Source organism: Smaragdicoccus niigatensis DSM 44881 = NBRC 103563, assembly GCF_000380645.1.
In the GTDB taxonomy this organism is placed as follows: domain Bacteria; phylum Actinomycetota; class Actinomycetes; order Mycobacteriales; family Mycobacteriaceae; genus Smaragdicoccus; species Smaragdicoccus niigatensis.
In genome coordinates, this window is the sequence record NZ_AQXZ01000013.1 from 57,672 (window position 1) to 173,014 (window position 115,343).

Annotated in this window: 105 protein-coding genes (1 of these 105 only partly in view); 53 read left to right on the forward strand and 52 right to left on the reverse strand. The window is 64.6% G+C overall.

Going from position 1 to position 115,343, the window contains the following annotated elements; translation table 11 throughout:
- The 4 genes in view from F600_RS0105825 to F600_RS0105840 are tightly spaced (at most 39 nt apart) and all read right to left on the reverse strand, a layout consistent with a single transcriptional unit that may run on beyond the window.
- Window positions 1-504: the start of an alpha/beta hydrolase gene (locus F600_RS0105825; RefSeq protein ID WP_026306214.1), read on the reverse strand. Its footprint begins 504 nt before the window's first position; 504 of the gene's 1,008 nt are visible here — the first part of the coding sequence; the start codon lies at window positions 502-504; its stop codon lies beyond the left edge, outside the window.
- Window positions 505-541: 37 nt separating this feature from the next.
- Window positions 542-1,294, reverse strand: coding sequence for an SWIM zinc finger family protein (locus F600_RS0105830; RefSeq protein WP_018159652.1), 753 nt, complete (start codon window positions 1,292-1,294; stop codon window positions 542-544).
- On the reverse strand, window positions 1,291-4,074 hold the full coding sequence (locus F600_RS0105835) for a DEAD/DEAH box helicase (protein WP_018159653.1): 2,784 nt from the start codon (window positions 4,072-4,074) through the stop codon (window positions 1,291-1,293). Before F600_RS0105835 ends, F600_RS0105830 begins: the two co-directional genes overlap by 4 nt.
- Window positions 4,075-4,113: 39 nt before the next feature.
- Window positions 4,114-4,593: a GNAT family N-acetyltransferase gene (locus F600_RS0105840; protein ID WP_018159654.1), complete on the reverse strand. Its 480-nt coding sequence runs from the start codon at window positions 4,591-4,593 to the stop codon at window positions 4,114-4,116.
- A gap of 120 nt (window positions 4,594-4,713) precedes the next feature.
- Between F600_RS0105840 and F600_RS0105845 the strand changes: the two genes are divergently transcribed.
- From F600_RS0105845 to F600_RS0105865, 5 genes are all read left to right on the forward strand, one after another.
- Complete coding sequence (locus tag F600_RS0105845) at window positions 4,714-5,616, forward strand: hypothetical protein (RefSeq protein ID WP_018159655.1); 903 nt, start codon at window positions 4,714-4,716, stop codon at window positions 5,614-5,616.
- Window positions 5,613-6,281 (forward strand): HNH endonuclease family protein, encoded by a 669-nt coding sequence (locus F600_RS0105850; protein ID WP_018159656.1) that lies wholly within the window; start codon window positions 5,613-5,615, stop codon window positions 6,279-6,281. The genes F600_RS0105845 and F600_RS0105850 overlap by 4 nt, the downstream gene beginning before the upstream one ends.
- Window positions 6,282-6,356: 75 nt before the next feature.
- A complete protein-coding gene (gene pdhA / locus F600_RS0105855) occupies window positions 6,357-7,445 on the forward strand; it encodes a pyruvate dehydrogenase (acetyl-transferring) E1 component subunit alpha (protein ID WP_018159657.1) in 1,089 nt (362 codons plus the stop codon).
- Window positions 7,442-8,419, forward strand: a complete 978-nt coding sequence (locus F600_RS0105860; RefSeq protein ID WP_018159658.1) for an alpha-ketoacid dehydrogenase subunit beta — start codon at window positions 7,442-7,444, stop codon at window positions 8,417-8,419. Before pdhA ends, F600_RS0105860 begins: the two co-directional genes overlap by 4 nt.
- Window positions 8,416-9,480, forward strand: a complete 1,065-nt coding sequence (locus tag F600_RS0105865; RefSeq protein ID WP_018159659.1) for a dihydrolipoamide acetyltransferase family protein — start codon at window positions 8,416-8,418, stop codon at window positions 9,478-9,480. Before F600_RS0105860 ends, F600_RS0105865 begins: the two co-directional genes overlap by 4 nt.
- 83 nt (window positions 9,481-9,563) lie before the next feature.
- Here F600_RS0105865 and F600_RS0105870 read toward each other — a convergent pair whose 3' ends face one another.
- Genes F600_RS0105870 through F600_RS0105880 form a run of 3 tightly spaced genes read right to left on the reverse strand, consistent with a single transcriptional unit; the run spans window position 9,564 to window position 12,341 of the window.
- Complete coding sequence (locus tag F600_RS0105870; RefSeq protein WP_018159660.1) at window positions 9,564-10,955, reverse strand: NAD(P)(+) transhydrogenase (Re/Si-specific) subunit beta; 1,392 nt, start codon at window positions 10,953-10,955, stop codon at window positions 9,564-9,566.
- Window positions 10,955-11,251: an NAD(P) transhydrogenase subunit alpha part 2 gene (locus tag F600_RS0105875; RefSeq protein WP_018159661.1), complete on the reverse strand. Its 297-nt coding sequence runs from the start codon at window positions 11,249-11,251 to the stop codon at window positions 10,955-10,957. The genes F600_RS0105870 and F600_RS0105875 overlap by 1 nt, the downstream gene beginning before the upstream one ends.
- Complete coding sequence (locus tag F600_RS0105880; RefSeq protein ID WP_026306216.1) at window positions 11,244-12,341, reverse strand: NAD(P) transhydrogenase subunit alpha; 1,098 nt, start codon at window positions 12,339-12,341, stop codon at window positions 11,244-11,246. Before F600_RS0105880 ends, F600_RS0105875 begins: the two co-directional genes overlap by 8 nt.
- Window positions 12,342-12,458: 117 nt before the next feature.
- On the opposite strand from F600_RS0105880, the gene F600_RS0105885 reads away from it, so the two are divergent.
- From F600_RS0105885 to F600_RS0105895, 3 genes are read left to right on the forward strand one after another with little or no spacing between them, the layout of a single operon-like run.
- Entirely contained in the window at window positions 12,459-12,899 is a 441-nt protein-coding gene (locus F600_RS0105885) for an HIT family protein (RefSeq protein ID WP_018159663.1), read from the forward strand.
- Window positions 12,896-13,705 (forward strand): maleylpyruvate isomerase family mycothiol-dependent enzyme, encoded by an 810-nt coding sequence (locus tag F600_RS0105890; RefSeq protein ID WP_018159664.1) that lies wholly within the window; start codon window positions 12,896-12,898, stop codon window positions 13,703-13,705. Before F600_RS0105885 ends, F600_RS0105890 begins: the two co-directional genes overlap by 4 nt.
- Window positions 13,705-14,340 (forward strand): Type 1 glutamine amidotransferase-like domain-containing protein, encoded by a 636-nt coding sequence (locus tag F600_RS0105895; RefSeq protein ID WP_018159665.1) that lies wholly within the window; start codon window positions 13,705-13,707, stop codon window positions 14,338-14,340. Before F600_RS0105890 ends, F600_RS0105895 begins: the two co-directional genes overlap by 1 nt.
- A gap of 6 nt (window positions 14,341-14,346) precedes the next feature.
- On the opposite strand, the gene F600_RS0105900 is transcribed toward F600_RS0105895, so the two are convergent.
- Both F600_RS0105900 and F600_RS0105905 read right to left on the reverse strand, forming a co-directional pair.
- Window positions 14,347-17,409 (reverse strand): TIR domain-containing protein, encoded by a 3,063-nt coding sequence (locus F600_RS0105900; RefSeq protein WP_018159666.1) that lies wholly within the window; start codon window positions 17,407-17,409, stop codon window positions 14,347-14,349.
- Entirely contained in the window at window positions 17,403-17,786 is a 384-nt protein-coding gene (locus F600_RS0105905) for a hypothetical protein (protein WP_018159667.1), read from the reverse strand. Before F600_RS0105905 ends, F600_RS0105900 begins: the two co-directional genes overlap by 7 nt.
- A 930-nt stretch (window positions 17,787-18,716) precedes the next feature.
- On the opposite strand from F600_RS0105905, the gene F600_RS0105915 reads away from it, so the two are divergent.
- From F600_RS0105915 to F600_RS0105935, 5 genes are read left to right on the forward strand one after another with little or no spacing between them, the layout of a single operon-like run.
- Window positions 18,717-20,012, forward strand: a complete 1,296-nt coding sequence (locus tag F600_RS0105915) for an FAD-binding oxidoreductase (RefSeq protein ID WP_081628747.1) — start codon at window positions 18,717-18,719, stop codon at window positions 20,010-20,012.
- A gap of 4 nt (window positions 20,013-20,016) precedes the next feature.
- Window positions 20,017-20,550, forward strand: a complete 534-nt coding sequence (locus F600_RS0105920) for a GNAT family N-acetyltransferase (RefSeq protein ID WP_018159670.1) — start codon at window positions 20,017-20,019, stop codon at window positions 20,548-20,550.
- Window positions 20,551-20,606: 56 nt separating this feature from the next.
- Entirely contained in the window at window positions 20,607-21,419 is an 813-nt protein-coding gene (locus F600_RS0105925; protein WP_018159671.1) for a crotonase/enoyl-CoA hydratase family protein, read from the forward strand.
- A 10-nt stretch (window positions 21,420-21,429) separates the two neighbouring features.
- On the forward strand, window positions 21,430-22,548 hold the full coding sequence (locus F600_RS27110; RefSeq protein WP_156024436.1) for a DUF6670 family protein: 1,119 nt from the start codon (window positions 21,430-21,432) through the stop codon (window positions 22,546-22,548).
- A gap of 2 nt (window positions 22,549-22,550) precedes the next feature.
- A complete protein-coding gene (locus F600_RS0105935) occupies window positions 22,551-23,432 on the forward strand; it encodes an alpha/beta fold hydrolase (protein WP_245541479.1) in 882 nt (293 codons plus the stop codon).
- Window positions 23,433-23,437: 5 nt separating this feature from the next.
- On the opposite strand, the gene F600_RS0105940 is transcribed toward F600_RS0105935, so the two are convergent.
- The 11 genes from F600_RS0105940 to F600_RS0105990 all read right to left on the reverse strand — a co-directional run bounded on the left by F600_RS0105940 (window position 23,438) and on the right by F600_RS0105990 (window position 34,974).
- The gene (locus F600_RS0105940; protein ID WP_081628731.1) at window positions 23,438-24,775 is read right to left on the reverse strand and encodes a cytochrome P450; all 1,338 of its coding nucleotides are present in this window, start codon (window positions 24,773-24,775) and stop codon (window positions 23,438-23,440) included.
- Window positions 24,776-24,843: 68 nt separating this feature from the next.
- Window positions 24,844-25,353 (reverse strand): hypothetical protein, encoded by a 510-nt coding sequence (locus tag F600_RS0105945; protein WP_018159675.1) that lies wholly within the window; start codon window positions 25,351-25,353, stop codon window positions 24,844-24,846.
- Window positions 25,350-25,928, reverse strand: coding sequence for a hypothetical protein (locus F600_RS0105950; protein ID WP_026306217.1), 579 nt, complete (start codon window positions 25,926-25,928; stop codon window positions 25,350-25,352). The genes F600_RS0105945 and F600_RS0105950 overlap by 4 nt, the downstream gene beginning before the upstream one ends.
- 76 nt (window positions 25,929-26,004) lie before the next feature.
- On the reverse strand, window positions 26,005-27,564 hold the full coding sequence (locus F600_RS0105955) for a carboxylesterase/lipase family protein (protein WP_020411024.1): 1,560 nt from the start codon (window positions 27,562-27,564) through the stop codon (window positions 26,005-26,007).
- Between the two features lie 3 nt (window positions 27,565-27,567).
- On the reverse strand, window positions 27,568-27,876 hold the full coding sequence (locus tag F600_RS0105960; RefSeq protein ID WP_026306218.1) for an Rdx family protein: 309 nt from the start codon (window positions 27,874-27,876) through the stop codon (window positions 27,568-27,570).
- An 89-nt stretch (window positions 27,877-27,965) separates the two neighbouring features.
- Window positions 27,966-28,343, reverse strand: coding sequence for a YchJ family protein (locus F600_RS0105965; protein WP_051090749.1), 378 nt, complete (start codon window positions 28,341-28,343; stop codon window positions 27,966-27,968).
- Window positions 28,344-28,379: 36 nt separating this feature from the next.
- Entirely contained in the window at window positions 28,380-29,636 is a 1,257-nt protein-coding gene (gene efeB, locus F600_RS0105970) for an iron uptake transporter deferrochelatase/peroxidase subunit (RefSeq protein ID WP_018159680.1), read from the reverse strand.
- The gene (efeO, locus tag F600_RS27115; RefSeq protein WP_018159681.1) at window positions 29,633-30,538 is read right to left on the reverse strand and encodes an iron uptake system protein EfeO; all 906 of its coding nucleotides are present in this window, start codon (window positions 30,536-30,538) and stop codon (window positions 29,633-29,635) included. Before efeO ends, efeB begins: the two co-directional genes overlap by 4 nt.
- Before the next feature lie 51 nt (window positions 30,539-30,589).
- Complete coding sequence (locus F600_RS0105980) at window positions 30,590-33,106, reverse strand: ABC transporter permease (protein ID WP_018159682.1); 2,517 nt, start codon at window positions 33,104-33,106, stop codon at window positions 30,590-30,592.
- 19 nt (window positions 33,107-33,125) lie between these two features.
- A complete protein-coding gene (locus F600_RS0105985; protein ID WP_245541480.1) occupies window positions 33,126-33,896 on the reverse strand; it encodes an ABC transporter ATP-binding protein in 771 nt (256 codons plus the stop codon).
- A gap of 91 nt (window positions 33,897-33,987) precedes the next feature.
- Complete coding sequence (locus F600_RS0105990) at window positions 33,988-34,974, reverse strand: NYN domain-containing protein (RefSeq protein WP_026306220.1); 987 nt, start codon at window positions 34,972-34,974, stop codon at window positions 33,988-33,990.
- 95 nt (window positions 34,975-35,069) lie between these two features.
- Here F600_RS0105990 and F600_RS0105995 point away from each other — a divergent pair, with 95 nt between their 5' ends.
- The gene (locus F600_RS0105995; RefSeq protein ID WP_018159685.1) at window positions 35,070-35,843 is read left to right on the forward strand and encodes a deoxyribonuclease IV; all 774 of its coding nucleotides are present in this window, start codon (window positions 35,070-35,072) and stop codon (window positions 35,841-35,843) included.
- A 31-nt stretch (window positions 35,844-35,874) separates the two neighbouring features.
- Here F600_RS0105995 and F600_RS0106000 read toward each other — a convergent pair whose 3' ends face one another.
- Complete coding sequence (locus F600_RS0106000; protein WP_018159686.1) at window positions 35,875-36,720, reverse strand: type IV toxin-antitoxin system AbiEi family antitoxin; 846 nt, start codon at window positions 36,718-36,720, stop codon at window positions 35,875-35,877.
- 109 nt (window positions 36,721-36,829) lie between these two features.
- Here F600_RS0106000 and F600_RS0106005 point away from each other — a divergent pair, with 109 nt between their 5' ends.
- Entirely contained in the window at window positions 36,830-38,035 is a 1,206-nt protein-coding gene (locus tag F600_RS0106005; protein WP_018159687.1) for a CaiB/BaiF CoA transferase family protein, read from the forward strand.
- On the forward strand, window positions 38,032-38,964 hold the full coding sequence (locus tag F600_RS0106010; RefSeq protein WP_018159688.1) for a beta/alpha barrel domain-containing protein: 933 nt from the start codon (window positions 38,032-38,034) through the stop codon (window positions 38,962-38,964). The genes F600_RS0106005 and F600_RS0106010 overlap by 4 nt, the downstream gene beginning before the upstream one ends.
- Window positions 38,965-39,154: 190 nt before the next feature.
- Here F600_RS0106010 and F600_RS0106015 read toward each other — a convergent pair whose 3' ends face one another.
- On the reverse strand, window positions 39,155-39,358 hold the full coding sequence (locus tag F600_RS0106015) for a hypothetical protein (protein ID WP_018159689.1): 204 nt from the start codon (window positions 39,356-39,358) through the stop codon (window positions 39,155-39,157).
- A gap of 255 nt (window positions 39,359-39,613) precedes the next feature.
- Here F600_RS0106015 and F600_RS30135 point away from each other — a divergent pair, with 255 nt between their 5' ends.
- From F600_RS30135 to F600_RS0106030, 3 genes are read left to right on the forward strand one after another with little or no spacing between them, the layout of a single operon-like run.
- A complete protein-coding gene (locus F600_RS30135; protein WP_156024438.1) occupies window positions 39,614-40,144 on the forward strand; it encodes a DUF4190 domain-containing protein in 531 nt (176 codons plus the stop codon).
- A 32-nt stretch (window positions 40,145-40,176) separates the two neighbouring features.
- Entirely contained in the window at window positions 40,177-40,758 is a 582-nt protein-coding gene (locus tag F600_RS0106025) for an AMIN-like domain-containing (lipo)protein (protein WP_018159691.1), read from the forward strand.
- 39 nt (window positions 40,759-40,797) lie between these two features.
- The gene (locus F600_RS0106030) at window positions 40,798-41,268 is read left to right on the forward strand and encodes a hypothetical protein (protein WP_018159692.1); all 471 of its coding nucleotides are present in this window, start codon (window positions 40,798-40,800) and stop codon (window positions 41,266-41,268) included.
- On the opposite strand, the gene F600_RS0106035 is transcribed toward F600_RS0106030, so the two are convergent.
- Window positions 41,265-43,274 carry a DEAD/DEAH box helicase gene (locus F600_RS0106035; RefSeq protein ID WP_018159693.1) on the reverse strand — a complete coding sequence of 670 codons (2,010 nt, stop codon included), beginning with the start codon at window positions 43,272-43,274 and terminating at the stop codon, window positions 41,265-41,267. The genes F600_RS0106030 and F600_RS0106035 overlap by 4 nt on opposite strands.
- A gap of 78 nt (window positions 43,275-43,352) precedes the next feature.
- Here F600_RS0106035 and F600_RS0106040 point away from each other — a divergent pair, with 78 nt between their 5' ends.
- The 3 genes from F600_RS0106040 (at window position 43,353) to F600_RS0106050 (ending at window position 45,365) form a co-directional block, all read left to right on the forward strand.
- Entirely contained in the window at window positions 43,353-44,150 is a 798-nt protein-coding gene (locus tag F600_RS0106040; RefSeq protein ID WP_026306222.1) for a carbon-nitrogen hydrolase family protein, read from the forward strand.
- Between the two features lie 96 nt (window positions 44,151-44,246).
- Window positions 44,247-44,696 carry a hypothetical protein gene (locus F600_RS0106045; protein WP_040630673.1) on the forward strand — a complete coding sequence of 150 codons (450 nt, stop codon included), beginning with the start codon at window positions 44,247-44,249 and terminating at the stop codon, window positions 44,694-44,696.
- A gap of 39 nt (window positions 44,697-44,735) precedes the next feature.
- The gene (locus F600_RS0106050) at window positions 44,736-45,365 is read left to right on the forward strand and encodes a phosphoribosyltransferase (protein ID WP_018159696.1); all 630 of its coding nucleotides are present in this window, start codon (window positions 44,736-44,738) and stop codon (window positions 45,363-45,365) included.
- Window positions 45,366-45,376: 11 nt separating this feature from the next.
- On the opposite strand, the gene F600_RS0106055 is transcribed toward F600_RS0106050, so the two are convergent.
- Window positions 45,377-46,153 carry an LLM class flavin-dependent oxidoreductase gene (locus F600_RS0106055; RefSeq protein ID WP_018159697.1) on the reverse strand — a complete coding sequence of 259 codons (777 nt, stop codon included), beginning with the start codon at window positions 46,151-46,153 and terminating at the stop codon, window positions 45,377-45,379.
- Between the two features lie 194 nt (window positions 46,154-46,347).
- Between F600_RS0106055 and F600_RS0106060 the strand changes: the two genes are divergently transcribed.
- The 5 genes from F600_RS0106060 (at window position 46,348) to pntB (ending at window position 52,046) form a co-directional block, all read left to right on the forward strand.
- The gene (locus F600_RS0106060) at window positions 46,348-46,977 is read left to right on the forward strand and encodes a TetR/AcrR family transcriptional regulator (RefSeq protein WP_018159698.1); all 630 of its coding nucleotides are present in this window, start codon (window positions 46,348-46,350) and stop codon (window positions 46,975-46,977) included.
- 34 nt (window positions 46,978-47,011) lie between these two features.
- A complete protein-coding gene (locus tag F600_RS0106065; protein ID WP_018159699.1) occupies window positions 47,012-48,115 on the forward strand; it encodes an oxygenase MpaB family protein in 1,104 nt (367 codons plus the stop codon).
- Between the two features lie 70 nt (window positions 48,116-48,185).
- Complete coding sequence (locus F600_RS0106070; protein ID WP_018159700.1) at window positions 48,186-48,824, forward strand: DUF1345 domain-containing protein; 639 nt, start codon at window positions 48,186-48,188, stop codon at window positions 48,822-48,824.
- A gap of 259 nt (window positions 48,825-49,083) precedes the next feature.
- Window positions 49,084-50,616, forward strand: a complete 1,533-nt coding sequence (locus F600_RS0106075) for a Re/Si-specific NAD(P)(+) transhydrogenase subunit alpha (protein WP_018159701.1) — start codon at window positions 49,084-49,086, stop codon at window positions 50,614-50,616.
- 11 nt (window positions 50,617-50,627) lie between these two features.
- On the forward strand, window positions 50,628-52,046 hold the full coding sequence (gene pntB, locus F600_RS0106080; protein WP_018159702.1) for a Re/Si-specific NAD(P)(+) transhydrogenase subunit beta: 1,419 nt from the start codon (window positions 50,628-50,630) through the stop codon (window positions 52,044-52,046).
- A gap of 133 nt (window positions 52,047-52,179) precedes the next feature.
- Here pntB and F600_RS0106085 read toward each other — a convergent pair whose 3' ends face one another.
- Window positions 52,180-52,824, reverse strand: coding sequence for a hypothetical protein (locus tag F600_RS0106085; protein WP_018159703.1), 645 nt, complete (start codon window positions 52,822-52,824; stop codon window positions 52,180-52,182).
- Window positions 52,825-52,993: 169 nt separating this feature from the next.
- Here F600_RS0106085 and F600_RS0106090 point away from each other — a divergent pair, with 169 nt between their 5' ends.
- The 3 genes from F600_RS0106090 to F600_RS27125 all read left to right on the forward strand — a co-directional run bounded on the left by F600_RS0106090 (window position 52,994) and on the right by F600_RS27125 (window position 57,933).
- Window positions 52,994-54,784 carry an AMP-dependent synthetase/ligase gene (locus tag F600_RS0106090; protein ID WP_018159704.1) on the forward strand — a complete coding sequence of 597 codons (1,791 nt, stop codon included), beginning with the start codon at window positions 52,994-52,996 and terminating at the stop codon, window positions 54,782-54,784.
- 163 nt (window positions 54,785-54,947) lie between these two features.
- Window positions 54,948-56,339 (forward strand): molybdopterin-dependent oxidoreductase, encoded by a 1,392-nt coding sequence (locus F600_RS0106095; protein WP_018159705.1) that lies wholly within the window; start codon window positions 54,948-54,950, stop codon window positions 56,337-56,339.
- Between the two features lie 94 nt (window positions 56,340-56,433).
- A complete protein-coding gene (locus F600_RS27125) occupies window positions 56,434-57,933 on the forward strand; it encodes an FAD-binding oxidoreductase (protein WP_018159706.1) in 1,500 nt (499 codons plus the stop codon).
- Here the strand turns inward: F600_RS27125 and F600_RS0106105 are convergent.
- Both F600_RS0106105 and F600_RS0106110 read right to left on the reverse strand, forming a co-directional pair.
- Entirely contained in the window at window positions 57,920-58,720 is an 801-nt protein-coding gene (locus tag F600_RS0106105) for a DUF3159 domain-containing protein (protein WP_018159707.1), read from the reverse strand. The two genes, F600_RS27125 and F600_RS0106105, sit on opposite strands and share 14 nt — an antisense overlap.
- Window positions 58,717-60,189: a peptide MFS transporter gene (locus F600_RS0106110; protein ID WP_018159708.1), complete on the reverse strand. Its 1,473-nt coding sequence runs from the start codon at window positions 60,187-60,189 to the stop codon at window positions 58,717-58,719. Before F600_RS0106110 ends, F600_RS0106105 begins: the two co-directional genes overlap by 4 nt.
- A 245-nt stretch (window positions 60,190-60,434) precedes the next feature.
- Here F600_RS0106110 and F600_RS0106115 point away from each other — a divergent pair, with 245 nt between their 5' ends.
- The 8 genes from F600_RS0106115 (at window position 60,435) to F600_RS0106150 (ending at window position 72,940) form a co-directional block, all read left to right on the forward strand.
- Window positions 60,435-61,163: a hypothetical protein gene (locus F600_RS0106115; RefSeq protein WP_018159709.1), complete on the forward strand. Its 729-nt coding sequence runs from the start codon at window positions 60,435-60,437 to the stop codon at window positions 61,161-61,163.
- 65 nt (window positions 61,164-61,228) lie between these two features.
- A complete protein-coding gene (locus F600_RS0106120) occupies window positions 61,229-62,125 on the forward strand; it encodes an ATP-binding cassette domain-containing protein (protein ID WP_018159710.1) in 897 nt (298 codons plus the stop codon).
- Entirely contained in the window at window positions 62,122-62,838 is a 717-nt protein-coding gene (locus tag F600_RS0106125; RefSeq protein ID WP_018159711.1) for a hypothetical protein, read from the forward strand. The genes F600_RS0106120 and F600_RS0106125 overlap by 4 nt, the downstream gene beginning before the upstream one ends.
- Window positions 62,825-66,511, forward strand: a complete 3,687-nt coding sequence (locus F600_RS27130) for an ABC transporter ATP-binding protein (protein WP_018159712.1) — start codon at window positions 62,825-62,827, stop codon at window positions 66,509-66,511. The genes F600_RS0106125 and F600_RS27130 overlap by 14 nt, the downstream gene beginning before the upstream one ends.
- Window positions 66,512-66,558: 47 nt before the next feature.
- Entirely contained in the window at window positions 66,559-70,140 is a 3,582-nt protein-coding gene (locus tag F600_RS0106135) for a multifunctional oxoglutarate decarboxylase/oxoglutarate dehydrogenase thiamine pyrophosphate-binding subunit/dihydrolipoyllysine-residue succinyltransferase subunit (protein WP_040630677.1), read from the forward strand.
- Between the two features lie 67 nt (window positions 70,141-70,207).
- Entirely contained in the window at window positions 70,208-71,143 is a 936-nt protein-coding gene (locus tag F600_RS30140) for an alpha/beta hydrolase (protein WP_018159714.1), read from the forward strand.
- A 51-nt stretch (window positions 71,144-71,194) separates the two neighbouring features.
- Window positions 71,195-72,112, forward strand: coding sequence for an alpha/beta hydrolase (locus F600_RS27140; protein WP_060934593.1), 918 nt, complete (start codon window positions 71,195-71,197; stop codon window positions 72,110-72,112).
- 3 nt (window positions 72,113-72,115) lie between these two features.
- Entirely contained in the window at window positions 72,116-72,940 is an 825-nt protein-coding gene (locus F600_RS0106150; RefSeq protein ID WP_018159716.1) for an SDR family NAD(P)-dependent oxidoreductase, read from the forward strand.
- Between the two features lie 8 nt (window positions 72,941-72,948).
- On the opposite strand, the gene F600_RS30145 is transcribed toward F600_RS0106150, so the two are convergent.
- Complete coding sequence (locus tag F600_RS30145) at window positions 72,949-73,548, reverse strand: TetR/AcrR family transcriptional regulator (RefSeq protein ID WP_018159717.1); 600 nt, start codon at window positions 73,546-73,548, stop codon at window positions 72,949-72,951.
- A 119-nt stretch (window positions 73,549-73,667) separates the two neighbouring features.
- Here F600_RS30145 and F600_RS0106160 point away from each other — a divergent pair, with 119 nt between their 5' ends.
- The 3 genes from F600_RS0106160 to F600_RS0106170 are packed head-to-tail and all read left to right on the forward strand — an operon-like array spanning window position 73,668 to window position 77,690.
- Window positions 73,668-74,576: an AurF N-oxygenase family protein gene (locus F600_RS0106160; RefSeq protein ID WP_018159718.1), complete on the forward strand. Its 909-nt coding sequence runs from the start codon at window positions 73,668-73,670 to the stop codon at window positions 74,574-74,576.
- Entirely contained in the window at window positions 74,576-76,294 is a 1,719-nt protein-coding gene (locus F600_RS0106165) for an NAD(P)-binding domain-containing protein (protein WP_040630690.1), read from the forward strand. Before F600_RS0106160 ends, F600_RS0106165 begins: the two co-directional genes overlap by 1 nt.
- A 25-nt stretch (window positions 76,295-76,319) precedes the next feature.
- The gene (locus tag F600_RS0106170; RefSeq protein WP_018159720.1) at window positions 76,320-77,690 is read left to right on the forward strand and encodes an FAD-dependent oxidoreductase; all 1,371 of its coding nucleotides are present in this window, start codon (window positions 76,320-76,322) and stop codon (window positions 77,688-77,690) included.
- Window positions 77,691-77,694: 4 nt separating this feature from the next.
- Here F600_RS0106170 and cls read toward each other — a convergent pair whose 3' ends face one another.
- A complete protein-coding gene (cls, locus tag F600_RS0106175) occupies window positions 77,695-79,155 on the reverse strand; it encodes a cardiolipin synthase (protein WP_018159721.1) in 1,461 nt (486 codons plus the stop codon).
- 122 nt (window positions 79,156-79,277) lie between these two features.
- Between cls and F600_RS0106180 the strand changes: the two genes are divergently transcribed.
- Complete coding sequence (locus tag F600_RS0106180; protein WP_018159722.1) at window positions 79,278-80,234, forward strand: purine-nucleoside phosphorylase; 957 nt, start codon at window positions 79,278-79,280, stop codon at window positions 80,232-80,234.
- Window positions 80,235-80,266: 32 nt separating this feature from the next.
- On the opposite strand, the gene F600_RS0106185 is transcribed toward F600_RS0106180, so the two are convergent.
- The 8 genes from F600_RS0106185 to F600_RS0106220 form a co-directional block, all read right to left on the reverse strand.
- Window positions 80,267-81,079, reverse strand: a complete 813-nt coding sequence (locus F600_RS0106185; protein WP_018159723.1) for a CoA transferase — start codon at window positions 81,077-81,079, stop codon at window positions 80,267-80,269.
- An 89-nt stretch (window positions 81,080-81,168) separates the two neighbouring features.
- The gene (locus F600_RS0106190; RefSeq protein ID WP_018159724.1) at window positions 81,169-82,428 is read right to left on the reverse strand and encodes an acyl-CoA dehydrogenase family protein; all 1,260 of its coding nucleotides are present in this window, start codon (window positions 82,426-82,428) and stop codon (window positions 81,169-81,171) included.
- On the reverse strand, window positions 82,425-83,294 hold the full coding sequence (locus tag F600_RS0106195) for an SDR family oxidoreductase (protein ID WP_018159725.1): 870 nt from the start codon (window positions 83,292-83,294) through the stop codon (window positions 82,425-82,427). The genes F600_RS0106190 and F600_RS0106195 overlap by 4 nt, the downstream gene beginning before the upstream one ends.
- A gap of 15 nt (window positions 83,295-83,309) precedes the next feature.
- A complete protein-coding gene (locus tag F600_RS0106200) occupies window positions 83,310-84,176 on the reverse strand; it encodes a MaoC/PaaZ C-terminal domain-containing protein (RefSeq protein WP_018159726.1) in 867 nt (288 codons plus the stop codon).
- 2 nt (window positions 84,177-84,178) lie between these two features.
- Complete coding sequence (locus F600_RS0106205) at window positions 84,179-84,619, reverse strand: type II toxin-antitoxin system Rv0910 family toxin (protein ID WP_018159727.1); 441 nt, start codon at window positions 84,617-84,619, stop codon at window positions 84,179-84,181.
- Between the two features lie 28 nt (window positions 84,620-84,647).
- Window positions 84,648-85,853: a lipid-transfer protein gene (locus tag F600_RS0106210; protein WP_018159728.1), complete on the reverse strand. Its 1,206-nt coding sequence runs from the start codon at window positions 85,851-85,853 to the stop codon at window positions 84,648-84,650.
- A gap of 368 nt (window positions 85,854-86,221) precedes the next feature.
- Window positions 86,222-86,866, reverse strand: a complete 645-nt coding sequence (locus F600_RS0106215) for a TetR/AcrR family transcriptional regulator (protein ID WP_156024440.1) — start codon at window positions 86,864-86,866, stop codon at window positions 86,222-86,224.
- Window positions 86,867-86,914: 48 nt separating this feature from the next.
- Window positions 86,915-88,441, reverse strand: a complete 1,527-nt coding sequence (locus F600_RS0106220; protein WP_018159730.1) for a succinic semialdehyde dehydrogenase — start codon at window positions 88,439-88,441, stop codon at window positions 86,915-86,917.
- A gap of 46 nt (window positions 88,442-88,487) precedes the next feature.
- On the opposite strand from F600_RS0106220, the gene F600_RS27150 reads away from it, so the two are divergent.
- Window positions 88,488-89,654, forward strand: coding sequence for an alpha/beta hydrolase family protein (locus F600_RS27150; RefSeq protein WP_018159731.1), 1,167 nt, complete (start codon window positions 88,488-88,490; stop codon window positions 89,652-89,654).
- Between the two features lie 2 nt (window positions 89,655-89,656).
- Here F600_RS27150 and F600_RS0106230 read toward each other — a convergent pair whose 3' ends face one another.
- The 4 genes from F600_RS0106230 to F600_RS0106245 form a co-directional block, all read right to left on the reverse strand.
- Entirely contained in the window at window positions 89,657-90,154 is a 498-nt protein-coding gene (locus tag F600_RS0106230) for a type 2 periplasmic-binding domain-containing protein (protein ID WP_156024441.1), read from the reverse strand.
- 122 nt (window positions 90,155-90,276) lie between these two features.
- Window positions 90,277-91,467, reverse strand: a complete 1,191-nt coding sequence (locus F600_RS0106235) for an NAD(P)-dependent malic enzyme (protein ID WP_026306226.1) — start codon at window positions 91,465-91,467, stop codon at window positions 90,277-90,279.
- Window positions 91,468-91,592: 125 nt separating this feature from the next.
- Window positions 91,593-91,868, reverse strand: a complete 276-nt coding sequence (locus F600_RS0106240; protein ID WP_018159734.1) for a hypothetical protein — start codon at window positions 91,866-91,868, stop codon at window positions 91,593-91,595.
- Window positions 91,865-92,731: a PHP domain-containing protein gene (locus F600_RS0106245; RefSeq protein ID WP_026306227.1), complete on the reverse strand. Its 867-nt coding sequence runs from the start codon at window positions 92,729-92,731 to the stop codon at window positions 91,865-91,867. Before F600_RS0106245 ends, F600_RS0106240 begins: the two co-directional genes overlap by 4 nt.
- Window positions 92,732-92,904: 173 nt before the next feature.
- Here F600_RS0106245 and F600_RS0106250 point away from each other — a divergent pair, with 173 nt between their 5' ends.
- The gene (locus tag F600_RS0106250) at window positions 92,905-95,271 is read left to right on the forward strand and encodes an FdhF/YdeP family oxidoreductase (protein ID WP_018159736.1); all 2,367 of its coding nucleotides are present in this window, start codon (window positions 92,905-92,907) and stop codon (window positions 95,269-95,271) included.
- Here the strand turns inward: F600_RS0106250 and F600_RS27155 are convergent.
- On the reverse strand, window positions 95,240-96,358 hold the full coding sequence (locus F600_RS27155) for an FUSC family protein (RefSeq protein WP_245541482.1): 1,119 nt from the start codon (window positions 96,356-96,358) through the stop codon (window positions 95,240-95,242). The two genes, F600_RS0106250 and F600_RS27155, sit on opposite strands and share 32 nt — an antisense overlap.
- Before the next feature lie 204 nt (window positions 96,359-96,562).
- Between F600_RS27155 and F600_RS0106260 the strand changes: the two genes are divergently transcribed.
- Entirely contained in the window at window positions 96,563-97,777 is a 1,215-nt protein-coding gene (locus F600_RS0106260; RefSeq protein ID WP_026306228.1) for a PucR family transcriptional regulator, read from the forward strand.
- Window positions 97,777-98,712: a cation diffusion facilitator family transporter gene (locus tag F600_RS0106265; RefSeq protein ID WP_018159739.1), complete on the forward strand. Its 936-nt coding sequence runs from the start codon at window positions 97,777-97,779 to the stop codon at window positions 98,710-98,712. Before F600_RS0106260 ends, F600_RS0106265 begins: the two co-directional genes overlap by 1 nt.
- Here the strand turns inward: F600_RS0106265 and fdhD are convergent.
- On the reverse strand, window positions 98,702-99,556 hold the full coding sequence (gene fdhD / locus F600_RS0106270; protein WP_018159740.1) for a formate dehydrogenase accessory sulfurtransferase FdhD: 855 nt from the start codon (window positions 99,554-99,556) through the stop codon (window positions 98,702-98,704). The genes F600_RS0106265 and fdhD overlap by 11 nt on opposite strands.
- Before the next feature lie 2 nt (window positions 99,557-99,558).
- Window positions 99,559-99,879 carry a hypothetical protein gene (locus tag F600_RS0106275; protein ID WP_018159741.1) on the reverse strand — a complete coding sequence of 107 codons (321 nt, stop codon included), beginning with the start codon at window positions 99,877-99,879 and terminating at the stop codon, window positions 99,559-99,561.
- A 140-nt stretch (window positions 99,880-100,019) separates the two neighbouring features.
- Here F600_RS0106275 and F600_RS27160 point away from each other — a divergent pair, with 140 nt between their 5' ends.
- On the forward strand, window positions 100,020-101,021 hold the full coding sequence (locus tag F600_RS27160) for a magnesium and cobalt transport protein CorA (protein WP_156024442.1): 1,002 nt from the start codon (window positions 100,020-100,022) through the stop codon (window positions 101,019-101,021).
- Window positions 101,022-101,061: 40 nt separating this feature from the next.
- Here the strand turns inward: F600_RS27160 and F600_RS0106285 are convergent, their stop codons facing one another.
- Window positions 101,062-101,433, reverse strand: a complete 372-nt coding sequence (locus F600_RS0106285) for a cupin domain-containing protein (RefSeq protein WP_018159743.1) — start codon at window positions 101,431-101,433, stop codon at window positions 101,062-101,064.
- Between the two features lie 112 nt (window positions 101,434-101,545).
- Between F600_RS0106285 and F600_RS0106290 the strand changes: the two genes are divergently transcribed.
- Window positions 101,546-104,662: an ATP-binding protein gene (locus tag F600_RS0106290; RefSeq protein ID WP_018159744.1), complete on the forward strand. Its 3,117-nt coding sequence runs from the start codon at window positions 101,546-101,548 to the stop codon at window positions 104,660-104,662.
- On the opposite strand, the gene F600_RS27165 is transcribed toward F600_RS0106290, so the two are convergent.
- Complete coding sequence (locus F600_RS27165) at window positions 104,640-105,134, reverse strand: suppressor of fused domain protein (RefSeq protein ID WP_018159745.1); 495 nt, start codon at window positions 105,132-105,134, stop codon at window positions 104,640-104,642. The genes F600_RS0106290 and F600_RS27165 overlap by 23 nt on opposite strands.
- Before the next feature lie 5 nt (window positions 105,135-105,139).
- Window positions 105,140-105,628 (reverse strand): YflT domain-containing protein, encoded by a 489-nt coding sequence (locus F600_RS0106300; protein ID WP_026306229.1) that lies wholly within the window; start codon window positions 105,626-105,628, stop codon window positions 105,140-105,142.
- Between the two features lie 146 nt (window positions 105,629-105,774).
- Here F600_RS0106300 and F600_RS0106305 point away from each other — a divergent pair, with 146 nt between their 5' ends.
- The 4 genes from F600_RS0106305 (at window position 105,775) to F600_RS0106320 (ending at window position 110,092) form a co-directional block, all read left to right on the forward strand.
- Window positions 105,775-107,034, forward strand: a complete 1,260-nt coding sequence (locus F600_RS0106305; protein ID WP_018159747.1) for a magnesium transporter MgtE N-terminal domain-containing protein — start codon at window positions 105,775-105,777, stop codon at window positions 107,032-107,034.
- Window positions 107,034-107,561, forward strand: a complete 528-nt coding sequence (locus F600_RS0106310; protein ID WP_018159748.1) for a DUF1003 domain-containing protein — start codon at window positions 107,034-107,036, stop codon at window positions 107,559-107,561. Before F600_RS0106305 ends, F600_RS0106310 begins: the two co-directional genes overlap by 1 nt.
- A gap of 286 nt (window positions 107,562-107,847) precedes the next feature.
- Window positions 107,848-108,876 carry a lytic transglycosylase domain-containing protein gene (locus tag F600_RS32615; RefSeq protein WP_018159749.1) on the forward strand — a complete coding sequence of 343 codons (1,029 nt, stop codon included), beginning with the start codon at window positions 107,848-107,850 and terminating at the stop codon, window positions 108,874-108,876.
- 73 nt (window positions 108,877-108,949) lie between these two features.
- Entirely contained in the window at window positions 108,950-110,092 is a 1,143-nt protein-coding gene (locus tag F600_RS0106320) for an Mrp/NBP35 family ATP-binding protein (protein WP_018159750.1), read from the forward strand.
- 9 nt (window positions 110,093-110,101) lie between these two features.
- Here F600_RS0106320 and tatB read toward each other — a convergent pair whose 3' ends face one another.
- Genes tatB through sigE form a run of 4 tightly spaced genes read right to left on the reverse strand, consistent with a single transcriptional unit; the run spans window position 110,102 to window position 112,998 of the window.
- Window positions 110,102-110,515 carry a Sec-independent protein translocase protein TatB gene (gene tatB, locus F600_RS0106325; protein ID WP_018159751.1) on the reverse strand — a complete coding sequence of 138 codons (414 nt, stop codon included), beginning with the start codon at window positions 110,513-110,515 and terminating at the stop codon, window positions 110,102-110,104.
- Window positions 110,516-110,535: 20 nt separating this feature from the next.
- On the reverse strand, window positions 110,536-112,032 hold the full coding sequence (locus F600_RS0106330; RefSeq protein ID WP_018159752.1) for a trypsin-like peptidase domain-containing protein: 1,497 nt from the start codon (window positions 112,030-112,032) through the stop codon (window positions 110,536-110,538).
- Window positions 112,033-112,043: 11 nt separating this feature from the next.
- Window positions 112,044-112,370 (reverse strand): hypothetical protein, encoded by a 327-nt coding sequence (locus F600_RS27175; protein WP_018159753.1) that lies wholly within the window; start codon window positions 112,368-112,370, stop codon window positions 112,044-112,046.
- A gap of 43 nt (window positions 112,371-112,413) precedes the next feature.
- Window positions 112,414-112,998 carry an RNA polymerase sigma factor SigE gene (sigE, locus tag F600_RS27180; RefSeq protein ID WP_306303900.1) on the reverse strand — a complete coding sequence of 195 codons (585 nt, stop codon included), beginning with the start codon at window positions 112,996-112,998 and terminating at the stop codon, window positions 112,414-112,416.
- A 435-nt stretch (window positions 112,999-113,433) separates the two neighbouring features.
- Between sigE and F600_RS0106345 the strand changes: the two genes are divergently transcribed.
- Complete coding sequence (locus tag F600_RS0106345) at window positions 113,434-114,063, forward strand: O-methyltransferase (RefSeq protein ID WP_018159755.1); 630 nt, start codon at window positions 113,434-113,436, stop codon at window positions 114,061-114,063.
- 61 nt (window positions 114,064-114,124) lie between these two features.
- On the opposite strand, the gene glgC is transcribed toward F600_RS0106345, so the two are convergent.
- Entirely contained in the window at window positions 114,125-115,342 is a 1,218-nt protein-coding gene (gene glgC, locus F600_RS0106350; RefSeq protein ID WP_040630651.1) for a glucose-1-phosphate adenylyltransferase, read from the reverse strand.
- Window position 115,343 lies beyond the last annotated feature (1 nt).

Genomic DNA, 115,343 nt, shown 5'->3' on the forward strand with positions numbered 1-115,343 from the left:
CGCTGAGTCGCCTGCCAGGAAGATCTTCGTCGGGTCCGCGTTGAACGTCGCCGCGTTCTTGGAGACGTAATCGAATGCCGCGTTGAGGTCGTGGAGCGGAGACGGATAGTGCGAATCCGGCGCGAGCGAGTAGTTCGGCGCCGCCACGACGTAGCCACCCTTGGCGAGGAGTTCGAAGTACACCGCGTCGTCGGCTTTGTCGCCGGAGAGCCATGCGCCACCATGAACCCAGATGACAATCGGGCGCGGTTTCGCCGACTTGTGCGCCGACTGGTAGACGTCGAGATCCATACCTGATCGGTATTCGACGTCCTTCGTGACGGCCACCCCGGCCGGAGTGTGCGCCTTCAGTTTTTCGGCTCTTTGATCGGCACCGTGCGTGAACACCGCACGGATGGCCATCGCACCTGGCCAAGGCGTGAATTGGCACCATACGAAGACCGCGATCACCACGATCAGGACGGCTGCGACGGTGCCCGCCACGCCGTGCACAATTCTCCGCACCGCCCGATCGTGACACGTCGCGGAGGCAGCCGTTCGGCTATTGGAGTCGAGCGTAGAGCAACCGAAGTTCTTCGGCGCCAGCGGCGACAGCCCTCTCGTCGGGGCTGACCACACGTAGCGCCCGGCGAAGGAGCGCCGGATCGAGATCTGCGGGTGCGGGCACATACGACGGAGTCGGCAACGTCGGAAGAACGATGCGATCGCCGTAGGGGTCGTCGGTCGCGGCGACCGCGTTCTCCACTCCCGCGATGAGCGCGTCGATGTCGACGCCGCGAAGCGTCAGCATCGCGACCGGATTCGTGTCGAGGTGCTCCGCGAGCAGATAGATCGCTGCCGCAACGTGTTTGCACGGGTAACCCATGTCTGGGCAGGAACAGTCGAAGTCCAGGTCGGAACCCGAATCCGGCAACAATGCCGAGCCGAGTTCCTCGGGCAGAGAACCGGAGACGATCTCGGCCAGCATGCCGGGCGATTCCCGGACTGTCGACGCGAGCGTGGCTATCTCATGGTCTTCCAGCGGCCGAACCAGGAACCGGGCGATGAACGGATCGTTCTGGCTGCCTTGCACTTCCGCGACGACTTCGCCGGCCGACACCTGGAAGTCGATCACTTGGCCGGTACGGGCATAGCTACGGCCGCGACTCATCCGTCCCTTTTCGGCGAGCCGCTCGACGGTATCGACGAGCGTTCGGCCCCACCATGACCGGCCGAACTTGCCCGATCGGGATTTCGCTTCGACGCCGCCGCGGACGCTTCGGCGAGGACCGTACTGCTGCCAGGAGCCAGTCATTCCGCCACCGCATCGCGGTCAAGTCGAAGAAGTTCACGCAACTCTTCGTTGCCGAGCTCAGTCACCCAACCTTCTCCGGTTCCGACCACGAGGTCCGCGAGTTCCTTCTTGGATTCGAGCATCGCGTCGATGCGCTCCTCAACCGTGCCGACGCACACCAACTTCCGCACCTGGACGTTCTTGCGCTGCCCGATCCGGAAGGCCCGGTCGGTCGCCTGGTTCTCGACCGCGGGATTCCACCATCGATCGAGGTGAACGACGTGATTCGCCGCCGTGAGGTTGAGTCCGGTGCCGCCGGCCTTGAGCGACAGCAACATGATCGGCGGACCGTCCGGACCTTGAAAGCGCTCGACCATGTCGTCGCGCCGCGACTTGCTGACTCCACCGTGAAGGAACGGGATCTCGATCCCGAATCGCTCGGCGAGATAGGGCGCCACGAGGTCGCCGAATTCCTTGAACTGCGTGAACAGCAAAGCCTTCTCCCCGTCGGCAAGCACCGAATCGAGAACGTCCTCGACGAGCGCCAACTTTCCGGACCGATGGTGACCGCGACGCATGACGCCCGATCCGTCGCCGAGGAAGTGCGCCGGGTGATTGCACACCTGCTTCAACTTCGACAGTGTCGCCAGCACCGCACCCTTACGTCCCATGCCTTCAGACTGTTCGATCTGGCGGAGCATGTCGTCGACGATTGCCTGGTACAACGTGGCCTGCTCGCTGGTGAGGTTGGCGTGGATCGTCATCTCGACCTTCTCGGGCAGGTCCGAGATGATCGTCGGATCGGTTTTCACACGCCGGAGCACGAACGGTCCTGTCACCATCCGCAGACGTGCTGCGGCGAGTTCGTCCTTCTCGCGCTCGATCGGGACAGCGAACCGCGCGCGGAACGACTGCGCCGACCCCAGCATCTTGGGATTCACGAAGTCGAGCAGCGATCGAAGCTCTTCGAGTCGGTTCTCGACCGGGGTTCCGGTCATCGCGAGGCGGTGGCGCGCCGGAATCGATCGCGCCGCTTTGGCCTGACCAGTCGATGCGTTTTTGACGTATTGCGCCTCGTCGAGAACGATTCGCTCCCATCGCGATTCCTTGAGATGCGCGATATCGCGGGCGAGCAACGCGTAGGTCGTGATGACCAGATCCGCCTTCGCGGCTGCATCAGCGAAGGCGTCGCCACTGTGCCGGCCGGCGCCGTGGTGGACGAGAACCTGCAGGCCGGGCACGAATTTCGCAGCCTCACGCTGCCAGTTGCCGACGACCGACATCGGGCACACGAGGAGCGTCGGCAGCGGGCGGCGTTCCTCCCGCTCGTGCGCCAGCAGTGACAACACCTGCACGGTCTTTCCGAGACCCATGTCGTCCGCCAGCACGGCACCGAGCGAATGGCGGTCCATGAAGGCCAGCCAGTTCAGACCGCGCTCCTGATACGGACGCAGCGTCGCTTTCAAGGTCGACGGAATGGGGACCGGCTCCGGATTCTGCCGGGCATCGAGCAGTCCCGCGACCCAGCCGGTCGCCTGGATCTCCTCGACCGGAACGGGCGGCGGCGCGTGCCCGGCCAGCGTGCCGATGAGTGTGCCGAGTGTCGGTTGCTCCTCGGCCTGGGACACCAGATACCGGAGGGCCTGGTGGACTACTCGATGGTCGGCCTGGACCCAGCTTCCGCGAAGGCGGACGAGATCGGACTTCGCTTTGGCGAGCTGGATCATCTCCTCGTGGGTCAGTACGGTGTCGCCGAGCGCGAGCTCCCAGTCGTAGTCGACGAGCTCGTTCATCCCGACCGCGGACCCCTCGACCGCGACCGTCGGCGACGAGCTCACCTTGACGCGCAACGTCGGCGACTCCACGCGCCACGCCCGCGGAAGGAGCAGCTCGAAGCCGTGTGCGCGAAGTGCTTCGGCACCATGTGCCACGAGGTCGATGACCACCGGAGTCGGAAGCAGGAGATCGAGCGTGTACTGGTCGGCCGGCACGTCCCGAAGTCGCGGATAGACCGACATCGCGTCGCCGAGCTTGCGGATCGCGATCTGCAGCAGCTTCGGATCGCCGCCGCGAATCTGCACTGCCTTCGGAGCCTCGCCCTCGGAACGAAGGCACACCTCGAGTCGCCACAGCGCGTCGATCTCCGCGGGACTGTCGTCGTCTGGTTCCCCCAGGCGAAGCACGAGTTCGGGTTCGCCAGCGCGCAGCGTCTCCCGCCACTGTTGAAGCACAGTGCCCATCTGATGGGTTGCCAGGGGGATCGGATCTCCGGTGACCAGAGCCGTCGCCAGCGGATATTCGGTGCGCGGTGCACCGATGATCGACGCCGCGATGGGGCCCGTCAGCTCGCGGCAGATGTCCGCGAGGACGTCGTGCGGAGTGCCCTCGGCATGTTGGACGGCAGGCATCGCGGCCGCGAGCTCGGCAAGCCACGCACGCTGGGCGGCTCCACCGACCAGACACCAGCGGGCCCACCACTCCCCTTCGGCGCGATAGATATCCGGCACGATGCGGCCCGCGCGCACCCACACCTCGATTCCCCTCGCCACGTGACGCAGGTACCGCAGGTCGCCGGCGAGGCCGACATCGTCGCCTGCGGTGAGGAGCAGGCGGGCCGCACGATCCGGCGACGAAGCGTAGGCCGAGCGGGGTGACGCCAGCTCGCCAGGGACCTTGACGGCGATCGAGTGGCGGAACTTCTGCATCCGGGCAAGTTCCCCGAGGGCGCCGGTCGGCGCCGGCTCGAGGTCGTCTTGCCAGAGCAAGAGTCCCCGTCCGATCGACCAGTACCCGTGCAACATGCCGACTATCCAATCACTGCCCTACGACAGGTTGTGCAGTCAGAGTCCCGCGAGCGCCGTCAGAGCCGGCCCGGAAAGCCGGTATCCGGTCCATTCGCTCTGCGCCGCTGCACCGATCGATTCGTAGAACGCAATCGACGGCGCATTCCAGTCGAGCACCGACCAGCCCAGCCGCGTGTACCCGTTCTCGACGCATTCCTTCGCGAGTGCGGCGAGCAACCGGAGTCCGTGGCCGGCACCACGGTTCTCGGGTCGCACATACAAGTCTTCGAGATACAGGCCGTGAACCCCGTCCCACGTGCTGAAACTCAAGAACCAGACAGCGATTCCGACGACCTCACCAGCCTCAGTAGCCACCTGGGCGAAAACTTTCGGAGATTTCCCAAATAGTGCAGTTTCCATCTGCGCCGGCGTGACCGTGCATTCCGATGCCAAGCGTTCGTAGCTCGCCAAATCGTGAATCAGTTCGACGATCGCCGGAACATCGGACATCTGCGCTGGGCGCACATCGTGGGACATATCTGACGTTCTACCGGACTTCTCGGGCCGCTCGCCGCCGGGACTTGTCCGAGGGGCGGTCCATGATCGACCGCGTCGCCACGAACTCGGCGGCACACACCTCCGGAGAAGGGACCTTCGATGCAAAACACCTTTCCGAACCCGTCGGACGTAGTCAGCGGACTCCGACTGATGTACGCGGACGCCTACGACTCAGGTCCACACGACACCCTGTTCTCGCTGCTGCTGCATTCGAACGGCCAACTCGCCGGAGTCGCCAGCGTGCCGGCTCATGCATCTGACGACACCCTGCGAGACTGCGCGCAGGAGGCTCACCTCCGCGCGGCAGCAACATCGACGGTCCTCGTTGCCGTCTCCAATCGGCCGATGGCTGTGCTTAGAGGCGCAGCAGGCTTCTACGTCGAGCACCCGCAAATGCTCATCGGGGTCGATTCGCTGCAGTCCGGCAGCTGGACGGAGTACATCAGCGGCACGAGCGGGCGGATTGACCGGTCGGCGGCGATCCATGCTGGCAACCGATTCCTCGGACACTGGGAGTTCTGTACGTTCTCGGAGACTTTTAGCCGGGACAAGTGGAGCTTTACGAAGCCGACCAAGTTCAAGTCGATCGAGACGCCGCTCGAACGATTCACCCGCAGCATTTCCGCGGGGCGGTCGTTCCACGACCACTCGCGCACCGGCGGCTTGCTGATCTACTCCGAACACAGCCGTGACGAAGCGATTCGAGCGATCGATATCAATCCCGCCCGCGCCATGGAAATATTCGCTGCGGCCGCCAAGGACCTATCCGAGGACGCCCGAATCGAAGCTGTTGTGGCGGCGGGAGTCGCGGCGTTCTTTGCCGGCAAGCGTTGTATCGCCGAGCATGCCTACCTCGTCGCCGGCAGTGAATCCAAGGAGCACCCGCTGCGGTTCGACGAACGGATGTTGGCCGCACTTGGCGCACTGGTCACTGGCGAGGTGAGCGCGTCATCAGCGTCGGAACTCGTGCGGCTCTTTGCGCCGGTCAGCAAGACCGCATGACCCGACTCGCGATCGTCTGTACTGCCTTGGTGCTGGCGGGTTGTGCTGCAGTCCCGCCGGCACCGGGCAGTCCGCCGCGCAGCGAGATCGAGAGGCTGCTGTCGGCGGTTCGCGTCGTCGATCACCGGCCCGAGGTTCCCGGCTACGAACGCAGCTGCAAAGTCGGCGACGGATGTGTCTTCGGCCCAGCCTGGTCCGACGACACCGATGCGCCCGGCGGTCACGATGGCTGCGACACCCGGAACAACGTCCTCGCCGCACAGTTGACGAGCGTCGCGTTCAAACCCGGTACCCATGATTGCGTCGTTCTCAGCGGAATCCTGCACGACCCGTACTCGGGTGAGGAGGTTGCATTCGATCGGTCTCGCTCCGGCGACGTGCAGATCGATCACGTCATTCCGCTCGCGGCGGCGTGGGATTTGGGCGCTGCGCAGTGGACTCTCGACAAGAGGATGCGGTTCGCCAACGACCTCGAGGCGAACCTTCTGGCGGTGCGCGGAGACGAGAACCAATCGAAAGGCGACTCGACACCGGGCGAATGGCTCCCGGAACCTGCCTACAGATGCTTTTATGTCACCAAATATCTGGCCGCTTCAATTCGCTACGACCTACCGGTTACTGCCGCGGACTATCAAGCAGTGCAGCGTGTTTCACGCAATTGTTGATCATGGTGGCCGGTTCCGACTTTTCGGCGCATTCTATTTAGTACAGCGACACATGCTGCTCAACAAGGAGGGGTGATGAGTGTCAAAAGCACTTATCCCGTTCAGCTGATCCAGCCCGATGGGCGACGCGTACTCAATCGCGAGTACAGCAAGATGGTCAGCGATATCGGGCCGACGCAACTGCGTCAACTGTATGAAGATCTCGTCGTTGTCAGACGAATCGATTCCGAAGCCACCGCGCTTCAGCGCCAGGGCGAATTGTCGCTATGGGTGCCTCTGCTCGGGCAGGAAGCCGCGCAGGTCGGATCGGCACACGCTCTCGAACGCGACGACTTCGTCTTCCAGAGCTACCGCGAGACCGGCGTCGCGTACTGCCGCGGCGTTCCACCGTCGGACATCCTGCCGATGTGGCGAGGCGCCACGTTGTCGAACTGGGACCCCTACGAGTTCAACATCACCAATCCGGGCATCGTGGTCGGCTCTCAGGGATTGCACGCGACCGGATATGCATACGGTGCGCACCTCGATGGTGCTGACATCGCCGTGATTGCCTACTTCGGCGACGGCGCCACCAGCCAGGGCGACATGGCCGAGGCAATGGTTTTCGCGAGTACCTGGTCGGTTCCGTTGGTGTTCTTCTGTCAGAACAACCAATGGGCAATCAGCGTTCCCGTGACGACGCAGAGCTCGACGCCGCTGGCACAACGCGCGACCGGGTACGGCATTCCGAGCATCCAGGTTGACGGAAACGACGTTCTCGCCGTCCTCGCCGTGACCCGGATGGCTGTGCAGCACGTCCGCGAAGGCAACGGTCCGTTCTACATCGAAGCCCTGACCTACCGCATGGGGCCACACACCACCTCCGACGATCCGACCCGCTATCGGACGCAGGCTGAGCTCGAAGTGTGGAAGGCCCGCGATCCGATCCTGCGAGTGCGCCGGCTACTCGAAAACGAGGGTCTCTTCGACACTGAGTTCGAGTCGCGAATCCAGGCGAAGGCCGACTCGATCGCCGCCGATCTCCGCGCGGCCACGATCGCTCTCGAGACCCCTGCCCCGCTGACCATGTTCGACCATGTCTACTCCACGCCACATGCGTTCCTGGAGGAAGAAAAGGCTGAATACGCTCGGTACCTCGCGGACGGCGAGGAGGTGGCGTCATGACCATCATGACGTTCGCCGCCGCCCTCAACGCCGGACTCCGCAAGGCATTGGAGAACGACCCGAAGGTGCTCATCATGGGCGAAGACGTCGGCACGCTCGGCGGCGTCTTCCGCGTGACCGACACACTCCAGAAGGACTTCGGCAACAACCGCGTCATCGACACTCCCCTCGCCGAGTCGGGAATCGTCGGCACCGCGTTCGGTCTCGCGATGCGCGGCTACCGTCCGGTCTGCGAGATCCAATTCGATGGATTCGTGTACCCCGCGTTCGACCAGATCGTTTCGCAGGTCGCGAAGATCCACTACCGCACCCAAGGGCGGGTGAAGGTACCGCTGACGATCCGCATCCCCTTCGGCGGCGGAATCGGCGCGGTCGAACACCATTCGGAATCGCCCGAGGCGTATTTCGCGCACACCGCCGGCCTCCGGGTAATGACTCCGAGCAACCCGGTCGACGCCTACTCGATGATTCAGCAGGCAATCGCGCTCGACGATCCGGTCATCTTCTTCGAGCCGAAGCGCCGGTACTGGGACAAGGCCAACGTCGACCTCGAGCACCCGCTCGGGTTCCCGCTGGACCGCGCCCGCGTCCTGCGGACCGGCACTGATGCGACGATCGCCGCGTACGGACCGATGGTCGCAACCGCGATGGCCGCCGCCGACACCGCCGAGTCCGAGGGACGGTCACTCGAGGTCGTCGACCTACGATCCCTGTCCCCGATCGATTTCGACACCCTCGAGTCGTCGGTCCGCAAGACCGGCCGACTCATCGTGGTGCACGAGGCTCCCGTGTTCGCGGGGCTCGGCGCCGAGATCGCTGCCCGCATTGCCGAACGCTGCTTCTACCAATTGGAGGCACCCGTGCTCCGAGTCGGAGGTTTCGACACCCCCTATCCGGCATCCCGGCTGGAGATGAACTTCCTGCCGAGTCCGGACCGGATTCTCGCCGCCGTCGACCGCGCCCTCGCGGCATGACAACGCAGGAGTTTCGCCTACCTGACCTCGGAGAAGGACTCACCGACGCCGACCTCGTCGAATGGAAAGTCGCCGTGGGAGACGCGGTCGTGCTCAACCAGGTCATCGCCGAGGTCGAGACGGCGAAGGCGCTCGTCGAGTTGCCATCACCCGTCGCGGGAACCGTAGCTGAGCTGATCGCCAAGCCCGGCGAGACCGTGCTCGTCGGAGCACCCCTCCTGACGTTCGAGACGGACGAGAAGATGCTCGTCGGAACCGGGCCGAAGAAGGAGGAGTCGACCCGACGACGTCCGGATGCGAAGCCGGCAGCGCGCAAGCTCGCACGCGAACTCGGCGTCGATCTGTCGGCCGTCCAGACCGACCGGCCCATCACCGTCGAGGACGTACGCATGCCGGTCGTCGGGGTCCGCCGCGCGACCGCGGAGGCGATGACGGCGAGTGCGAACATCCCGTACGTCACCGAGTTCTTGACGGTCGACTGCACGGCGTCCGCCGACCTCATCGCCCATCTACGGGCCTCGCCGCACTATGAGGGCGTCCGGGTGACCGCTCTGGGAATCATCAGTCGGCTGTGCTGTCTGTTGATGCCGGAGCACCCCGCGATCAACTCGCGATGGGCGGATGACGAGATCATCCAGTACACGACGACTCATCTGGGAATTGCCACGGCAAGTCCGCGGGGCCTCTTGGTTCCCGTCATCCGGGATGCCGCGAAGTTCCGACTCCGCGAGATGTGTCAGGCGATCGAGACCGTCACCAGCGTCGCACGGTCCGGCCAAGCACAACCGAGCGATCTGCGCGGAAGCACCTTCACGATCACCAATATCGGAGTCTTCGGAGTCGACACCGGAACCCCAATGCTCAATCCCGGAGAGGCCGCGATCCTCGCTCTCGGCAAGGTCGCCAAGCGGCCGTGGGTTGTCGACGATCAGGTGGTGCCCCGCTGGGTGACGACGCTTGCCTTGTCGTTCGACCATCGCCTGGTTGACGGCGAACAAGGATCCAAGTTCCTGGCTGCTCTCGGCGACGCACTGTCGGACCCGCTGCCCCTCCTCGGCTAGGCGGGGGGCAACACAACCCGGACGTCATCAACGCCGGTCAGGTCGTCACCATCGCCTGACCGCAACGCCGGCGGACCGGCAACTCAGAGGGCCTTGAGTTCCTCGATGACCGCGCCGACCGACTTCTTCGCGTCGCCAAACAACATCGACGTCTGCGGCGCGAAGAACAATGGGTTCTCGACCCCCGCGAAACCGCTGTTCATCGACCGCTTGAGCACGATGACCGACCGCGACTGATCGACGTTGAGGATCGGCATGCCGTGGATCGGGCTCGACGGGTCATTACGCGCAGCCGGGTTCGTGACATCGTTCGCGCCGATCACGAGAGTGACGTCGGTGCGGGCGAATTCGCCGTTGATGTCGTCCATCTCCTTGAGAGCGTCGTACGACACCTCGGCTTCGGCGAGCAGGACGTTCATGTGGCCGGGCATGCGGCCCGCGACCGGGTGGATCGCGTAAACGACGGGCACACCCTTCGATTCCAGGAGCGAGGCCATGTCTTTGACGGCGTGCTGCGCTTGGGCAACCGCCATGCCGTAGCCCGGAACGACGATGACCTGATTTGCGTACGCCATCTGGATGGCCGCATCGGCTGCGGAGGTCGCTTTGACCGGGCCATGCTCCGAAATCGCCGAAGCAGTGACCGTCCCACCGAATCCGCCCGCCACGATCGCGAGGATCGAACGGTTCATCGCCTTCGCCATGAGGTTGGTCAGAATCGAACCGGACGCACCGACGATCATGCCGGCCACGATCATCGCCGTGTTGTTGAGCGCCAGTCCGGCGGCCGCGGCGGACAGTCCGGTCAAGGCGTTGAGCAGCGAGATGACGACGGGCATGTCCGCGCCGCCGATCGGCAGCACGACCATGAGCCCCAAGGCCGCCGCGAAGCACAGGATCGCGAGCATGAGGTACGACGATCCGCCGTCGCTGATTCCGATGCAGATCGCGAGGGCCACGGACGCGATCAGCAGGGCGATGTTCAGCGGCTGCTGCAATCGGCCGATTCCGATCGGCCGACCAGGAATCGACTCCTGCAGCTTTCCGAAGGCGATGAGCGATCCCCAGAACGACACCGATCCGACAATCGCACCGAACAGCGAGCCGGCGACGACGTAGACCGGCTCCCCGCGGAAGCCATGCGAACCGTTGAATTCAGCCCATGCGATGAGCGCGACGGTGCCACCGCCGACACCGTTGAAAAGCGCCACGAGCTGCGGCATCGCCGTCATCTTCGTGTACTTGGCGGGCGGAATTCCGAGCAGTACACCGACCGCGATTCCCGCTGCGATGAGGAACCAGTTGCCGGTGTCGCGGATCGACACAAGGGTCGCCACGACGGCGATCGCCATGCCGGCGGCCGCGATCTTGTTGCCACGCACTGCGGTCTTCGGCCCGGTCAGGCCCATGAGCCCGTAGATGAACAGCGCAAACGCCACGATGTACGCGAGGTTGATCGCGTTGTCGATCGTCATCACTTGCGGTCCTTCGACTTGAACATCCCGAGCATCCGGTCCGTCACGACGAAGCCGCCGATGACGTTCAGGGTTCCGAACACGACGGCGACGAACAGCACGAGTTGAACCAGGATCGACGGGTGCTGCACCTTGCCCAGCACCACCAGCGCACCCAACACGACGATTCCGTGAATCGCGTTGGTGCCCGACATCAGCGGCGTGTGCAGGGTGTTCGGCACCTTGGAGATGACGGCGAATCCGACGAAACCGGACAGCACCAGGATCGCGAGGTTGGCAAGAAGCGTCTTATCCATGAAGTCCCCCGGTGATGCACGAAGCGGCAACGATGTCGTCGTTGAAATCGGGCGCGATCTCGCCGTCCTTCAGAATGAGCTCGAGGAACGACAAGATGTTCTTGGAGTACAGGTCGCTGGCGTGCTCCGGCATCGACGCCGGCAGGTTCAGCGGCGCAGCGATCGTGACGCCGAACTTGTCGATAGTCTGACCTGGCACCGACCATTCACAGTTGCCGCCGGTCTCCCCCGCGAGGTCGATGATGACGCTGCCGGGACGCATGTAGCGGACGGCGTTCTTCGTCACCAGCACGGGCGCGGGTCTCCCGGGGACGAGAGCCGTCGTGATGACGATGTCGGAGGCTTTGACCGCGGCTTCGAGTGCAGCCTGCTGCTGGGCCTTCTCCTCGTCGGTCAGAGCACGGGCATAGCCGCCGTCACCTGCAGCGGAGATTCCGACGTCGAGCCACTGGGCTCCGACTGACCGAACCTGCTCCGCGACCTCGGGCCGCACGTCGTAGCCCGTGGTTCGTCCGCCGAGTCGCTTGGCGGTGGCCAGTGCCTGCAATCCCGCGACACCGACACCCAGCACGAGAACTGATGCTGGCTTCACGGTTCCGGCAGCTGTGGTGAGCATCGGGAAGAACCGGGTCGACTCCCACGCGGCGAGAACGACAGCCTTGTATCCGGCGACATTCGCCTGCGACGACAGCGCATCCATGGTCTGGGCGCGCGATGTGCGGGGCAGCGCCTCCAGCGCGAACGCCTGCACCCCGCGGGCCTTCAGAACGTCGATGATCTCCGGGTTGCCCCTCGGATTCAGCATGCCGACGATGGTCTGCCCGGGCCTGAAGCGCCTGATCTCGTCCGGCGACGGCGGCGCGATCGTGAGAACGACGTCTGCTCGCCAGGGGTCGCCGATCGTGGCTCCGACGTGCGTGTATTCGTCGTCGGCGAAGCGCGCTCCCGCCCCCGCTGCAGTCTCGACAATGACATCTGCGCGCCCGGTCAAGGCCTCGACGGCCTTGGGGACAAGTGCTACCCGCATTTCACCTGGAGTCGTCTCGCGAACGACTCCGATGGTCGGGCGGGGTGAAGCCTGGTTGGTCACGCGTACGTCTCCTGCGCTTCTCGGGCCTCTCGTGCCCGGTCTTTCGAGGCTGAGACTACGTGAGGGTCAGTGGCTCCAAAACGCCCGACCCCCGCGCGTCTCCCCTAGTCTGAGGCCGTGGACGGATGCATCTTCTGCAAGATCGTTACCGGTGAAGCACCCGCGATCGTGGTCTACGAGGACGACCTGGTTCTCGCCTTCCTCGACATTCGACCGATCGTCGCCGGCCACACTCTGGTTATCCCGAAGACGCACTCGGCAACCCTGGATCACCTCGATCCCGACCTCGCCGCCGATGTGTTCCGCGTCGGGCATCTGCTCGCCCGGGCGCTGCGCCGTTCCGAACTCGGTTCAGACGGTGCGAACCTCCTCATCAACGACGGTCGCGCGGCTTTCCAGACCGTGCACCATACGCATTTGCACGTCGTCCCCCGCAAGCATCGCGACATCGTGCAATTCGGCATCGGGTTCGTGACCCGACGGCCGCGGGGCCGCGAGCAGGTGGCCGCGCACATTCGCGAAGGCATTCAACGACTCAACGCAGAGGACGCGCAGTGACTCTCCCGCATGACGAAATTCAAGAAGCTCTCATCGAGCAGTGGAATGCCCTCGCCACGCTTCTCGACTCGCTGAGTGACGAACAGTGGAGTCAGCCGTCGAACCTGCCCGGTTGGACCGTGCAGGACATTGCGAGCCACGTCATCGGAACCGAGTCCTTCCTTCTCGGTGAGACGCCACCGGAAAGCCCGTCCGAACGTGGCGAGCACATCAGGAACCCGGTCGGCGAATTCAACGAGCGCTGGGTCTCCGCACTCCGCACGCGGTCGCCGCAGGAGATGCGCACGATTTTCCGGGACGTCATCACGCGCCGGGAAGCCGCGTTGCGCGGCATGACCGCGGACCAGTGGCAGGCCGAGACCCCATCACCGGTTGGACAGACGACCTACGCGCGGTTCATGCGTGTTCGCGTCTTCGACTGCTGGATGCACGAAATCGACATCCGGGACGCGCTGACTCTGCCCGGTCCCTCGACCGGGCACCGTGCACAGGTCGCGTTCAGGGAAATACCGGGCAGCCTCGGGTTCGCGATCGGCAAGCGCGGTAAGGCCCCCGAAGGTTCGCGCATCGCCATTCACCTCACCGGCGGTCTCGAGCAGACGATCAACGTCGAGGTCGCGGGTCGTGCGGCGGTGGTCGAATCGCTGTCCGGGCCCGCGACGACATCGCTGACGTTGGACTCCTTGCTCTTCGTGCGACTGTGCGGCGGTCGCGTCGACCCGGCTGCGCAGCTCGATGCGGTCCAGATCGACGGAGATGTCGAAGTCGGCCGACGGATCGCCGAGAATCTGGCCTTCACGATCTGATGCGCCTGTTCCTGTCGTCGTATCGGTTCGGGGCTCATCAGGATCGATTCCTCGAGCTCGTCGGCGGCGGTCGACGAGCGCTCGTGGTGGCGAACGCGTGCGATTCCTGGCCGGCGTCGGCACGAGCGTCGGCGGTCACCAGCGATGTGGTTCCGCTGCAGAAGCTCGGATTTCAGGTCGAGGAACTGGACCTTCGTCAGTTCGTCGGCGCGACGAATGCACTGCGGAAGCGACTCGAAACCACCGACGTGCTGTGGGTGCGTGGCGGCAACACCTTCGTCCTGCGGGCTCAATTCGGGCGCTGTGGTGCGGATGTCGTCGTGCCGGAACTACTGAGGACGGACTCGTTCGTCTACGCGGGCTACAGCGCCGGCGCGTGCCTCATGACTCCGACTCTGCACGGATTAGAGATCGAAGACCCGGTCGACGAGGTGCTACCGACGTGCGGGATTGATCCGATCTGGACGGGGCTCGGACTCGTCGATCATGCGATCGTGCCGCATTGGGACTCCCCCGAGCTCGGTCAGACGGGTTCGAAAGTGGTTTCTGAACTGCAGCGACTCGGCGTTCCCCACCAGACCCTGCGCGACGACCAAGCCATCATCGTCGACGACGGCAGCGCAGAGGTGTTCTGACGGGCGCTACGGCCCACACTCTGGTGCCCGGTAGATCTGACACAGGTGGTTGACCAACAGGTCGACCGAAATCGGGATCTCCAAATCATTTCGCTTGGATGTGGATTCCAAGATGACGACGAGGTAGCCGCTCGATTCATAGGTCTGAATCGAGCGAAAATCGGCAGCTTGAATGACCGGCGTCCGATTTGCCATTACCAGTCGCCCAGTCGCAACGTCGAACAATTCGAAGGTGCCGTCCTTCGCGTAGATCACGAGGAGCGAGCCTTGATCGGCTAGCGCTATTCCCGAAACGTCTTGCAGCTGGGTCGTCAACGTTGCCTCGCTGTGCCACTGCATTCCTGCGGTACCGAACACCCGCACCAAATGGTCCCCCGCTGGCAGCCCGGCCGCGCGATCCCCAGATACAGCGACTGCGACGTTTGAGCCTCCTATGGCGTCCGGGAGTGGCCGAGAAGTCACGTCGTCCCCAGGTCCGGCGCGGCCCCAGGTGGTGACCATCAACGCCGAACCATCAGATGAGTCGGGCTCCCGCCTCCACATGATGCGCCCGAAGTCATGCCCAATTCCGTACTCGAGGATCTGCGCGCCTCGAGTCGGTCCGATCGGACGCCCGGTACGGCAGTCGACCCCATTCGACTCGGAAACCGCAATTGCCGTTTCGGCAGCCCTACGTGAACTCTCAAAGCCCGGGGACGGCACGTACTTCACGTCCCCAAGTGCGCACTCGGCTGCCGCCGGCGTCGTCTTTCCCGTCTGGTCGAGGAAGTACCCACGGGTTTCTCCGGTCACGTCCCGCAGAACTTCGCTGCCCGCTGGATGTACGGCGCGGATGTCGCCAAGCTTTCCGCGGCCCCAGTTCGCGATCTTCCCATCGCGGTCGATCGATTCGGTGCGTTCGTAGTCAGCGACAATGCGACGTTCGCCGAGTGCGGTGACGTATTCCTGGTTTCCGTACATTCGCGTGGTCCAAGGGCGGCTTGCCCCCGGACTTGTCGATAACACCTCGATCGGCAGATCGCTCTGAAGGACTGCAACGAGCGACTCATCGACGCTGATGTCGACCGCATCAGCGCCCGAACCTCCGCGTATGACGACTCGTTTCCCGACGTCCGAAAATGCGATCGCCCCGTCCGCATTCACGACACCACAATCGGTACCCGCAGCCAGAAAGCCATTCACGTCGGTCGAACCGTCGAACGTCACGAGCGAACGTTTCTCGGGAAAAGTCCAGTTTCGGAGGAATACTGCCCGCCACTCGCCGCACGGACCGATGACCGCGTCATCGTCGGGATTGGTCGGAACGTGCCGCCAACCGGACTGCAGGGTTCTCCAGGAGTCTTGGGCAAGACCACCGACCAGCGTTTGATTGGCAACCACACCGGGCGGCCACACGATCGTCGCCATGTTGCGCCAAACCACGACGAACGAGCCATCAGACATCGGCTGGATTCGTGTGCGGTTATATGGACCCACAAATGCGTCCGTCGCGGCTTGTGCAAAGCCGGGGGTACCCACGATCCGGACCTCACCTGCGGAGTTCACCTCACCGATTGCCCCGGTGAACCCACTTGCGTCGATCTGCGGAACACTGTCGACCGCGGCGGAGTCAGCCGCGACCTCGCTCACGGCATAGCGCCCAAGGCCCGGCACACCGAAAACCCACGTTTGACTGTCTCTTCGGACAAACCACCTCTTCTGCCAGTCCACCGCAAAGGCCGAATCCGTTGGTTGCGAATAGACCCGCTCCGTTCCGCTCGGTGTGATCAGCCAGATTCCGCCAGGGCCCGCGAGCACTGTGACATCCGTACCTGGCCGGGCTGCCAAACTCGTTGCCCCGGCGATCCTGGTGATGTCGCCGTGGCTATCCAGGACGTACGCGGTATCCGTGCCGCCGGCGAACGCGACGGCGCCGTTGGTGGAGGCTGCGACCCGACACGATGTCGTTCGTCCTTGAAGTTCATGCACGTCGGATGTGTTGAAGGTGATCACTACGGGCGTTGAGTCAGAGCGACACGCGACGGCCTGCGTCGGCGAAATCGGCACGATATCGCCGATCACGCCGCCGGAAATTCGAAATGAGTATTCCCTTTTCCCGGACTCGACTCCCCAGACTGCGAGGAAGGAGTCTTTCTGCGATGCCGACGAACCCCACGCGAGCAAATGCCGATGATCCGGTGAAAACTTCACGTTCCTGGCGGAATACCCCGCCTCGTCTCTCGGAAAGTCGAACGCATGGATGAGGGTCGATGCGGCATCGGAAACAGCGAGGAGTGCAGCCCGGACACTTGCACTCGACGACAGATCCGCAGCCTCCAGAACCTTTCGAATGGCGAGCGAACTCGATCCTTGGGTAGCGAGAAGCGCCTGCGCCGCGTTCGCATCGGCCCGAGCCTGCGTTGCCTCGGAGTTGGCACGTCGCCAGTTCACGACGGCGGCGCCGCCCGAGGCGACCGCTACGACGAGAAGGATGGCAAGCGCCATCGCCACCAGACGGGTCCGCCGTCGTCGACGCTGCTGGAAGTCCGCCTCCGCGAGCAGCAAATCCTCGGGCTTGGCACCCGCGATCGGCGCATAGAGTCCAACGAGAGCCGTCTCATCGGACCCGGCGAGAGAAACCTTGAGCTCCAACCACTTCTGCTCGGCCGGAAAAAGCCCCGACAGAGATGTCGGCAGTCCTTCCGGAAACGCGAAGTTCTGATCGACTTCGTTCCATTCCAAATTGACGCGCGGATCGTGGCGAACGAGAAAGAAGCGACTCAGGTCGCCGCCGTGTCCAAGCCAGTATTCGATTTCTTTGTCCACCCACGGCGACTCCTTGGTACCGGTCGCGAGGAGGACGATCAGTGAACGCGAACTCTCGAGTGCGGACTTGATCTCCGCCTCGAGTTCTCCGGCGATCAGCGATTGAATGTCGAGGAACAGCGCAATCCGCCTGTCGGTACCGTGGCGCTTCGACAAAGAAACAAGTGCCCGCTGCAACTGCTTCGCCGCTTTGGCGGAGGTCGTGGTTCGGTAGGAAATGAACGCGTCATATCGGTACTGCCGGTCGCCAGCACCGTTCAACATTCGAGTCCTCCGGCGGTCGCGGTCACAATGTGGCCCGACTGCGCAATGACGCGGCTACCGTTCTTCGAATACTGGATCACCGGAGGCATGCTCTTGACCCCAGTGCCTTGCCCGAGCCGGTCATCGCAGGTTGGACCGATGAGGTCGAACGGATCAGCCCCACTGACTTTGCGATCAGAGAAGTGCTGTGACGCTACGTCGTAGTCACGCTCCCAGATGGCGGGGTCGTGGTCACAGCCTTTCGGGACGGACGCGTGGAGTTCGCCACGAGCAATCACGGTGTCCCCACGCCAGCGCAGTTGGTTGAGGTAGAACCACGACTTCTTGGCGGCCGTGTCGGCTGGCGGCAGGTCAGGTTTGGTGTTGAGTTCTCGCATTGCCGCGAGATCGAAAACCCGCAGCCATGCGTGCGAATAGCACGCATGGCTGCGGACCCGTAGGCCGCGAGCGCGACGTACTGCCTGTTCGGGGACACAGTCTGTAGCGTGGTTCGCCCGTCAACGACAACATGATCGAGCAGTGCGCCCGCACGAGAGTATTTAGCTATGACGTCAGGCCCACCGCGCGCGGTACCGTTGCTCGCGACGTAGGCCACCACAACGTCGTCTTCCGAGATTCGAATGACCTTCGGAGCCGACAGATCCTCATTTGGAAGGCCATTGGACGGTCCGGCGAAGCGCTGCATCGATGTGGAGGCGATCTCGCGAAGTTGATCGTCGAACTCAACTATGTCGAATCCAAGTGCTGCGCCTCCGTTCGCCCGGGTCGCGAACAGGTGCTCTCCATACGCTCCGACAGATGAGCAGAACGCGCAGTCGGTGGCCTTTTGTTCACCTTCCGCTGTAACCAGCGCTAGAGTCTCATTCCCGATCAACGCCATCTTGCCTGGGGAGACTTCCGCCCAACCGATGTGGTTCCACCCAACGTGGACGTAGTCATTTCCCTGAAAAGACGGAAGCCGGGTCGTCTTCTCGGCGGTGGCCACCAACCAACCGGTCTGGTCGATGACGACCCCGAAGCCTGGCTTCGGGGGTGGCCCTCCATGCGAACACGCGGTAAGCGCGACAGCGACGGCGACTACCAACACACGCACCCGAGCAGCGGATCGCCACAGCTGTCGGGATTCCGTCCTCGCCCATCCCACACGATTATGAAAGAGCCGGGATCGATTGACTTTCGGGAAATCGTTGAATCCGGCCCAAGAGGGCAATCGGGCTTGGACTCACAGGAAGTACGGTAATCGCGTGAGCCTCAGCGATCTGATTGCCCAGTTGCCCGACGGGTCTGTGATCACCGACCCATCGATCATGGAGGGGTACCGCCAAGACTGGGCGAAGATCCCCGGTGCCGGAGTTCCGCTAGCAGTCGTCCGGCCACTGACGACCGAGCACGTCCAGGCGGCCGTCCGCTGGGCCGCCGCGACGAACACCCCCATCGTGCCGCGCGGCGCCGGTACCGGCGTCTCCGGCGGTGCCACTGCGGTCAACGGCGGGATCGTGATCTCGACCGAGCGCATGCGCGAGATCACCGTCGACCCGATCACACGCACCGCGGTCGCACAGCCGGGCCTGCTCAACGCAGAGGTCAAGAAGGCGGTGGCCGCGCACGGACTCTGGTACCCGCCGGACCCGTCGTCGTTCGAAATCTGCAGCATCGGCGGCAACGTGGCCACGAACGCGGGCGGGCTGTGCTGCGTGAAGTACGGCGTCACCACGGACTACATCCTCGGTCTCGTCGTCGTCCTCGCCGACGGGCGCGCGGTCCGTCTCGGCGGTCCCCACCTCAAGGACTCGGCGGGACTGTCGTTGACGAAGCTTTTCGTCGGCAGCGAGGGAACGCTCGGCATCGTCACGGAGATCACCGTCCGACTGATCCCTGCACAGCTTGTGCAGGCCACGGTCGTCGCGACGTTCGGCAGCCTCGCCGACGCCTGCCAGGCCGTCCTCGACATCACCATGAAGATGCGGCCGTCGATGCTCGAGTTCATGGACAAGGCGACGATCAACGCGGTCGAGGACGACATGCGGATGGATCTCGACCGAACCGCCGAGGCGATGCTCGTCGCTCGCTCCGACGCTCCCGGCGATTACGCCGCGGTCGAAGCCGAGACGATGGCCGAGATCTTCCGGAACCGGAATGCCACGGAAGTCTTCGTCACCGACGACCCGGACGAGGGTGAAGCGTTCACGGCGGCACGCCGGTCCGCGTTCCACGCGATGGGCAAGAAGGGCTACGTCCTGTTCGAAGATGTCGGAGTTGCGATCCCGAAACTCGGAGATCTCGTGGTCGGCGTGGAGAAGATCGGACTCGACCACAACGTCCGGGTCGCCACGGTGGCCCACGCCGGCGACGGCAACACGCACCCGATGATCGTGTTCGACGAGACCAATGCGGCTGAGGTCGAGCGCGCGCACCTCGCGTTCGGCGCGATCATGGATCTCGCGATCGGACTCGGGGGCACGATCACCGGCGAGCACGGTGTCGGCCGCTTGAAGAAGGCGTGGTTGCCGAACCAGCTCGGCGAAGACGTCATGGACTTAACCCGACGCATCAAGAACGCGCTCGATCCGCAAGGGATTTTGAACCCGGGCTCGGTGGTTTAGCGACGTGCCCGACTTGATCGCGCCCGACGCCGCTCTGCACAGCGCGTGGCTGGAAGCGCACATTGAGTGGGGCCCCGGTGCGCACGAAGACGGATTCGGACTGCAACCATCGGACCACGTCTGCTCGGAGTCGGGTTTCGCCGCCTGGGTGGATCGTCTGAGGAGCGCATCTGTTCTGGATTCGACAGGAGCTCTCCGGTCCGCGTGCACCTATCGATGGATAGTCGAGTCCGGTCAGGTACTTGGCGGCATCGCTCTTCGACACGAACACAACGACATCGTCGAGTGGGCCGGCCATATCGGCTACGGAATTCGACCGTCTGCGCGCGGTCGCGGGCTCGCCACCTGGGCCCTGGGCCAGATGCTCGAAGCGGCACGACAAAGTCGCATGGACCGTGTACTGGTCGTCTGTGCGGATGACAACGCTGCATCCGCGAAGACGATCGAGCGCAACGGCGGCATCCTCGAAGGCGTCCGAGCTACGCCACTCGGGCCCGCACGGCGCTATTGGGTGAACATCGGAACAGGGCCTAGCTAATGTAGATCGATCAGTCTACTCTGCAATAGACCGATCGATCTATTTAGGGGTTCTCGATGCCGCTCGTCACCACCGAACGCTCCGGCCACGTCCTGACCATCTCGCTCAACCGCGACGAGAAGCTCAACGCGTTCAACTACCCGATGCTGCGCGAACTCGCCGAGGCGTACACCGAGCTCGCCCAGGACAAGACCCTGCGGGTCGGCGTTCTGCGTGCCAACGGACGGTACTTCACCAGCGGGCTCGACCTGGGCGAACTGTTCCCCGAGCTGTACAAAGAGGCAATTGCCAAGGCGATTCCCTTCTTTGAACCGGTCAAGGGCCTCGTCCCCAAGGGCGGTGTCGACCCGTTCGGGATCACGACCGACCCGTGCCCGAAGCCCATCGTCTCGGCCGTCGAGGGTCGGGTCTTCACCCTCGGTATCGAACTCCTGCTTGCCGCCAGCATCAACGTCGCGAGCACGTCCGCATCGTTTACGCAGTACGAAGTGAGCCGCGGGCTCTTTCCGTTTGGCGGCGGAACCGTGCGCTGGCCGCTCGCGGTCGGCACCCACAACGCCAATCGCTGGACCCTGACCGGCGAGGAATTCGGCGCCGAAGAGGCCTACCGCATCGGCCTCATCCAGGAGCTTGTCGAGGTGGGGAAAGCCGACGAGAAGGCCCACGAGTTGGCGAACACGATCGCCCGCCAGGCTCCTCTGGGCGTTCAGACCGTCTTGCGGAACGGACGGATCGCACAGAACAAGGGCGCTTCCACAGCACTCGCCAAGACCCGCAGTGAGTTCGTGAAGATCCTGATGAGCAAGGACATTCGGCGCGGGTTCGCCGCGTTCAAGAAACGCGAAGAAGCCGTCTTCGAGGGCGACTAAAGGAACACTTATGACCACTCCACGACCGAACATTGCCTGGCGTGCGGTTAAACCCGCGGTGATGCGCCTCCTGCCCAAGCTCTCTGGGTCGGCGATTCGTGCAACAAATCGCCCGTTCACGCAGACGTCGATCCTGAAGCCGCATGTCGGCGGGCACCGATACGGGTGGACTCACTACGGCGTGATGATTCCCGACCTTCCGGAACCTCACCGGTACTTCAGCACGATGATCATCGCGGGCTTGCCTGGAGCGACCGCGTTCGACAACGACAACGGAGTCACCACGAGCCCGCGCGACACCGTCACCGTTTCGGTGTCCACGGCCGCGCCAGGTGCGGCGTTCTATCGCGCATATTCGATGACCGAGCAATGCGATCTTCGTGCCGACGGGTCCGTGTTGGACTTCGGCAAGGACGTCGTCATCAGCGGTACGTACCCGAACTTCGAGGTGTCGGTTCGTGCGGAGAACTTCGCAGCCGAGCTTCACTTGCGCGGAACCGGACAAGTCGCGTGGTTTGCGCGGATGCCGATCTATGACCACCTCAGCTTGTGCGTCGAATACGACGGGTGGATCTCTGTCGGAAACGACCGCACCGAGGTCAGCGGCGTCGGAACCTTCGAGTACGCCGCGTGCGTGGGAATGCATGGTCTGCTTGACAGGCAGTTGACGGCGTCGAACAAGGCGCCGCTCGACTTCTTCACCTATCAGGTCATCGCCATCGGGGAACGCGCACAACTACTTCTGGCCGACGTGCACGCCATGGGCGAACCTCTCGTGACCGTGGCGTACCACCGGGCCGTGGGCGAACCAACATGGGTCACCCATCGGGATGTGCGTTTCGAGGTCGTCGAATACGCGGCCGAAACGACCGTCGACCCGTACGGGAATCACATGCGGCTACCGGTCCGCTTCAGATGGACGGCCGGCAGCGAACTGACCGTTGACGGAGTCGTCGATTCGCCACCACGATTCGGTGTCGGACTCGGCTACATCCTCGGTTACCGCTGCCAGGGCACGTACCGCGGCACGTCGTTCGAAGCGCGGGGATACATGGAGTACATCGACAAGGAAGCCGCCAACCGTGCGGCACCGGACTTCGTGCACACCCGCACCGCCGAGAGGAACTGATCGTGACCGATCGTTTGGACACTTCCCAGCCCCCGCGCATCGATGGTGTGCGCCGCAGCTTCATCACCGCCCGTGGAGTCCGGTTCCATGTGACCGAGGCGGGGCAAGGCACTCCCGTTCTTGCCCTTCACGGTTGGCCGGCACACCACTACGCATATCGCGACCTGTTGGCAAACCCGCCGGCCGGGCTCCGAATCATCGCTCCCGACTTGCCGGGCTACGGATGGTCGGGACCGGCACCACACAAGTGGGCCAAGCAGGACGTCGCCGATGACCTCATCGCGTTGATGGACGCCCTCGACCTGAATCAGGTGATGCTCCTCGGACACGACTGGGGGGCTTACATCGGTTGGCTCATGGTGTTGGGCGCCGAGCATCGGTTCAGCGGGTTCATACCCCTGGCAATGCCGCACCCGTGGGCGTGGCCGGTGGGACTGCGGCATGCGTGGCGCCTAGCGCACATGGCACCGATGGCAACCGCAGGCTCAGCGTTGATGCGGAACACACCGTTCGTCGAACAGACGTATCGCCTCGCAGCTGACAAACGATCAGCGATCACCGGACCAGACATCGAATGGTTCGCCGATCGCTTCCGCGACCCGGTATGCGCCCAGGCTTCTCAGGACACGTATCGAACCTTCCTCACACGCGAGGTCTATGCCCTGGCCGGACCGCGGGAACGACGCCGGGTTGGCATCCCGGTCCGCACAGTGCTCGGCGCGAACGACCCGGCCCTGCACACGTCGCTGGCCTCGCCGCACACCGCATTGGCGGACGACTACGACCTACGCGTGGTCGAGCGCTGCGGACACTTCGTCCCTGACGAGCGCCCCGACGTCGTCAGAGAGGTTCTGACCGCAATGGCGGCTCCATTGGCGGTGTGACCGCGTCACCCCGAAAGGTGCTGCCGGACGCGCCTTTTCAAGGTCAGCATCGCACCGTCCCGCGGAACCATCATTTCGGTCCGCACCCTTGGGTGCGGTATCGGCGTCGACTGCGGCACGAAGCTACGTTCGGCGAGGAACGTGCGCAGCAGCACTTTCAGCTCAAATGCCGCGAACGGTGCGCCGAGACACTTGTTGACCCCGCCGCCAAACGGCAACAGCGACGTCGAGCTCGGCTGCTCATCGATGAACCGCTGGGGCCGGAACTCGAATGGATCGGCATGAATACGGGGACTTTCGTGCATGCCCAGGATCGGGATCAGCAGGGCTGTCCCCTTTCGAATGGCCACGTCGCCGACCGTCGTGTCGCGCACCGCGCGCCGACCCGTCAGCGGGATCGCCGGACGCATTCGCATGGCTTCGTTGATGACCGCGTCGAGGAATCGATCCTCGCCACGGTCGACACTGGCTTCGAGCTCTTCGACGACGTCCGGGTGTCGAGAAAGAAACACCCCGACCCACGACAGAGTGGCTGCCGTCGTCTCGTAGCCGGCGAACATGAGCCGGCGAGCGCTGGCCGCGAGCGCTTCGTCGTCTCGGGCCGACCAGGAACCGTTGGGTTCGGCCAGGTATCGACCTACCATGTCGCCGTCATCGATCGTCCCGTTTCGCCGGCGGTCGGCGATCTCGGCAAGGACGATCTGATCGATGGCTCGTTCGGCCGATGACAGCTGCGGATGTCGCGGTATCCGACCTCCGGTGACCAGGCCCAGCGCCGCAAGACTCTCGAAAACGACACCGTTGAGCACGCCGAAATAGTTCGCCAGCGCACGGTCCAACTGCTCAAGCCGTCGTTGGTCGGTCACCCCGAAAACGACCGCTGACATCACATCGGACGCCAATCGGTGGCTGAGGGCGAAGAACGAAATCGTTGTACCCGTGGGCCATTGGCCGATACGTCGATGGACGATGTCAACCATCTTCTGCTCATACGACTTCAACGCGCGGCCGTTGAACGGCGGAGAGATCAACCGCCGTTCCTGCGCATGGCGCGCATGGTCGAAGAAGATGTACGAATCGCCGAACAGCACGTCATGTGGCGAGAAGCGCCGCAGAAATTCACCCCAGGACCACGCCTTGTCCTCATCACGGAACACCTGGCGGAGATCCTCCGGGACTCTGGTGACCACGATGTCGGGGAATCCCGGGAAGCTGTAGCGGAAGCGGTCGCCGAATTTCTCGAAGACCTGCTGGGTGTGACCAGGCCTGACCAGCGCATTGACGCTGCTCAATCCCCTGGCCAACGTGACGCGTGGCAGCGAGTTCCTCGACTCCGAGGGCATAACCGCTCCTAACTGGTCCAACCACTGCTGGTTAGACCAGTTATACACCTCACACTCGCGGTCGCGCGCTAACTGAGCAGTCCTCTTCCGATCGCGCCCGCAGCAATCGCCCACAAAACGCTCGCGAAGGTTCCGATGATGAACTGCTCGGACGCCTTCGGATCGCGCAGTTCGGGATAGCGGGCGAGACCCTTGACCGCCATGACGATCGCGATCCCTTCCGGCCAGTGCGCCAGAATCGCCACCGAAATCGCAACGCGTTCGAGCAGTCCGATCACGAGGCCACCTTGCAGCGGTTGCGGCAGATCGGAACCATCCGCGGGCGTACCCCGCCGCCTCGCGAGATGAAACGCAAACGGCGCAATCTTGATGCCACCGACCGCCGCTGCCAACACCGATAGAACCGCCGCGAACGCGAACCCCACGCCGTGCACCTTGTGCGTGAACGCTGCGGCGATCGCCGCCGACGACAACAACACCGAAGCGAACGAAGCAGTGAGCCACGCGGGCATGCGCCACGACAAGAGCGGAACCACGACGGCGACACTTCCCAGCAGGAGCATCGTCACTACCGTCATGAGTCCGCCTCTCCGAGCAGCCGTGCCGCCAGGTCCCGGGCCTTCGTCTCGACTCCCCAGCCGGCGACCGAAAGCCGCTGCGATACAGCTTGTTTACTGATTCCGAGACGATCCGCGACGACCGCCTGCGTCGACCCTAGCCGCATGAGCTCGACGGCGGCACGCCCCTCATCGGTGCGTCGGGAGACGACAAAGGCGATCAGCGCGAGCACCGTTTCGGCGTCCTCCGCGGTCGAATTCCGGCCCTCAATGGCAACCCCGCCCGCCGCAGACTTCGCCCTCGTCACGGCGGCGCGGGCAGCTTCAAAGGCCGCGCCTCTACCGGCCCGCGTCACGGCCGGCAGTGGTTCATCGACCGGGCCGACACCGATCCCAACACTCCAATGACCGTCTTCGATAAGCGTGGTCGCAACCTCGACCACAACTTCGGGAGCAGCGACGACGCCCTGGATCTCGTCCCCGGCAGTGCGCTCGAACGGACGGAGCGCCGCACAGTCCGCCAGCAGTTCGAGCACCGCGTCGACGCGATCGACATCGCGACGACTTCGTCGTTGATCGATCGTCATAACGAACATCACTAAAGGCTACAAACTTGACCTTTATCAGTCAAGGTTTAAAACTTGACAGGACGAAATCAAGCCGGAAGGCTTGTCAACTGAAGGCGAGGACCTGGTCTCCCCAGGTCTTCCGAAGCTCCTCATCCGGATCGGACACCAGCGAGTCCACCGCGTCGATGAGAAGCGTCAGGCGCTTGCGCTCGTCATACATCGCCCAGTGCTTCGACGCATCAAGCGCCGCCGGTACGCCATATCGCGCGAAAGCCAACCACCTGCGCTGGATCCGGCCGGCGATCTCCAGCGACACCTGCCGGCCGCCCAGCCAAAACGTCGGATCGAACTTCACGGTCCCGAAATTTCCGAAGACATAAGGGAGTTCGGTCGCATGGGTGGCACCGAGGCGGGCCGCCTTCAAAATCGGTGTCGCGTAGTCGAAGCGGTAGAGGAAGGTTGGCGAGTGGCGGCTGTGAGCCTCCGCCAGCCAGATGGTGGGCATGCGGAAACCGGCATCCCGCGAGATCGCCATCGCACCCTTCGGCCGATCCACGTCCGGGTACGCCGCGAGAATCTCCGCGATGCGCTCAGGCGGAAGGGTCGGATGCTCCTTGGCGATGCCGTTGAGCATCGTGTTCACCGCTTCCGGTGTCACCGGCATGATCTGCGACTTGATGAACTTGAAGAGCGAAGCCTCGTCGGCGTTCGTGCCGATGATGAGCGGAATCCGGTGAGACAGCCCCTTCTGATACGCCGCAATCGGATAGCGCGGCACAATGTCGCCATCGACGACCGGCGACACCCCGAGAACGCCCGGATTCTCGGCCGGGAATTCCTCGGCCAAGGTGTCGGCAGCCTCGGCGAGCCGGTCGAGCGGAAGATTGCACAGATCGCGCGCATTCTCGGGTTCCACATCGAGCATCGCGAGAAACCGACGAGCGACCAATTCCGCCCGCTCCGGGCCGAAGACTGCCGACGCCGGCGAACTCTGCACGATCGCCCGGTGGAACAGCCCCTCCGCGGGTGGGGACACCATGAGCGTCGTCACGCAGCCGCCGCCGGCTGATTCGCCGAAGATGGTCACCTGGTCCGGGTCGCCGCCAAACGCGGCGATGTTGTCCCGCACCCAGCGCAGTCCCGCCAGGATGTCGTGCAACCCAAGATTCGGAACGAACTCGCAGTCCGGGGTCGAGAACGCCCTTAGGTCGATGAAGCCGAGAGCGCCGATCCGGAAGTTGAGGACGACGACCACCACGTCGCCCGTGACCGCCAGGTGCCGTCCGTCGTAGACGCCTTGCGCGGCGGTTCCCAGGCAGTAGGCGCCACCGTGGACCCACACCATGACGGGCCGGCGCTTGTCGTCGATCTCGGGGGTCCAGACGTTGAGCCACAGGCAGTCCGGACCGGGATTCAGCTCGCCGTCAAGCGGAATGAGCTTGCCCATCATTTGGGGCGCGATGTCCCGATGTTTCGTGCAGTCCTTGACCGCGGTCCACGGCTCAGGCGGCTGCGGCTTCACAAACCGGGTCGACGGCTCGAGCGGCGCGGCATACGGAATCGACTTGAAGACGACCGCGCCCGCGGCGCGCTCGCCCCCAACCGGGCCGTGCTCAGTGACGACGACCGGCCAGCCGGCATCGTCATCTTCGATTTCGCTCATATTTCAGTGTGCGTGACGCGGATGACTGCGGTCGATGTGGCCTAGGTCGCGGTCGGGCTCGATGCGGTCCCGGACAATCTGCTTGAGCGAGGCACTGTCGGGAAAACCGTGCTCCTCCTTGCGATCCCAAATGACCTCGTCGTCGAGAGAGATGCGGAAGATGCCGCCCGTACCGGGGACCAGCGTCACCTCGGTGAGGTCCTGCGGGAAGGTGCTGAGCAATTCCTGCGCCATCCACGACGCCCGCAATAGCCAATGGCAGAGCGTGCAGTACTCGATGCGGACCTTCGGTCCCGGCGTAGGAGCAGTCATAGCAAAACGGTATGCGAGAAACCGCGGCCAAGGGCGTGTCTGGCGATTCCTGGCCGCCGCGGAGTAGGTCAGGAATCGCCAGACGCGCCCTAAGTGTGCCGTCCGGAAAGGTAGACCCAGGAACGATCGAGGCGAACGAATTCGCTCACCTCGTGCATGACGTCTCGCTGGCCGTCCTGCCGGAAGAACGCGCGAAACTCCACAGTCCCGGTCGTGTCGAAGAGACTCCCCCGGTCCGTCGCCACCACGTCGAGCCGCGTCCACCTGATCGAGTCATCGAGAGTCAGATGCTTGGGGCACGTCTGCGGATGCCACGTTTGCCGCACATAGTCCACATCGCCGACCGCGTACGCCGTGAATCGCGATCGCATCAATTGCTCTGCCGTCGCCGCCCGCTTCTCGCCGGCCAGCAGCGGACCGCAGCACCCGGAGAGCTCGGACCCGGAACCGCATGGGCAACCAGACATGTACCTATCGTCCGGTATGCCCATGCGGTTGTCGCGCTACCCCGCGAACAACTCCTGACCGATGTACCGATTGCCGGTCACGCCGCGCGGAACCGCCCAGATGCCCGAGCCCGTGTGCTTGAGGTACTCCATCATCACGTCGTCGCGGGACATCTTGGTCTGCAGCGGGATGTACTGCGTCGCCGGATTGCGGACGAAGCCGAGGAAGAACAGGCCGGCGTCGAGCTTCCCGAGACCATCCGCACCATCGGTGAAGTTGTACCCCCGGCGCAGGATACGGTGCCCGTTGTTGGACGTCGGATGTGCGATCGCGACATGCGAGATCTTGTCGATCTTTTCCTTGCCATCCTGCTTGGCCGCGAAGTCCGGGTCGGTGAACTCCTCGCCACCAGACAACGGCGCACCGTTGCCCTTGAATCGCCCGACGATCGTTTCCTGCTCACCCAGCGGGGTGCGGTCCCAGATCTCGATCGACATGCGGATTCGGCGGGCGATGAGGTACGAGCCGCCCGCGAGCCATGCCGCGTTCGCATCATCGTTGGCATTGACCCACACGTGCTTGTCGAGCTCGCTACCCTCCTCGGCCTTCAGGTTCGCCGTTCCGTCCTTGAAGCCGAACAGGTTTCGCGGCGTCATCTGCGCGGTCGAGGTCGACGACGTACGGCCGTACCCGAGCTGTGCCCACTTGATCGCCGCCGTGCCGAAGGCGATGCGCGCGAGATTGCGGACGGCGTGCACCGCGACCTGCGGATCGTTGGCACACGCCTGAACACAGAGGTCGCCGCCCACACGATTCGGGTCGAGCACATCCTGCGGAAAGTGCGGAAGATCGGCAAGCAGCTTCGGCTTGTTCGTCAGCTTGAGCTTGTCGAAGAACGACGGGCCGAAACCGAACGTGATCGTCAGACCCGCCGCCTTGAGGTCCATCGCCTCGCCGGTGTCGTCCGGCGGAGCAACTGCCGGACCGTCGACGGGCCCGATCTTTCCGGCCGAGGCTCCGGTCGTCATGCGGCGGGCCGCGGCCGTCCACTCCTGGAGCATCGCGATGACATCGTCACGGGAGGTCGTCGTGAGGTCCCAGGACGCGAAATGCAGGTGATCCTGGGCCGGCGTGATGATGCCGGCCTGATGCGCACCGTCGAACGAGTACTGAAGGTCGGCGACGGCGGCGTCGGCTTCCTTAACACCGGCAGTGAAGCCGATTCCGGCAGCCGCGCCGATTCCGACGACACCGGCCCCTCCGACGAGGAGCGAGCGACGGCTCACTCCCCGGCGAGTGCTGGTCTCACTCACTGCTTGACCGCGGCGGCGAGCTTCGACAGCGGTTCGCCCAGAGCCTCGACCGCCTTCGACAGCGCCTTGATCTGGTCCTGGGTCAGTGCGGTGTACAGAACGAACCCGTCACCTTCCTTGTGGCTGTCGAGCAGCTCCTGCACCGCAGCGAAGCGCGCGTCGAGCGTCTCGGCAAGCTTCGGGTCCTTGTCGACGACCACCGGACGAAGCAGGTCGTAGCCCTTCTTAGCGCCGGTGATGTTGGCCTGGAAATCCCACAGGTCGGTGTGCGACCAGATCTCTTCCTCACCGGTGATCTTTCCGTTGGCGACCTCGTCGAGCAGCTCCTTGGAGCCGTTCGCGATGCTCTCCGCAGTGATCGAGTTCGGGAAGTCGTCGGCGTCGGTGTGGGTCTTGATCGAAGCCACGTCGGTGTTGAGCATCGTCGCGTATTTGGTGCGATCTTCAGGGCTCAGCGGCTGGTAGGTCTTTCCGCCGTTGGCGTCCGGCGCGGGCTGCCACAGGTCCTTCTCGATGAGGTGCCAGCCGGTCCAGGCCTGCCCCTGCGCGAGGTCCGCCTCGCGCGCGTCGGTCTTCGGGTCGAGGTCACCAAACTTCTCGGCGACCGGCTCGATGGCCTCCCAGTGCGCGCGAGTCGGGGCGTAGAGGCTCTTGGCCTTCTCGTTGTCGCCCGCGATGTACGCGTCGGTGAACTCCTTCGTGCCGGCCACCAGCGCGTCGGCTTCCTGGCGAACCCACGCGGCGTACTCGGATGCGGCCTCGGCCAGGCGCGGGTCAGTAGCCGCCACCTCAGTCGAGGTCTTGGTCTCAGAGGCGGTGTCGTTCGAAGAGCATGCCGCCAGAGGAACCAGCAGGGCGGTGCTCGCGATCAGCGCGGCCTTGGACATCGTCTTGAAGATCATGGCGCCTATGGTAAGCATATCCAAACTTAGGGAAGCAATACCTACCCAAAATCAGACGTCGATGATCGCTTCCAGCGGCTTGGTTCGGGCGGCCCGGATCGCGGGCCACAGCGCAGCCAAGACACCGACGATCGCACTCGCGACGAGCATCACGCCGACCTGGCTCCACGGCACCGCAAGCTTGTCCAGGCCCTCCGACGCCAGCGTCTTCACGAACGCCGCGCCCAGCGGAACACCGAGACCGACGCCGATGATCGCACCCGCCAAGGCGATGAGCACCGCCTCGACGTAGATGATCCGGCGCACCTGGCTCCGGAGCATGCCGACAGCGCGCAGCATGCCGATCTCGCGTCGCCGCTCGACGACGGACAGCGCAAGAGTGTTCACAATGCCCAGGATTCCGATGATGACTGCGAGTCCGAGCAGTCCGTACAGAATGCCGAGCAGCGTGTTGATCTGTTGCGCCTGCGTGCCCTTGAACTGCTCACGGTCGAGAACCTGCACGACGTAAAACCGGTCCGTCGCCGCCACGAGTCCGGACCGGACGGCCTTTGCATCGGCGCCGGGCGAGAGCTTGATGAACGAGAAGAAGTCCGCGGTCTTATTGCTCAATGTCAGCTGGTGGTACAGATCGGTGCCGGCGACAAACCCGCCGACGATCGTGTTGCGCTCGTAGACACCCGCGATGGTCGCCTTGATCGAATCTCCGGTCGGGTTCGCGAACACGACGAGGTCACCCGGTTTGCGGCCGTTCGCACGCTCTTCGGAGATCAGGAGACCATCGGCCGGAGGCGTGTCGGTTCCCTCGAGAATGTGCAGCTTCACGGCTTGGTTGAGGTCACCCTCGGTCGATACTCCGTAGATGTTCGCGCCGGTCAGCGACGTGACGATCATGTGCAGCGGAACCACCGACTCGATACCGGGAACGGTCGCTGCGGCCTGACTCGCCGCAACCGGAATGCCCGACATGCCCGGACCAGAGGTGGCCGCGCTGAGGACGAAATCGGCCGTCACGCCGTCGTCGATGAGCGCATTGACGCTCGCCTTCGCAGAGGAACCGAGAATGCTCACGATCGACACCAGCAGAAGACCGAGGGTCAGGGCGGAGGCGGTGGCCGCCGTTCGACGTGGATTGCGAATCGCATTGCGGCGGCCCAGTGACCCCATTGCACCGAACGGCTTCGCCGAGACGCCGAGGACCGTGATGAGCGGCTTCATCAGCGCGGGTGCGGCGAGCGTCGCGCAAAGTACCAGGAGCGCGGCACCGAAGCCGACCAGCGTGATCGACGTCCCGGTCGACTCACCGTTGAACACCCCGAAGACGATGACCATGATCGCCAGCACCGCAAACGGCGCGGCGATGAGCTCGCGCGCTCGAATGCCGTCGTGGCCTTCGTGGAACTGGGCGCGCATCGCCTCGACAGGTGGGATCCGCGACGCCCGGCGAGCCGGAGCGTAGGCACTGAGGATCGTGACGAAAACGCCGACGATCAGCGACAAAACGATCGTTCGAACGGTGAGCTCGAGCGTGCCGGTTGGCAGCGCGAAGCCCGCCGCATTGAGCGCGGAACGCAGGCCGTACGCCAGTCCGACACCGGCGCCCAGTCCGATGGCGCTACCGATAACGCCGACGATCCCCGCCTCCAACGCCACCGAGTTCCGGATCTGGCTGCGGCTGGCCCCGACCGCACGGAGCAGGGCGAGTTCGCGGAGTCGCTGCGCGACGATCATCGAGAACGTGTTGAAGATGATGAAAGTTGCCACGAGCAACGAAATGCCACCGAAGGCGAGCAGGAAGTAGTTCACGAACTTCAGCGCATCGAAGATATTGCTCTTGAGTTCGTCGCGAACCTCGTCGCCGGTCTGCACCTTGAGGTCCGGGAACGCCGCCGCCACGCGATCGCGAAGCTCTCCCTGACCGACACCCGGGGCTGCGGCGATGTCCACGTAGTCGACGTGCTGGCCGTCGGTGAAGAGATCTTTCGCTTGTTGCTGGTCGAAGACCGCCCCCACGAACCCGCCGGTATCGGTGGGGGTCGAGTACAGGCCGGTGAGCTTGACGGTGAGCGGCTCGTCACGCGAGTTGATGACGATCCGCACGTCGTCGCCCAGCTTGAGGTGGGCGATCTGCGCGGCGCCCACATTGAGTGCAACCTCGCCTGATGCCGGCGGGTGCCCCTCGACGAATGTCCTCTCGTCCGCGATCGATTGCTCGGGCGGCAGATACGTCAGACCGAAGCTCGGGGCACCGCCACTCTGGACCGGCTTCCCATTGGCATCGAGCAAGACGATCGAACCGCGAACGTTCGGCGCGACCTTCGCGACGCCCGGCACTGCGGCGATCTGCGGGATCTGGTCAAGGCTGACCGCTCCCCCGTATCCGTTACCGCTGGCCCGGACGTCGACGCCCTTCGCCTGGTTCGAGAAAATGCCGTCGAACGTCGACTTCAACGTGTCGGTGAAGACGAACGAACCGGCAACGAACGCCGTTCCGAGAATCACCGAAAGCAGGGTCAGCGCAAGACGCAGCCGGTGGGCCGCGAGATTTCGCAGCGTTACTTTCAACATCCGGCGGACACCTTCCGCATCATCGGACGGTCTCCAGCGATTTCATTCGCTCGAGGACGGAATCCTGCGTCGGGCCGGCGAGCTCATCGACGATCCGGCCGTCGGCGAGGAACACGACGCGGTCCGCGTAGGACGCCGCACGCGGGTCGTGCGTGACGATCACCACCGTCTGGTGGAATTCGTCGACCGCGGCCCGCAGGATCGACAGCACCTCGCCCGAGGAATGCGAGTCGAGGTTTCCGGTCGGTTCGTCACCGAAGATGATGTCCGGCTTTCCGACGAGCGCTCGGGCACACGCGACGCGCTGCTGCTGACCACCCGACAGCTCGCTCGGACGGTGATCGAGCCGGGCGCTCAGACCCAGCCGATCCACGATCGTGGTCAGCCAGTCTTTGTCGACCTTCTTGCCGGCGATGTCGAGCGGGAGCGTGATGTTCTCGATCGCGGTCAACGTCGGGACCAGGTTGAACGCCTGGAACACGAACCCGATGCGGTCTCGCCGCAGAGCGGTCATCTGGTTGTCGGACAGGCCCTTCAGATTCGTGTCGCCGATCCGGACGTCGCCGCCGGACACGGAATCGAGCCCCGCGAGGCAGTGCATCAACGTCGATTTGCCCGACCCCGACGGACCCATGATCGCGGTGAACTCACCGCGCCCGAAGTCGACCGAAACACCCGCAAGGGCACGCACCGCAGTATCGCCTGACCCGTACACCTTGACCAGATCGACCGCGCGGGCGGCATAGTGTTCGCCGCCCATCGCTCCGCTCACTCGATCTGCTGTTCCCATGTGCTCTCTTCCGTCGGAAGCTGTGTTCAAAACACCATCGTGCCGATGGCCGCCGAATACGGCCATCGGGAATTTCCCTGATTCGTGAGAATCAGATGTCGACGTGCGCCCAGAACATCGCGCGCAGCTGGTGCCGGATGTCGTCGTCGAGGTCATAAACGCCGAGCGCCTCAGACATATCGTGCAACAACGCTCGATCGATCTCGCGCGGGATGGACGGCTTGCCCGTGGAGAGGGCGAGCCGTTCGTCGGCGCTCGCACTCGCCTTCCACGAATTGAGTACCTGGCCGCAGACCTTGTTGATCTTCTCTTCGAGGTTCGTGTACTGGAAGGCCGCGATTCCGACGGGTGCCTGACCGGTCGTCGAGGAGTAGATCGGTACCGGCGCCGGCCGGGGTGCCGGAGTCGCTGTCTGCGGTATCGCTGGACTCGCCGCGACCGAACGTGCCGCCTCGGCAACGCGTTTCATGATCGTCGCGGGAGTTGGCCCGGTTGAGGTGATGGGTGGTGGCGGCGGCAGAACCGGCGGTGCGATCTTCTTCGCCACCGCGGCGTCGACCGCGGTCGACTCGAAGAGATCAAGGCCATCGGCCGCGCGCTGCAGATATTGACTGACACCATGCGGCTCGCCGTCGGCGTTCGGGATCGCGAGCACCGTCACCTGAACGCCGTGCGCCTGCGCTTCCTCGACGGCCTCGGTGAGGTCGTCATCACCCGACACGAGGTAGATCGCTTCGACAGCTCCGTTGCGGGCATGCGCCACGAGGTCGAGACCGATGCGAAGGTCGACGCCCTTCTGCTCACCGTCGTAGCCGATGCGCCCGAGACGGATCTTGACCCGAGGAATGAGTCCGATCGATTGCTGAGTCGGATCGGGAACCCCGTTGCGTGCCGAGTCGTACCAGTGCACCCGCAACAACGGAAGGCCCGAGTTCTTCTCGGCATGCTCGGCCAATGCCGAGATCAGCCGCTCGTGGTTCACGTCGATACCGCCGCGCAGCGATGTTCCGGTGATGCGTGTCGCCGCCGCAGCGAGCAGATATCCGGCATCTATGTACACGGCGCAATGCGATCGCACTGTGCTCTCCCCCCGTTGGCCAGGCTTGCTGGCATCCGCACGCCACCCGTTGGTGACTTGTTCCCCCGCAGTGAACGAGCACTACCCTTTCCATCATGCGCATTGGAGCCCACGTCCGTCTTGACAGCGATCCGATTGGCTATGGCAAGGAGTTGGGGGCAGACGTCATTCAGATGTTTGTCGTGGATCCGCAGAGTTGGGCGAAGCCTAGTGCGCATCCCCGACAAGACGAGATCCTGGCCAGCGACATCGACGTCGTCGTGCACTCCTCGTACCAGATCAACGTGGCGTCGACGAACAACCGGCTGCGGATGCCGTCCCGTCAGGCCGTTGATCTGCAGGCTCGTGCGGCCGCCGACTTGGGCGCCTTCGGACTCGTGGTGCACGGTGGTCACGTCCGGAACGAAGGCGAGATCGCGGCCGGAATCGAGAACTGGCGCAAGCTCTTCGAACGTCAAGAGGAGAAGGGCGGCTTCGCGGTCCCGGTTCTCATCGAGAACACCGCGGGCGGCGACTTCGCGATGGCACGGTACTTCGACTCCATCGCTCGACTGTGGGACGCGGTTGGCTCGTACGGCGCCGGGTTCTGCCTTGACACGTGCCACGCCTGGGCCGGCGGCGAGGATCTGATCGGGATCGTCGACCGGATCAAGGCGATCACGGGCCGGATCGATCTGGTTCACCTGAACTCGTCGCGGGACGAGTTCAATTCGGCGCGGGACCGGCATGCGAATTTGTCCGAGGGTTTGATCGATCCCCAGCTGTTGGCCGAGGTTTGTCGCACCGCAGGTGCGCCGGTCATCTGCGAGACGCCCGAAGAGGGGCTCAAGGATGACCTGGCATACCTGCGGGAGCACATCGGATCCTGATATCTAGGTGGCGCGTGGCACCACCTAGATATCAGGATGCGAGGCGCCGGACGGCTTCGGTCACTTCCGCCAGCACGCCGGCGGGATCGCCATCGAGGCGGTGCCAATCGAACCGGAGAATCGTCCACCCGGCGAGCGTGAGCGCATTGTGCCGTTGAAGATCCTTCGAGTGCCGTTGCGAGTCCTTGTGCCAACGCCAGCCGTCGATCTCGAGGCCGACCTTCGTCGCCTCGAATCCCACGTCGAGATAGCGACCTGCCACCTTGACCTGCGCAGTCCAGCCTGGAACCGCTTTGAGGATGCGGTGGGTAAGTCGCTCAGCTTCGCTTCGTCCGCCAGACTTGGCGACCTGTAAGAGGCGCCCCGCCTCCGCAGCTCCCGCACAGTTTCTATTTCGCGCGTACACGTCCTCTAGCTTCGCGATCGAAGTTCGGGTTTGAAGTGCCTGGTCCATGAGGACCGATTCGCCGGCTTCGAGGACGGAGAGCTCCACTGCGGTGACGCGAGCACCGCGCACATCCTCGACGTCGACCGACTGCAGATCCCGTCGGCGTAGGTCATGTCCCGGGTGCCGGATCGACCGCTGAGTCGGAATGGTGATCGAATGCCTCAAGGGCGCGGTGTCCGAGAGACCATGCCACCAGGCCGCGCTCTTCCCATGGGCAACCGCGTCCTTTCCGGCACTCAGGAGCGCGGCCCGGAACCGGGTGACGTGCGTGCGTCGGTGTGCCGTGGACTGATAGACACCCTTGAACTGAAACTCCCATTGGCCGCTCCGGACTTTTCGAATGACGGCGTCCTTGGACAAGCCGCATTCGCGCGCCTGCCGCATGGTGATGACGCCGTCTTGGATCTTGAGGATTTCGTCGAGCTGCACACCCCACTGACGCGGGCACGGCTCCCAAGGTTCCGTTGCCGAGAATCCTGATATCTAGGTGGTGCCACGCGCCACCTAGATATCAGGATCGGCGAACTATCGTTGTGGGGTGCTCCCCCTCGAAGGAATCCGAGTCCTCGAACTCGGCAACTACGTCGCGGCGCCGATGTGCGGCCGGATGCTGGGCGACTTCGGCGCCGAGGTGATCAAGGTCGAGCGTCCGAAAACCGGTGATGAGCTGCGCAATTGGCGCCTGTACGCGGGTACGACGTCGATGCTCTACCGCACGATCAACCGGAACAAGAAGTCGCTCGTCCTCGACCTGCGCACGGACGCCGGGCGTCAGGCGGTGCTCGACCTCATCCCCCACTGCGACGTCCTCCTCGAGAACTTCCGCCCCGGCATGCTCGAGAAGTGGGGCCTCGGGCCGGAGGTGCTCGACGCCGCGAACCCGAAGCTCGTGATCACGCGCATCTCGGCGTACGGACAAACAGGGCCACTAAGCCACCGCCCGGGCTTCGCGGCGGTCGCGGAAGCGGTGGGTGGACTCCGAGAACTCGTCGGTGATCCCGACCGTCCACCGGTCCGCGTAGGCGTCAGTATCGGCGACTCGATTGCCGGCATCTACGCCGCGTTCGGGACCGTCATGTCTCTCTACCAGCGCGAACGAATCACCGAAATCCCCCTCGACCAGCGCATCATCGACGTCGCGCTCAACGAGGCGATCTACGGCGTCATGGAGTCGCTCATCCCGGACTACCTCGCCTACGACGTCAAGCGGGAGCGCGTCGGCGGTCGGATGGAAGGCATCGCGCCGTCGAACGCCTACCCGACGAGCGACGGCTACAGCATCATCATCGGCGGCAACGGCGATGCAATCTTCCAGCGATACATGCAGGTCATCGAACGTCCCGACCTCGCCGCCGACCCGCGGTTGCAGGACAACGCCGGCCGCTGGACGAATCGCGACTACCTCGACGGCGAGATCGCCAAGTGGTCGATCACGAAGACGCGTGCCGAAGCTCTGAATGTGCTCGAGGCGGCGTCGATCCCATGCGGCCCGATCTACACCGCCGCCGACATCTGCGTCGACGAGCAGTACAAGGCGCGCAACATGATTCAGTACTTCCCGGTCGACGTCGGCGACGCCGAACCCAAGGATGTCGGGTTCCCCGGCATCATCCCGGTGATCGGGCAGCAGTCGATTCAGATTCGGAATGTCGGCCCGGACCTCGGCGCGCACACCAACGAGATCCTCGGCGGACTGCTCGGAAAGACCGCAGCGGAAATCGCACAGATCGCGGGTGCCGAGTGACCTACGCGTTCCTCCCCGAAGGCACCCTGCGGGACGTGACGCTCCGCGACGGCCTGCAGTTGACCGGCAAGGTCATGCCGACCGACATCAAAGTCGACGTCGTGCGGACTCTGCTCCAGATCGGGGTCCCCGAGCTCGAGATCGGCTCGATGGCTCGACCGGATCTTGTTCCGCCCATGGCGAATTCGCTTGATCTGGTACGTGAGCTGACACCGGAAGAACTGGCGAAGTGCTGGCTCTGGGTCGCTACTCCCCGGCACGTCGAGAAGGCTGCTGCAGCCGGAGTACGGAACTTCCAGTACTGCTTCTCGGCCAGCGATTCGCACAACACGGCGAACATCGGGCGACCGACGGAAGCGAGTATCGCGGCGATGCCCGACGCCATCGAGATCGCGAAGAGCGTCGGCGGAAAAATCCAGCTCACGATGGCAACGGCATTCACGTGCCCCTTTGAGGGCGACATTCCGGTCGAGCGAGTTGTCCGTATCGCGGCCGACGAGCGGACCATCGGTGCCGACGACATCGTTGTCGCCGACACCTTGGGTCAGGCGGTTCCGGCCCAGGTCACGGGCCTGATCGCGGCGATTCGCGCGGAATCCCCACCGCGTCGGATCGGCTTCCACGGACACGACACGTGGGGTTTGGGAACGGCGAACAGCCTGGCCGCGATCTCTGCGGGAGCTTCGTTCGTGGATGGTTCGCTCGGCGGTCTCGGTGGCTGCCCGTTCGCACCGGGTGCCAGCGGAAATACGCCGTCCGAAGACCTGTTGTTCGCGACGCGCCCAGCTTGGTTGACGCCGAGCGCGCTCGAGCAGATCGTGCAGTTGACTGAGAGAGTTCTCGCTGCGGTGGACGAGCCGAATCGCTCGAAGACCGCACAGGGCGCCCGTTCGAAGGCAAATGCCTTCAAATGGGTGATCAAGAGCTAGGGCGTGTCTGGCGATTTCTGGCCGTAGCGAGCGGCGGCCAGGTGTGCGGACTGCAAGGCGGACGAGGAGCCAATAGCGGAGCTATTAGCGACGAGGAGTTTACGTCGCGCCGCAGGCCATGATCCGGCGACAACGCCGCAGGTCGCGCAGGTGGGCGTCGCGCAGTAGGTCAGAAATTGGCAGACATGCCTTAGGCCAAGCGGCTGTACGTGCGCGGGCTGTGGTCGAGACGGCCCATCGCTTCAGCACGCATGTGCAACAAAACGAGGCCAGAAATCGATGACATGATCAGACCGAAAACCACGGTCTCAACGCCCAGGGTATAAACACCAACCCAGGTGCCGATCAAGCCGACGACGAAAAGTGTCCAAGCGAGGGACTTCGAAAAACTCATTGCACCGCTCCTCCACGATGATCTTCCACCTTGTGGGTAGTTCTCGGTGGGGTTTTATTGCCGTGTCATGACAGTAAGTCCGCAGTACGACAAGTTTTCGGCGACACGACGCGGGCGAATTACACCGATATCATTCCGCAACCGGTGGCCTCGAACGACGTTGCGGCAGAGGATGTCTCCCGCTCACAGGCAGTCCGTAGGCGAATCGTCCTATTCTGAACTCGCAGACTTCACCGCAATGCCTGGGTGGCCGAGATGACGAACGAACTGCCTGCCACACGAATTCCTCGGCAGAAGGCATGGATCTGCAAACGATGCGGCGAGAAACTCTCCAGCACGTTCGACGCGTGCTGGAACTGCGGAACCGACCGCTCCGGTGCAAAGGCAGGCGTGGACTTCAGGGCGGGCAAGACACGCAGTCCGGTTGCCGAGCACGCACCCGGCCGCTCCCCGGTGATCGGCTACACCCTCGACCACGAGCCGATCTACCAGATCGCCGGAATCACGGCCGCCGGCGAGGTCGTCACGCTGGACCGCGTCGATGAATGGGTGACTGGCCCCGGACAGAACCAAGTCGCGATCGCCGCGTTCGGCTTCGCCCTGGTTTTCCCGCCGGTGGGGATCGTGTTGGGACACCTGGCACGCGCGGAGATCCGAGACAGCGGCGAACAAGGCGATGGCCTGGCACTCTTCGCACTCATCTGGAGCTACCTGGCGCTGATCCTCTTCGTCGTGGGCCTTCTCCTCCTGAGCATGAGCCTTGACTCCCTCACGGGCAATCCATAGAAGATTCAAGTAAAACCGGAAGTATGAGACACATGCGCATCGTGGTCGCTCTCGCGTCCACCGCGGTTTTCGCCCTCGCGGGCTGCTCGAACGACGACACGTCCGGCAGTAGCAACAAGTCCCTCGAATCATCGATGGCACAAGCGACGACGACCGCCACCACCGTCAACGAAGCGCCTCCTACCGGAACTCTGCCGTTGGAAGGCAAGCCGTCCAACGGCGCGCGATTGACAGTGACCGATATGCGGGTAGGCCATCACACCGGCTTCGACCGGGTCGTGTTCGAACTCGGCGGCCAGGGCACACCGGGCTGGGTCGCGAACTGGACTGACAACCCCACAAGCCCAGGTAGCGGCAAGCCGATCGACGTGAAGGGCAAGAGCATCCTGCAGGTGCGGATCACCGGACTCGGCTATCCCGATGACACCGGCGCCAACCAGTACTCCGGGCCGAATCCGTTGGAGGGCACCGGCGAACTCACGAGTTGCTACGTAACGGGCGTGTACGAAGGCGAGTCCGAGGCGTTCATCGGCAGCAACCTCGACAAGCCGAAGGTTCGCATCTTCACCCTCGAGTCGCCGGCGCGCCTCGTGGTGGACATCGCTTCCAGCTAGCCCTTGACCAAAGGCGGCGGTGATCGATAGAGAAGGGCTATGGCCTTCCTCAACGACCTCGCCGCCGCCTTTGCCCTACAGCCGACAGACCCCGAAGGCGCACTCGCGCGCCTGATGGACATGTGGAATGCCCTCGACCGCAACGACCGGGCTGGGCAGTGCATTCTGGCGCACTACATCGCCGATCTACAGAGCGACGTCGCCGACGAATTACGTTGGGATGAAACGGCTCTCGAGGCGTCGAACGGAGTCACCGACGACGACCTGCAAAAGCTCCACCCGACGCTCACCGTCGCGGGTTTCATCCCCTCGCTGCAGCTCAACGTCGCCGACGGATACCGCCGCGTCGGTCGATTCGAAGACGCCAGCGCGGCACTGACAAAGAGCGTCGCGCACAACGATGCATTGCCGTTGGACCTGCCCGAGGAGGTCACCTACCGAGAGATGATCCTGGGCGGGCAGCAACGTCTCGCGGATCGAATTTCGAGGCGCGATACCGCGTCGGTTTAGTAGTCGCGCGAACGCTTCGGGCGGTCGTCACGACCCCGGAAACCGCCACGGTCTCCCCCGCTACCGCCACGGTCGTCACGGCTTCCACGGAATCCCCCGCGATCGCCGCCACGGTCATCCCGACCCCGGAAACCACCACGGTCTCCACCACGGTCACCGCCGCGATCGCCGCCACGGTCACCGCGATCTCCTCCGCGGTCACCACGGAATCCACCACGATCGCCGCCGAATCCACCGCGATCGCCGCCGAATCCGCCACGGTCTCCCGCGGGACGACCGCCTGCCGGAGGTCCGGTGTCGACCCGCAGCTGGATCGGCACACCGGCGATCTTGGTATTGCGCAATGCTTCCAGCGTCTCGCGGGACAGCTTCGCGGGCAGCTCGACAAGGCTGTGGTCCGGGCGGATGCTGATGTGCCCGAAGTCCTGGCGGCGCAGGCCACCTTCGTTGGCGATCGCGCCAACGATCGCACCCGGCATGACGTGGTGGTTGCGGCCGACCGCGATGCGGTAGGTCGCCATTTCGCCTTCGCCACGCGGCTCGCGCGGACCGCGATCCTCGCGCGGACCCCGATCAGGACGGTCGCCGCGGTCGCCGCGGTCGTCACGACGCTCGCGCATCGGCGGCCTTTCCGGCTCCGCGGACATGAAGAAGTTCTCGTCGCGCGATTGCACGGCAAGCGCTGCCGCGATGTCCGCGAGCGGGATGTTGTGTTCCTTCTCGTAGTCCTCGACGAGCTTGCGGAACACTCCGAGCGAATCCGAGGAAAGGCTCTCAGTGATCGAGTCGCGGAACTTCTCTTCACGCTGCGCATTGACGTCGTCGACGCTCGGCAACTGCATCTCAGTGACCGGCTGACGCGTCGCGCGCTCGATCGACTTGAGCATCTGACGTTCCCGAGGCGCGACGAAAAGCAACGCGTCACCGGTACGTCCAGCACGGCCGGTGCGGCCGATGCGGTGGACATATGACTCGCTGTCGTGCGGGATGTCGTAGTTGACAACGTGCGAGATGCGATCGACGTCAAGTCCACGCGCGGCGACGTCCGTTGCCACCAGGATGTCAAGGGTGCCCGACTTCAGCTGACCGATGACCCGCTCACGCTGGGCCTGCACGATGTCGCCGTTGATGGCCGCAGCCGAGAAACCACGTGCGCGCAGCTTCTCCGCGAGTTCCTCGGTCGCCTGCTTCGTGCGAACGAAGATGATCATCGCTTCGAAGGCCTCGACCTCGAGGATGCGCGTCAAGGCGTCAAGCTTGCGCTGGTGGGAGACAAGGACCCAGCGTTGAGTGATGTTCGCGGCCGTCGCGGTCTTCGCCTTGACGGTGATCTCGATCGGATCCCGCATGTACTGCTTGGAGATCTTGCGAATCGCGCCCGGCATCGTCGCCGAGAAGAGCGCGACCTGCTTGGTCTCCGGGGTGTCGGCGAGGATTCGCTCGACGTCCTCCTGGAAGCCCATCTTGAGCATTTCGTCGGCCTCGTCGAGAACCAGGAATTCCAGTTCCGAAAGGTCGAGCGTGCCCTTCTCGAGGTGGTCGATCACACGGCCCGGCGTACCGACGACAACGTGTGCACCGCGGCGCAGGCCAGCGAGCTGTCCCGTGTAGCTCTGGCCACCGTAGATCGGCAGAACGTGCAGACCGTCCATGTGCGACGAGTACTTACCGAAAGCCTCGGCGACCTGGATCGCGAGTTCGCGGGTCGGCGCAAGGATCAGTGCCTGCGGCTTGCGGGCGGCGAGGTTCAGGCGCTGCAGAATCGGGATCGCGAAAGCCGCGGTCTTACCGGTTCCGGTCTGTGCGAGACCCACAACGTCCGCGCCGGTGAGGAGCGGAGGAATTGTCGCTGCCTGAATAGGCGACGGCGTTTCGTAGCCGACATCGCGGATGGCCTTGAGGATTCGCTCGTCTAATCCCAGGTCGGCAAAGGTGCCCAGATCGTCAAAGGTAGGACCCGCTTGATCTGGTTCCTGAGCGGGCGCATCGGTTTCGATGTCAGTCATTGTGTCTAAAAGTCTAAGGGCAGTTCTCTTACCGCGTGACCACGCTGAAAAACTGTACGAGGTCTTACTGTGATGAACGTGGTTTCTGTCGCAATCGCACAATTCGCACCCGGCGAAGACAAGAGCTCGAACATCGCCGAGCTTCGCAAGCTGGCGATCGTCGCAACTCATCGGGGCGCCCAGGTCGTCGTAGCACCCGAGTATTCGATGTTCACTGCCAAACGACTCGACGATCGTTACCGCGCGGCGGCCGAACCGCTCGACGGAAAGTTCGTCAACGACGTGCAGTCGATCGCCCGCGAAACCGGTGCGGTGATCGTCGCCGGAGTCGCCGAGTCGCAGCCGGACGACGCGCACATCTACAACACCGTCGTCGCTGTCGGGGCTGACGGCATCCTCGCCGCCTACCGCAAGATCCACCTCTACGACGCCTTCGGATTCCACGAGTCTGAGATCGTTTCCCCAGGTCCGATCACCGATCCGGTCGTCTTCGAGGCCGGCGGCGCGACCTTCGGAATCCAGACTTGCTACGACCTGCGCTTCCCCGAGATCACCCGACGCCTGGCGATTGCCGGCGCGGACGTCGTTCTCATTCCGGCGCAATGGATTCCGGGACCGCTCAAGGAAGACCACTGGACGACCCTGATTCGAGCCCGTGCGATCGAGAACACAGTCTTCGTCTGCGCCGCCGATCAGGCTCCACCGCTGGGTGCTGGGCACTCGATGATCGTCGATCCGATGGGCATCACACTGAGCTCGTTGGGCGAACAAGTTGGTACTTCCGTCGCCGAAATCTCACCGGATCGGGTCGCTGAAGTTCGGCTCAAGAACCCCTCGCTGAGCCATCGAAGAATCAACATGTACAAACCTGAATAACTTCTGTGATTTGCGTAACAGAAGCATCACGCCGAACCGATTATCAGAGTGGATGAGGTGCTCCACCTGCGGAGTCAGCGAATCGGGGAGTCAAAGATGCCAACCCACAAGAACAACTGCTTAGCAGTCCTCGTGATCGAGGCACTGCAGTCGACAGTCTGCAGTGATGCGGACACCGAAGCGGTCGTCGACCGCTACTGCGCGTACCGCCAGGCTCAAGGCTCATGGCAGGGAAAAGACGGCGCGCGAGCACTTCTGCGGACTTTCGAAGACGTCGGTGGCTGCCTGCAATGGGTAGGCAAGGTCGGAAACTACCGCCGGCGCTATTCCGCGACGTCCACCCCGATCGCCGCAACCGCGATCGAGCGCGTGGCGGAACTCTTCTACCGGTACCGCATCGATTCGATCGCAGACTTCAACTCCGCGCTCAATGACCCGAAGCGGCGCAAGGCACTCGAGAGCGACTTCACCGCCATCAGCGGGGACCCCCACGCGTGGCACCGCATCACCGAGTTGGCCGAGGCGAAGGTCTCTATCGTCGCCTGACGTGGGCATTCAGTACCGCTGCGGCGTAACGTCACTGCTGTGCGCTATGCCGATCGCGCGCAGGCGGGCCGAGCATTGGCGCGCTCTTTGGAACACCTTCGCGGCCGAAACCCGATCGTGCTCGGACTCCCCCGCGGCGGCGTGCCGGTCGCCGAGGCCGTAGCTCACGCGATGGACGCCGATGTCGACATTCTCCTGGTTCGCAAGCTCGGCGTGCCGTGGCAACCCGAGCTAGCCGCGGGTGCGATCGGCGAGGGCGGCGTCCGCGTTCTCAATCACTCGCTGCTGCGCGCGGTCGGGCTCAGCGAGAGCGACCTCAAGCCCATCGCGCTCCGCGAAGAGGCTGAACTCAAACGCCGTGCCGCAGCCTTCCGCCGGGTGAAGCCGCCGGCGGTGCTCGAAGGTCGCACCGTGGTCATCGTCGACGACGGCATCGCGACGGGCGCGACGGTCTTGGCGGCGATCGAAGTCGCGCGTGCAAAAGGTGCGGTGTACGTCGCCGTCGCGACGCCGGTTTGTGCACCCGACTCGGGTCGTCGAGTTGCCGCGAGTGCTGACGAATTCGTCGCTCCCTATCAGCCGCACGATATGTCCGGGGTCGGCGCCGCTTACCGCGACTTCCACCAGCTCAGCGACAGCGAAGTCGTCAAGCTGCTGCAGAAGTTTTAGTTCAGCCCGTCTTAGCCCAGCCGCTCGAGCACCGGCGCGAACGCGGGCGCGAGGTCGATCGGTACCAGGATCTCGTCGATGCCCAACTGGTCGCGGCGGGACTCGAGCGTTTCCGCCGCTTCCGCCGGGTCAGCCGGGAGAACGCCGGCGAGACCCACGAGATCAGAGGCGAGACGTGCGGCGATCCACGCCTGAACCTGTCCCCCGACGCCGAAGACGGACTGGCTCAAGCCCACTGACTGCGACGTCCGGCGGACCAGCGTGGCCATCTTGCGCACGTCGTCCAGGGTCGCGGTGGGGCCCGCTGCGAGAAGTATCCGGTCAGCACCTTCGGCGGCATCCGACAGCATTCGAGGGCCGGCGGCCGCGACGATGATCGGCGGTACGGGCTGCACGGACTCGCGGACAGCCGCGACCGATTCCCACAGCTGTGCGCGGCGCCTTCCGGCCATCCCCCAACGCTTCCCGAGCTGCTGGGCCTCACCCTCGGCGTCCGGACGGCCGACGCCGATGCCGAGTTCGAACCGGCCCTCCGACAACGTCTGCAAAGCGCTCACTTCGCGCACCAGTTCCGCGCTGGTCCGGTACGGAGCGGCGACGACATTCGTGCGGAGCTTGATCGTGTCCGTGACCGCGGCGGCCGCCGCCAGGGCGGGGAACGGAGACATGATGCGCAGCGTGTCCGGCAACATGACGCTGCCGTAGCCGTTGTCTTGGCCCCACTGCACGTCGCGGACCAAATCGGTGCGAGTACGCGGAGCGATGATCAGTCCGAATGAGAAGGCCATGGTTTCCAGGCTGCCTGCTCGGCGGAGATCAGGGCAACCGGGGAAACCCTGAGATCGGGCACGTGACCCGATTTGAAATCCCGGCAACTCGCATTACTTCATGCCATGATTCGTCTACTTGCTTTACACATATTCCATATTGGTAAAGTAGGTAGACGAATCGGTTCGTTTGACGCCGTCGAAGGAGTGCGAAGTTGGCAGTCGAGAACCAGGCTCGCGCCTCGGGCGACGACGCTTTTGTCAACCGGGCGCACAGCCTTCTCAAGGCGATGGCGATCGACGCGACCGTCGACCTGATTCGCACTGCCGGCTGGGCGAACATCCGGATGACCGACATCGCGGCCAAGATCGGCGTCAGCAAGCCGACGCTGTACAAACATTTCGGCTCGAAGGATCAGCTCGCGAGCGTCTACCTCGACCGCGAAATTGACGCGATGATCGAGGTCGCGGCGACCGCGCTCCTCCGCTACCCGGACGATCCCGAGCGTGCACTCCGGGAAGGCCTTCGTTCGGTCATCGAGTCGTTTTCCTCGAACCCGGTAATGCGCTCGGTACTCGCCGACAACGATGCGTCCGCGGCGCTGCTCCCTCTCGTGACGACGCATGGCCAGCGGCTACTCAGGCGCGCAGCAGAGGCCTTCGCGCCGATCCTCGAGAACGCGATCCCCGGACTCGACCCGGCGGACACGCGTGCTTATTCGGACACGATGGTCCGCGTCCTGATCTCGCACGCGATCCTGCCCGCGTCCTCAGTCGAGGAAAGCGTCGACCTCGTGCTTCGCGTGGCGATTCCCGTGCTCCGCACCCAACGACCCCCTGAGTAACCAGCGCAACGCCCCTCAATGCCGAGAGGAAACAATGATCACCCTGCCGAAAATCACCCGCGACCAGTTCGCCGCCGAGTTCGAGCCCGCTGCCGACTACGGCTTCTTCGGGCCCGGGTCCGTGACCTGGACGGTGTGGGGATACCCCACCTCCTACATCCTGGGATTCGCCCGAGCGGTCACCATCGAACATCTCGACCCGAACCTGACGGCCGCTGTCGTGCAGGCCGGCGGCGTGAAGTACCGCCCGCACACGCGCTATGGACGGACTCTTCGTTACTTCGGCATGGTCGCGTTCGGTGCCACCGAGCCGACGGCTCGCGCTGCTGACGTCCTGGTCAAGGTGCACTCCAAGGCGATCGGCACGGACCCGGTGACCCAGCACGCGTACGACGCGAACAAGCCGTCGTCGCAGCTGTGGATCCACATGACCGCGTGGCACTCGATCCTCTACTGCTACGAGAAGTTCGGCCCGGGACGCCTCTCCGCCGAAGAGGAAGCACAGTACTGGGAGGAATGCGCTCGCGCCGCCGAGCTGCAGACCATCGACCCGGACACCGTGCCGCGCACGCGTGAGGACGTCATCAAGTACTTCGACGACTGGCGCCCGCACCTGTGTGCCTCCGAGGCCGCGCGCGACATGGTGGACTTCATCCTTCACCTCGAAGTCGCACTCCCGCCGGACCTGGCGAAGTGGGAGAAGCTTGCCTTCCTGCCGCTGACCCGCCTGCTGGCTCTTGGCGTCGTCGCCACTTATCCCCAGTACATGCGCGACCTCTTCGGCATCAGCCAGAGTCCCGTCGTGGACCGTCTGATCACGCCGCTCATGAAGAACCTCCACACGGTGATCGACCGGTCGTGGACGCTCAAGTTCTGGCTCATGAACCTGATCGCCCCGCAGGCTCTGCCGGTCGCGGCACCGGCGCTGCTCGGCATCCCGGCCGTCAACCCGATCACGATGACCCCGCGCGAGGCCCAGCAGAAGTACGGCTTCGACGTCCCGAATGACGCACACCTGGGCATGCGCGCCAAGCAGCGCGACCGGGTGTTCAAAAAGGGTCTCGCCCCAAGTGACGACGGTTTGCTCGAGTCCGAGGTGCATATCGGCAACCTGAACCCGGCGGAGCGCTCCGCCTGACGAGCCGAAATCCGATGCCCTGTCAGCCAGTTCACTGACAGGGCATCGGATTTTCCGGCACCCTGAATCAGTGGCGAGTATCAACTCGGTCGGCGCGACCCGGTTCCGAGTCTCGTGGACCATCGGCATCGCCGCCGGCTTCGGCTCCTGGTTTGTCTTCCACCACCGCTGGCCGGCAGTGCTGCTCGTGTTCATCATCGTGGGCGCATTCACGCAGTCCGTCTGGGCACTCACCGCACTGTTGCGCCTGGACGGCAATGAGACCCGCGACCATGCGAACGCATCGGATGTGAACGACACTCTTGGCGATATCGCGGCCGTGCTAGTACTCGTCGGCAGCCTGGGATCGATCGGAATCATGCTCGCCACCAGCTCCGACAATCACCGGGAGAAGACCGTCTACGCGGCGATGTCCGTCACCGCGATTCTCGCGGCATGGACATTGCTGCACACCTTGCACATGGCGCGTTATGCCCGGCTCTACTACCAAGACCCCGAGGGCGGCATCGACTTCAACAACGGCGAGCCGCCCCGGTATTCGGACTTCGCCTACTTCTCGTTCAACCTTGGGATGACGTACCAGGTGTCGGATACGTCGGTCAGCAGCAGCGCACTCCGCACCGCGGTGCTCAAGCACTGCATGTTCAGCTACGTGTACGGCACGGTCATCATCGCGACCACGATCAACCTGGTGCTGAACCTCATCTAGTGACACCAAGTTGGCGTCCTTCGCAGTGGCATGAGGCCGGCACGCCGGGCGAATATTCGCAGATCAGGCTAACTTCCTCACGCAACAATTAGCAGCGTTGTGAACATCACTTTCGCTTGCAACGGGGCGTGAGCGTCTGGGACGTTGATTCCCGGTCAAAAATAGTTTGGCTTCCTTACCTCACAAACGACCTGTGATGCGAGAGAGTCAATTTCTGGCATTCCGACCGCCAGGTGACAGAAACGGAAAAAATACGTCCATGATCATCGGCATACCGCGCGAGTCCCTACCGGGTGAGACGCGCGTAGCAGCTACTCCGGTAACGACCGAGCAGCTCATCAAACTTGGATATGACGTCATCGTCGAAACTGGTGCGGGTAACGCATCGAGCTTCCCCGATGAGGCATACGTCGCGGCTGGGGCCTCCACGGGCTCGTCGGATCAGGTGTGGTCCGCGGACATCGTGATGAAGGTCAACGCACCGAACGACGGCGAGATCGCCGCGCTCAAGGATGGGGCGACACTCGTCAGCCTCATCTCCCCCGCGTTGAACCCCGAACTCGTCGAGAAGCTCGCCGCTCGCCCGATCACGGTGCTCGCGATGGACGCGGTTCCGCGTATCTCGCGTGCCCAGTCGCTCGACGTGTTGTCGTCGATGGCGAACATCGCCGGCTACCGCGCGGTCGTCGAGGCTGCGCACGAGTTCGGTCGGTTCTTCACCGGACAGGTGACCGCCGCCGGCAAGGTCCCGCCCGCCAAGGTGCTGGTGTGTGGCGCCGGTGTCGCCGGTCTGGCCGCGATCGGCTCCGCCGGTTCGCTCGGTGCGATCGTCCGTGCCACCGACCCGCGTCCCGAGGTTGCCGACCAGGTCGCCTCGCTCGGTGGCGAATACCTGTCGATCTCCTCCCCCGAGGTCGAGGTAAGCGCGACTGGCTACGCCAAGGAAATGGGCGACGACTACAAGCAGCGCGAAGCCGACCTGTACGCGGCGCAGGCTAAAGACGTCGACATCATCATCACCACTGCACTGATCCCGGGACGTCCCGCACCGCGGCTCTTCACTGAAGAGATGGTCGCCTCGATGAAGCCGGGTTCGGTCGTCGTCGACATGGCCGCCTCCAACGGCGGAAACGTCGCCGGCTCAGTGGCGGGCGAGAAGGTCGTGACCGCGAATGGCGTCACGATCCTCGGCTACACCGACCTCCCGGGCCGTCTCCCGGCTCAGGCCTCGCAGCTGTTTGGCACCAACCTGGTCAACCTGCTCAAGCTCGTCACCAAGGAGAAGGACGGTCAGTTCGTCCTCGACTTCGATGACGTCGTGCAGCGCGGCATGACCATTGTCCGCGACGGTGAGACCACCTGGCCGCCCCCGGCAGTCAGCGTCTCCGCCGCTCCCGCCCAGGCCAAGGTCGCGGAAGTCGCCGTCAAGCCGGAGAAGAAGCCGATGTCGCCAGGCAAGCGCCTGGGCATCGTCGGCGTGATCGCCGCACTGCTCTTCGTGCTCGTCGCAGCATCACCGTCCGAGCTGGTCGGACACTTCACCGTGTTCGCGCTGGCGATCGTGATCGGTTACTACGTCATCGGCCACGTGGCGCACTCGCTGCACACCCCGTTGATGTCGGTGACGAACGCGATCTCCGGAATCATCGTCGTCGGCGCGCTCCAGCAGATCGGGCACGGCAACACGACCGTCACGATCCTGGCGTTCGTCGCGATCCTGCTGGCCAGCATCAACGTGTTCGGTGGCTTCACGGTCACCCAGCGCATGCTGAAGATGTTCTCGAAGGGCTGAGGTAAACAACCATGACTGCGCATACCGCTGCACAGGCCGGCTACCTCGTCGCCGCGCTTCTCTTCATCCTCGCCCTCGCCGGACTCTCGAAGCATGAGTCCGCCAAGCAGGGCAACACGTTCGGCGTCGCCGGCATGACCGTCGCCCTCGCGGTGACGATCGCCGTCGCAACCGCTGCCGCCAACGGAGCCATCAGCCTCGCCGGACTCGGCCTGCTGGCCCTCGCCATGGCGATCGGTGCCGTCATCGGCATCTACCGGGCCCGCAAGGTCGAAATGACCGCGATGCCCGAGCTGATCGCCCTGTTCCACAGCTTCGTCGGTCTCGCGGCCGTGCTCGTGGGCTGGAATGGCTACTTCGAGGTCGAGGCCAAGGGCGGCCACCCGGACGAGTTCTCCGGTGCACTGCTCGGCATCCACCACGCTGAGGTCTTCATCGGTGTCTTCATCGGTGCGGTCACCTTCACCGGTTCGATCGTCGCGTACCTGAAGCTGTCGGCCAAGATCAAGTCGTCGCCGCTCATGCTGCCGGGCAAGAACCTCATCAACGTCGGTGCCCTGGTGGCGTTCGCGGCCCTCACCGTCGCGTTCGTCCTGCAGCCGAGCCTGCCGCTGCTCATCGCCGTGACCATCGTCGCGCTGCTCCTCGGTTGGCACCTCGTCGCCTCCATCGGTGGTGGCGACATGCCGGTCGTGGTGTCGATGCTCAACAGCTACTCGGGTTGGGCCGCGGCCGCCGCCGGATTCCTGCTCGGCAACGACCTGCTCATCGTCACCGGTGCTCTCGTCGGTTCGTCCGGTGCGTACCTGAGCTACATCATGTGCAAGGCGATGAACCGCTCGTTCATCTCCGTCATCGCGGGTGGATTCGGTATCGCAGCTGGACCGTCGGGTGACCAGGACTACGGCGAGCACCGTGAGATCAACGCCGAAGACACCGCTGATCTGCTGTCGAACGCGAAGACCGTCATCATCACGCCGGGCTACGGCATGGCCGTCGCCCAGGCGCAGTACCCGGTCGCCGAGATCACCCGCAAGCTCCGCGAGAAGGGCATAACCGTCCGCTTCGGTATCCACCCCGTCGCCGGTCGTCTGCCGGGGCACATGAACGTGCTCCTCGCCGAGGCGAAGGTGCCGTACGACATCGTGCTCGAGATGGACGAGATCAACGAGGACTTCAGTTCTACTGACGTCGTCCTGGTGATCGGCGCGAACGACACGGTGAACCCGGCCGCCGCCGAGGATCCGAGCAGCCCCATCGCGGGTATGCCGGTGCTCAGCGTCTGGGAAGCCGAGAACGTCGTCGTGTTCAAGCGGTCGATGGCCGCCGGTTACGCCGGTGTGCAGAACCCGCTGTTCTTCCGGGAGAACACGCAGATGCTGTTCGGCGATGCCCGCGACCGCGTCGAGGACATCCTCGCGGCGCTGTAGTTCGCTCCGACCAAAAGACCCCTGTCTGATTTCGATCAGACAGGGGTCTTCTGCGATTTGGTGCCCTGACGACGTTGTCATCGCGATATGTGGACGACGGACCCGTGAGAGCACCGAATCGTCGCGCTCTAGGTCAGGCAGACGCCCAGGTGGCCGGGTGAGCGGTCTTCCACTGCCGCGTGACGAGCTTTCGGAACCCGGGTCCGTACGTGGCGTCGAAGTACCCGTCGTCCGTCATGAGAAGCAGGTTCGAGTACACCGCCTCGGACAGGCTGGCCCCGGTGTCCGCGCACATCTCGACCACCCAGATGGCCGCCTCGTACGGCTCGCCGGCCTTCAACAACGCACGCCCAGCCCACAACTGGTCGTTGAGAGCGTCGTCTTGTCCCGCGATCGCCCGCAGTTCGTCGAGCGCCGTCTCGACCGTCCGGTTGAGTAGGAACGGCTGCGGATCCGCGGGGTTCGCATGGACCCGTTTGCCGTCGACAACCGGGAATGCGGTCACCAAACGGGCCGATTCACCCGGCAAAGTGCGAACGAGTGCTCCAACCCACACTCCGTCGAAATCACGGAAGCTCGCGGTCGACGAGCCGACGGTGAGCCAGTGGTCAGGTTCCCCCGTGACGGCCGTAATGCATTCCAGCAGTGTCGAATTGGACCAATCGGCGGGGAATTCTGCGACCCCTGGTGCGCCTTGACCGGCGCCATGTTCTCCGGACGGTGGTCGCCGATGCAGCACCTCGAGCACGCGCGGGTCATCGGTCTGATAGCTACCCATACAACGAATCTTCCACATGAGGGACGATGTATCTGACACGTCCTCGCCGGGCAGGTTCCGGCGACGGGCATCAAACGAGCAGTAACCCTGTAATGGACACGTGGCGTGTGTTTGTATGAACCCACCGCTACCTGCCCAAAGACCGTTAGACCGGAGGCTGTGAAAGATCATGCGGGAGTTCGAAGTACCAGCGTCGTACACCATCCCTGACGACGCCTCGATGGCGGACAATGTCTTCCGATTCGCCGTTGAAGACCCGACGTTCGTCCCGTTCAAGATTCCCAACGGCTCCGGCGGTTGGTATGACGTGACCGCCGCTGCGTTCGCCAAGGACGTCACCGCCGTCGCCAAGGGCCTGATGGCCAGCGGCGTCGAGCCCGGCGACCGCGTCGCACTGCTGTCGTCGACGCGCTATGAGTGGACCCTCATCGACTTCGCGATCTGGGCAGCCGGTGGTTGCACCGTCTCGATCTACGACTCGTCCGCTGCCGACCAGTGCAAGTGGATCCTCGAGAACTCGGGCACGAAGCTGCTCATCGTCGAGACGCCCAAGCATGCCGCCACCGTCGACGAGGTCGCCAAGAACGCTCCCGAACTCGACGAGGTCCTGCAGATCAACGCAGGAGCCATCGACGAGCTCAAGCGTCGCGGTGCGTCCGTCAGCGACGAGGAACTCGAGACCCGGCGCAAGACCGTCAACGCCAAGTCTCCCGCCACCCTGATCTACACCTCGGGTACGACCGGTCGTCCGAAGGGCGTCCTGCTTACCCACTCCAACCTGTATGCGGAGTCGATGAGCGCCCGCATCGCGCTCAAGGAAGCGCTCGTCAAGGGCAAGAAGACTCTCATGTTCCTGCCGCTGGCGCACGTGTTCGCCCGCGCGATCTCGGTCGGTGCCTTCGACGGCAAGGTGACCGTCGCCCACACCTCAGACTGGTCAACACTGGTCGAGCAGTTCGGTGCGTTCCAGCCGGACTTCATCCTCTCGGTGCCCCGCGTGTTCGAGAAGGTGTTCAACAGCGCGAAGCAGAAGGCGCACGACGGTGGCAAGGGCAAGATCTTCGACGCTGCCGCGGCGACGGCGATCGCGTACAGCGAGGCCATCGAGACCGGCGGCCCCGGCCTGGGCCTCAAGATCAAGCACGCGGTGTTCGACAAGCTCGTCTACGGCAAGCTCAAGGCGGCCCTCGGCGGTAACTGCCAGCGTGCGGTGTCCGGTGGAGGCCCCCTCGGCGCACGCCTGGGTCACTTCTTCCGCGGCGTCGGCGTCCCGATCTACGAGGGCTACGGCCTGACGGAGACCAGCGCCGCGCTCACGGTCAACACGCAGGAACACATCCGCGTCGGCAGTGTCGGCCGCCCGATCGAGGGTTGCGCCGCGAAGGTCGCAGACGACGGCGAGCTCCTCCTCAAGGGTGGCCCCGTCTTCCTCGAGTACTGGAAGAACCCAGACGCCACTGCCGAGTCGTTCGAGGACGGCTGGTTCAAGACCGGTGACCTCGGCAAGATCGACGATGACGGCTTCGTCTTCATCACCGGCCGTAAGAAGGAACTCATCGTCACGGCCGCGGGCAAGAACGTCTCCCCCGCGTCGCTCGAAGATCCGCTGCGCGCGCACCCGCTCATCGGCCAGCCGATGATCGTCGGCGACAACCGTCCGTTCGTCGGCGTGCTCGTCACCCTCGACCCGGAAGCACTTCCGGGCTGGAAGCAGCGCAACAACATCGCCGCGCACACCTCGATCGAGGAGCTCACGACGAACCCGGCGCTCCTCGCGGAGCTCGAAAGCGCGGTTGCGGACGCCAACTCCAAGGTGTCCAAGGCCGAGCAGATCAAGAAGATCAAGGTCCTTGCCGTCGAATGGACGCAGGAGACCGGTGAACTGACCCCGAAGATGTCGCTCAAGCGTGCGGTCGTCATGAAGCAGCACGAGGCCGACATCGAGGCTCTCTACTCATAAGAAGGCGATAATCCTGTCGCATCGGACTGATAGCCGCGGCGACCGGGACGGCAAGACCTGGGGCCATGTATGGGCCCGGGCACTTGCTGGTCTGGTCGCCGCTGGCGTCGTTTTAGGCTGCGGTGAGCTGCTTTCGGCAGCCATCGCAGGAGCCAGCGCGCCCTTGACCGCCATCGGGTCGGTCGTCGTCGACCACACCCCGACCGGGCTGCGCGAATGGGCGATCCAGACGTTCGGAACGCACGACAAGGCCGTTCTGTTCGCGATCATGATCGCCGGCGCCGTGCTGGTTGCCGTCGGTGCGGGCATCGCGGAGCGGCGCGACCGGCCGGCCGGCTCGATAGTGTTCGGCGTGCTCGGCCTGGCCGCCGCGTTCGCCGCGTTCACCCGTCCGAGCGCAACGCTCATCTGGACGATCCCGAGCCTCGTCGGCGCGGTCCTCGGCATCCTGCTGCTACGGACGCTGACGCGAACCGTCGAACCGGAATTCGACCGCCGACGGTTCCTCACGATCGCGGGCCTGACGACTGTCGCGGCGGCCGGGGTCGGGGCCTTCGGACGATTGGTCGGCGCGTCCGAACGCAAGGTTTCGGAGGATCGCACCGCCTTCACGCTGCCCGCTCCCGCGGAACCAGCGACTCCCCCGCCACCCGACGTCGATCTTCGCGGCCCAGGTTTGACGCCGTGGGAGACGTCGAACGGCTCGTTCTACCGCATCGACACCGCTCTCACGGTGCCGCGCCTCGCGCGGGCTGATTGGTCACTGCGCATCTTCGGCATGGTCGACAAAGAGTTGACATTGACGCTCGACGACCTGCTGAAGCGTCCGCTCATCGAGCGGTACGTGACTCTGACCTGCGTCTCGAACCCGGTCGGCGGAAACCTGGCCGGCAACGCGAAGTGGTTGGGGTGGAGAATCAAGGACCTGCTCGCCGAGGCGGTCGTCCAGCCAAATGCCGACATGGTGTTGTCCACGAGCGTCGACGGCTTCACGGCCGGTACCCCGCTCGAGGCACTGACCGACCCGCGCGATTCGATGCTGGTCATCGGCATGAACGGGCAGCCTCTGCCGATCGAGCACGGGTATCCCGCCCGCCTTGTCGTGCCGGGCCTCTACGGCTACGTGTCCGCCACGAAGTGGGTCACGAGCCTCGAGGTGACTCGCTTCGACAAGGCGACGGCGTATTGGACCGATCGAGGCTGGTCGGAGCGCGGTCCGATCAAGACGGCGACCCGGATCGACGTGCCGCAATCGAACAACCGCATCTCGGCCGGTCCGGTGACGATCGCGGGTGTGGCCTGGGCACAGCACCGCGGCATCAAGGCGGTCGAGGTACAGATCGACAGCGGCCCGTGGCAACCGGCCCGCCTCGCCGCGGACTACTCGTCAGACACCTGGCGCCAATGGGCGTTCGATTGGGAAGCCAGCAAGGGACCGCACGTCATTCGGGCGCGCGCGACGGACGGCACCGGCATGGTGCAGACCTCAGACGAAGCCGACCCCATGCCCGATGGGGCAACCGGGTGGCCGGAGATTTCGGTTCGGATCGACTGACAATGTGCGGTTTCCATCCGAACCTCGCGACTGATTCCTAGTGTCGTAGACAGGTGTTCTTGGTCGAACACCCGGCAACACAAAGGAATCTGGCGTGCGCGACATTTCTCGGCGTGGCTTCTTCCGGGGATCGGCGGCGTTCGGCGCGGGACTGGCCCTGCCCTCGCTGGCCGCATGCTCGAATGCCCCCGCCGCCGCGGCGATCGATTCACTTCACTCGTTGTTGCCGGGCCGCGTCGTCGGACGGTCAGATCGGGACTACACGTCGTTCGTCACCCCATGGAACCTGGCTTGGGACAAGGTGCGGCCGAAAGCTGCGGCAATCGTTCGAGCGACGAGTACCGACGACGTGGCTGCCACGCTGAGGTGGGCCGAGAAAACCGGCACCCCGATCGTGGCCCGGTCCGGTGGTCATTCGTACGCGGGCTACTCGACGACGCCGGGCGTCGTGATCGATGTGTCGCGCATGTCGGGTGTGGAGTTCAGTCCCTCGACGAACGTCGCCACGCTCGGCGGCGGAGCCCGGAACATCAACGTCTCGTCCGAACTCGAAAAGGTCGGCCGAACGGTCACCCACGGCCGTTGCTACCAGGTCGGCTACGCCGGCCTCGTGCTCGGCGGCGGGATCGGGTTCAACGTGCGCCGGTTCGGATTCGCCTGCGACCAACTCCTCGAAACGACTGTCGTCCTCGCGTCCGGCGAGGTCGTGCGCGCGGCCCCCGATGAGAATCCCGATCTGTTGTGGGCGGCCAAAGGCGGCGGGGGCGGGAACTTCGGCATCCACACCAGCTTCGTCGTCCAGACGTATGACGCGGCCCCGATCACGGTGTTCGATGTGGTGTGGAAAGAGAACGTCGATGAAGTCACGCGTTGGCTCCTCGATTTCGCCCGGAACGCGCCTCGCGAATTCGGCGCCAAGATCACCTTGCGGGCCACCCCAGATCCGTCGGGGCCCGCGCGCCTGAGCGTCGGCCTGCTCGGTCAATTCGTCGGAACGGCCGACGAAACCATGGCACTGCTCGATCCCGCGTTTGCGCTCGCCGAGCCCGATCGTTCGTACGGCTTTCTCCGCGAAGCGTCCTACTGGGACGGGCAGAAGAAGGTGTCCGACAAGGGCGATCCGGAGTGGTCCGCCGAGCGATCGGTGTTCATTGACAACTCGCTCGGAGATGACGGGCTGGGCGTGATTCTCGATCACATGCGGAATTGGCCGCCGCACCAGGGACTTGCTCAGTGGAAGGCATTCGTCATCGGCGGCGCCGCGAACGACGTCCGCCCCGATGCGACGGCGTTCGTCCATCGCCGGAGTTGGCTGCTGGCCGCGGTCGATGTGGCGTGGCACGGCGGCGATTCGGAGTCGGACATCGCCACCTCGCTCCGCTGGCTCGACGAATTCCACGCAGCGTTGGCGCAATACGGGTCCGGGGCGTACCAGAACTTCCTCGATCCGCGCGAAAAGAACTGGGCGCAAGCCTATTACGGCGAAAACTTCGGCCGCCTCGTCGCCGTGAAACAGCAGTACGACCCGCGGAACGTCTTCCACAACGGACAGTCGATCCCGCTGGATGTGATGGCGTTCGTCAATTCGAATTGACCGGAGCAGTGCGATTCGCACGTTCGGCGCAGACTTTCGTCAGCACCGCACCGACGACGATGAACGCGGTCCCGATCGGCCAGGGATAGTCGTCGACGAACAACGCGACGATGCCGATCACGGTGAACAGCGGGAAGACCTGTGCGAGAAATGCCTCGATTGGCGGCCCGTCGCCGGTTCCATCGGTCTGCGCTTCAATGCGCTTCGGGTACCACAGCGTGAATTGCACGGCGATGATCATCGGGACGAGCGGGATGATCCAGCCGGTCCACAAATTGTCCTGGTTGTGGAGCACTCCGTCGCCATAGAGCCCAGAGAGTGCCTGAATGACGAAGGACCCGGCCCAGACGCCGGAGATGATGTAGTTCGTCCGGATGAAGATCGGTGAGTCCCAGATCTCTTCCGGCGACTCTTCCTTCGCATAAGCGAGGGTGAAGGGCCGTCGGATGACGATCGAACCGACGACGATGACCATCAGGGCGACGTTGGCGATCTCACCACCCCACAGCTCGAGCCAGTTATTGACCGACTTCGAGGTCGTGGCGACGACAATCGACAGGACGCCGAAGAAGACGACATCGGCGTATTCGAGCATCTTGGGTCGACCGCCCCGGACCCAACCGATGCACAACAAGACCAACGCAATACCGAACGCGACGCCGGCCGCGAGTTCGAGCGTGCCTTTCCCCTGCAGCAGGGCGTACACGATCCAGGGCGACAGGCCGGCGAGCGGATTGCTGAGAATCCGGTCGAGGATCGGTTCCTTTTCTTCCTCGGTAGCAGTCATCGGACACCCGCCATCTTCTTGGAGACCCACGGAGAGATCCCGACCAGAATCACGCCGACCACGATCGACGCGACGCCGATCCACAGGAAGAACGGGTCGTCGTTCTTCGAGTTGTAGTAGCCGGCGAGGGTGCCCGACATCGCGGTGCCAAGCGCCACCGACAGAAAGAACAGCGCGACCATCTGCGTACGGAAGACGCGTGGCGCCAACTTCGTCGCGAGCGACAGGCCAACCGGCGACAGCAGCAGTTCGGCGAAGGTGAAGAGCAGCAGGATGAACGCGAGCGACAGCAGTGGGGTACTACCGGGCTCCGGATCGGTGAGCGGGATGAAGGCGAGAAACGCGATACCCATGATGATCGTTCCGCCCGCGAACTTGATCGGGGTCCGCGGCTGGCGATCACCGAGTTTCGTCCACATCGCGGCGAAAACGCCCGCGAACGTGATGATGAAGACCGGGTTGATCGACTGAACCCACGCCGCCGGAAACTCCCAGCCGAAGAGGTTGCGGTCGAGGCGAACGTCCGCAAACTGCGCGATCGTGGTGAATTGCTGCTGGTAAAGCGACCAGAACGCAGCGCTGGCGATGAACATCGGAATGAACGCGATGACGCGGCTGCGCTCGACGCCCGACAGATCCTTACTCGACAGGATCACTCCGAAGTACACGACCGCCGCAACCGCCGTCACCCCGACGACCACGTCCGACAGGTTCGATGCCTTCACCAGACCGGACAGGATCGCGGCCGCGATGACCACGACCACGCCGACGCCGACGCCGATCCAGCGCAGGCGTTCGGTCGCAGGCAGCGGGTTCGACGGCTCCGCACCGGCTTCGCCCAGGTGCTTCCGACCCAGCGAGTACTGCAGCAGACCAAGGAACATGCCGACCGCGGCCGCCGCGAATCCGGCATGGAAACCGATCTTGTCCTGCAGGAGTCCGGTCAGGAGCGGACCGACGAGGGCGCCCAGATTGATGCCCATGTAGAAGATCGAGAATCCCGCATCGCGACGCTGGTCGCCCTCCGCGTAGAGCTGGCCAACCAAAGCAGTCGCGTTCGCTTTGACGCCACCACTTCCGACACCGATGAGCGAGAGCCCGACCGCCACTCCCGCGATGCCGGGCAGAATCGCCAGCGACAGGTGGCCGAACATGATCATGATCGCGCTGTAGAAGAGGGTTCGTTCCTCGCCCAGCAGCCGGTCGGCGACCCAGCCGCCGAGGATCGTCGACAAGTAGACAAGTCCGCCGTATGCACCGACGATGCTGGTTGCGGACTCCTTGTCGAAGCCCAGACCGCCGTCTGCCGCGGTGTAGTAGAGGTAGTACAGCAGGATGCCCTGCATGCCGTAGAACGAGAATCGTTCCCACATCTCGACGCCGAACAGATTCGCGAGCGCGAAGGGCTGCCCGAAGAAGCTCCGTGACCGACCTGGAGTAGTCGATGGCGCGTTGATGTCAGTCGTCACCGCGACCCCCGCAGGTTGTCTCCATGTCCGAATTATCAGTCTGCGGCGCGCGGCTCAACAGCCGTTCAGACAAAACGGTTGGTGCGGGAAAAAGTATTGGCCCACAGATTAATTCAAGACTCAACCAGGAAAGACCGGAACCTCACGTGTGGCGCTGGCGACTGCTTGCGGCACGCCGTGCAGTCGACCGCTAATCTCGATGACACAACCCTCGTCTGAGTGTTGGTGCACGGAAAGGGCTACACGTGGTCAGCGTCGTTAGCGGGGCGGTCGACAAAGCGGTCATCAAGGTCCTCGATCACGGCAGCAAACTGCAGGCGCCGGCCGTGGCCGCCTATGTCAATCACCTGCGCAAGAGTCACCCAGACGAAACTCCGGAAAAGATCATCGAGCGCCTCGAGGGACTGTTCCTTCTCGGGGTCACCGGCAGCGGAGGCGCCGTCGGTGCCGCCGCGGCCCTGCCCGGGGTCGGTACTCTCGCCTCGCTCGGCGCGATCTCGGCGGAGACGGCTTTCTTCCTCGAGGCGTCCGCGCTGTTCACCCTCGCCGTCGCGCACGTCCACGGTGTGAACCCACTGGACAACGAGCACCGCCGGGCACTCGTCATCGCGGTCGCCCTCGGTGACACCGGTATGGGCATCGTCGAGCGGGCTGCCGGGCACTCGGCAAAGAACTGGGGAACCGTGCTCGGCACGAAACTCCCCGGAATCGGCGACGTCAACGATTCGCTCATCAAGAAGTTCATCTTCAACTTCTTCAAGAAGCGCGCCCTGCTCATGTTCGGCAAGATCATCCCGGCCGGTATCGGTGCGGCAGTGGGTGCGATCGGCAACCGCGCCCTTGCGAAGACGATCATCGAGAACGCGCACACAGCCTTCGGTCCAGCGCCCACTCGTTTTCCCGAGCCGATGATCGTCGACGCGGAAGTCGTGTCGAACAACGCGGCGACCGGCCCTGCGATCACGGAGCCATAGCGCTGAGCAAGCATGCCGCACTCGAGGTCAGCAAGCTGACGACGCAATCCGGCGCCGGCGGCGGATTGCGCGATGTCTCGTTCACCGTGAACTCGGGTGATGTGCTCGCTCTGATCGGTGGTCCGGGAGCCGGCAAAACGATGCTTCTGCACGCGCTGATGGGGCTCGCGCCGATCGAGAGTGGTGCGATCGAGTACGCCGGGGATCCCACGCCGGGCCACGGGTTGCCCTCGCTGGTCGGCACCGTCCTCAGCGAACCGGCCCTGCACCCAAGCCGAACCGTTCGGGCCCACCTGCAGATCATCGCGGCGGGTTATCGCGATGCTCGGACACGCATCAACGTCGTCGTCGCGATCACCGGCCTCTCGGACGCACTCGACCGTCCGGGGCGCGACCTCGACCCGTCGACGACGTTGCGGGTGGCGCTCGCGTCGGCACTGCTCCCCCAACCCGAAGTGCTGCTGATCGACGAACCCGTGTTCGGCCCCGGCGTTCAGCTGTCCGCGGTCGCGCCGATCATCGCCGCGTACGCGCGGAACGGTGGCGCCGTGATCATCGCTGGTCGTGGTCTTGCCGAGCTGAGCCAGATCGCCACGCATGCCACCGTGCTGCGCCAAGGTCAGCAGTCGCTCACGGCGACGATGCCCGCCCTGCTCGCGCGCCTGCACGGGAATCTCGTCGTGGCGACCCCGGCGCAGAAGCAACTGGCCTTGACCCTGGCGGCCGCCGGATTCACCGATGTGACGATCCGCCGCGACGGCCGTCTGCTCGTCGTCGGCTGTCCGACGTCGCGACTCGCGACCCTGTCCCAAGACGCACACATTCTCATTCAGCATGTTCAGTCGGAGTTCGGCAGTCTCGACGACATCTACTCCAGCAGCGCGGGTGTGCCGCCTATCCCGTGGGGATTCGGCGCGGTCAGCTCGCCCGCACCGCAACCGAGTTGGGCGGGCCAGCGATGAATCCCGCCATCCTCATCGCCGAGTGGCGAAAGCTGTGGACGATTCCGGTACTCCGTTGGGTGTTGTTCGCGCCGATCGCAGTCGGGCTTCTCGCCGGCCTGGCCGGAGGTTTCGCCCACAACGTCCAACCCGCGTTGTCGGCCGCGTGGCTCACCACGATGACGGTCGCCGTCGTGGTGACGACGCTCGGGACAGGTGCCGAGATTCGGCACCGCACGATTGTGTCGTCCCAGCTCACCCACGGATTTCCACGCCTATTCACGGCAAAGCTCATCGTCGCGGCGGGGATTGGCCTCGCCGTCGGCGTGGTGTGCGCCGTGACGAGCACACTCGGCGTGTTCATGGCTCAACAGGCTCTCAATGAGCCGGAGCATCTCGCAGTGGTCGCCGGCTCCGGCACGATCGGAACGATCTGCTGGGCCCTCGCGGGGGTGGGCCTCGGGCTGGCGATCCAGCGTGCAGACTTCCTACTCGCCGGTGTGCTGGCCTGGTGCTTCATCGTCGAACCCCTGCTGGTCGCGGCATTGGCGATCGTCAACGGTGCCGCCTTCGTGGCCGGCCCGGCGATGTCGGCCCTCGCACTGACCGGCATCCAGACGATGGGACAGATCGACCTTCTGACGATCCCGGTCGCCGTCCTCTCGACGGTTGTCTGGTCCGGAATCGCGGTCGGCGGCGGCTGGTGGCTGGCCCGCAACCGTGCCCTCGTCTGATCGTCCCGGCTGGATCCGTCGCCTCGTTGCGACGTGTACGAAATTCCGCGGTGTTCTGTTCGGTGCACTCGCGGCGACGATGGTCGCGGCCGCGGTCGAACTGACGGTCCCCCTCCTCGCGAAGGCCGCCATCGACGCGGCGACGACGGGCCGGACCGTCGTGACGATCGCCGGCGCACTTGTCGTCCTCGCGTGCCTCCGATGGGCTGCCCAATTTGGGCGGCGGTATCTGGCCGGCCGATTATCGCTCGACGTTCAGCACACACTTCGCCTCGACCTGCTCACGACGCTGCAGCGACTCGACGGCCCCGCGCAGGATCAGATGCGAACCGGTCAGGTCGTCTCTCGCTCGATCAGCGACCTCCAGGTCGTCCAGGGAACGCTCGCGATGGTGCCGCTGTCCCTCGGCGCGCTGATCCAGTTCGTGCTCGCGATCGTGGTCATGATCTGGCTCTCGCCGCTGCTGACCCTCGTCGCGTTGACCGTCGTTCCGATCGCGGCCGCCATCGTGTGGTTCGTGCGACCCAGCGTTCACGCGTCGACGTGGTCGGCTCAACAGCAGGCCGCGGAGATTGCCCAGCACGTCGACGAGACGGTCACCGGCATCCGCGTGGTGAAGGGATTCGGTCGCTCGGACTGGGCCGTTTCGCGCCTGGAGTCGTTGGCGCGCAACCTCTATTCGAAGCGGATGCGCTCGGCACGCATCAATGCGCGGTTCTCGCCGGCGATGAGTGCGGTGCCGGCGCTCGGCCTCGTGGGTGTCGTCGCCCTCGGCGGCGTCCTGGCGATGCACGGATCGATCAGCATCGGCACATTCGTCGCGTTCACTGCATACGTCGGCACGATGTCGGCCTCGGCACGAATCCTGTCGTCGGTCGTCGTGATGGCGCAGATGACCCGCTCGGCCGCCGAACGGATCTACGGCATCCTCGCGATCACCCCGGACATCACCGCGCCGGCCGCGCCGCGTGACGTGCCGATCGGGCCGCTCGGTCTTCGCTTCGACGACGTCTCCTTCGGCGATGTTCTGCACGCGATCGACCTCGATATCGCGCCCGGCGAGACGGTTGCCGTCGTCGGCCGTGCGGGCAGCGGCAAGACCCTCCTCGCGATGCTCGCGGACCGCTTCTACGCACCTGATTCGGGTCACATCGAACTCGTCGGTGACACCAAGGTCGACATTCGCGACGTCAGACTCGACGACCTCCGAGGTGCGGTGACGGTCGCATTCGACGAACCGTTCATCGCGTCGACAACGGTATCGGCGAACATCGGACTCGGCACGGACGCGACCCCTGCCGACATCGAGAGCGCCGCCCGCGCCGCGGCCGCCCTCGACTTCATCACCGAGTTGCCGGACGGATTCGACACGGTCATCGGCGAGCGCGGGCTCACGGTCTCCGGTGGTCAGCGGCAGCGCATCGCCCTGGCCCGCGCGATACTCGCCGACGCACCGATCCTCGTGCTCGACGACGCCACCTCGGCCGTCGACGCGGAAACCGAGGCGTCGATCTTCGCGAACCTTCGTCACCTGCAGAAGACCGTCCTCGTTCTCGCGCACCGGCGATCGACGCTCTCGATTGCGGACCGAGTCGCGGTTCTCGACGACGGCCGAATTGTCGACATCGGCACGGTCGACGAACTCGACGAGCGGTGTGCCCTCTTTCGAAACCTGATGGATGCCGACCCGGAAGCCGATGCGCTACCCGCCCTCGCCGCCGCACCGGCCCGTCGCGAGCGGCGCGGCAAGGCCTCCGCCCTCGCTGGCCAGGACATCAGCGCCGAACTTCAATCGCGTCTGGAGAAGCTGCCGCCGGCGACCGAGGAACCCCCGCCGATCACTCTTGATCCGTCGACAAACCACCGGTTCAGCCTGCGGCAACTGCTGCACCCCGTGCGGTGGCTGCTGATCGCGGCGGTCGTGGGCATCACGATCGACACGGCGTCCGGCACGGCGCTGCCCGCACTCATCGGGCGAGCCGTCGACCGTGGCGTTCTCGCCCACGAGAGCGGGCCGCTGTGGACGGCCGTCGCGATCGCGACCGGCCTGGTTCTCCTGGCGTGGTGCGCTTCGGTGGTCACCACGATCCTCACCGCACGAGCCGGTGAACGCGTTCTCTACGCGCTGCGACTGCGGAGCTTCGCCCATCTGCAACGGCTGGGCCTGGACTACTTCGAGCGCGAATTGTCCGGCCGCATCATGACCCGGATGACGACCGACGTCGACGCGTTGTCGACGTTCTTGCAGAACGGGGTGGCGGTCGCGGTCGTCAGTCTGCTCACGCTCGTCGCGGTGAGCATCGCCCTCCTCATCACCGATGCCGGTCTTGCACTCGTGGCGTTCATCGCGATACCGATTCTCGTGGGCGCCACCGTCGTCTTCCGCCGGATTTCGTCGAGGGCCTACACCCGCTCCCGGGAGCGGGTATCGACGGTCAACGCCGCGTTCCACGAGGCGATCGACGGACTCCGCACGGCGCAGGCCTACCGCGCGTCGAACCACATCCTCGAAGACTTCACCGCGAAGGCCGAGGCGTACCGCGCGGCCCGCATGCAAGCCCAGAAGGCGATCTCCACGTACTTCCCGTTCGTCGCGTTCCTGTCCGACATCGCCCTCGCGGCCGTGCTGTGGGAAGGCGCGAAGGACGTATCCGAGGGCACGCTCACGCCCGGAACGCTCATCGCTTTCGTGCTGTATCTGGGCATGCTCTTCGGCCCGGTTCAGCAGCTGTCGCAAGTCTTCGACGGCTACCAGCAGGCCCGCGTCGGCCTTCGCCGCATTCGCGATCTGCTGCACACCGAAGTCACCCAGACAAGCGGAACCGGCACTCCACCGAAGGCCGGTGACATTCATGCCGATGACGTCACATTCGGTTATTCAGGTGCCGCGGAATTCGCCGTGTCGAATATCTCACTTACGATCCGATCGGGCGAATCGCTTGCGCTCGTGGGACGCACCGGTGCTGGCAAGTCGACGATCGTCAAGCTCATCGCCCGGTTCTACGACCCCTCGGACGGACACATCCGGTTCGACGGCCACGACATCAGCTCGCTCGACCTCGGCGACTACCAGCGGGTGCTCGGGCTCGTGCCGCAGGAAGCACACCTGTTCACCGGCGATGTCGCGTCGAACATCGCCTTCGGCCGTCCCGAGGCCACGCGCGCGGAAATCCACGCCGCGGCGGAAGCGGTCGGTGCGAGGGCGATGATCGAGGCACTGCCGGATGGCTTCGACCACTCGGTCGGAGAACGCGGACGCGGACTTTCCGCAGGTCAGCGCCAGCTCATCGCATTAGCCCGGGCCGAGCTCGTCGATCCGTCGATCGTGCTACTCGACGAGGCGACCGCGGCCCTGGACCCCGCGACCGAACGAATTGTTCTCGACGCGAGCCGAGCCCTGACGCGGAGCCGGACGACGGTCATCGTCGCCCATCGATTGTCGACTGCGGCGCGAGCGGATCGCATCGCGGTGATCGAGCACGGACGAGTGGTGGAAATTGGCACACATGCGGGCCTCGTCGCAGCTGGCGGCGCCTACTCTCGTTTCTGGGAGGCGTCGCAGCGATCCCTTGCTCACAACTCGGAGTCTCCTGCGCGTGAGTCCGGTAACAGGTCTAGCCTCACTAATGGTGAAGGTTTGATTGTTTGCGAGAAAGGCGAACTTCGACCGTGAGTGGTTCGGAATCTCAATTCGGGCAAAACCAATGGCTCGTTGATGAGATGTATCAGCGTTATAAGGCAGATCCGTCGTCGGTCGACAAGAGCTGGCACGATTTCCTCGCCGACTACACCCCGGACAGTTCGGTGACTGTCCAGGTGCCGGCGGCCGCAGAGGTAGCGCCGCTCTCGACGGAGCGCAAACCGTCGACGACACCGGCCCCGGCGAACAACGCCGCGACCGAGGTGAAGCCTCCGGCCCCGCAGGCCGGTGCCGGCGACGACGCGAAGGTCCTGCGTGGCCCGGCCGCTGCGATCGCCAAGAATATGTCAGCGTCGCTCCAGATCCCGACCGCGACCAGCGTTCGTGCGATCCCGGCCAAGCTGATGATCGACAACCGTCTGGTGATCAACAACCACCTCGCCCGCACCCGCGGTGGCAAGGTGTCGTTCACGCACCTGCTCGGGTACGCGATCGTCCAGGCGGTCAAGAAGTTCCCGAACATGAACCGGCATTTCGCCGAGGTCGGCGGCAAGCCGGCGGCGGTCACGCCCGCGCACACGAACCTCGGTCTCGCGATCGACCTGCCGGGCAAGGACGGCAGCCGGTCGCTCGTCGTGGCGGCGATCAAGAACTGCGAGACGATGAACTTCGCGCAGTTCCACAACGCCTACGAGACGATCGTCCGCAAGGCACGCGACGGCAAGCTGACCGCTGAGGACTTCACCGGCGTCACCATCTCGCTGACCAACCCGGGCACCATCGGAACCGTGCACTCGGTGCCGCGTCTGATGAACGGCCAGGGCGCGATCATCGGTGCCGGTGCCATGGAGTACCCGGCCGAGTTCCAGGGCGCAAGCGACGAGCGCATTGCCGAGATGGCTGTCGGCAAGCTCATGACGCTCACGTCGACCTACGACCACCGGATCATCCAGGGCGCCGAGTCCGGTGACTTCCTGCGGACCGTGCACACGCTCCTCATCAGCGACGAGTTCTTCGACGAGGTCTTCCACACGATGGGGATCCCGTACGAGCCGGTCCGCTGGCGCCGGGACATCCAGGAACGCGGCGTCGACAAGAGCACCCGCGTTCTCGAGATCATCGAGTCGTACCGTAGCCGCGGCCACCTCATGGCCGACTGGGACCCGCTGCGTCTGGTCAAGGAGAAGTTCCGCAGCCACCCCGACCTCGATGTCACGACCCACGGCCTGACGCTGTGGGACCTCGACCGCGAGTTCAATGTCGGTGGATTCCACGGCGAAGAACGCATGAAGCTCCGCGAGGTGCTGTCGGTCCTGCGGGATTCGTACTGCCGCCACGTCGGTGTCGAGTACATGCACATCCTCGATCCGGAGCAGCTGCGCTGGATGCAGGACCGCGTCGAGCAGAAGCACTCCAAGCCGACGGTCGTGCAGCAGAAGTACATCCTGAGCAAGCTCAACGCCGCCGAGTCGTTCGAGACGTTCCTGCAGACCAAGTACGTCGGCCAGAAGCGCTTCTCGCTCGAAGGTGCCGAGGCCGTCATCCCGATGATGGACGCCGTCATCGACCAGGCCGCCGAACACAGCCTCGACGAGGTCGTCATCGGCATGCCGCACCGCGGTCGCCTCAACGTTCTCGCGAACATCGTCGGCAAGCCGTACTCGAAGATCTTCAGCGAGTTCGAGGGCAATGTGAACCCGGGTTCGACCCACGGTTCGGGTGACGTGAAGTACCACCTCGGTGCGCGCGGCACGTACATCCAGATGTTCGGCGACAACGACATCGAAGTCTCTCTTGTCGCGAACCCGTCGCACCTCGAAGCGGTCGACCCGGTTCTCGAAGGCATCGTCCGCGCCAAGCAGGACCTGCTCAACAAGGGCGACGGCCAGGGTGGATTCTCGGTCGTACCGCTCATGCTCCACGGTGACGCGGCATTCGCCGGTCAGGGTGTCGTCGCCGAGACGCTCAACCTCGCCGGCCTTCGCGGCTACCGCACCGGTGGCACGATCCACATCGTCGTCAACAACCAGATCGGCTTCACCACGGCGCCGGATTACTCGCGTTCGAGCGAATACTGCACCGACGTCGCGAAGATGATCGGCGCCCCGATCTTCCACGTCAACGGTGATGACCCGGAGGCGTGCGTCTGGGTGGCCCGCCTGGCAATGGACTTCCGCCAGCGCTTCAACAACGACGTCGTCATCGACATGATCTGCTACCGCCGCCGCGGTCACAACGAGGGCGACGACCCGTCGATGACCAACCCGGAGATGTACCAGGTCATCGACACCAAGCGCAGCGTTCGCAAGACCTACACCGAGGCTCTGATCGGTCGTGGCGACATCTCGCCGAAGGAAGCCGACGACGCCCTGCGCGACTACGAAGGCCAGCTCGACCGGGTGTTCAACGAGGTCCGTGACCTCGAGCGCTTCACCCCGGAGCCGAGCGAGTCGGTCGAAATGGACCAGCAGATTCCGGCCACGCTCGTGACCGCGGTCGACAAGTCGGTCCTGCACCGCATCGGTGACGCCCACGTCAACCTGCCGGAAGGCTTCTCGGTCCACCCGCGCGTATGGCCGGTCATGGAACGCCGCCGCGAGATGGCGTACGAGGGCAAGGTCGACTGGGCGATGGGTGAGCTCCTGGCTCTCGGCACCCTCGTCGACGAAGGCAAGCGCATCCGACTGTGCGGTCAGGACACTCGACGCGGAACCTTCAGCCAGCGTCATTCGGTGCTCATCGACCGTCAGACCGGCGCCGAATACACCCCGCTGCACAATCTCGGCAGCGAGAACCCGGGCGTCTTCTCCGTTCACGACTCCGCGCTGACCGAGTACGCAGGCCTGGGCTTCGAGTACGGATACTCGGTCGGCAACCCGGACGCGATGGTTCTCTGGGAAGCGCAGTTCGGTGACTTCGTCAACGGCGCGCAGTCGATCATCGACGAGTTCATCTCCTCGGGTGAGGCCAAGTGGGGCCAGCTCTCCGACGTGGTGATCCTGCTCCCCCACGGACATGAGGGCCAGGGACCGGACCACACCTCGGGTCGTATCGAGCGGTGGCTGCAGCTGTGTGCCGAAGGTTCGATGACGGTCGCGCTGCCGTCGACTCCGGCCAACTACTTCCACCTGCTGCGGCGTCACGCGCACGACGGCATCCACCGTCCGCTCGTGGTGTTCACCCCGAAGTCGATGCTGCGCAACAAGGCCGCGGTCTCGAACATCGAGGACTTCACCGACGGCAAGTTCCACTCGGTGCTCGACGAGCCGACCTACGCAGTCGGTGACGGCGACCGCAACAAGGTCAAGCGAGTCCTTCTGACCAGCGGAAAGATCTACTACGACCTGATCGCCAGGAAGCAGAAGGAGAGCCGCGACGACGTCGCGATCGTCCGCATCGAGCAGCTCTACCCGGTGCCGCGGTACCGCCTCAACGAGGCTCTCGAGGCGTACCCCAACGCGAGCGAGTTCTTCTGGGTTCAGGAAGAGCCGGCGAACCAGGGTGCGTGGCCGTTCTTCGGTCTCTACCTGCCGGAGTACCTTCCGGAGAAGCTGGGCGGAATCAAGCGGATCTCGCGTCGTCCGATGTCGGCTCCGTCGTCGGGTTCGTCGAAGGTGCACGCGGTCGAGCAGCAGGAGATCATCGACAACGCGTTCGGCTAGACGCCTCGCGTTCTCGAGAGTGCAGGAAACCCCGCGCCAGTCGCGGGGTTTCCTGCACTCTTCTCTTATGCGGTTGCCCTTGGACTTCCTCAGCGCCTTTCGGAATGTCGAACTGCCGCCGACACTGGCGGCGCCCGCGATCACCGCGCTGCTTCGAACCGTTTGGGCAGCACCGACTTTCGAAGCACAACGCATCCTGCTGAACCAGGCGACCGACCTTCTTCCGCTCGCTGACGGCGTCACCGTCGACCGCGGCAGTCTGGGCGGTCTTCGCGCGCTGAAGATCACTCCCGAGAATCCCGGCCCCGGCGCGGTGTTGTACCTGCACGGCGGCGGCTTCTGCGTGCTCTCACCAGAGGCGTATCTGTCGATGCTCACCTGGATGGCGAAATCCGCGGGCGTGACGATCTACGCCCCCGCCTACCGGCTCGGTCCGGAGAACCCCTTCCCCGCTGCTTATGAAGACGCCGTTGTCGCGACCCGCGCGGTGCTCGACGAAGTGCCAGCTGATCAGCTGGTGATCGGCGGAGACTCGGCGGGCGGAAACCTGGCACTGGGGGCCGCAGCCACGCTCACTCAGGAGCGCCATACCTTCGCGGGACTCCTGCTGCTGTCGCCGTTCGTCGACCCCGACATTCCCGTATCCGGCCCGTCTGACCCGATGCTGACCGAGCGCTGGACCGACAAAGTCCAGGCGGACTACTTCCCCAAGAACTCCGCCGACCCGCGCATCGCTCCTATTCGCTTCGACCTACGGGGACTGCCGCCCACACTCATTCAGGTTGCGACGACCGAAATCCTCCGCGATCAGGCACTCGCGGCGGAAAGCGCGCTGCGCCCCGCCGGGGTCGACGTCACGTTCGAGGACGTCCCTAACTGGTACCACTCCGGGCATATCTTCGCCGGTCTGCTGAAGGACGCCGCTGTTCAGACCGAACGCGTCGGCCGGTTCGTTCGCGAGTGTTTGGAATCTGCCGACCTGGCGTCGCGCCCGGCCGGATGAAACCATTCGGACTCACACAACACGTCACCCCCGACCGGATAGGCTGCGAGAGTGCGTATTCCCGGAAATCCACACGCATTACTGCGCTTCGTGCCGATTCCGACGCCGGTGTCGGCGCTGGGAATTCAGTCTTTGCTGCGCACGATCTACTCGATGCCGATCCCGACCCAGCGAACGCTCCTGGAAACGGTGTCCGAACTCCTGCCGTCCGCGGGCGATGTCAAGGTCGAGTGGACCACGCTGGGTGGTCTACGGACCCTCGTCCTGACACCGCCAAATGCCGGCGCCGGTGCGGTCTATTACCTCCACGGCGGGGCCTTCTGCGTCATGTCGCCGAATGCCTACCAGTCGTTTCTGACGTGGCTGGCGCAGGCCTCGGGCTGCCGCGTCTACGCGCCGGAATACGCGCTCGCCCCGGAGAACCCCTTCCCCGCTGCTTACGACGACGCGGTCGCGGGCGCCTACAGCATCCTGGACCGCGTCCCGGCGAACCAGTTGGTCGTCGCCGGCGACTCGGCGGGCGGCAACCTAGCGCTCAGCGCGGCCCGCGCCCTGACCCGGTCGCGACACGCGTCTCTCGCCGGACTAGTGCTCATCTCGCCATGGTCCGAGCCCGCTGCCCCACCCGCGGGCGAAGGCGACGCGATGCTCACCGAGAAGTGGCTGAACGAGTGTGCCGATGCCTACCTCGACGGCGCGAACCCTGGAGACCCGCGCGTCTCCCCGATCTTCGGTGACCTCACCGGCCTGCCGAAGACCTTGATCCACGCTGCCGATGACGAAATCCTCAATCCGCAAGCCAAGGAAACCGCCCAGGCACTGCGGGACGCGGGTGTTGACGTCGAACTCGTGGAACTCTCTGGATTCATGCACTCCGGACACATCTTCAGCGGTGTCCTTCGTCCCGCGGCACAACAGACCGAGGCGCTCGGAGCATTCATCCGCAGCGTTCTCCCTCAGGAGGGTTGATCAATGAGCAAGGCGTTCAAGGACAAGGTCTGCGTCATCACCGGTGCCGGAAGTGGCATGGGCCGCGAGTTGGCGCTCCTCCTGACGAAGAAGGGCGCGAAGGTCGCGATCTCCGACGTCGACATGGAAGGTCTCGCCGAGACCGAGCGCCTGGTCCGCGAGCTCGGCGGCGACCCCAAGGTCGACCGACTGAACGTCGCCGAGCGCGAAGCTGTTCTGCTCTACGCGGACGAGGTTGCCCGTCACTTCGGCAAGGTCAACCAGATCTACAACAACGCCGGCATCGCGTTCACTGGTGATGTCGAGGTCTCGGAGTTCAAAGACATCGAGCGCGTCATGGACGTCGACTTCTGGGGAGTCGTCAACGGGACGAAGGCATTTCTCCCCTACCTCATCGCGTCTGGGGACGGACACGTCATCAACGTGTCGTCGGTCTTCGGCCTCATCGCCATCCCGAGCCAAAGTGCCTACAACGCAGCGAAGTTCGCTGTTCGCGGCTTTACCGAAGCGCTCATCCAAGAGATGCGGATCGCCGGTCACCCGGTCGCGGTGACCTGTATCCACCCAGGCGGCATCAAGACCAACATCGCGAACAAAGCGACCGCTGCCGAGGGTAAGGACGCAGCCCAGTTGGCCGAGAAGTTCAATAAGCTCATGGCCCGCACGTCGGCGGAATCCGCGGCGAAGACGATTGTGGACGGTGTCGAGAAGAAGAAGTCGCGCGTTCTCATCGGCCTCGACGCCACGGCGATCGACTTGATGGCCCGCACGCTCGGACCTACGTATCAGCGCATCGTCGCGGCGGCCGCGGGTCGGTTGCTGAGCTGACAGCTGCGTTATGCCGTCTTCTCGCGCAAGTGACGGAAGACCGGAATCAAGAAGTCGCGTGCGTACTGCTCCGCTCCCCCCGGCTCGTCGAGTCCGAGCACAGTGGAGGGGACCAAAATCAGCGAGTGGTACGCCCGTGCGAAGTGTTCGGCGAACCGGTGCCGCTGCGGCTCGGGGAAGTCGTCGTCCTCCATCTCCGCGACGAACGATCGACCGAGGTTCAGTGCGTAACTGCTGTCCGTGATGACATACGGCACCAGCAGCTCCGGGCTTTGCCGCCGCAATGGCTGCACCGCCGGATGATCACGCAGTAGTCGGTAAGCGGCGGCAAATCCGTGGACGATTCTGTCCTCCGGGTCCGAGTACCTCTCCGTCACCGCCCGCACCTCAGCGAAGAAGCGGGCCAATTCGCGTTCGATGACCGCGCTGAGCAGCGCGTCGCGGCCTGGAAAGTACTTGTATAACGTTGCCCGCCCGACCCGGGCTCCCCGCGCGATCTCGTCCATCGACAGCTTGCGGAGACCGGTCGAGGCCGCCCACGCGAGCGCCGATTCCATGATCCGCGCACGCGCATCGCCGACAAGATCAGGGTTCGCGTCGCTCGGCATGGTTCGATTCTAGGGTGTAGACAAATAGACATAAAGTGTCTACTTTTCTACTAATACCGCCGGCGTGGCCGAAACAATCATCGCGTCGTTCATCCGGTTCGGATTGAAGGAGGAGCGCGATGACCATCATCGAAAACCGCGAGCACAACATCGCCGCACGCGACGACGTCGCCGATCGTCTGATCGCCGGATCGACCCGACGTTCGTACAACTCACTCGTCGACATCGACTGGGACGCACCCCAAGATCCCGACGTCTTCTACATGCCGCGGGAGACGATCTCCTTGTACGGCACCCCCATGTGGAACGCGATGACTCACCGTGAGCGCGTCGAGCTCTCGCGTCAGGAATGCGCGAACATGCTGAGTCGGGCGGTGTGGTTCGAAAACACGCTGAACCAGGGACTGCTGCAGGTCATGCTGCACCAAGACCCGACCTCGCGGAGCGTCCACTACTCCCTCACCGAGATCGGTGACGAGACGCGGCACATGATCATGTTCGGAAAGGCCGTCGCGGCGATCGGCGCCAAGCCGTACCGCCTGTCGCTCACCGAAGCACTCGCTGTGCAGGCGTTCCCGTTCGCCTACCGCGGACTCATGCTCTGGGTCGCGGCCCTGTGCGGCGAGGAGACGATCGACGACACCCAGCGCACCTACCTCCACAGCGAGGACCTGCAGCCGATCATCGCCCAGGTGATGCGCATCCACGTTGCCGAGGAGGCGCGACACATCCGCTTCGCCCGGGAAGGCGTGCGCCGCCGGGTCCAGCGCGCATCGTGGCTCGACCGTCAGTTCGCTGCGACCGCAAACGGCGCGGCCGGCTTCATCCTCCAGCGACTCTTCTACGACAAGCGGGTCTACGAGCGTTGCGGACTCGACGCCAACGAAGCCATGCGCCAAGCCCGCGCGAATGAGGAAGTGAGCGCACGGCGCCGCGCTGCATTCGAGAACCTGTACCAATTCCTCGAGGAAAACGGGCTCACGAATCCGATCTCGCGGCTGACCTGGAAGTACTTCGGGTTCCTGTGATGCGACGACCTGATTACGACGTCATCATCATCGGCGCCGGATTCGGTGGCCTCTGCGCGGCAATCAAGCTGCGCGAGGCCGGAATCGACAACTTTGTCGTGCTCGAGAAGGCCGATGAGGTCGGCGGCACGTGGCGCGAGAACACCTATCCAGGCGCGGCGTGCGACGTCATGTCACTGATGTATTCGTTCTCGTTCGCCCCGAATCCGAACTGGAGCCGCGGCTACGCAACGCAGCCGGAAATCTTCGAGTACCTCAAGCACGTCACCGACAAGTACGACCTGCGTCGCAGCATTGTGTTCGGCGCGGAAGTGGTGGCGCAGCAGTTCGACGCCGATAGCGACATCTGGACGATCACCGCCGCCGACGGACGAGAGTTCACGAGCCGCGTCGTGATCGCGGGTACGGGCCCACTGCACGTGCCGAAAATTCCGGCCCTCCCGGGGATCGAAACGTTCCGCGGAACGTCCTTCCACTCGGCGCAGTGGGACCACTCGATCGACTTTCGCGGCAGGCGTGTGGCGGTCATCGGAACCGGCGCGAGCGCAGTTCAGTTCATCCCGCACCTGGTCGACCAGGCCGAGCACGTCACGGTCTTCCAACGGACGCCCGCCTGGGTGCTGCCCAAGCCCGATCGGCCAATCCCGGCTCTCGAACGGACCGCGTACCGACTCGTTCCGGGATTGCGCAAACTCGTCCGCTCGGGCATCTACTTGAGCCACGAGGCACTCACGGCGGCGTACCTCGAGCCCCGCTACATGACGGTGGTGCGTGCGCTCGCCCTCGCGCATTTGCGTCGACAGGTCCGCGATCCCGAACTGCGAGCCAAGCTCACCCCGAGCTACCAGGTCGGATGCAAGCGCATGGTCCTCGACAACCGCTTCTACCCCGCGCTGCAGCACGACAACGCTTCGTTGGTGACCGAGCCGATCGCTGAGGTGACCCCGACCGGCATCCGTTCTGCGGACGGTCGGGAACACCGGGCCGATGTCATCGTCTACGGCACTGGCTTCAATCTCGGGGGCCGACGGCCTCTCGTCGCCGAGGCCTACCTCGGGCTCGCCGTCCATGGATTCCCGAACTACTTCATGCTCATGGGCCCGAACACCGGTGTCGGCAACCAATCCGTCGTCTTCCTCATCGAAGCCCAAACCCGCTACATCATGACGCTGCTCGAATCGATGCGCCGCGGCGAATCCACCCGCGTCGAGGTCAAAGCGCACGTCCAGGCCGAGTTCAACCGCGAGTTGCAGCGCCGATCTCAGGGCACCGTGTGGACCTCGGGCGGTTGCAAGAGTTGGTACCTCGATGCCGCCGGAGTCAATCGAGCCATCTGGCCGGCGCCGACACTGTCGTACTGGATGACCACTCGAAATCCCGACCTTCGCGATTTCGAGTTCACGACCCTCGAAGAACGCGACGACGACGACGAGTTCCACGGTCCAGCGTTGTTGGTCACGACAGATGGCGCCGAGCATCCGGTCGTCGCCCATCTCCTCGCGCTCTATCAGCCGATCGACAACGCCATCCGATGGTCCGGGCGAATCGAACCGTGCGCCGCACTCGCGGAGGTGCACACGGCGACGAATACCGCGGTCACACTGCGGATTCCCGGCAATCCCGAGGTTCGGGCCATGCTGACCGACTCGGACACCTGGGGCGGCTCGCACATCGTCGGGAGCGGCACGTCGCCGTACCCGATCTACGCAACCCTCTGAGGCTCGAAACAACTGAGAGGCAGTAATGGCCTACGTCATCACCCAGAACTGTTGCAACGACGCGGCGTGCGTCGCGGCGTGCCCCGTCGGATGCATCCATCCAACGCCGGATGAGCCGGGATTCGCGACTGCGGAAATGCTCTACATCGACCCGAAGACGTGCATCGATTGCGGAGCCTGTGCCGACGCGTGCCCGGTCGACGCGATCTTCCCGGAGAAATCCTTGAAGCCTGAGCACGCCGCCTACACCGAACTGAATTCGGAGTACTACGCCGGCAGGACGTTCAGCCCGACGTTTCCGACGAAAGCAGTGGAACGCCTCGTCACGTCTGACAATGCACTCACCGTCGCGATCGTCGGGTCCGGTCCCGCCGGCATGTACACCGCCAAAGAACTCCTCCGGCATCCCGGCATTCGGGTCGAGATGTTCGAGCGGTTGAACCTCCCGCACGGGCTCATCCGGTACGGCGTTGCGCCCGACCACCCCGCGACGAAGTCCGTGGTGCGCCAGTTCCGTTGGTCGCCGGAGAAAGAACGCAGGTTCCGGCTGAACGTCAACACCGAAGTCGGCAAGGATGTCAGTCACGACGAGCTCGTCGACCGATTCAATGCCGTCATCTACGCGCACGGCGCCTTCGGTTCACGCCGACTCGACATCCCGGGTGCTGAGCTCGAAAACTCCATCGGCGCGGGTGAGTTCGTCGGCTGGTACAACGACCATCCGGACTATCGAGCGGCCCCGATTTCGCTGTCCGGCAAGCGTGCCGTGATCATCGGAAACGGCAATGTGGCGCTCGACATGGCACGGATTCTGCTCACCTACCCGTTGGGCGACAGCACGATTTCCGAGGTGGAGATCGTCGCTCGCCGGGGACCCGAGAACGCGGCGTTCACCACTCCGGAACTACTCGCTCTGACCCACATCCCAGGCCTCGACGTCATCGTCGACCCGGCTGACCTGACGGGATCTCCCGGAGACCGGAAGATGCAACTGCTGAGAACGATCGCCGAAACCGTCCCCACGCCCGGTAGCCGGCGAATCATTCTGCGGTTTAATGCAACCCCCACCGAGATTCTCGGCGGTGGCCACGTCGAAGGGGTCCGCACGAGCGCCGGAATCCTCGACGCCAACCTCGTCATCCATGCCGTCGGATTCCACGGACGTGCCATCCCTGGCGTTCCCTTCGACAACGAACGGCACGTGATTCCGAACATCGCCGGCCGCGTAGTCGATCCATTGACCGGCGAGCCGCTTCCCGCCGTTTACACCGTCGGCTGGATCAAGCGCGGGCCGTCCGGCGTCATCGGCACGAACCGGACCTGCGCGCAGGAGACAGTGGGCAGCCTGCTCGCCGACCAACGCGCGGGCGCGCTCGCCACACTCGTGAGGCGTTAGCGCGCTATTGCAGGGCCGAACTCAGGCGCATCACGTTGTCGACGTACTTCTTGTGCGCGGGGCGGCGAGCCCATTCCTCTGACGTCAATTGCCGACTCATGGCGCGGTAGTCGTCCTCGACCTCGCGGAGGCGCTTGACCACGTCTCCGCCGTACAACATCACCGAGATCTCATAGTTCAGCGCAAACGAGCGGAGGTCCATGTTGCTGGATCCCACGACCGCAACGTCGTCGTCGATCGTGAAGTGTTTCGAATGCAGGATCAGCGGCGCCGGGTAGCGATAGATGCGCACGCCGGCATCGAGCAACGCGCGATAGTAGGAGGCCTGCGCGTGCCCCACCATGAACTGATCAGAGACCTCGCTGACGAATAGTTCGACGTCCACGCCGCGCTGCGCGGCGGTGGTGACGGCGTACAACAGCGACTCGTCCGGAACGAAATACGGACTCGTGAGCGAGATCCGACGCGTCGCCGAGTAGATGAGAGTCGTGAACATGCGCAGATTGTTCTCGGCAACGTATCCCGGGCCGCTCGGAACTACCTGGCAGGCGACGTCACCGACCGCATCGGGTTCCGACAACGGCAGCGGCAGGTTTGGGATCTCTTCGGTTTCGGTGTACCAATCTGCCGCAAAAACCAGGTTCAACGCGGGCACGACCGGCCCCTCACACCGGATCATGAGCTCGACCCACTTGCGACCGAGGCGATGATTTCTCGGCTTGTTGTACCCGGGCTCGGTGAGGTTCAGAGAACCCGTGAATCCGACCCGACCATCGACGACAAGAAGCTTGCGATGGTTGCGGAGATCCGGCCGCCGCCACCGGCGACGCAGCGGTCGGATGGGCAGCATGACATGCCAGTCGATCTGGGTTTTGGAGAGACGCGACCGGAGGTCCCGATAGGTCGGGAGCGTGCGGGTGCCGAGGTGGTCGAACAACAGCCGGACCTTGACGCCGCGTTCGGTGGCCGCAACGAGCGCACGGAAAAAATCATCCGTTTCGTCGTCCCACGCCGCTATGTAGAACTCGACATGCACGAAATCCGTTGCGGCATCGACGGCGTCGGTCATTGCCGCGAGGCACCCGCGATAGTCGTCGAGCAGGTCGACGCGATTGCTCCCGAGCACCGGCAGCGACCCGAGCCGGCGATTGAGACGAGCGACCGAGCTCAGGTAGTCCGGCGCATCCATGACACTCCGCGGCGACTCGACCATGCCGACGTGCTGCGCGATCACCTCGTGGGCTTTCAACTGGCGCTGCTTCCGTCGCTTGCCCAGTTCGGCCCGACCGAAAAGGTGGAAGGCGGCGAAACCGATGAATGGTTCGAACAGGATCAGCATGAGCCACGCCAGCCCGGTCGACGGCTTCCGGTTTCCGGGGATCACGCCGAGAGCGATCAGGCGCAGCACCACTTGCAGCGTCACCAGGAGAACACCGAGCACGACAGGCCAGTCAGTCAACGACATCCCCCCGGCCGGCACGATCAAGAATGCAAAGGTAGAACCTCCACCCTACGGGAGCTGTTTCGGCAATCGAGCTCTGGCGACTCGTCGACAATGGGCGGCGGGATATCTGGAGAGGCTGCGGAATGACCTCGTTCAGTCGGAAGGTCGCGATTGCGTTGGGAATAGGCGCGTTTGCCGTCGCCGGCTGCACCGTGGGACCTGCCGGCAGGTCCGACACTATTGACGTCGGAGTGTTGGTCATCACGATGTTCGAGGCAGAGAACCAGGTGTGGCGGACATACGAACAGTTACCTGACATCGTCGACGTCCCGGGCGTGCCCCAGGCCGTACGCTGCAATTCCCACAAGCTGTGCGTCGCCGAGACCGGCCAGGGCAAGGTCAATGCCGCCACGACGATGATGGCGATTCTGGGCAGCGGAAGGTTCGACTTCTCGCACGCGTATTTCCTCACCGCCGGGATCGCCGGCACCCCACCGGACCGGGGCACCGTCGGCGGCGCCGCACTGGCCCGCTGGATTGTCGACTTCGACCTTGGGAACCACCTCGTCCCCGCCGACGCACCCAGTGTCCCGTACGGATTCCGGCCGGTCGAGGACTACCGCACCGATGCCTACAAACTCGATTCAGCCCTGGTCGACAAGGCATTCGGCTGGGCGCAGAACGTGAAACTGGCAGATTCTCCCGAAGCGGTCGCCGAACGTGCGAATTACCCCGGCCAAGCTGGCCGCATACCCGAGGTAGTCCAGTGCGACACGATGACCGGGGACGACTTCTTCTCCGGCAAGCAGCTCTCCGACACGGCCGCCTACATCATGAACGTGCGAACCCAGGGTGCCGGGATCTATTGCACGACACAGATGGAAGACAACGCCACCGCCGGGGCACTCGCCGCACACGGATACCTGAAGCGCTACCTGTCGCTACGCACCATGAGCAATTTCGATCAGCCCTACCCTGGGCAATCGGTGCTCGCACACCTCGACGAGGCGAGCGGCGGATTCCCGGTAGCGCTCCAGAATCAGTACACCGTCGGGAAAGCGCTCGTCGAGCAGCTACTGAAGAATCCGCCCGCGACCTGAGCGTGGCCGCGGGCGGGCGGATGAAGCGCTCCCTACCGCACCCCGTTGAGGGGTACGTCGTGCTCGGCCGCGAGTGCCTCGAGTTCGGCCTTCGTCTTGTCGGCGAAGAACGCGGCGAACTCCTCGTACGTTCCGCCTTCGCCGAAGACCTCGAGCGCACGCAGGAAGAAGTGCGGTTCCACGGCGCCCAGCGCCACGTACCCGTCGGCGCACTTGTACAGGTTGTACATCGGCAACGCGCCGCCCAAGGGCGCATCGTCGCCGGTCACACCGTGGCGAACCGCACCTCCCGCAGCCGCAGCCGCATCCTCCAACGCAACGCGGTACGCAGCACCGGTTCCGGATGTCGTCCGCCGGACCAAGGCGGCCAGCGCAGCCGACACCGCCCGCTCGCCACCGAGTATGTCCGCGATCGGAACCCTCGGCATGTGCGGCGGCGTGAGAATTCCGTGCACGGCCTGGTAGTTGAGATCGTGCCCCGGCACCTCCGCGCGGTCCCCCGGATGCCCCACGATTTCGATGAGCGAGAGCTGTGGAAACTGCTCGTGCGGTCGCGCCAGACCCAGCCGCTCGAGAGCCGACGGGCGCATCGATGTGATGAGAATGTCGGCATCCGACAGCAACTCGTCGAGCTTCGGCCGGTCAGCCTTCATGTCCAGAGTGACGACCGTCTGCCGAGCCGTGAGCTCGCTGTACCAATCGGCGGCGGCCGCCGCGAGTGGATCGCCGGTCGGGGGTTCGACCTTGGTGACCGTCGCGCCCATTTCAGCCAGGCGTGAGGCGGCAAGCGGTCCGGGCAGGTTGATGGCGAGTGAAACGACCTTCACTCCTTCGAGCGGAAGCACGTGCTCCCCTTTCGTTGAGAATTCGGCCCCTGACGACAATCGCGGCAGCGCCTTGTGAGCACTGCCGCGATCCTCGTTATGTCGGCCGCTTACAGGTTGAGCAGGCCCTTGGCCACGTGCGTGACCTGGATTTCGTTGCTGCCGGCGTAGATCATGAGCGATTTGGCGTCACGCGCCAGCTGCTCGACGCGGTACTCGGCCATGTAGCCGTTGCCGCCGAACAACTGCACGGCTTCCATCGCCACATCGGTGGCAGCACGGGTCGAGTAGAGCTTCATCGCTGAGGCCTCGGCGAGCGTCGGAGTCTTGCCCTTGCGGGCGCTTTCCAGCGCCGAGAACACCATGTTCTGCACGTTGATCCGCGCAATCTCCATCTCCGCCAGCTTGAGCTGGATGAGCTGGAACTTGCCGATCTCCTGTCCCCACAGCTTTCGAGTCTTGGCGTAGTCGACGCACAGCCGGTGACACTCGTTGATGATGCCGAGCGACAGAACTGCACATCCGACACGCTCGACCACGAACGAACTGCGCGCGCTCTCGCGGCCGTCACCACCCTTGTGCTCCTCGGTCTCGCCGAGCAGACGATCCTTGGTCAGCCGGACGTTGTCGAAGAACAGCTCACCCGTCGGAGACGAGTGCATACCCATCTTCCGGAACGGCTTGCCCTGAGTGAGGCCAGGCATGCCCGCGTCGAGAACGAACGTGAGCACCTTGCGGTTCCGCTTCTCGCCGCCGTCTCCTTCGTCGAGCTTGGCGTAGACGACGATCGTGTCCGCGTACGGGCCGTTCGTGATGAACGTCTTCTGACCGTTGAGGATGTAGTCCTCACCATCGCGCTTGACGTACGTCTTCATCCCGCCAAATGCATCGGACCCGGAGTCGGGTTCGGTGATCGCCCACGCTGCGATTTTGTCGAGCGTGACCAGATCCGGCAGCCAACGCTCCTTTTGAGCGAGGGTGCCGCGCGCGGCGATGGTCGCTGCGCCCAGACCGAGACTCACGCCAACCGCAGCCACCATGCCGAGGCTCACGCCAGCGAGTTCGCTCGTGATCAAGGCTGCGGCCGAGGCCTGCCCGGCGAGATCACCCATGCCGCCGGACTTCTTCTTTTCCGGCTTGGGTTCGCCGGAGGCGATGCGCTCGAGCTTGCGTCGCTCTTTCTCGAGCAAGCCCTTGATCGCTTCGCTCGCCATCGCGTCGAGGCCGAACTCCGCCCAGAACTTGCGCAGGATCGCATAGGGAGGGGTGTCCCCGTGCTCGAGTTCGTCGACGTGCGGCCGAACTTCCTTCTCGATGAACTCCCGAGCGGCATCGCGCATCAGGATGTCGGTTTCCGACCACTCGATCATGGGAGCCTCGCGGAGATGTCGTCGATGAGCCACGGACCTTCGGTCTCGATGGTCTTGACGTCGTGCCAGCCGCCGAGCTCCGAGATGGCCTCGCCCTGTACCGCGAACACCTTGCCCGTGATCGAGCAGAGGTCGCTCGCGAGATAAGCGACGAGCGGCGAGATGTTGGCCGGGCTGAACGCGTCGAACTCGCCCTCTTCGAGCGGTGCGGCGAAGATCGCGCCCATGCCGGGCGTCGCCAGGGTCAGACGCGTCCGAGCGATCGGCGCGATCGCGTTCGCGCGCACGCCGTAGCGCTCGAGTTCATCGGCGGCGACCTGGGTCAGCGCCGCGATGCCCGCCTTGGCGGCACCGTAGTTACCCTGTCCAGCGTTCGGAACGGTCGTTCCCGACGCGGACGCCGTGTTCACGATCGCAGCCCTGCGCTGACGGCCGGCCTTGGACTCTTCCTTCCAGTACTTCGCGGCGTGGTGAGTCGTCGCCGCGTGCCCCTTCAGGTGAACCGCGACGACGGCGTCCCACTCGGCCTCCGTCATGTTCGGCATGAAGGCGTCGCGCAGGATTCCGGCGTTGTTGATGACGATGTCGAGACCGCCGAATTCCGCAATCGCCTGGTTGATCAGTGCCTCGGCACCCGCCCAGGTCGCGATGTTGTCGGTGTTCGCAACCGCCTTACCGCCCGCGGCGATGATTTCCTGTGCGACTTCGTGCGCCGGCCCGACGTCGACACCCTCGCCGGCGTTGCTGCCGCCGAGGTCGTTGACGACGACGAACGCACCTTCGCGGGCGAAGAGCAACGCGTGCTCACGACCAATACCGCGCCCAGCGCCGGTGATGACGGCGATCTTTCCTTCGAGTGCACCCATTCCATTGCTCCTGGTTTATATGTCTGAGTCGGCGATCACCGCGAGGCCGTCAGTGATGACGAAGTCCTCCCCGCGTGCCGTTTCGAATGCGTAGGTCGTGTTTCCGTCAGCCTCGGACTGCTTCCAGATTCGCGTCTCCAGGTCGTCGCCCGGGATGACCATCTTCGAGAAACGCACCGCAAAGCGCTTGAGCCGGTTGACATCTGAACCGCCGACCTCGGTGAGAACCGCCCATGACGTGAACGCCATGGTGCACAGGCCGTGCGCGATGATGCCGGGCAGACCGGCGTCGCGAGCGACCTCCTCTTCGAGGTGGATCGGCATCGGGTCGCCCGAAGCCGGTGCATAGCGGAAGGTCTGGTCCAGGTCAACGTGCTGCGCGACCTTGGCGACCGGTGCGTTGTCGCGCAGCGACGCATCGAACCGGTGTGCCGGGACCTGATCCCCGACCTCCGGACCCGCATCGACACCGCGGAAGAATCCGATGAGGTACTGCTCGTTGACGAGTTCGTCGTTCTCGTCCCGGCACTCGATGTGAATCGACAGCCGAGCACCGGAATCGACCGAGTCCCAGCCGATCACTCGGCCACGCGCGGTGATGACATCGCCCGGTCGGATTGCGCGGTGGAAGTGGAAGTCCTGCTCCCCGTGCACGATCCGGCCGAAGATGTCGATCGGGACGACGTCGAGCGCGGGTGCCATGAGGGCGTCGAAGGCCGGGACGATCGCGAACACCGGGGAAGCCACGTCGCCGTTGAGGTGTGCTTCGATCGGGTCGTTGGTCGCCGCGGCATACTCCGCGATGCGCTCGCGCGTGACCTCGAAGGTCTCCGGATCCGCCCAGACGTTGAGGCCATCAACCTCGAACTTGGTCACGGCCATGATCAGGCCGATGCCGTGGCGAGCTCGTTGAGCGCGTTCAGCGACTTGTCGAGCTGGTTGAGTCCGTCCTTCTCGACGGCCTTCGCCAAGGCGCCCTTGATGAGCGCACCTTCGAAGTCGCCGGCCACGGACAGCTTGCTGCCGTCACCGTCGGCCTCGATCGTGAACGTGAATTCGGTCTTCACGTTGGCCATTCCGACTCCGCTAAGCGTGAGCTTGTTCGGTGCCGAGACCTCGAGAACGGTCCACTCGATCTTGTTGGCCATGCCGAGCATCATGATCTTCGCGACGAGGCGCGCGCCCTCGGTCAAAACGGCCGGCGGCTCTTCCATCCAGCGCTCGTGGATCGAGAACCACTTGTCCCATGTGGTGACGTCGGAGACGGTCCCCCACAGTGCTTCCGGGGTGGCCGACAGGGTCTTGGTTGCTTCGATGTGTCCCATTTGGGGGCTCCTTCTTGAGTGAGTGAAATCAGCGGGTGGCGCGCTGGTAGGCGGTCACGATGGCGGCGCCACCGAGCCCGATGTTGTGCTGCAGAGCAGCGGTGACGTTCGAAACCTGACGCTTGTCCGCGGTGCCGCGGAGCTGCCAGGTGAGCTCGGCGCACTGAGCGAGTCCGGTCGCCCCGAGCGGGTGGCCCTTCGAGATGAGGCCACCGGACGGGTTCACAACCCACCGGCCGCCGTACGTCGTCTCGTCGTTGTCGATGAGCTTTCCGGCTTCACCTTCGCCACACAGCCCGAGCGCCTCGTACAGCAACAGCTCGTTCGCCGAGAAGCAGTCATGAAGCTCGATGACCTGGAAGTCGTCGGCGCCGAGGCCAGCCTGCTCGTACACCTTCTGAGCTGCGGCGACGTTCATGTCGTAACCGATGATGTTCTTGCAGGTGCCATCGAAGGTCGAACGGAAGTCCGTCGCCATGGCTTGCCCGACGATCTCGACCGCCTGATCGGCGAGGCCGTGCTCGTCAACGAACTTCTCCGATGCCAAGATTGCCGCACCCGAACCGTCCGAAGTCGGCGAGCACTGCAGCTTGGTGAGCGGGTCGTAGACCGTACGCGAGGCCAGGATGTCTTCGAGCGAGTACTCGTCCTGGAACTGCGCGTACGGATTGTTGACCGAGTGCTTGTGGTTCTTGAAGCCGATCTTTGCGAAGTGCTCGCGGGTGGTTCCGTACTTCTCCATGTGCTCGCGGCCGGCGGCACCGAACATCCACGGCGCCGGGGGGAAGAGAACCTCGGAGATCTCGGCGAGCGCCATGATGTGGTTCGCCATCGGCTGTTCGCGGTCGTCGTAGACCGAACCCAATGAACCGGGCTGCATCTTCTCGAAGCCGAGCGCCATGGTGCAGTCCGCGAGACCGCCGCGGATCGCCTGGGCCGCCAGGTAGAGCGCGGTCGAGCCCGTCGAGCAGTTGTTGTTCACGTTGACGATCGGGATACCGGTCATGCCGAGTTCGTAGAGTGCCCGCTGACCGGAGGTCGACTCGCCATAGACGTAGCCGACGTAGCCCTGCTCGACCTTGTCGTAGGAGATCCCCGCGTCGGCGAGCGCCTTCGTGCCCGACTCGCGGGCCATGTCCGGGTAGTCCCAGTCGCTTCCATCGTCGTTCTTGCGGCGGCCGGGCTTTTCGAATTTCGTCATGCCCACGCCCACCACGAACACCTTGTTCGCCATCGAACCTCCTCGGGTCATGGCGACAAACATACATACTTGTATGTAAGTGGACAATACCTTAGACAGCGCGTCCGATGTGACTCACGTCACTTTTCTGGTGACCGCAGCGCGCACACAAAAGCGCCCGCCCCCAGGGGGTCAGCCAGTCCGGTCAACGATTCAGTGCTCCCCTGCCGTCGTCATCCACATGTATCGATGACGGCGTCAGCAGAGCACCGAACCGTTCGGCATCGACGAGCAGCCCCTCGTTCGGAGTCGGACCGACGGGACAAGAGGCCAGGATTTTCCGCGGTCAGCGCGGAAAATCCTGGCCTTTCAGATTTGGGTGAGATCACCACAGAGCGAACCCGCCCTGCACGACCCTTCACCTACCGGGCGGACTGCCCGAGAATCTGATCAACAGCCGGCGACGCGATTCGGCGCAGATTCGTCTGCGCGCGGACCCATCGGCGATGTGCGCGCTCCGGATCCGCGTCGACATAGCTCGAGATACGAATTCCCCGCAAGGAATCCATTGCCGTGTAGACGAAGTCGACGATCTCCCGGTTGAGCTCGGGCGGCACCAGCTGCGCGATCACGCTTTGCAGGGTGTTGGTCACCGTGACTTCGAACTTCGCCATCTCGCGCGCGAGTTCCGGGTCGGTGCGGCTCGCGACCCACAGCTCGACGGTCGCATCGAAGATCGGGCCGTCATGGATGTCCCACAGCAACTCGAGGACCTGACCGATCGGGTCGGGCCCGGCCTTGATCTGGCCGAGTTCCCGGATCACACTCTCGGCGCGCTTGGCCGCCAGATGATTGACCGCCGCGATCACCAACTCGTTCTTCGAGCCGAAGTGATGCACCTGGGCACCGCGCGTGACACCCGACTTCTCCGCGATGCGCGGAGACGTCGTCCCCGCGTAGCCAAACTCGACCAGGCACTCGATCGTGGCATCGAGAAGCCGCACTCGCATCTGCGAGCTTCGTTGCTCTTGGGAGCGACGTTCAACCGGGCGGGTGGACCGAGTCATGTTGATCATCATAACCGCAGGTCAGAGTGCATCTATTGCCATCCTTAATCAACTGATGTGTTTCAACCAGCCGAGAAGCTGCCCGGTCAGCTCGCCGTGGAGCTCCCGAGGCAGGCCCATCCGGCTGTTCAAGGACGTCAATCGCTGCACGGCGACGGTCTGCGCCTCCGTGTACCGCAGTAGACCCGCAGCACCATGTCGTCGCCCGACGCCGGAACCCTTCATACCGCCGGCCGGCGCGGAGTGCGTTCCGAACGCCGCGGCGTATCCGTCGTTGACGTTTACTCCCCCAGCCTCGATTCGCGGCGCGAGCTTGCGACCCGCGGACGTATCTCGCGTCCAGATGCTCGCCGACAAGCCGTATTGCGAGTCGTTTGCGGCGGCGACCGCCTCGTCGATCGTGCGGAACGGATAGATCGAGACCACGGGCCCGAAGACTTCTTCGGCATGCAGTCGCGCCCGCGGAGTGACGCCGGCGAGGATCGTCGGCTCGAAGAACTTCGGACCGATATCGGGGCGCGGCCGCCCACCCGTCAGGACTTCGGCGCCGACGGACGTCGCCTGCCCGATGTACTCACCCAGCCGGGCAAAGTTGGCATCCGTCGTGATCGAACCCATGTCGGTGCCGAACGAGTAGTCCGCACCGAGTTGGATCTCCGCGGTGTGACGTACCGCCAGGTCGATGAATCGCTCATAGATGTCCACGTGGGCGTAGATGCGTTCCGCCGTCATGCACAGCTGACCGGAGTTGGCGAAACTGGTCCGGGCCAGCGAAGATGCCGCGCGGTCGAGGTCCGCATCCGGAAGCACGATCATCGGATTCTTCCCGCCGAGTTCGAGCGAACAGCCGATCAGCCGGCGTCCGGCATGCTGGGCGATCTCGCGCCCGGAAGCGGTCGAACCCGTGAACGCGACATAGTCCACACCGTCGAGCAGCGCGGCGCCAATGTCGTTCCGATGCCCGACGACCACTCCGAACACGTCCGCTGGGACGCCGGCCTCGAGGGCGCAGCGTCGGAGCAGAAGCAGCGAGAGAGCGGTCTGATTATCGGCTTTGAGCAGCACCGCGTTGCCCGCGATGAGTGCGGGGAGCGCATCCGCGGCGCCCAAGGCAACGGGAAAGTTCCACGGCACGATCACGCCGACGACGCCATGCGGTCGATGAATCACTGAGGTCGACGTCAGCCCAGGAATGATCCCCGAATGCGATTCGTCGGCGAGCAGCGCCTCTGCGGTGTTGACGTGATGCCGGACCGCAAGCAGCGCCTCGCCCAACTCGATGAGCGCATCGACCCGCGCCTTGCCGCCCTCGGCCTGCAGGACATCCATGAACAGTTCGCGGTCGCGGTGCACGAGGTCGAGCACTCGACCGATGGTCCGGGCACGCTGCTTCGCCGAGACCTGCGCCCACCCCTTCTGCGCGGCCCTCGCCCGATCGAGCGCATCGTTGATGTCCTCGGCGGTCATCTGCGGTATCCATGCCAGCGGCTCGTCGGTGAACGGCCGCTTGATGTGCGCCGGGTCGCCGCGACCGGTGACGGTGGAGGCCAGCGCTGCCGCTGTCGAGGCTTTCATGCCGCGTATGTTACATACATACACGTTCGTATGTAACTATCGGGACATGACCGAAAGTCACGACGCCACGGCCGGCGGTTTGCCGCGCCTCGCTCAGCTCACGCCGCGCGAGCAGGCGATCGTCACATCGACCGCGGCCGCCGATATCGCCGTGCGAACGGTGGCCGCCACGCTCCTGGCGGCGACCTTCGTTCCCACCGTGACGAGCGGTTCGTCAGTGCGCCGCGAGATCGCGAACGCCGACTTCTACGCGAACATCGCGAGTCGCCACGATCCTGTCGTATCGTTTCCGCGCCCAACCCACACACCGACTGTTCGGTCGCGGCCGGCGGGACCGGCGATGCGGAGGCTCACGGTCGCAGACGCCGAGATCCTGCAGTTTCACAGTGGGTTCGAACCGATCAACCCGAAGCTGCGAAAGCTTTGGCGCACCTTCGAACGCAATGACGTTGTCCACGCACAACACTGGCGTCATGCCGATGGACCGCGCCCGACGTTGATCGTCATCCACGGCTTCTTCGCTTCGACCTACCTGTTCAACAGCGTCTTCTTCCAGCTGCCGTGGTTCTATCGCGCAGGCTTCGACGTCGTCCTGTTCACGCTGCCCTTTCACGGGTCCCGCGCGGAGCGACGATCGCCGTACAGCGGATGCGGGTACTTCGCGCACGGGACCAGCGGATTCGTCGAGGCATCGGGACAGGCGATCCACGACCTGCGACTCCTCATCGATCACCTCGAGTCGACGGGTGTTTCGAAGATCGGCGTGACTGGCATTTCGCTTGGCGGATACACGTCGGCGCTCTTGGCGTCCGTCGACGACCGGCTTCAACTGGCGGTTCCGAACGTTCCCGTGATCGACGTTCCCGCACTGCTGAGCACTTGGGTTCCGGCGTCGACGCTGCTGCGCTTCGGACTCAAGGCCGGCGGCACGAGCACTGACACTCTCGCTGACGTCTTGGCATACTCGTCGCCACTGAACTACGCGCCGGTCATCCCCCGCGAGCGCCGCCTCATCATCACCGGCCTGGGCGATCGGCTGGCGCCGCCGGAACAATCCGCAGCGTTATGGGAACACTGGGATCGCTGCGCATTGCACTGGTTTCCGGGCAACCACCTCATGCACATCAGCCAGCCGGACTACCTACGGCGCATGACCCGCTTCATGAAAGACGCTGACTTCATGCCAGACAACTGGCGCAGCCTCGCCGTTTGACGTCAGAAACCGTGCTGGTCGAGCCAGTTCGACACGATGTCCGCGCGCTTGGCGCCGTGCCGTTCTTTGTCGCACAGGTCGAAGAGATCGGGCGTCGTGAGTTCGCCGGCGACCTTGTTCAACGCCAGGAGGGCATTGTCGTCGAGTTCGCCCGTGCGGTACAGCGGCACGATATTTCGCGCTGTGCCGGTCTTCGACGTGACCGCCTGGTCCGTGGCGAGCGCGAAGTCGCCCACCGACAACCCGTTCGGCAGCGACTCGCTGAGCGCCTTGAACAGCGTCTCCGGGTCAGGTTGAGCAGTACTCGACGGGTTGAAGCGTTCGAGCAGTTCAGCAGAGACTTCGGGCAAGACGGTGGCATCGCCGGCATCGAGTTCGCGGAGTGCAGCGGACAGGTCCGGCACCGACCTTCCACTTTCCGCGGCTTCTCCGTACCGCTGTAAAGCCTGCCGGTATATCTCCCCGACCATCGCCATCGGCAGACTGTCGACGCTTGACACGACGATCGAGTGTGCGGCCGGAGGTGGACCGGGTGCCACATCGACCTTGCTACATGCAACGAAAGCCGGGATCACCGCAATGACTGCGGCAATCCCGGCGTTCGAAAAACGACTCCGCAGAATCAGGCCACGCCCTCGGCGCGAGCTGCAGCGGCAACGGCTTCGGCGACCGCCGGCCCAACGCGCGGGTCGAGCGGGCTCGGCACGATCTTCTCCGGTCCGAGTTCGTCGGCCACGACCGACAGGATCGCGTTCGCGGCCGCGATCTTCATGCCCTCGGTGATCTTGCGGGCACCCGCGTCGAGCGCGCCCTTGAACACACCCGGGAACGCGAGCACGTTGTTGATCTGGTTCGGGAAGTCGGAGCGTCCGGTCGCGACGATCGCGGCGTACTTGCGAGCGACGTCCGGGTGGATCTCCGGGTTCGGGTTCGACAACGCGAACACGATCGACTCCGGAGCCATCGACGCGATGAACTCCTCCGGGATCTTTCCGGCGGAGACACCGAGGAACACGTCCGCACCGGTGAGCGCGTCGCCGGCACCGCCGGTCAGCGCACGCGGGTTCGTCCGAGCCGCGAGGTCGATCTTGACGTCGTTGAGGTCCGCGCGGTCCTTCGAGACGATGCCCTTCGAGTCGAGGACGACGATGTCGGTGATACCGGCCGCAAGGAGGATGTTCGCGCACGCGACACCCGCCGCACCGGCGCCGGAGATGACGACCTTGAGACCCGCGACGTCACGACCCTGCACGCGCGCTGCACCGTTGAGTGCGGCGAGCACGACGATTGCCGTGCCGTGCTGGTCGTCGTGCATGACCGGGCAGTCGAGTTCCTCGATGACGCGGCGCTCGATCTCGAAGCAGCGCGGCGCCGAGATGTCCTCGAGGTTGACCGCACCGAACGTCGGGCGGAGCAGCTTGATGGTGTTGACGATCTCGTCGACGTCCTTGGTGGCGAGGACGATCGGGATCGAGTCAAGGCCGGCGAACTTCTTGAACAGCGCCGCCTTGCCCTCCATGACCGGCATCGACGCGGCGGGGCCGATGTCACCGAGACCGAGCACAGCAGTGCCGTCACTGATGACCGCTACGAGTCGGCCAGTCCACGTGTGGGTCTTCGCCAGAGCCGGGTTGTCCGCGATCGCGAGGCATACCTTCGCCACACCCGGGGTGTACGCGATCGAGAGGTCGCGCTGAGTTTCCAGGGGTGCCGTCAAACTCACTGACAGCTTGCCGTTAATGTGAGAATTGAAGATCTCATCATCAGTAATATCGGCGAGGCTGCCGCTTGTCGAAGTTGGCGCTTCAGTCACCCAGACACCTTCCCACTTTCGTTGGAATCCCGTGCAATCGGGTCCCATTTCACGGCTGCACAAGAGGTTCCCACGCGGCCAACCAAGACCGCAAACGACCGCTCGTTTTCACGAACGGCGGATGATCAGTTCAACCACTGGGTCCAGAGCAGCAAAGCGGTCAGTCCGAGAACGAAAATGAGGACGCCGAACGCCGCGATTCCACGCCGGCGGTCGCTGTAGACCTGCGCGATGACCGCGACCACCGCCGCACCGAGATGCGCCAGGATCGACTTCGCGCCGGGACCGGGAAACGAGTTCATTCCGCTCAGGTCCGGGGCGCTTCCGAGGACGGCAATGGTGATGACGGCGAGCGCAAGCGCAACGAGGCCACCGGTGATGACTCCACTGAGGGTTCTCATGCCCACTTCCCTCCGATGACCGGCACTCCGCTCGCCCGTTCGGCGATGGCGTCGAGTGATTCCGGTCGAGTCTGGTACTCGCCGAGGCGAACGTGCTTGTTCGCGCCGTGATAGTCCGACGACCCCGTCACGATGAGGTCGAACGCCGTGGCGATGCCGGTCAGCAAGGAGCGCCCCGCTTCGTCGTGATCGGGGTGATCGATCTCGAGACCGCCGAGGCCACGCTCGGCCAGCTCCTCGATGTGATCGACCGACAGCAACCGACCCCGCTTGTGGGCCCGGGCGTGTGCGATCACGCTCACTCCCCCGGCGGCGTTGACGAGATCGACGGCCTCACCGAGTTCGGTGTTGCCTTTGCCGACATAGTAGGGCGAGTCCCGCGACAACAACTTGTGGAACGCATCGCCGACCGTCGGCACAATGCCGGCCTCGACGAGGGCACGCGCGAGGTGCGGCCGACCCGCGGAAGCCCCTACCGAATCCATGACCGCGTCGGGGTCGATCGGCAGCCCGTCGGCCGCCATCAGCTCAGCCATCTTTCGCAGACGGCCGTCGCGTTCCTCGCGCAGGCGCTCGAGTTCGGTTTCCATCGCACGGTTGTGCGGATCGAAGAGGTACGCGAGGAGGTGCACCTCGACCTCGCCACCGCCATCCTCAGCGCGGCCCGAGCACGACATCTCCATGCCACGAACGAGCGCGAGCCCGTCTGGCAACGCCTCGACCGCGGCCGCCCATCCCTCGGTTGTGTCGTGGTCAGTCAGTGCGACGGCGTCGAGCCCCGCGTCCGCGGCCAGGCGAACCAGCTCAGCCGGGGAGTCCGTGCCGTCGGACACGGCTGAGTGGGTGTGGAGATCGATGCGCACGGATTCCAGTGTCGCACTTGCGCCGGAGAGGTCCGGAATATCGACTCCTCAGTGCAACGAACAAAGGTGTTTGGTGACCCGGACAAAAAACGACTGCGGCAGGCTTTGCCCGTCTCCCGCTTGGTGTTACGGGCCTAGTGTCGAATTCACGAGTCTGCGCAGGAGGCCACGAAATGTCCGACGACACGATGTTCTCTGAACTGCCCGCCTCCGAGGGGCCGGACAACGGGAAACCGCCCAAGTTCAAGGGGCCGTACCACCATTCCGCGGCGGGTTGGGGCGCAGCCACGAGCGTCACGAAGTTTCTGGTCCGCGAGCGCGAGCTACTGCTCGGCTCGCGCGCGGTCTTCAAGATGAATCACGAGAACGGCGGCTTCGACTGTCCCGGCTGCGCGTGGCCCGACGACATGAAGGGCTTGCATCTCGACATCTGCGAGAACGGAATCAAACACGTCACCTGGGAGATGACGCACAAACGCGTCGGTCGCGAGTTCTTCGCGAGGCACTCGGTCACCGAACTCGCCGGTTGGAGTGAGTTCGACCTCGAGAACCAGGGCCGGTTGACCGAGCCCATGGTCTACAACCGCGACACCGACCACTACGAGCCGATCAGCTGGGAAGCTGCATTCACACTTGTCGGGACAGCGTTGTCCCGACTCCCCAACCCCAATGAGGCGTCGTTCTACACCTCCGGCCGGCTCGGCAACGAAGCCACCTTCCTGTACCAGCTCATGGCTCGCGAACTCGGTACGAACAACCTGCCGGACTGCTCGAACATGTGTCACGAAGCGAGCGGGCGGGCCATGCAGGCCGCCATCGGCACGGGCAAGGGAACTGTCGACCTCGAAGACTGGGAGACCGCGGACGCCCTGTTCATCATGGGAGTCAATGCCGCCTCGAACGCACCGCGCATGCTCACCGCGCTCGCGGAGGCGCATCGCCGGGGCGCGAAGATCGTGCACATCAATCCGCTGATCGAGGCCGCGTCTCGCAAGACGATCATCCCGCACGAATTCGCCCGGATGGCAACCTTCACGCCGACCAAGACCGGAAACCTCAACCTGCAGCCGCGCATCGGCGGCGACATGGCACTCGTTCGCGGCATCGCCAAATCGGTGCTCGAGCGGATCAAGAAGGACCCGAAGGCGATCGACGAACTCTTCATCGCCCGCTACACGACGGGCTTCGAGGCCTATCGAGCCCTTGTCCAAGCGACCTCCTGGGAGGAGATCGTTCGCGAGTCCGGAGTGCGGCGCGTCCTGATCGACAAGGCTGCCGACATCTACTGCGAAGCCGACAGCAGCATCATCAGTTGGTGCCTCGGCGTGACGCAGCACGAGCACGGCGTCGACACGATTCGCGAAATCATCAACCTGCTCCTCCTGCGCGGCAACATCGGACGGGAGGGTGCGGGGCCCTCGCCGGTACGTGGGCACAGCAACGTGCAGGGCAACCGCACGTGCGGAATCGATCATCGGCCGAAAGAGTCCTTCCTCGCCCGCCTCGACGAGGTCTGCGGTATCAACGCGCCCCGCGAACACGGACTCGACACCGTTGCGACGATTGAAGGGATGCATCGCGGGGAGGTCAAGGTGTTCGTGGCCTTGGGCGGCAACTTCGCGATCGCGGCACCGGACACCGCTTATACGTTCGCCGCACTCGAGAAGTGCGACCTCACCGTCCAGGTGAGCACGAAGCTCAATCGGAGCCACATCGTCCACGGCAAGCAGGCACTGATCCTGCCGTGCCTCGGGCGCACCGAGAAGGACCACCAGAAAGAGGGAATCCAGTCGACGTCCGTCGAGGACTCGATGTCGATGGTCCATCTGTCGGTCGGAATGAAGAAGCCCGCGTCGTCGCACCTGCTGTCGGAGCCCGCGATCATCGCAGGTATGGCGAATGCGGCTCTGCCGCACAGCAAGACGCCCTGGAAGTGGTACGTCGAGGACTACGACCGGATCCGTGACACCATGGCCGAAGTTCTCGACGGCTTCGACGATTTCAACCGCCGGGTACGTCTCCCTTTGGGATTCCGTATCAAGCAGCCGGCCCGTGAGCGGGTGTTCCTCACCGAATCCGGCCGCGCCGAGTTCTCCGCCGCACCGCTTCCCGATGAAGTCCCGGTCGAAGGTCAGATCCGGCTCGCGACGATGCGCTCACACGACCAGTGGAACACCACGATCTATTCCGACAACGACCGCTACCGCGGGATCAAGAACCTCCGCACGCTGATCTTCATGAACGCCGACGACATGAAGCATCGCGGACTCACGGAGTTCGACGAGGTGGACATCGTCGCGACGGCGCGGGATGGCAGCGAGCGATCGCTGTCGAACTACAAGGTGATCCCGTACGACATTCCGGTCGGGTGCGCCGCGGGGTACATGCCGGAGATGAACGTCCTGTGCGCGATCGGCGACTTCAGCACTCAGAGCGATCAACCGATCATGAAATGCGTCAACGTCCACGTGACGAAGTCACCGCAGCAGGGACTGGCCCCGAAATCGACTAGCCCGGCGACGGCACCTCAGCGGGCGTAGTCCGCCGTCGACCCCAGCGACGAGAGATCACCGCGACGCCGATTCCGATGACCACACCGATGAAGGTGTCGATCGCGCGATCCCGGACCAAGGTCAATGCGTCGGTCGGCTCGGCCAGTTCGGTCATCAGCATGATCAGCGGCGTGAAGAACCCGAGCGCGAGTCCGTAGTGATGGATCATGAACAGCTCCGTGGGGAACAGCAGCACGATCACCACCACCGCCAGGAACGTGGGTCCGGGATGCGGCGCGAGCAGCGCACCGGTGATCGCCAAGCCGCCGAACGTGCCGAGCACTCGGTGTACTCCGCGCTGTACGACCCCATGGATCGAACGGTCTCCGCCGCGCGCATCGGGTGCCGCAAGCGGCACCGCGGAGGCAGCCATGGCCCAGTTGGCGTGATCAATGCCGAGCGCCAGACCGCCCGCGCCGGCCAGCGAGATCGCCATGACGTAGCGCACCGCGTGCGTCAGTGTTTCCGCGGTCGTATAGGGGCGGATGGCCCGCAACGATGAGGTGCGCCGCAGGCCCGCGAAGGACCGCAAGTCGCCCGTTCGCAGGGCGATCACGACACTCAAAGTGACGCAGAACAACGCCGTCGAGCCCCCGATCGCCACCGCAATCGTCGGAGACACGTGTCCCGAGGGAAGAGTCGCCATCGCGCCGAGCGCGAATATCCCGAAGAACGGTCCTTCCGGCTTGAGACCCCACGTATCGGCGGCCACCGAACTGATCCCGGCGAACAGCATCTCGGCGACGACGAGCGTCAGGGCGCCGACGTGATGATTCGACAGTTCGACCCCGATGCCCGCCGCCAAGCCGAGAATCAACGCAGCCTGTCCCTGATGCCGAATCCTGCCGGCGGGTGATTCCGTGCGTCCGTACATGCCGACAAAGGACCCGAAGACCGCGTAGATGAGGAGATCGGGACGCCCAGCCAGGACGATCGCGAGCCCCGGAACGACGAGCCCGATCGCCACCCGCGCAGCGTGGGCATGATCGCTCGCCGCCGGGCCGAGGTCGGCCAACTGCCGGACGCGCCTCCTGATCGCCCGCAACTGGCCCTCCGCTCTCTGCTGGGTGCGCACGAGCGACGTGCGTCCAAGAATTGGAACGCGTGCGATACCGACTCTCGTCCATCGGAGCACCGGTTTTGTCGGACAGAACAGTGGTCACTGTCCTTCGAAATAAGTGCGGCGGTGAAAATTCGTAGCGAACGTCGACGCGACTCAGACCACCGGATTGCGCAGGCGAATGTCCCCTAGAGTGCCCATCAAGGTGCAGGGGGACGATTGACCGACAACGTGATGACAGAGCTGGCCACATGGGCTGACGCACGGCTGTCCGACCTCGTCGACAGCGCCCATGGCGCGATCCTCGACCGGATTCCGATGTACCGGGAAACCGATATCGTGCCGTACGAGGATCTGCACCAATCCATCGCCAACAACCTCGGCTTCATGATCGGCACGTTGGCCACAGTAGAGGCGCCGCTCGACCTGGCCGCCCCACGCGAGACCGGTCGGCGTCGCGCCCACCAGGGCGTGCCACTGCCGGAAGTCCTTCGTGCCTACCGCATCTGCTTCTCGACGATGTGGGACGCGTTATTGCAGCGTTCGAACCAGCGAAATCGACCCGGCGATTCCGAAGCATTACTCGACGCGGCCTCACGGATCTGGCAGGTGACCGATGAGCACGCGGTCGCATTGACCGAGTCCTACCGGTCCACCACGGCAGAACTCCTGGTTGCGCATCAGGAACGCCGTTCCGCCCTCGTCGAGGCGCTCCTGAGCGGCCGACCGTCGGCGGACGCGGGGCAGCTCGAGGCCGCGTCGCTGTTGGACCTGCCATCCGACGCGATGTTCGTCGTCGTGGCGGCCGAGACCCGCGGACTGGCCGAGGGCAGCCTCCCGAGCATTGAACGCCACCTCGCGTCTCAGGGCGTCGTCTCGGCATGGCGATTGACGCCGGCACTGCAGCTCGGAGTCGTCGCCCTGACCACCGAACAGCGCGAGCAAGCCCTCACTGTCATCCGGTCCCACGCCAGTTGCCGCACCGGCATCAGTCCGGAGTTCGGATCGCTGATCGACACGCCTCGTGCGCTGCAACTGGCGAAGGCAGCCCTGGCGATGGTTCCGGCCGGCCGGACGGCGACCCGGATTTTCAGCGCGAGCCCGCTTGCGGCGCTCGTGGCCCGATCACCGGAGGAAAGCCGGCGCGTCGCCGAGCGCGTGCTCGGACCGGTGCTGGAACTCGCCGCCGAGGACCGACTCATCCTGCTCGACACCTTGACCGAGTATTTCGATCACGGCGCGTCTGCCGAAGCGGCCGCGAAACACCTTCACTGCCACGCGAATACAGTCCGGTACCGACTCCGCCGGATCACCGAACTGACGCACCGATCGCTGTCAGAGCCACTTGACATCGCCGAACTGACCGCGGCGGCGTACGCGATCCAGCTCAGCCCCGAACTCAGCACGCCTGAGCCGCCCCGAAAGCGGCGCTGATGGTCAAGTCCGCACCGAACAGTTCCGTCACCGTCGCTCTCGCGTTCGTGGCGAACGCGTTGGTGGCCATCGCCAAGTCTCTCGCCGCAGCGGTCACGGGTTCCGCGTCGATGGTGGCGGAAGCGACCCATTCGTGGGCGGATACCGGTAACGAAGTGCTGCTCCTTATCGCGGAGCGGCGTTCAGCTCGAACCCCGGACCCGGACGATCCCGTCGGTTACGGGCGCGAGGCATACATCTGGTCGATGTTTGCTGCACTCGGATTGCTGGGCGTGGGTGCGGGGGTCTCGATCACGCACGGAGTCGGCGAACTGATACATCCGGATCCGTCGTCGAACTTCGGCGTCGCGTACATCGTCCTGGCGGTCTCTGCGGTGTTGGAGGGAATGTCCTTCCGCCAGACGTTGCGCCAACTGCGGAGCGAGGCGGTGGAATTCGAACGAACGCTGTTGGAACACGCGGTCCAGACCTCCGACCCGACTACCCGAGCGGTGTTCGCGGAGGACGCGGCCGCCCTCATCGGCCTGGCGATCGCGTTCTTCGGTGTATTCCTCCATCAGCTGACTGGTTCACCGGTGTGGGACTCGATCGGGTCGATCCTGGTCGGCCTTCTCCTCGCGGCGATCGCCGTCGTGCTGATCAATCAGAACCGCCGATACCTGGTCGGCGTGGAGGCATCGCCGCCACTGCGGTCCGCAATCATCGCCTCGATGTTGGCAATGCCCGAAGTCGATCGGGTCACCTTCCTTCGGACCGAGTACCTCGGTCCGAAGCGCCTGTATCTCGTCGCACGAGTAGACGTCGTCGGCGATGAGGTCGAGTCGAAAGTGGCGCAGACGCTGGATACGATCGCGCACCGGATGGAAGGTGGGCGCTACATCGCCCGAGCGGTGATTGGACTCGCGACCCCCGATCAGCGAAGCATCACGTCCTGACCCGTTCGCGTGCGAGCGATGGCAGTCCCACTCTCGACCGGCCGGAGTAGACGTTCATCGACGTTCCGCGGAGAAATCCGACAAGCGTGAGGCCGTTCTCCGCAGCCAATTCCACGGCCAGTGAGGACGGAGCGGACACCGCCGCCAGCATCGGGATACCGGCCATGACGGCTTTCTGCACGAGTTCGAAACTCGCCCTCCCGCTGACCATCAGGATCGTCTGGCGCAGCGGCAGCATCCCCTGCCGCAACGCATGGCCGATGACCTTGTCGACGGCGTTGTGCCGGCCGATGTCTTCCCGTAGGAACAGCAGTTCGCCGGTGATGCTGAACAGTCCGGCCGCATGCAATCCGCCGGTGTCGTCGAACACGCGTTGCGCCGCGCGGAGACGGCCGGGGAGGTCGGCGAGGACCTCGGCGGAAACGGTGAACGGGTCCTCTGCGACCGACCAATGCGCCGAGGTACAGACCGCTTCGAGGCTGGCCTTGCCGCACAGACCGCACGAGGACGTCGTGTAGAAGTTCCGTTCGAGCGACGCGGCGGGTGCCTTGACCCCATCGCTCAGCGCAACGTCGACGATGTTGTAGGTATTGCGACCGTTGGACGTGGCACCCGCGCAGTACCGGACCGCGGCCACCTGGTCGGAACTCCAGACCACGCCTTCGCTGACCAGGAATCCGATCGCGAGATCGAAGTCGTCGCCGGGCGTACGCATGGTCACGGTCAGCGACCGACCACCGACCCGGATTTCGAGAGGCTCTTCAACCGCCAAGCAGTCGGGGCGATCCACCAGATGATCGTCGCGGATTCGAAGGACCGGCCGGTGGACCGTCACCCGTCCCATGATCAGCTCGCGATGTGATCGGTCGTACCAGGTTTGGTGAGGTCGACGACTCGCTGCGCTTGGGTATGGAGCTCGTCGATCGCCGCGAGGACCGTTGTCGACGTCGCCTTGTCTGCAGCGCGCACCGATTGCGCGAGCTTTCCGGACAGTTCGTGAATCCAGCGCAACAGACTGTGCTCGTCGTAGGAGAGAGTTCCGCCCAGCGCCACGACGGGCTCTGGTACCTCGGTGGTGGTCTCCACGAGGTGTCCGCCCTGTCTCCAGAAGTCCCGATATCCGGGCGACAGCGGGTCGCGCGGGTCCTCTTCGCCGATCCTGCTCATTCAGTGAGCGTGCTCAGTCCAGAGACGACATGCAAGGGACGACAACGGATTCTGTATTGGGCGACAAGACATCATGAAGATCCGAACAAAGTCGATCACCACGCCGACGTTCGAAACCCGAGGTCGTAGCATCGACAACCGTGGGGTCTGCGGTGGTCGATTGTGCTGTCTACGTCGACGGGGTGCGACTTCCCGGCGCCTTCAGCGCGGACGAGGCCCTGACTGAAGTCCGCACCCGCGGAGAAGGTTTCTGCTGGTTGGGCGTCCACGAACCGTCGGCCGCGGACATGGCGTCGATCGCGAGAACGTTCGGATTCCACGAACTCGCCGTCGAGGACGCGGTCCACGCCCACCAGCGCCCGAAGCTCGAACGCTACGACGACCTCATCGTCGTCGTTTTCTGCACGGTTCGCTACGCCGCGAACGATCCGACCACCGGCATGAGCGAGATCGTCGAGACCGGCGAGGTGATGGTGTTCGTCGGAGCGGACTTCGTCGTGACGGTTCGACACGGCGAGCATGGTGGGCTCCGCAACGTGCGCCGGATGCTCGAGGCGAACCCCGTCCAGTTGGGGCTCGGTCCGGGATCGGTGTTGCACGGTATCGCCGACCACGTCGTCGACGCATATGTCGACGTCATCGAACAGGTCGAGGACGACGTCGACGCCATGGAGGAATCGGTGTTCGACGCGCGCAGCCGGACCGACACGACCCCGATTTATCACCTCAAGCGCGAGATCGTGGAGTTGCGACGAGCCGTCAATCCGCTGGCCGAGCCGCTGCATATCCTCTCGACCACCTCCGACCTTCGCGTTCCGAAGGAGATTCGGCGCTACTTCCGCGACGTCGCCGATCACCACTCCGAGGTCGCGGACCGGATCGTCGACTTCGACGACACCCTGAGCGCCCTGGTCAGTGCCGCGCTCGGCAGCATCACGCTCCAGCAGAACAACGACATGCGAAAGATCTCCGCGTGGGTCGCAATCATCGTCGTGCCGACGCTGATCGCGGGTATCTACGGCATGAACTTCGAACACATGCCGGAGCTCAGCTGGACATTCGGCTACCCGATGGCGTTGTTGGTGATGGGCGGCATCGCTGCGTGGCTCTACATCACCCTGCGCCGCCGAAAGTGGCTGTAGCCGGGAATACCCCGGCTACAGCTCGTCAATTCCCGCCAGCTCAGTGCTGATGCTGCGCGTAGTGGCTGGCCCCGAACCAGTCGACAACGACGACATCTTCGTCACCGACGACCCACGCGTCGTGCCCGGACGTCAACGACGTCACCTCGCCCGGCCCGACCTCGAACTCTTCACCGTCCGAGGTAAGGACGTGCAGCGTGCCGGACACGTGGTACTGGAAATGCGGGGCCTCGCACAGCTCCGTTCCGGCGATCGGCTTAACGTGCTTCGACCACTGCCAGCCCGGTGAGAACGTGAGCCGCCCGATTTCCATGCCGCCGATGCGGAGAATCTCCGCCCGCCCGTTCTCGAAAGTGCGGACCTCGTCCGGCTGTGCGAAGTCGCGCTGTTCGATCACCTGAGTCATGTTCATGGTTCCACTCCTGATTCGGCATTCCGGCAGGTCATCCGCCGTGACACCCAAGCTAGGGAGCGCTCCTTGCAGATTCCTTGCAGTTTTTCTTGCGCTCGCGATAATCAGGGGCATGCCCGAAGCCGGAGTGATCGAGATCCGGCTCCTCGGACGGTTCGCGGCGTTGCGTGACGGCGTCGAGATACCGGTCGCTGCGTTCGAAGGACGTAAGGTCCGCACCCTCGTGAAGGTGCTCGCGAGCCGGCAGGGTCGCTTCGTCAGCAACGATGTGTTGGCGGGCGCGCTCTGGCCCGACCGCCTGCCCGAGGACCCGGCGGCGAACCTGCAGGTGCTCGTCAACCGCGCGCGGCGTGCGTTGGGAGACCCGAAGCTGATCCTGACCGGTCAGCGGGGCTACACGCTGGCCGGAAGCCCGGCCTGCGAGGTCGATGCCGAGCGGTTCGCGGTTGCCGCGGCCGACGAATCGTCCGCGCCGAGGCTACGCGAAGCGCTCTCCTTATGGTCTGGCGAGCCGCTCCCGGAGGAGGCCTACGACGACTGGGCCGCCGAGTATCGCGCCCGGATGATCCGCATCCATCAGCACCTCCTCGAACGGACCGCCTCCCTCGCACTCGACGAGGGCGATGCGGACACCGCGGTCGAAATGAGCAGTCGCGCCGTCGCCGCGGAGCCGCTGCGCGAGGTCGCCGTTCTCCTGTTGGTCAAGGCCCTCGCCGCAGCTGGAGACGGCAGCGCGGCGCTGACGGCGTACCTCGACTTCCGCACCGCACTCGCTGACGAGTTGGGTGTCGATCCCTCACCTGCGGCAGCGTCAATATATGAGGGGCTCCTGCGGGAACTTCCGGCGCGGACCGAGTCGTCGCGGCGATCGCGGGCGAGCCAGTTGGGCGAACTCGCCTTCGTCGGGCGTACCGACGAGCTTCGATACCTGCGTTCGGCATTGACGTCGTCCACTCGGCGAGGTGCGGTCGTCACCGTGAGCGGGGTGTCCGGATCGGGCAAGTCCCGGCTCGTGGACCGGCTCGCTCGGGAGGTGCCGCTGATCCGAGTCCGGGCCTACCTGTCCGACCGTGCGGATCAGTGGAGCATGCTCCGCACCTTGTTGCGGGAAGCGCTCGCGCTCGACATCGGTTTCCTCGATGCCCTTCCCACACCGATGCAGTCTTCTCTGGCGTGGCTGCTTCCCGAACTCGGCCGTAGTGCGGGCGTCGAGCCCGACCCCGCGAGCCGGCACATCCTGGTTCAAGAGGCCGCGGTGCGCGTACTGGAGGCGACCGAGATGGTCATCGCCATCGATGACCTCCAATGGTGCGATCCGAGCAGCTTGGCAATCGTCGAAACGGTCGTGAACCGCGCGCAAGTCCGGGGAACCATCCTGATCTTCCGTCCCGCGGAAGCCGCGGATCGCGACGACGTCACGGCTCTTCTCGCGCACTGTGCCACCGCAGTGCGGGTCAATCTCGGCGGGCTCAGCGCGGATGCGCTGCGCGAACTCGTGAACGATGTCGGCGTTGTCGAGGCGATCACTCAGCACACTGATCGCACGCCCATGGCGGTTGCCGAGGTACTGCAGGTACTTGCCGCAGAGGGGCTCGTCCTGCACGGACCAGCGGGCCACCTCAACGGCGCCACGCCAGCCGCCGCTGCGCGCGCTACCCAGATCGCGCAAGCCGGCAAGCGAATGGCGATCGCGAACCGCGTGAACACGCAGATCCCGGCGGACCGAAAGGTGCTGTCGTTGCTCGCGTTGCGCTCGCGCGAAACCAGCGTTCCACTGATCTCTGCAGCATCCGGAACCGACCACAACGCGGTGCACGCCAGTTTGTCCCGTCTGTTCCGACGGGGGCTGGTGCGGCTCGGCGACCTGGGCTGGGCGACCAGCCACGACATGGTCACTGAGGTGGTGGGCAGCCTTCTAGACGCCGTCGACTCTGCGCGCCTGCACGCCGACCTCGCCGAAGCCCTGCGAACCGAAGACGATGTCACGGCTGTCGCACATCATCTGCGGGAAGCGGGCGACGCACGCGGCGCGGCCGAAGCCTATGCCGACGCGGCGGCACGCGCCCTCCTCAGCTATGCCGACGACGAGGCGATTCAACTCGCTCAGTCCGGGCTCGCGCTTCAACCGTCACCGTTCGTGCGGGCATCGCTCCACGAAACCCGCGGGCAGGCGCGACAACGTCGAAGTGAGATCACCGGAGCTCGGGAGGACATTCGGGCCGCGCTCGCGGCGAGCACGAACGGTCCCGCGCGTGCCCGGAACCTTTCCCGGCTGGCGATGCTCGCTTCGGGTGCGGACGACATCGTTCGGGCCGCGTCGCTCGCTGAACTCGCGGTGGCAGAGGCGGGAACGGACCACGCCGCGCGGGCGCGCGCTCTCGAGGTCGCTTCGATCCTCGACATGAACAATCAACGCGCTGACCGCGCGGTAGAACGGGCCGCGGAAGCACTGGCTCTCTACGAGCAACTGTCCGACGGCGCGGGGATGGCACGCGTCCTCGATGCCCGCGCGATGGCACAGTTCCTGGACGGTGCGGTCACCGAAGGTGAAGCGGCTCTGCGGCGTGCAGCCGACCTCTTTTACGACTCCGGTGATCTTGTCCGCGTCCTCACACCGCGGTCGACCGCGGGGCACGCACTGGTCTTCGCCGGACGCGCCGCCGACGGCCTCGTTCAGATCAATGCGGCACTCGAACTCGCCCGCACGCTCGGCAATCTGGAGGGGCAGTCGTACGCCTTGTGGCACCTGGCGGAGGCCTTCGCCGCGCTCTCCCGCGGCGACGAAGCGTTGGCGGCGGCGATGGAAGCACTGGACATCGCTACCCGAATCGAGCACCGCGGGTGGACCGCAACCGCCTGGCGCGGTGTTGGAATCGCACACCAGCAGCTTGGCGATCTCGATTCGTCGCTCAACGCATTCTTCACATCGCTCGATCTTTCCGAGCACCTCGGATTGTTCGCGTCATGGGCCGCGGCGAGGGCAGCGATTGTGCTGGTTCGGCGCGGCGCTCTGGATCAGGCACACACCCTGGCCGAACGCGCCCTTCGCGAGGGCCCGGCGCTCGGCCACTACGAGGCCCGGTGGGCGCAAACGGAGGTGGCGGCTGCGCTCGGCGATCCGCGCGCGGCGCATTTCGCGCGGAACGCACTCGAGCGGATGGCATCTGGCGGCATGGAGCAGGGCAGAGAACGTTTGACCGAGCTCGCTAATCCTCCAGCGTCGGCCTAGCCGAGAAGATCTGCACCGGCGAGGCCGGCTCCGGCAGAACGAAGTCCGCAACCCCGCTCGGCTCGATCCGCACTGCGGTCTCGGGGGCTCCCTTCCAGACAGGACCACCGAGCCGCAGCATGAGCCCCTCCTTGAGGACCACGCCCTCGACCGACGGAACCGCAGCGACGACAGCGAGCGAACGCGCGATGCCCGCTTCCGGTCCGGCAGCACCTTGGACCTGCAACAGCACTTCCGCCCGCGGGCCGCGGATCGGGTCGGCGTTGTATGAGCTCGGATCGACCATCGGGTACCGCGAGCAGCCGACCGTCACATAGAAGTAGTTGTTCGACTCGTCGGGGCCGAAGCGCAGGATCTCGATCGGTTCCAGACCGACGAACGTCACCGACGCCGAATCGGGCTCACTGACCCCGGAAAACCACGAGACCAAGTGGGAGCGAACGGCGGCGGCGACGTCTGAAGGGCTCGTCATACCCCTTAGATTGCCAGCTTCGCGAGAAGGTCTCGCGCCTGCTCTGCCGACTTCGGATCACAGATCACGTCGTAGCGGCCGGCGACGAGCTGCATCGTCGACGCGAAATCACGTTGGCCGCGGGTCGCGGCATACGGGATGCTCGCGCTGATCAGCCCGAACACGATGCCGCCGATCACGGCCGCGATGACCGGGCCCACGAGGTTGTTCGTGAACATGCCGAGCAGCAGTCCGATGAACAGACCGAGCCACGCACCGGAGGCGATTCCGCCCGCGAGGACCTTGCCCCAGGTGAGGCGACCGAGCACGCGTTCGACCTGCATGAGGTCGACGCCCACGATCGTCACGTCCTGGACGGGGAAGCGCTCGTCGGAAAGATAGTCGACGGCCCGCTGCGCTTCGGCGTAGGTTGGGTAGGAGCCGATCGGCCACCCACTCGGGGGCGTCGGCAGGTTTCCGCCTATGCGGTTCGGTTGCCCCATTGAGTTCGTCATGGCACCCATTCTGCCTGGGCACACTGTCTCCTGGCCGGGATCCGAGGTTCCCCATAGCGCTCTGGCATGTCAGTGCCAATGCGTACGATCACCGGCGGAGCAGTTCTGTCAGAAGAAGTGGAGTTCCGGCCGGGAGGTGAGCGCGAGTGGTCGCTGTGAGCAAGGTTTTCGCAGCTCGGCTGGCCGGAATGGTCGTTCTGGGTCCCGACGGTGAATCCATTGGACGCGTCCGCGACGTGGTCATCGGCCTCCGGATCAACCGCCAGATTCCGCGCGTTCTCGGCCTCGTTGTCGAGTTGCTCACACATAAGCGAATCTTCGTCCCGATGCTCCGCGTGACGGCTATCGAACCGAGCTCGGTCACCCTGCTCACCGCGAACGTCAGCCTCCGCCGTTTCGCGCAACGACCGAGTGAAGTCCTTGCCCTCGCACAGCTTCTCGAATCGAAGGTGCGGGTCGACACACCCGAACTCGCCGATTCCGAGTGTGTGGTTTTCGACCTCGGACTCGAGCAGGGCCGCGGCCGCGACTGGGCGGTGACGAAGGTCGCCGTGCGTGCCGCACGCGGACGCCTCGCTCGCCGTTCCGCGGTTCAGGTCGTGCCGTGGGGCCAGGTCCACGGGCTCACGCCGGGTGATCTGGCGCTGCCGGGCCAGGGCGTTTCGGTGTTGCTCGCGCAATTTGAAGGCCTGCGCGCCGCGGACGTCGCCAATGCGCTGCGCGAGTTGCCCGAGAAGCGCCGCCTCGAAGTCGCGATCGCCCTCGACGACGAACGCCTCGCCGATGTCGTGCAGGAGCTGCCCGAGACGGACCAGGTCGAACTCCTCGGCCAGCTCGAGGTCGAACGCGCTGCCGACGTCCTCGAAGCCATGGACCCCGACGACGCCGCCGACCTTCTGAGCGAACTCCCCGCCACCGAGGCGGAGTCACTCCTGCAACTCATGGACCCCGAGGATTCGGCGCCGGTCCGTCGACTGCTCGCCCACTCCCCGAACACCGCCGGTGGTCTGATGACGCCAGAACCGGTGGTGCTGGCCCCGGCCACGACCGTTGCCGAGGCGCTTGCGCGCGTCCGTAACCCGGACCTCAGCCCGGCGCTCGCCAGCATGGTCTTCGTCGTCCGTCCGCCGACTGCGACGCCGACCGGCCGCTACCTCGGCTGCGTGCACATTCAGGCCCTCCTGCGCGAGCCGCCGGCCAGCCTCGTCGGCGCCGTCATCGACAAAGACCTGCCCCGCCTCCACCCCGGCGACTCGCTACAGGCCGTGACCCGCTACTTCGCGACCTACAACCTCGTGTGTGGGCCGGTCGTCGACGACGAGGAGCACCTCCTCGGCGCCGTGACCGTCGACGACGTTCTCGACCACCTCCTGCCGGACGACTGGCGTGAGCACGAGGACGTCTGATGAGTGAGAAGAACCTCCGTCAGCGTCTGGACCTTCCGCTCGGTATCCGTCGCTTCCGGTGGCAGTGGGACGTCGAGGCGGTGGGGCGAAACAGCGAGCAATTCGCCAGGTTCCTCGGCACCGGCCGCTACCTGGTGATTCAGACCGTTTTCGTGGTCGTTTGGATCATCCTCAACGTGTTCGCGGTCAAGCTCCGGTGGGACCCGTATCCGTTCATCCTGTTGAACCTCGCGTTCTCGACCCAGGCCGCGTACGCCGCACCGCTCATCCTGCTGGCCCAGAACCGCCAGGAGAACCGCGACCGCGTCGCCCTCGAGGAAGACCGCGTTCGTTCGGCCCAGACGAAGGCGGACACCGAGTTCCTCGCCCGCGAGCTGGCCGCGATGCGCCTGGCGATCGGTGAGGTCGCGACCCGTGATTACCTGCGCCGCGAACTCGACGAACTGCGCGACATGATCGAGAAGCTGGCCGCGGGCGAACCTGCGCCGAAGAAGAAGCGCAAGGCCGAAAAGCCCCACATCGACTGAGTTCGACTGCCGCAGCAGGGATTTCAGCCCCTATGCGCTACCACGTCAGGCGCCGTCAAGGCAAAAGGCCTGCACGATACAAAGTCGAGACCTGATTTTCTCGAAACGTGGCCGTACGTAGATCAAATCGGTAATCTTGTTTCGCAAGTTGCATGTGCGTTCCACCGTTAATCCAGTGATCCGCGTTTCCAGGGTGACTGAAGTGGGGCCGCGACGCGCCTGAATCGAATGAGGTTCCAAACGGGCCGTCCAGGCACCCCGAGAGACCCTCACGGGAGTTGGTCAAATGCAGTTGAGAGCACCAAAGACGGTCTCCGCGATCGTCCTCGCCGGTTTGTTGAGTGCGGGGTCGTCCGCATTCACGCAGACCGCGCAGACGCCGCCGGCCGCCCCGGATGCGCAACTGCTCGCCGCAGACCAGTCCATGGCGAGCACCGAGGCCGCGGCCGAAAACGCGACCGTCGGCATCGTTCCACCCGCAGCTGTCGCGGTCCGCGCACCACATGCCTTCGGCGAGAGCGGCGACGCATTCGCCGGCGCACTCCCGCTGCCCGGCATGGGCGGTGTCGCCGGACTCGGAATTCCGCAGATCGTTCTCGCTGCTTACCGCAACGCCGAACTCGCTTTGGCGTCGTCAGACCCGGGCTGCCACCTGCCGTGGAACCTTCTCGCCGGCATCGGCAAGGTCGAGTCCAACCACGCCAACGGCGGCCAGACCGACCCCGCCGGTACGACGATCGGCCAGATCAACGGCCCCGCTCTCGACGGCACGCTGCCCGGCAACGAGGTCATTGCGTCCAAGGATGCCAAGGGCAAGGTCACGTATACGAAGGCCATCGGCCCGATGCAGTTCCTGCCGTCGACCTGGAAGACCTACCAGTCCGACGGAAACGGGGACGGAGTAGCGGACCCGAACAACGTCTTCGACGCTTCGCTCGCCGCGGGCAAGTACCTGTGCAGTGGCGGCATGGACCTTAGCGACCCGAACCAGGAACTGCGCGCCATCCTCCGCTACAACAACTCGGTGAAGTACGCCAACGACGTTCGACGCTGGTCGAACGCCTACCGCACGGGCGCGGTTCCGTCGGCAGTCGACCTCGCCGGACTCATCGACCCGAAGACGCTCGATGAGATGTCGGCATCGGAAACCACGACGACCGCGGCGACCACAACGACGACCGCAGCGTGCACCGGCAGCCTCCTGTGCCCGCCCCCGGGTGTCAGTGCTCCGCCGCCACCGGCGTGGTGGGGCCCCAAGCCAGCAGCACCCGCACCGGCCGCACCGCCACCACCGGTCGCGCCAGCGAAGAAGTAGCTGGACCCAAGCGCCGCTCCCCACGAGGGGGCGGCGTTTTTTGGCGTCACCAACCGTTCCGTAGACTCATGGAATGCCAATCCTCGAGGAAGTCGACGTTCGCGCCGCGCTCGCCAAGGTCATCGACCCGGAGATCCGGAAGCCGATCACTGATCTGGGCATGGTCAAGTCCGTCGACATCAACGGCAGTGCGGTGCACGTCGTCGTTTACCTGACGACGTCTGCCTGCCCGCTGCGCGACGAGATCTCCAAGCGCGTGGAGAAGTTCGTCTCCGAGGTTCCCGGCGCCGAGACGGTCACCGTCGAGCTCGACGTCATGAACGACGAGCAGCGCACCGAACTGCGCCGGAGCCTGCGCGGCGACTCGGCCGACCCGGTCATCCCGTTCGCACAACCCGGCTCGATGACGCGCGTCTACGCGGTCGCCTCCGGCAAGGGTGGCGTCGGAAAGTCAAGCGTCACGGTCAACCTGGCCGCCGCCATGGCCGCTCGTGGATTGTCCGTCGGTCTGCTCGACGCCGACATCTACGGCCACTCGGTGCCGCGCATGCTCGGTACCAACGCTCGTCCCACGCAGGTCGAGAAGATGATCATGCCGCCGATCGCGCACGACGTGAAGGTCATCTCGGTCGCGCAGTTCACCTCGGGGAACGTGCCGGTCGTCTGGCGTGGCCCGATGCTTCACCGCGCCTTGCAGCAGTTCCTCGCCGACGTCTTCTGGGGCGACCTCGACGTTCTCCTCATGGACCTCCCGCCGGGCACCGGTGACATCGCGATCTCGATCGCCCAGCTCGTCCCGTCGGCCGAGATCCTCGTCGTCACGACGCCGCAGGATGCTGCCGCCGAGGTCGCTGAGCGGGCCGGCGCCATCGCCGTGCAGACGCGTCAGCGTGTGGTCGGCGTGGTCGAGAACATGTCGTGGCTCGAACTCCCCAACGGAGAGCGGATGGAGGTCTTCGGCTCCGGCGGTGGCGCTCGCGTCGCCGAGAGCCTGACCCGCATCATCGGCGCCGAGGTTCCGCTGCTCGGTCAGATCCCGATGGACCCGGCGGTCGTCAACGCTGGCGACGAGGGTGTCCCGATCGTGCTCAGCCAGCCGGACTCCCCGGTCGCGAAGGCGCTCGTGGAGATCTCGGGCAAGCTGGCCGTACGCCAGCGCGGGCTCGTGGGGATGTCGCTCAACATCGACACCACGAAGCGCAAGAACCTGCTCTAAGTAGCGTCCCTAGGTAGCGTCGGGATCGAACGACGGAGTCGATCCCGGTGCCGGTGGCGTCGGGTTCTCCGTCTTCGGCTCGTACATCGCTGAGGACGGCTTGAGCGGTTCCTTCACCGATCGCGCCGTGTCTTCGAAGTCGCGGATGACGCTGTCGTCCCCGTCGAGCAGGTGCTTGGTCACCATCGCACGCGGGGACATGCCGCGCAGTTCATTCAGCTGCTGAATGGGCTTGCGAAATTCCTCGAAGTCGGAGCCGAATTCCTGCTTGAGCTGCGTCGATGCACCCGACGCGTAGTCCTTGACCTTGCGCATGGTGCCGCTCACCCATCGAATCGCACCGGGCAATCGTTCGGGTCCGAGGATCACCAGCGCGGCAACGACGAGAACGAACATCTCGCTCCAGCCGATGTTGCTGAACATCAGAGAACCTGCCTAATCCGTTAGTCCGACTCAAGCGTGACAGAAATATCGACGAGTCGACCGTTCCGGATCAATTGCACAGGAACCTCGGAGCCAATCTTTTGCATCTGGACCGCGACGACGAGTTCGTCCGCACTGGTGACGGCACGGTCGCCGACCTTGACGATCGTGTCGCCCTCGACGATGCCCGCCTTCTGCGCAGCACTGCCGGCCGCGACGTTGGCGACCCGGGCGCCGCTCGTGTTCTCGTTGACTACAGTCGTCGAGGTCACGCCGAGCGACGGATGGTGCATCACGCCGTCGCGGATGAGCGCCTGGGCAACCGCACTGACGGTATCGACGGGAATCGCGAAGCCGAGACCGACCGAGCCTCCGCTGCCGCTGCGAATCGCACTGTTGATGCCGATCACGCGCGCGTCCATGTCGACGAGCGGACCACCCGAGTTACCCGGGTTGATCGACGCGTCGGTCTGTACGGCATCGATGACGGCATCGGTGTCGGAGCCTTCACCACTCAACGCGACCGGGCGATGCAGGGCGCTGACGATACCGGTGGTGACCGTCTTCGTGAGGCCGAGCGGAGAACCGACGGCGACGACTTCATCGCCGACGTGCACGTCGCCGGACTTGCCGAGCTTGGCGACGACAAGGTTCTTGACGTCGACCTTCACGACCGCCAGGTCGGTCTTCACATCGCGACCGACGATACGACCGGGAACCTTCTGACCGTCCGAGAACAGAACCGTCAGCTTCGCCTTGTCGTCCGTTGCGGCGGCCGAGATCACGTGGTTGTTGGTGACGATGTATCCGGCACCGTCGATCACGACGCCCGACCCGGTGGCGGCCTGGTCACCGAGACTCACCTGGATAGTGACGACGGCCGGCTGAATCGCGTCTGCGACCGCGGCGACCGGAGTCCGTGGCGCGTTGCCACTCCCCTCCTGCGACAACGAGACAGTGCGGCTGGTCAGATCGCGGCCGATGTCACCGGTGAGGCTGCCGGCCAGACCGCCGACAACGCCGATGACCAGCGCAATAGCGGCCAGCACTGCGAGCGCTCGCGGGGACACTCGCCCGCCGAACAGCACTTCACGTGCGGACAGCTTGGGGGCTACGGTCTTGACGGTTTCGGGCTCCGACGGCAATGCGGGTACGCCGAGACGAGCGCCGGTTTCGGGATCGCGCCACGGATCTTCGGGAGCGGGCTCGGGAGTCGCGTCGAGGTCGTCGTCCGGACGCTGCAGACTGCCGGTCGCTTCGTCGGGACGCGAGAATGCCTCTGCGAGAACAGCATCGGGAGCCGCCGACGCGATGGGCCCGGTTTCGGCCCGACGACCGCCCGGCGCAAACGAACCTACGAGGTCACGTGGCCGCGCGAACGCTCCGGCGGTCGCATGGTCGACCGCCGGACGGTAGACGGGCCGCGGCGCCAACACCGGCGCGCCCGATGGGCGCAGCCCCTTGGAACGCGCCGGGTCACCTTCGGACGAGTTCGCCCAGGGCTGGTCAGACGTCACGTCTTACGACTCTACTTGCGCCACGGCCAGGGGCGGCGCTTGCCGTCACCTGAGGTGTCCCCCAGCGACATCGGGTTGCAACCGTCCGGGATTCGGCCCAGCATGCCGAGGAGGTGACGCGGAATCGCAATCTCGCCCGAGTCGCGGAGTCGCTCCCGCGCCTGCTCCTGCTTGGCGACCTCGGCCGCACACTCTGGGCATTGCGAAATATGGTGGGCGGCACGCATATGCGCGCGCAGACCGAGTTCGCCATCGGAATAAGCAGCCACCGCCTCCAGGGCGAGGTGCTCAGTGGGACGAAAACGGCGGGGCTCCTGACCGCCCCTGAGATCGTTCATCCGATACCCCCGTACGCCACGTTCCGGTGTGTACGAAGACGGACTACCCGACACGAATCGGTCCCCTCGGTCCGATCAACTCGTGTGCTGCAAGGTAGTCGCGGATTGCCTGACGTCCGCGATGGATCCGGCTCCGTACCGTGCCTAGCTTCACCCCCAGTGTGGCACCGATCTCTTCATATGACAGACCTTCGATGTCACACAAAACGACCGCAGCGCGGTACTCCGGGGCCAGTGAATCAAGGGCAGCTTGCAGATCCGGGTCGAGTCGCGAGTCTGCGTATTCCTGCTCGGGGCTGGGGCGCAAGCCGGGTACGCGCTCGGCGTCCTCGGGCAGCGCCTCCATGTGAATGCGTCCGCGGCGGCGCACCATGTCGAGGAACAAGTTCGTGGTGATGCGGTGGAGCCAGCCTTCGAACGTGCCGGGCTGATAGCTCTTGATCGAGCGGAAGACGCGGATGAAAGTCTCCTGCGTCAGGTCCTCGGCGTCGTACGGATTACCGGACAAACGGTAGGCCAGCCGGTACACACGGTCGGCATGCTCGCGGACGAGTTCGTCCCACGTCGGCATGTCGGCGGAGTCACCCGTCGCGTCGAACTGTTGCGTCGAAGGGGCAACACTCGGCAGCTCTTCCCAGCCCGAGGGTGGGAGGAGTTCGCGCGACTCATCGAGGGTGTAGATGGCAGAACCTCCTCGCGTGGGTTGGACCACGCATCGCGTGCAACATCCGGTTTGCCGGATGTATTCCACTGGTGATCAACAACTACTGTTCCGCACAGCTCTTGGGTGTCGGTGTGAGCAGGCTGTGCACTTACTGAGAACCATTCCCCGGCATCTACCGAGAACCATTCCCCGTCTCCGACCTGCGTATTCATCGTGCTGCTCACGGACGCACCTCACAATCAGGGGAATCCCCGAGATATCCCCGGATGTCGCCCACTACGCGTGACCGGTGTGATCAGCGATGCGCTAGTTCACCGTGAGGCGTCGCCGTAAACAACACGCCCAGCACACGGCCGCGCATCCCCGGGATTCAGATCACATCTCGGTAACCTCACACTCGTGGTTGCTATCGCGAATCAGACGCTTTCCTACGTTGAAGAATCGGTCGTCGAAGACGACGTTCTCGTCGCCGCACGCGAGCGTGCAGTCGACCTGGGCGCTGCGCCCGTCGCTCCCTCCGTTGGCGCACTCCTGAGCCTGTTCGCGCAGATCACCGGCGCGAAGAATGTCGTCGAGGTCGGCACGGGCGCCGGCGTCAGCGGCCTGTGGCTCATCGATGGCATGCGCCCCGAGGGCATCCTGACCTCGATCGACGCCGAGCCCGAGCACCAGCGCGCGGCCCGCGAAGCCTTCCGCGCCGGCGGTGTCGCCCCGTCGCGCACCCGACTGATCAACGGTCGCGCACTCGACGTTCTGCCGCGCCTCCAGGACGGCAACTACGACCTCGTGTTCGTCGACACCGACCCGGTCGACTACCCCACCTACGTCGAGCAGGCGGTCCGTCTGCTCCGCCCCGGCGGCGCAATGCTGCTGCACAACGCCCTCCCGGGCGGACTTGGCGATGCTGCACAGCGCGACCCCGACACGGTCGCCGTCCGCACCGCAGCCACCGCCATCGCCGAGGACGAGCGCCTGACGTCGGCTTTCATTCCGGTCGGGGTCGGCCTCATGGCTGCTGTTCGTCGCTGATCAACCACAAACAGCAGGAAAGCCCGCGCCTGGCGCGGGCTTTCCTGCGTTTATGGCGTCCCTAGATCCAAACACCCTTACCGACGCTCACGACGCCCTGGGCACTGATCGCATAACCACGCTGACGGTCGCGGGAAAGGTCGACTCCGACCTGCTCCCCCTCGCCGACCTGGACGTTCTTGTCGAGGATCGCCTTGCGAATCACCGCACCGCGGCCGACGCGCACACCCGGCATCAGGACGCTGGCATCGACGATCGCTCCGTCTTCCACGATCACATCAGTGGCCAGCACCGAGTTGCGAACCGTCGCGGCCGAGATGATGCAGCCCGCACCGACCACCGATTCCATCGCGACACCGCCGCGAACGAACTTGGCCGGCGGATTGGTGTCGACCGCACCGCGGATCGGCCACTTGCGGTTGTAGAGGTTGAACTGCGGGGTGATCGACACCAAGTCCATGTGCGCTTCGTAGAAGGCGTCGATGGTTCCGACATCGCGCCAGTATCCGCGCTCCTGCTCGGTCGCCCCGGGCACGTTGTTCGAGTTGAAGTCGTAGACGGCGGTCTTACCCTCAGCGACGAGGCGCGGAATGATGTTGCCGCCCATGTCGTGGTCCGAGTCCGGGTCCTCCGAGTCCGCCATGAGCGCATCGACGAGAACTTTAGTCGTGAAGAGATAGTTCCCCATCGATGCGTAGGTCGTATTCGGGTCACCCGGGATCGTCGGCGGATCGGAGGGCTTCTCGAGGAAGCGAGTGATCATCCCGCTTTCGTCGCTGTCGATGCACCCGAAAGCGGTCGCCTCCGACTTCGGCACGCGGATGCCGGCGACCGTCGCTCCCACACCCATTTCGATGTGTTGGCGAACCATCTGCTCGGGGTCCATCCGGTACACGTTGTCCGCGCCGAAGACCATGATGTACTCCGGGTCTTCATCGTGAATCAGGTTGAGCGACTGGAGAATCGCGTCCGCACTGCCGGTGTACCAACGCGGTCCGAGACGCTGCTGCGCAGGCACGGACGTGATGTAGTCCCCTGCCAGTCCGGACAGCCGCCACGCCTGCGAGATGTGTCGGTCGAGCGAGTGCGACTTGTACTGCGTGAGGACACAAATCCGGAGGTAGCCCGCGTTGACGAGGTTGCTCAGCACGAAGTCGATGAGACGGTAGGCACCCCCGAAGGGGACGGCGGGCTTGGCACGGTCAGCGGTGAGGGGGAAAAGGCGTTTGCCCTCACCTCCAGCAAGGACGATTGCGAGCACATTCGGCTGGCTCCTCATA

Bases quoted from the DNA above. Each gene is read 5' to 3' on its own strand.
- F600_RS0105980 (WP_018159682.1), bottom strand. From the start codon at position 33,106: ATGTTGAAAGTAACGCTGCGAAATCTCGCGGCCCACCGGCTGCGTCTT.
- F600_RS0106075 (WP_018159701.1), top strand. From the start codon at position 49,084: ATGATCATCGGCATACCGCGCGAGTCCCTACCGGGTGAGACGCGCGTA.
- F600_RS0106025 (WP_018159691.1), top strand. From the start codon at position 40,177: ATGCGCATCGTGGTCGCTCTCGCGTCCACCGCGGTTTTCGCCCTCGCG.
- efeO (WP_018159681.1), bottom strand. From the start codon at position 30,538: ATGATCTTCAAGACGATGTCCAAGGCCGCGCTGATCGCGAGCACCGCC.
- F600_RS0105875 (WP_018159661.1), bottom strand. From the start codon at position 11,251: ATGGATAAGACGCTTCTTGCCAACCTCGCGATCCTGGTGCTGTCCGGT.
- F600_RS0105900 (WP_018159666.1), bottom strand. From the start codon at position 17,409: ATGTTGAACGGTGCTGGCGACCGGCAGTACCGATATGACGCGTTCATT.
- F600_RS30135 (WP_156024438.1), top strand. From the start codon at position 39,614: ATGACGAACGAACTGCCTGCCACACGAATTCCTCGGCAGAAGGCATGG.
- F600_RS0105945 (WP_018159675.1), bottom strand. From the start codon at position 25,353: ATGACGGTAGTGACGATGCTCCTGCTGGGAAGTGTCGCCGTCGTGGTT.
- F600_RS0106105 (WP_018159707.1), bottom strand. From the start codon at position 58,720: ATGACTGCTACCGAGGAAGAAAAGGAACCGATCCTCGACCGGATTCTC.
- F600_RS0106065 (WP_018159699.1), top strand. From the start codon at position 47,012: ATGATCACCCTGCCGAAAATCACCCGCGACCAGTTCGCCGCCGAGTTC.
- pdhA (WP_018159657.1), top strand. From the start codon at position 6,357: ATGAGTGTCAAAAGCACTTATCCCGTTCAGCTGATCCAGCCCGATGGG.
- F600_RS0105995 (WP_018159685.1), top strand. From the start codon at position 35,070: ATGCGCATTGGAGCCCACGTCCGTCTTGACAGCGATCCGATTGGCTAT.
- F600_RS0105870 (WP_018159660.1), bottom strand. From the start codon at position 10,955: ATGACGATCGACAACGCGATCAACCTCGCGTACATCGTGGCGTTTGCG.
- F600_RS27150 (WP_018159731.1), top strand. From the start codon at position 88,488: ATGACCGAAAGTCACGACGCCACGGCCGGCGGTTTGCCGCGCCTCGCT.
- tatB (WP_018159751.1), bottom strand. From the start codon at position 110,515: ATGTTCAGCAACATCGGCTGGAGCGAGATGTTCGTTCTCGTCGTTGCC.
- F600_RS27175 (WP_018159753.1), bottom strand. From the start codon at position 112,370: ATGAACGATCTCAGGGGCGGTCAGGAGCCCCGCCGTTTTCGTCCCACT.
- fdhD (WP_018159740.1), bottom strand. From the start codon at position 99,556: ATGGGACGGGTGACGGTCCACCGGCCGGTCCTTCGAATCCGCGACGAT.
- F600_RS0105845 (WP_018159655.1), top strand. From the start codon at position 4,714: ATGCAAAACACCTTTCCGAACCCGTCGGACGTAGTCAGCGGACTCCGA.
- F600_RS32615 (WP_018159749.1), top strand. From the start codon at position 107,848: ATGCAGTTGAGAGCACCAAAGACGGTCTCCGCGATCGTCCTCGCCGGT.
- F600_RS30140 (WP_018159714.1), top strand. From the start codon at position 70,208: ATGCGGTTGCCCTTGGACTTCCTCAGCGCCTTTCGGAATGTCGAACTG.
- F600_RS0106250 (WP_018159736.1), top strand. From the start codon at position 92,905: ATGTCCGACGACACGATGTTCTCTGAACTGCCCGCCTCCGAGGGGCCG.
- F600_RS0106045 (WP_040630673.1), top strand. From the start codon at position 44,247: ATGCCAACCCACAAGAACAACTGCTTAGCAGTCCTCGTGATCGAGGCA.
- F600_RS0106090 (WP_018159704.1), top strand. From the start codon at position 52,994: ATGCGGGAGTTCGAAGTACCAGCGTCGTACACCATCCCTGACGACGCC.
- F600_RS0105940 (WP_081628731.1), bottom strand. From the start codon at position 24,775: ATGCCCTCGGAGTCGAGGAACTCGCTGCCACGCGTCACGTTGGCCAGG.
- F600_RS0106195 (WP_018159725.1), bottom strand. From the start codon at position 83,294: ATGGGTGCACTCGAAGGAAAGATCGCCGTCATCACCGGCGCTGGGCGC.
- pntB (WP_018159702.1), top strand. From the start codon at position 50,628: ATGACTGCGCATACCGCTGCACAGGCCGGCTACCTCGTCGCCGCGCTT.
- F600_RS0106285 (WP_018159743.1), bottom strand. From the start codon at position 101,433: ATGAACATGACTCAGGTGATCGAACAGCGCGACTTCGCACAGCCGGAC.
- F600_RS0105950 (WP_026306217.1), bottom strand. From the start codon at position 25,928: ATGTTCGTTATGACGATCGATCAACGACGAAGTCGTCGCGATGTCGAT.
- F600_RS0106035 (WP_018159693.1), bottom strand. From the start codon at position 43,274: ATGACTGACATCGAAACCGATGCGCCCGCTCAGGAACCAGATCAAGCG.
- F600_RS27165 (WP_018159745.1), bottom strand. From the start codon at position 105,134: ATGACGAGCCCTTCAGACGTCGCCGCCGCCGTTCGCTCCCACTTGGTC.
- F600_RS0106125 (WP_018159711.1), top strand. From the start codon at position 62,122: ATGAATCCCGCCATCCTCATCGCCGAGTGGCGAAAGCTGTGGACGATT.
- F600_RS0105850 (WP_018159656.1), top strand. From the start codon at position 5,613: ATGACCCGACTCGCGATCGTCTGTACTGCCTTGGTGCTGGCGGGTTGT.
- F600_RS0105840 (WP_018159654.1), bottom strand. From the start codon at position 4,593: ATGTCCCACGATGTGCGCCCAGCGCAGATGTCCGATGTTCCGGCGATC.
- F600_RS0106300 (WP_026306229.1), bottom strand. From the start codon at position 105,628: ATGACGAACTCAATGGGGCAACCGAACCGCATAGGCGGAAACCTGCCG.
- F600_RS0106215 (WP_156024440.1), bottom strand. From the start codon at position 86,866: ATGACTCGGTCCACCCGCCCGGTTGAACGTCGCTCCCAAGAGCAACGA.
- F600_RS0106055 (WP_018159697.1), bottom strand. From the start codon at position 46,153: ATGGCCTTCTCATTCGGACTGATCATCGCTCCGCGTACTCGCACCGAT.
- F600_RS0106015 (WP_018159689.1), bottom strand. From the start codon at position 39,358: ATGAGTTTTTCGAAGTCCCTCGCTTGGACACTTTTCGTCGTCGGCTTG.
- F600_RS0106030 (WP_018159692.1), top strand. From the start codon at position 40,798: ATGGCCTTCCTCAACGACCTCGCCGCCGCCTTTGCCCTACAGCCGACA.
- F600_RS0106310 (WP_018159748.1), top strand. From the start codon at position 107,034: ATGAGTGAGAAGAACCTCCGTCAGCGTCTGGACCTTCCGCTCGGTATC.
- F600_RS0105965 (WP_051090749.1), bottom strand. From the start codon at position 28,343: ATGTCTGGTTGCCCATGCGGTTCCGGGTCCGAGCTCTCCGGGTGCTGC.
- F600_RS0106320 (WP_018159750.1), top strand. From the start codon at position 108,950: ATGCCAATCCTCGAGGAAGTCGACGTTCGCGCCGCGCTCGCCAAGGTC.
- F600_RS0106135 (WP_040630677.1), top strand. From the start codon at position 66,559: ATGTATCAGCGTTATAAGGCAGATCCGTCGTCGGTCGACAAGAGCTGG.
- F600_RS0105955 (WP_020411024.1), bottom strand. From the start codon at position 27,564: ATGAGCGAAATCGAAGATGACGATGCCGGCTGGCCGGTCGTCGTCACT.
- glgC (WP_040630651.1), bottom strand. From the start codon at position 115,342: ATGAGGAGCCAGCCGAATGTGCTCGCAATCGTCCTTGCTGGAGGTGAG.
- F600_RS0106200 (WP_018159726.1), bottom strand. From the start codon at position 84,176: ATGGCCGTGACCAAGTTCGAGGTTGATGGCCTCAACGTCTGGGCGGAT.
- F600_RS30145 (WP_018159717.1), bottom strand. From the start codon at position 73,548: ATGCCGAGCGACGCGAACCCTGATCTTGTCGGCGATGCGCGTGCGCGG.
- F600_RS0106180 (WP_018159722.1), top strand. From the start codon at position 79,278: ATGACCTCGTTCAGTCGGAAGGTCGCGATTGCGTTGGGAATAGGCGCG.
- F600_RS0106205 (WP_018159727.1), bottom strand. From the start codon at position 84,619: ATGGGACACATCGAAGCAACCAAGACCCTGTCGGCCACCCCGGAAGCA.
- F600_RS0106160 (WP_018159718.1), top strand. From the start codon at position 73,668: ATGACCATCATCGAAAACCGCGAGCACAACATCGCCGCACGCGACGAC.
- F600_RS0106165 (WP_040630690.1), top strand. From the start codon at position 74,576: ATGCGACGACCTGATTACGACGTCATCATCATCGGCGCCGGATTCGGT.
- F600_RS0106210 (WP_018159728.1), bottom strand. From the start codon at position 85,853: ATGGCGAACAAGGTGTTCGTGGTGGGCGTGGGCATGACGAAATTCGAA.
- F600_RS0105985 (WP_245541480.1), bottom strand. From the start codon at position 33,896: ATGGGAACAGCAGATCGAGTGAGCGGAGCGATGGGCGGCGAACACTAT.
- F600_RS0106290 (WP_018159744.1), top strand. From the start codon at position 101,546: ATGCCCGAAGCCGGAGTGATCGAGATCCGGCTCCTCGGACGGTTCGCG.
- F600_RS0105960 (WP_026306218.1), bottom strand. From the start codon at position 27,876: ATGACTGCTCCTACGCCGGGACCGAAGGTCCGCATCGAGTACTGCACG.
- F600_RS0105860 (WP_018159658.1), top strand. From the start codon at position 7,442: ATGACCATCATGACGTTCGCCGCCGCCCTCAACGCCGGACTCCGCAAG.
- F600_RS0106265 (WP_018159739.1), top strand. From the start codon at position 97,777: ATGGTCAAGTCCGCACCGAACAGTTCCGTCACCGTCGCTCTCGCGTTC.
- F600_RS0106150 (WP_018159716.1), top strand. From the start codon at position 72,116: ATGAGCAAGGCGTTCAAGGACAAGGTCTGCGTCATCACCGGTGCCGGA.
- cls (WP_018159721.1), bottom strand. From the start codon at position 79,155: ATGTCGTTGACTGACTGGCCTGTCGTGCTCGGTGTTCTCCTGGTGACG.
- F600_RS0106190 (WP_018159724.1), bottom strand. From the start codon at position 82,428: ATGATCGAGTGGTCGGAAACCGACATCCTGATGCGCGATGCCGCTCGG.
- F600_RS0106170 (WP_018159720.1), top strand. From the start codon at position 76,320: ATGGCCTACGTCATCACCCAGAACTGTTGCAACGACGCGGCGTGCGTC.
- F600_RS0105830 (WP_018159652.1), bottom strand. From the start codon at position 1,294: ATGACTGGCTCCTGGCAGCAGTACGGTCCTCGCCGAAGCGTCCGCGGC.
- F600_RS0106240 (WP_018159734.1), bottom strand. From the start codon at position 91,868: ATGAGAACCCTCAGTGGAGTCATCACCGGTGGCCTCGTTGCGCTTGCG.
- F600_RS0105865 (WP_018159659.1), top strand. From the start codon at position 8,416: ATGACAACGCAGGAGTTTCGCCTACCTGACCTCGGAGAAGGACTCACC.
- F600_RS0106275 (WP_018159741.1), bottom strand. From the start codon at position 99,879: ATGAGCAGGATCGGCGAAGAGGACCCGCGCGACCCGCTGTCGCCCGGA.
- F600_RS0105835 (WP_018159653.1), bottom strand. From the start codon at position 4,074: ATGTTGCACGGGTACTGGTCGATCGGACGGGGACTCTTGCTCTGGCAA.
- F600_RS0105895 (WP_018159665.1), top strand. From the start codon at position 13,705: ATGCGCCTGTTCCTGTCGTCGTATCGGTTCGGGGCTCATCAGGATCGA.
- F600_RS0105925 (WP_018159671.1), top strand. From the start codon at position 20,607: ATGCCGCTCGTCACCACCGAACGCTCCGGCCACGTCCTGACCATCTCG.
- F600_RS27110 (WP_156024436.1), top strand. From the start codon at position 21,430: ATGACCACTCCACGACCGAACATTGCCTGGCGTGCGGTTAAACCCGCG.
- F600_RS0106085 (WP_018159703.1), bottom strand. From the start codon at position 52,824: ATGGGTAGCTATCAGACCGATGACCCGCGCGTGCTCGAGGTGCTGCAT.
- F600_RS0105905 (WP_018159667.1), bottom strand. From the start codon at position 17,786: ATGCGAGAACTCAACACCAAACCTGACCTGCCGCCAGCCGACACGGCC.
- F600_RS0106220 (WP_018159730.1), bottom strand. From the start codon at position 88,441: ATGAAAGCCTCGACAGCGGCAGCGCTGGCCTCCACCGTCACCGGTCGC.
- F600_RS0105915 (WP_081628747.1), top strand. From the start codon at position 18,717: ATGGAGGGGTACCGCCAAGACTGGGCGAAGATCCCCGGTGCCGGAGTT.